The sequence below is a fragment of the Nocardia sp. NPDC058640 genome (assembly GCF_042716995.1).
Taxonomy (GTDB): domain Bacteria; phylum Actinomycetota; class Actinomycetes; order Mycobacteriales; family Mycobacteriaceae; genus Nocardia.
In genome coordinates this window covers 544,775-658,600 of sequence record NZ_JBHXRG010000001.1, presented here as the reverse complement: position 1 = coordinate 658,600, position 113,826 = coordinate 544,775, and the positions used below count along the sequence as shown (strand labels likewise).

Sequence of the window (113,826 nt, the reverse complement as noted above, 5' to 3'; positions counted from 1 at the left end):
CCAGTCGCGTCAACACAGTGACCAGCGCAGCCTCGCGAGAGCAGTCGACAACTCGTCGCGATGCGCGCAGACAGCGCACAGGCGTAAGTCCGTGCGCCGGGTGAGGGAGGTTCAGAAAACGATTGCGAGCGGGGGAGCGCGGGTGCGCAGGGACGGCGTAGCGAAGATTCGCAGGATGACGCGGTCACGGTGGACCAGGCGCAAGGGGGCCGGGTCAGGGATGCGGGGACTGCGGTAGCGCAGGGGCAGGATTCGGGCGAGGACGGCGCTGCCGATGCGGTACGCGGCTTCGGTGCCGACGATCACGACCGCTGCCAGCAGCGCGGCGACGCAGTGGCCGGTGAGCATCCCGAGTCCGAGCGAGTCGTCGGCACCGTGGCCGTGGCCGGACCATTTCATCGTGGTGTGGCCGATCACCTGACCACCCAGCAGCACCGCCGCCAACCCGACCGCACCGTCACGCAACGGCCCGACCCCGGCAACCAGCGCGCCGACCACCGCCGACACCGCCGCCAACAACACGATCGTCGTGCTCCCCGGCAACGCACCCCCGCCGGCCAACCCGTGCGCCGCCAACGACAACGCCCCCGACATCGAGCCCGCGCAGGCACCACGCAGCCGCGCGCTGACCGCACGCGACGGCGCGCACGCCCGCTCGAACCCGATGATCACGCGCCGATACTAGACGACCGACATCGACCGCCCAGGTCAGACCGCCGATCGGGCTCAGTCCGCCTCGACCGTCATGTCGATCATCGGCTTGCGCAGCAGCTTGCCCGTGGCGTTGCGGGGCAGCTCGTCGACGAAGATCACCTCGCGCGGCACCTTGTAGCGGGCCAGGTTCTCGCGGACATAGTCCTTGATCTCTTTGGCGTCGCGCTTGGATTCCGGGCCGGGCACCACGATCGCGCGCAGGCGTTTGCCGAAGTCGCGGTCGTCGACGCCGACCACCGCCGCTTCGAACACGTCGGCGCGCCCGGCGATCAGGTTCTCCACTTCCAGCGGGAAGACGTTCTCGCCGCCCGACACGATCATGTCGTCGTCGCGGCCGTCGATGTACAGCAGGCCGTCGGCATCGAAATGGCCGACGTCGCCGCTGGACATCATCCCGTCGACCATCTCCTTGGTCCGGCCGTCGGTGTAGCCCACGAAGGCGAAACCGTTGTCCACGAAGATCGTCCCCGGGGTGTTCGGCTCGGTGACCGGCTTGCGGTTCTCGTCGAGCAACACGACCCTGATCCCGACCGGCGGCTTGCCCGCGGTGCTCGGTGCCTTCCGCAGGTCCTGCGGGGTTGCCACGGTCATCACCGCGCATTCGGTGGAACCGTAGAGGCTGTAGAGGGAATCATCGAAGTAGTCGAGGGTGCGGGTCACCACGTCCGGGGGGATGGCCGAGCCCGAGGAGAAGATCACCTTCATCGTCGACGGGTCGTACTTCGCCAGGATCTGCTCGTCCAGATCCATGATGCGCTGCAGCATCGTCGGCACGACCACCAGCGAATCAGCTTGGTACTTCACCACATTGGCCAGTGTCTGCTCCGGATCGAACCGGCGCTGCTGGAAGATCACCCGGTTGCCCAGCGCCAGCCCGAGGGTGAACTGCGACAGGCCCGTGCCGTGGAAGATCGGCGCGGCCATGATCATGGTGCCGTTGTTGGGCAGCGGCACCCGGTCGATGAACTGCGCGGAAGCGAACGGGCTGACCTTGTCACGCGGGGCGCCCTTGGGTGTGCCGGTGGTGCCGCTGGTCAGGATGATCATGCCGCCCGGCTTGCTCGGCGGGGTGACCGGCGCGGTCGAACGGTGCGCCGACAGCGACGCCACGGTCGGGATCGACGGATCCACCTTGTCGGCTTCGTCGACCCAGGTGAGCACGCGCGGAATGTCGGCCGGGATGGCGCTCATCAGGTCGAAGAACTCGCTGTCGTGCAGCACCGCCTTGACCTTCTCGCGCGCGGCCACGTCGGCGAACTGCGGTTTGGCGAAGCCGGTGTTCATCAGCACCGCCCGCACGCCGAGCTTGCCCGCCGCGAGCAGGCTCAACACCATGCCGCGGTGGTCGCGGGCCAGCACAGCGATCACGTCGCCTTCGCTGATCCCGTTCGCGCGCAGTCCGCGAGCGAACGCGCTGGACTGGGCGTCGAGTTCGCCGAAGGTGATCTCACCCAGTTCGTCCACGATCGCGCCCGCAGTGGGCCTGCTCTGCGCGGCGTGCATGACCACACCGGCGAACGGGCCGAACTTCGACACATTGCGAAACGATCGAGCGGCATGGTCGAGGCGCAGCGGGTTGAACAGCTTGCGGTCCATCATGACCTTGACACCGAGAGCCAAATCACCAGCGCGTCGGGCAGTAGTGCCTAGAGCGGTGGTGCCTAGAGACAGAGACATCGAACAGCCTTCCGGCAGACCGATCCCACGAAAGACGCAGGGACGGACCGCGTCTTCGAGATCCAGTGCTGGTGCTAACACTAGCAAGCGGTCTGACCAGATTGTGGCCTCGGTCTCAGGCAGCACTCATCATTGTGAGACCTCATAGTCGATCAGCACCCGGCGCAGGATCTTGCCGGTGGCGTTACGGGGCAGTTCGTCGAGGAACACCACCTCGCGCGGCACCTTGAATCGGGCCAGGTTCTCCTTCACGTGCGCCTGCAGTTCGGCTGCCTCCACGCTGTGGCCTTCTTCGAGAACGACGAAGGCGCGCAAGCGTTTTCCGAATTCGGCGTCGTCGATGCCGATGACCGCCACGTCGTTGATCTCGGGCCGCTCGACCAGCAGGTTCTCCACCTCCTGCGGGTACACGTTCTCGCCGCCGCACACGACCATGTCGTCGTCGCGCCCGTCGACCATGAGCAGCCCGGTGTCGGTGAAATGCCCCATGTCGCCGCTGGACATGAAGCCGTCGATGATCTGCTTGTGTCTGCCGTCGGTGTAGCCCTCGAAGGGCGCGCCGCTGCGCACGAAGATGCGGCCCTTGGCGCCGGGCGTGGTGACCGGTTGGTCCTGCTCGTCGAACAGGCGGACCTCGCAGGTGATCGGCGAACGGCCGACCGTGCCCGGCGCTTCCGCCAGTTCGGCGGGGGTGGCAATGGTCGCGATGGCGACTTCGGTGGAGCCGTACAGGTTGTAGAGCACCGGGCCGAAGACCTCGGTAGCGCGGATGCACAGCTCCGGAGAGAGCGCGGAACCGGCGAACAGGATGACCTTCAGCGACGACAGGTCGTACTTCGCGCGTACTTCCGCGGGCAATTCGGTCATCCGGTGCAGCATGGTCGGCACGCAGACCAGCATCTCGACCTGGTGTTCCGCGATCGCGGCCAGGGTCTTCTCGGCGTCGAAACGGCGGCGCATGACGATCTTGTTGGACAGGATCGAGTTGACCAACCAGGTGCCCACGCCGGTGCTGTGGAAGATCGGCGACACGATCATCGTGGTGCCCTGCTTGGGGAACGGCACCCGGTCGACGAACTGGGCGGTGGCCATCGGCGTGACCCTGGTGCGCGGTGCGCCCTTGGGCAGGCCGGTGGTGCCGCTGGTGAGAATGATGAAGCCGCCGGGCTTTTTCGGCGTGGGCAGGTCCTCGGTGGCATTGTTCGCGATGAGATCGTCGAAAGTTGTTGAGCCCGGAGGAAGTTCGGTGCCTTCGTCGACCCAGGTGAGGTAGCGCGGCAGGTCGGCGGGCAGGGCGTCGAGCAGGCCGAGGAACTCGCTGTCGTGCAGGACCGCGACCACCTTCTCGCGCTCGCACACCTCGGCGAACTGCGGTTTGGCGAAGCCGGTGTTCATCAACGCGATCCGCGCACCCAACTTGCCCGCCGCGACCATCGACATGATCAGGCCGCGATGATCGCGCGCCAGCACCGCGATCACGGTGCCCTCGCCGATGCCCGCCTCGCGCAGGCCGCGCGCGATCGCGGTGGACTGCTGGTCGAGTTCGCGGTAGGTCAGCTCGCCGCGCTCGTCGGCCAGGGCCACCTGATCGGGGAACACGCGCGCCGAATGGCGGACCAGTGCGGCCTGCGGGCCGTAGACCCGGGATTCCTTGATCGTGCGCAGGGTCTCGAGCGGCTTCTTCGGATCGGAGACGCCGCGCGCACGCAGCACCCCGATCGCTTTCACGCTTTCGACCAGGTGGGACACGTTCACTGGACTACCTCCGCAGCATCGCTCTAGATGATCACGGTAGCAGTCGATGTGCCCTGCATCACAGTATTCCAGTCGGGCAATCAGGACATTTCTGTTGTCAGCGCTGCGCGGCGGCCAACACGGCCAGCAACGGCACGAGCCGACCCTCCGGCACCTCGAAACGGCCAAGGCCCGCGGTCTGCAACCAGCCGACCGCGGCCAGTTGACGCAGGTGCTGGTAGATCTCGGGTGAAGTGCCCAATTCCGCGATGGCGGCCAGGTCGGCGGCGGTGCGACGACCGTAGACGATCTCCTGCAGCAGTCGCAGCCGCACCGGATCAGCAAGGGCAGCAAGACAATTGGCGGCCTCGATCGTCCACACGTCGCCGACGATCGCATCGGTGGGGTACTGGGCCTGCCAGTCGAACCGCTCGCCGGTGGGCAACTGCAGCGCTCCGGCCAGCAGCACACCGCCGGTGCGTTGCCCGGCGTCGGCGAACTCCTGCCGCAACCGCGCCACGGCCCACGGCAGCTGCGCCACTTCGGGATTCGCGCTTTCGAGGGCGGCTACGCGCCGTTCCAATTCTTCGAGTCGGTCGACCAGATCCACGCCGTCAACCTACTGCGTCGGTCGATGATTCGGGCCCGCACCGCCGCAGGTGGGTCACACCCGCGGCGGTGAACGAGGTCAGCCCGCGTACCCGAAGACCGGGTAGTGGTCGCTGTAATCGGTGTAGGTGTGGGTCTGGCCGCCGGCGTCCACGCTCCACGCGGGGCTCTTCACCCGTCGCGTCTCGTTGACGAACCGGTTCGGCACGGCGTGACCGGCGATCGGCAGCACGTAGTCCAGGTGCTCGGAGGCGTACTCGGGGCCGTACTGGTCCGAGCACACCGAGTTGTCCGCGCAATCCCAGGAATGCCGGTGGCCGGTGTGCGTGGGGGCCGCGGCGCCCAGCTGCGAGAGCATGGCCGGGTATTCGGCGCTGGACTCGATGACGTTCATATCGCCCGCCACATACACCGGCTGACCGGCGGGAATGCGTCGACTGTCGAGGAAGCGGCGGATCTCCGCGCGCTGCTGCGCCCGCTTCTGGCCCGGCTGGCCCGCGCTGCACCCGTCGTCCTCGGACTGCATGTGGGTGCCGATCACGTGCACCGGACCGCCGGGCGAGGCCAGCTCCACGTAGACGAAGCCCTTGTTGGAGAACCAGTCACCGCCACATGCGTCGGCGTACACGTACTGGATCTTGCGGCTGATCGGCCAGCGGCTGACGATGGCCACGCCGCCGTCTTCGGGGGTGGTCGCGGAGTACGAGCCCTGGGTGGCGTCCCAGCCGCTGCGGGATCGGCCCAGTACGGGGGTCTGGTTGGGGTAGGTCTGGCGCAGGTTGGCCAGCATGCGGTCGCCCGCGGAGTTGTGGAACAGCTCCTGCAGCACCACCACGTCCTGGTCGGCGAGGACGTTCTGGGCGGCGATCAGGTCGGCGCGCTGTTCCTGTCCCCAGTTGGGGTACAGGGCGCCGGCCAGCATGAACACGTTGTACGACGCGATGCGGGTCGGGGCGGGCGCGGGAGCGGCCGCGGCGGGGACGACGGGCAGGGTGGCTGCCGCAATACACAAGGCGGACAAGACTATTCGTTTGAACATGATCTATTTTGATCACGCGTCCAGTTCGAAGGGGAGGAACGGACGAGAAGTTCATCGGGCCGCCGGTAGCCGGTCGTTCAGGTTACAGCTCGGGATCGTTTGTAACGCAGACCAAAACGGCCGCGCACCACTGTGCGCGGCCGTTAAGGTGAACTACCTGGTCACAGCGCCGAACGACGGCTGCTGAATGGTGCCGCGCTGGTACGCGAAACCATCCGGGTGCGCCTCGTCGACCGGCACGGACCAGCGGTGCCACAGGCTGCCGAAGACCGCGGCCACGATCAGCCCGCCGCCGGTGTTCAGCGGTGCGGTGCGGATGGTGGTGTCCACCGGCACGTCCATGTGCTCGGTGAGCACCGCGGTGCCGCTCTGCCCGTTGGACAGGTTCAGCCACATGACCTCGAGCTTGGCCCCGGCCTGATTGGGCGAGATGGTGCCCGGTCCGCCGAAGAAACCGAAGCGGAAACCGTCGATATCCAGGGCGATACCCGAGCCGTACACGCCCGGTCCGGCGCCGTTCTGGCCGATATCGGAGGTCGCGGGGATCTGGAACGGCTGCGCGGGCAACGCGACGTCGACCGTGCCGTTGGCCGTGAGCTGATCCAACGCGGCCAGTGCGCCCGGATTGTCCGCCACCGACGTGCGCAGCTGCGACACGGCCGAGGCCACATCCACAGTCTGTGCGGTCGGGTCCGCGACCGCGGGACCGGCGAAGGCGAGGGTGACCGCGGCCGACGTAGCGGCGACCGCGACAGTGATTCGACGCATGAAACTCAGATGATGCATAACCAGCTCTCCTCGAGTGTTCCTGGTGCAGCTTTTCTGGTAGATCGTCCGTGGTGCACGGTACCCACAACCGCTGTGGGCGCGATCACTACCCCCGGGGAAAAGCCGAGCTCAGAACCTCGCTATGGCATATGCGCGATCTGTACCTTGTAGCCGCGATACAGCTCGGGTTTGGCGGTGAGTACCGGCATGTCCAGGTGCTGGGCGGTGAACACCACCGGCGCGATCAGCGGCCAGTCGGTGTGATCGTCGACCATCGGAACCGTGGTGCCGATCCGGATCGCGGTGGGCGCGTCGAGTTCGGCCCAGCGCACGGCCACGCGATTGTCGAGCAGGCGCCCGAGTTCGTCGATGTTGTCCACCGCGCGCATCGCGGCCATCAGACTCACGGTGGGCACCACCAGGATTCGTCGCTGCTGGGTGAACTGGCGCATGATCACCTGCCCGAACAGCGGCGACATCGCCAGCGACGTGAGGGCGGTGTGATCGGCGACGCTCACAGTCGACTGTCCAGCGCGCCCATCAGCTTGCTCAGTTTGGCTTCGGCCTCGGCGATATCGGCCGCGGAATGCGTGGTGATTCTGGCGTCGAGACCGCCCAGAATCTGTTCGCGCAGATCATCATTGAAGTACGCCGGGGGTAATGCCCCGTGCCGCAACACTTCCGCCGGTACCACCGCGACCAATTCCTTGCCCTCCCGAGTCACGATCACGGGTCGCCCGCTCGCGGACACCCCGTCGAAAACACTGCCGAGCTGACCACGTAACTCGGTCAGCGGCACACTGTCGTAATCGGCCATACCCCACTGTACAGCGCTGTGTACAGCGGGGAAGCCCTGTTCAGGCGGCTTTACGGGCCGGTTCGCTGCGGTAGCGGGTCACCGGGCCGTCGATGCCGAGCAGACGCCAGGTGAGCTTGGCGACCGGGTTCATGATGCCGCTGTTGGTGGCCAGCGCGCGCACATCGCCGAAGATGTTGCGCATCATCGACGCCGATTCCGGGTTACCCCAGTACGCCTCGCGCATCACGTCGGCGGGGATGTCGAACTTCTCGACGAACTCCTTGGGCGGGGTCATGATCATGTCCAGCATCACCCGCATCGCGATCGGAAACAGCACCGACAGCGCGGATTTGGTGACGATGTTCATGCCGGGCACATTGCGGCGCAGGTACTCGTGCGCGAACGAGATGTGCCGGGCCTCCTCGGCCACATGGATCTGCATCACCCGGTGCACCATCGGATGCAGGTCCACACCGCCGCGCAACAGCGACTTCTGCAGGTGATCGATCGGCTCCTCGCCGCCCAGCACCAGGGTGAAGAACAGTTCGGGGAAGTACTTCACCGCGGGCCAGATCACCATCGTGAGCTTGCGGTCGATGGTGCCCATGCCGACCACATCGCGGTAGCCGATGCGATTGATCAGTTCCTGGAACATCATCGTGTGGTTGCACTCTTCGGCGGCCTCGTGCGTGACGTACCGGAACTCCGGGTCACCGTTGGGTACCGAGATCAGGTATTGCATCAGCCCGCGGATCAGCAACTGCTCGAAGTCCAGGCCCACCTTGACGATGCCCGCCTGGCGCCACATGCCGATGGCGATCTGCTTGTCGACCGGCTGGGCTTTGTACCAGGGGTGACGGCCCAGTGGGTCCTCGTCGGGCATGATCCAGCGCGGATCGTCTGAGTGCACGGCGAATTCCGGTGCGTCCCAGTCGATGTCGACGTAGGGGTCGAAGTGTCGGTTGACCGACCCTTCGGACAGGTTGCGCAGGATCTCGTGGTATTCGGGATCGGTGGCGGTGTTGCGTGTCTTGGACAGCATCGGCGGTGTCCTCCCATTCAGTGTGGCGCAGATCCCAGTTTATATGAGACCTAGAGTCTCACACAATGGTGCCGACGTAGACTGAGATGTCACGAGACAGTCCCGCGAGAGTGAGGAATGTTCGCCATGACCCAACCCTTGACCCCGGCCGGTGCCGTGTGGCCGCCGCTGCTCGTGGATTCCTGGACCGATACCCGCGAGACGTTGCACATGATGACGCAGATCGTCGGGAAGGTACAGATGGCGTGTACGCCGCTGGTGAACCAGTGGTGGAACGTGGCATTCGAGTTGAGTGCGCGCGGGATTCGCACGAATACGATGTCGGCCGAGGGCAGGGCCTTCGACGCCGAATTCGATTTCGTCGCAGAGGAATTGGTGTTGCGCACCAGTGACGGCCTGCGTGCCGCGGTGGCTCTGCGTCCACGTCCGATTGCGGAGTTCTATGCCGAATTCCGCAGTGCACTAGTTCACATGGAGATCTACGTCGACATTCAGGCCGCACCGAACGAAGTCGAAAACCCGATCCCCTTCGCCGAGGACACCACCCACCACGCCTACGACTCCGACGCCGTCCGCATCTTCTGGCAACAACTCGTCCAAGCCGACCGCGTCCTGAACCTGTGGCGCGCAGGTTTCGCCGGCAAGGCCAGCCCCGTCCAGATCTGGTGGGGCGGCCTCGACATGGCCTGCACCCTGTTCTCCGGCCGCGAAGCTCCACCCCACCCCGGCGGCGCCCCCCACTGCCCGAAATGGGTCAACCTCGAGGCCTACAACCGCCAATGCGCCAGCGGCGGCTTCTGGCCCGGCGGCTCCGGCGAAGGCGTCTTCTACGCCTACTGCTACCCCCAACCCGACGGCTACTCCGACCGCCCCGCAGGCCCCGACGGCGCCCACTGGGACAAATCCCTCGGCGAATTCGTCCTCCCCTACGAAGTGGTCACCCAATCCCAAGACCCCGACGCCACCGTCCTGCACTTCCTCCAATCCACCTACGAAGCCGCCGCCGACCTCGCCAACTGGGACCGCAGACTCTTCGACGTCAACCCAGCCCGCCTCGACCCCGAAATAAAGGCCGCAAACCGCAACCGAATCTGAGCGTAGACTCGATCGGTGTGGCGCACGTCACGTATTTGCTCGTGGGGGTTCGTCCCGAACGAGGAGTCGGCGATGGCGGCACGTGGGCGGCGATCTCCGGCGTATTTGTGCTGGTCGGGTGCGGAAATAACACCGACGTGCCACCGCCGTCGACATCATCAACGGTTCCCCCAACACCCAACGATTACTCGACCGTATCGAAGTCAGACCTTGGGCCATGAGGAGGCTGGGTGGCTATGGTTCCTCGACGCTGACTATGACGTCGCCAGGCTCGAAGTCCGAAATTTGAAGCTCTCGGAAGACGATGCCCACCTGTGCAGGCTGCCCTGGCTGCGCGTCGCGGCGGGTAAACCCGTCGATGGCCAGACATACGGCTGACGGGCCTTCCTGACCGTTGGCTCGGACCACCTGGAGCTGATCGCCAGCGGTTACCTCGCCGGACTCGATGTACCCAGCGGCCACGGTCCCTCGACCGGTCACGGTGAAGACCGCGTCGACGTGAAACCGGAACTGCTCGCCAACCGGCGCCTGGCTGACCATGCGACGATCATGTACCCCGGCTCGGCTATCGCGACGGCGACACTCCTGTGCCCATGACCGAGGGACGGTGTCCCTGCTGATCACCAACAGCAAGGGGGGCGACGATGAGCGGCGATCTGTTCGGCAAGATCGTGTGGAAGCCCGGGTTCGGCAAAGCTGGTCTCGAGTACGTGAGTCGGCCCACATCTGGGAGCTTCCCTCCGAGAACGGCCTGGAAGCAGCCTGAGAGACCATGAGCCGATTCGGAAGGCTTCCGAAAACAAGAAATCCGGTGCGAGTCAGAAAATCGACTCGCACCGGATTTCGTTGTCTACCAGCTCACTTCAGTTCGGAGCTGGTCTTTCCGAGGACGCGGCGGGCCACGATCAGCTGCTGGATCTGCTGGGTGCCTTCGAAGATGTCCAGGATCTTCGAGTCGCGGGCCCACTTCTCGAGCAGGGTGCGCTGGGAGTAGCCGATGGTGCCGGCCAGTTCCACTGCCTTGAGGGTGACGTCGGTGCCGGTGCGGCCTGCTTTGGCCTTGGACATCGAGGCCTCTAGGGAGTTGGGCTTCTTGTTGTCGGCCATCCAGGCGGCGCGCAGCGACAGCAGGTAGGCCGCTTCGTAGTCGGCTTCCATGCGCAGGAATTCCGCGGCGGCGGCGGACTGGTTCATCGCGGGGGTGTCGTAGGAGATCTCGACGCCGGCCTCGGTGAGGACGGTGCGCAGTTCCTCGAGCGCGGCGCGGGTGACGCCCACGGCCATGGCCGCGACGAGGGGGCGGGTGTTGTCGAAGGTCTGCATGACCCCGGCAAAACCCTTCTCCACGTTGACTTCCGGCGAACCGAGGATGTTGTCGGCGGGGATCCGGCAGTCCTGCAGCAGCAGCACCGCGGTGTCGGAGGCCTTGATGCCGAGCTTGTGCTCGAGCCGCGCCACCGACAGACCCGGAGCGTCACGCGGGACGACGAAGGACTTGATCGCGGCGCGACCCAGGCTCTTGTCGACCGACGCCCACACCACGATGTGGGTGGCGCGCTGACCGCAGGTGACGAAGATCTTCTCGCCGTTGAGAACCCACTCGTCGCCGTCGAGCACGGCGGTGGTGGTGACGGCGGCGGAGTCGGAGCCGAACGACGGCTCGGTGATGGCCATCGCGGCCCACACCTTGCCGAACCGCGCGAGCTGTTCGTCGGTGGCCACCGCGGCGATCGCGGCATTGCCCAGTCCCTGGTAGGGGATGGTCAGCATCAGGCCGACGTCGCCCCACGAGGTCTCGAGGGAGTTCAGCAGCGCGGACATGTTGCCGCCGTTGGCATTGGCGGTCAGGTCCGCGTCGGCCTCGTCGTTGCGACCACCCGCGGCGCCACCGATCTTCTGGGTGCCGGAGTCGGCCAGGCCCTCGATCATGGCGGCCATGGTGTCGAGCTCGACCGGGTACTCGTGCTCGGCGAGGTCGTACTTGCGGGAGATGGGGCGGAAGATCTGCGCGGCGACCTGGTGCGCCTGGTTGGCGCTGGCCTTCAGCTTCCTGGGGAGTTCGAGATTGATCATGGAAGGACTCCTACGAAGTGAGAAACGGGCCTAGACCAGCACGATGCCTTCGGCGACACCGACGGAACGAAGGTCGCGGTACCACCGCTCGACCGGGTGTTCCTTGGTGAAGCCGTGACCGCCCAGCAGCTGCACGCCGTCCAGACCGATCTGCATGCCCTTGTCGGTGGCGAACTTGCGCGCCAGCGCCGCCTCGCGAGCGAACGACAGACCCTGCTCCGCACGCGACGCACCACGCAGGGTGATCAGGCGAAGTCCGTCGAGCTCGATCGCCATGTTGGCGACCATGAAAGCCACCGCCTGACGGTGCGAGATGGGCTCGCCGAACGCTTCACGCTCGTTCACATACGGGATCACGTAGTCGAGCACGGCCTGCCCGGTGCCGATGGCCAGCGACGCCCAACCCAGTCGCGCCAGCTGCACGGCGTCGCCGTATTCGGCGGCGCGGGTCTTGGCGTCACCGTCGCCGAGGATGGCGTCGGTGCCGACGGCCACGTTGTCCAGGATCAGTCGACCCAGGCCCGCGGCGCGCAGACCCATGCTCGGGTCGGCTTCCACGGACAGTCCGGCGGTGTCGGATTCGACGATGAACAGCGCCGGGCGCCCGTCGAGTTCGGCTGCCACGATGAACAATTCGGCATCCGCGGCCGCGGGGACCAGGCTCTTGACGCCGGTGAGCTTGTAGCCGCTGGGGGAGCGAACGGCCTTGGTCTGCAGCGCGAACGGGTCGAACAGCGCGCGCGGTTCGTTGATCACGACCGAGGCCTGCGGCACGGCGTCGCCGGTGAAGGCGGGCAGGTAGGTCTGCTGTTGCGCGTCGGTGCCCCACTGGGACAGCGCCACGGTGACACCGCTGGGCGCCAGAATCGGCAGCGCCAGACCCATGTCACCGTGCGCAAGGGCTTCGGCGACAAGGGAATTGGTGACCGCGCCACGCTCGGAGGCCGCGCCTTCCAGCTCCTCGGGCACATTGATCAAGGTGATGCCGAGTTCGGCGGCGCGCTCGAGCAGATCGCGCGGGGCCTTGGCGGCATTGTCGGCGTCGTACGCGGCGGGGCGCAGGATCTCGCCCGCGAAGTCGCGCACCGTTTCGACGATCATCTGCTGCTCGTCGGACGGGGTGAGGTCGAAGTAGTCCTTGGTCTTGGACTCGTTGTCCACCAGGCGTTTCGGTTCCCCGCCGCCGGTGACCTTGGCGAAGGTGCGCGTGGCCGCGCCCAGGGTGCGGAACCCGGTTTTGGTGCCCTCGTAGGTGACCCGCTCGATCGGCTTGCGCAGGTTGTACTTCTCGGCGAGCTCCGACCCGGTAATGGTCGTCAAAGCGCGCATCGCGGCGCCCATCCAGTCCCGCTTGGGCTGGCTGAGACCGACCGCGGACGTGTCGTTCGGACGTCGCTTCGTCGCGCTGTCTCGAGTGCTCATCATCACCTGATTTCCTCGACTGTCGGGGCGCCTTGTGACCCCGCCCATCTTACTCCTCGGTAAGACTATCTTACTCCGGAGTAAGAAGCGCGATGATCCGCTGTGGAATCACCGGTTTCTGTCACCCTGGACAGGTGCCCGTCATAGCGTCGGTTTTCGCGCTCGTCCTGCTGGCCTACTCCGGACGGTACGGCTATCACCGCGACGAGCTGTACTTCCTGGCCGCGGGACGGCGCCTGGACTGGTCTTACCCTGATCAACCGCCGCTGTCGCCGCTGTTGGCCAGACTCACCACCGTCATCGACCCCGACTCGTTATGGGTCATGAGGTTGCCCGCGGTCGCCGCCGCCACGTTCGTCGTGGTGTGCGCCGGGTGGATGGCGGGGGAGTTGGGCGGCGGCCGCGGGGCGCGGGCAGTGGCCGCGGCGGCGGTGGCCAGCTCGGCGCTGATGATGGGCGCGGGTCACCTGTTCGGGACGACGGTGTTCGATCTGGCGGCGTGGTCGTTGATCTGTGTGCTGGTGTTGAAGCTGGCGCGCGATCCCCGGTGGTGGTTGGTGATCGGGGTGGTCGTCGGCCTCGGGTTGCAGAGCAAGGTGTTGTTGATCGTTCCCGTTGTCGCGCTCGCGGCGGCGTTGGCGGTGACAGGTCAGCGAAAGCTGTTCGCTACCAGGTATTTCGGGTTCGCGGTGGGGATCGCGTCGGTGATGTCGCTGCCGTATCTGTGGTGGCAGGCGGGCAACGGGTGGCCGCAGTGGGCGATGAGCAGGGCTATCGCCGGGGGTTCCTCGGGGACCTCGGATTCGCCGATCACGTTCGTGCTCTTACAGTTCGGGCTGTTCGGGACGTTGTTCGTGCCGCTGTGGGGGTATGGGTTGTGGCGGCTGTGGCATTCGCGGTGGCGGGCGTTTCCGGTCGCTTACGCCGGGCTGTTCGTGCTGTTCCTGGCGACCGGCGGCAAGGCGTACTACCTGGGCGGGATGTATCCGGTGTTGCTCGCGGCGGGCTCGGTCGGGGCGGCGGCGTGGCTGGGTACGTCTGGGAAGCGTTGGGCCGCAGTGGGTTCGGCCGCCGTAGTCACCGCGCTGATGTCGGCGGTGGTGTTCCTGCCGGTGCTGCCTGTCGAGGCGCTGCCGGCCTCGCCCGTGTTGGCGATCAACTATGACGCGGGCGAAACCATCGGTTGGCCGCGCTATGTCGAGCAGATCGCGGCCGCCCGCCCCGCCGGTGCGGCGATTCTCACCGCCGACTCCGGCGAGGCGGGCGCGATCGAACGATTCGGAGGCGAATTCGACCTGCCCACACCGCATTCCGGCCACAACGCGTACTGGTGGTGGGGGCCACCGCCCGACAGTGCGACCGTGGTGCTCACCGTCGGGATCGACCGCGAGCGAGTGGCCGCACTCTGTTCGATCGTCGAGCCCGCAGGGGTGCTGGACAACGGGTTCGACATCGACAACGACGTGCAGGGTGAGCCGATGTTCGTGTGCCGCAACCCGATTCGGCCCTGGTCGCAGGTGTGGCCGGAACTGCGCGTGCTCGGCTGAGCTATTCGCGCACGTAGTAGCGCAGGGTGAGATAGGCCGTGACCGCGGCGAAGATGATGCCGATCGGCGCGATCGTCAACGCGACCACCGCGATGTCGTCACCGGTGATGCGCGGGAACACATTGCTGTCGAACAGCGGACCCAGCGCCCGGTCGATCACCAGCGGACGGGCGATCACCAGGCCGAGTACCGCCAGCACCGAGCCGACGAACGCGGCCGCGACCGCTTCGAGCAGGAACGGCAGTTGGGTGTACCAGCGTGTGGCGCCCACCAGGCGCATGATGCCGACCTCGGTGCGGCGGGTGAACGCGGCGATCTGCACCATGTTCAACACCAGCAGCATCGCCGCCAACGCCATCACCAACGCCAAACCGAACGCGGCATTGCGCAATCCGTCGAACAGGCTGGTCAACCGGTCGACAAACTCCTTGTCATTGGCCACGATCCGCACACCCGGCCTGGTGGCGAAGCTGTCGTAGATGTGCTGATACTGATCGGCATCGGTCATCTTCACCCGCAACGAAGCGGGCAGCGGTGAATCGGAGATGTACTGCACCATCTCCGGCTGATCGGCGAACAGCTTCTTCGCCTCCTCCAGCGCGTCGGCGCGGTTGAGGAACTGCACGCTCTCCACGCCCGACGTCTGCTTGAGGTCGGCCAGCAGCACCTTGCACGGGTCGGCGGCGCAGTCGGGATCGGTCTCGGACACGTTGTCGTCGAGATAGAAACGCACCTCGAGGCGGCCGACGAAGAAATTCTCGGTCTTGTCGGCCATCCGCACCGACAGCAGGCCACCGCCCAACATCATCAGCGACACCGCGGTGGTCAGGATCATCGCGATGGTCATCGTGAGATTGCGGCGCAGGCCGTCGACGACCTCGGTGAACAGGAAACTCAGTCGCATTATCGACCCACCCCGTAGACGCCGGTCGCTTCGTCACGCACGACTCTGCCGTGGTCCAGTTCGACCACCCGCCTTCGCATCGCGTCGACGATGTGGTTGTCGTGGGTCGACATCAGCACCGTGGTGCCCACGCGATTGATCCGTTCCAGCAGCGCCATGATGTCGGCGCTGGTGTCGGGGTCCAGGTTGCCGGTCGGTTCGTCGGCCAGCAGCACCAGCGGCCGGTTGACGAACGCGCGCGCGATCGCCACCCGCTGCTGTTCACCACCGGACAACTCCGACGGCAACCGCTGCCCCTTACCGCCCAGCCCGACCATGTCCAGCACCTCGGGCACCGTCCGTTCGATGAACTGACGTCGCTTGCCGATCACCTCCAGCGCGAAGGCCACGTTCTGTTCCACGGTCTTCTGCTGCAGCAGCCGGAAGTCCTGGAACACGCAGCCGATCCGCTGCCGCAACTTGGGCACCTTCCGGGCGGGCAACCGGTCGACCCGAAAGTCGGCGACCGAGATCTGCCCCGACGTGGGTGCTTCTTCCTTGAGCAGCAGTCGCATGAACGTCGACTTGCCCGAACCGGACGGGCCGATGATGAAGACGAACTCGCCCTTGGTCACATCGACGGAAACGTTGTCCAGCGCTGGTCGCGTGGAGGTCGGGTACGACTTGCTCACGTTGCGCATGGTGATCACGGGGAGCCAGTGTAGCCAGGGGGCGGGGCTGTTCCGGTGGGCGCGACGCGCCGATCAGGGCTGGGATTCGGCATTCACCCAGGTCGGAACGGCATTGAGGAACGACGAGGAGCCGTCGGGTGCCGGTTCGGTCGGTTTGACGAAAACGTAGACGACGAACGTCGACAGCCACGCCGCCATCAGGATCGCTGTGGACTTACGTGGTTTCACTGATTCCCTCCTTACGCAGGGCCGCGGCCACGCGCACGCGCAGTTCGCGACCCACTTCGAATTGTTTGCCGGGCAATGTGCGGGCAACCATCCGGATATTCATCACATCGAGCGAGAGATCTTCCACACCCATCACCGAAGGCTCGTCCAGCAGCAACGGTTTGAGGCGGCGATCCTCGTAGGCCTTGGTGCACACCGCGTGCAGGATCTCGTTGATCTTGGTGATGTCGGCCTGTGCCGACACCGGCACGTCGATCGCGGCGCGCGCCCAGTCCTTGGACAGGTTGGTGACCTTCACGATCTGCCCGTTGGGCACGATGATCACCTCGCCGTCGGAGTTGCGCAGCGTGGTGATGCGCAACGTGACGTCTTCGACGGTGCCCTCGGCGGGATCGGCCGAACCGGTGACCGCGATCTGCACCACGTCACCGAAGCCGTACTGGCGTTCGGTGATCAGGAAGAACCCGGCCAGGATGTCCTGCACGATGCGCTGCGCACCGAAACCCAGTGCCGCACCGAGCACGGCCGCGGGCGCGACCAAACCGGTTACCGAAAAGCCCAGTCGCCGAAGCACTTCCATGCCGACCAGCACGTACACGATCGTCAGCACGACCCACGTGACCACCTGGGCCAGCGCGTGGCGGTGCTTGGCCGCCTCGGTGCGCACCAGGGCGTCGCTGGTCTGGAAACCGGAGTCGATCTTGGTGGTGACGCGGTCGCGTAGGAACGCCGCGAACCGGCCGAACAGCATCGCGCCCACGATCAGCAGCACGATCTCGAGCCCGCTGGACCGCATCCAGTCGGAGATTTCGGGTCCGCTGTTGGCGGCGAGGACCATGGTCATCGCGCCTCCTTCAGTGACCTGTATCGGCACAGTTTCGGTTCGGTCGAACACACACAAGAAAGGTTACAGGTCGGTCACGGTGTGCGGTCAAACGTGGTGCAGCACACGGCATCTCCAGCGAACAGCTGGTTACGCGTCGGTCTGATCGCGCATCCGCCAGCGGATGCCGGACTCGATGAAACCGTCGATGTCACCGTCGAGCACCGCGGTCGGATTGTTGACCTCGTGATTGGTGCGCAGGTCCTTGACCATCTGGTACGGGTGCAGCACGTAGGACCGCATCTGGTTGCCCCACGACGCGCCCTCGTTGGTCTTGAGCGCGTCCATCGTGGCGCGCTCCTCCTGACGCTTGCGCTCGAGCAGCTTGGCCTGCAGCACGCGCATGGCCGAGATCTTGTTCTGCAGCTGCGACTTCTCGTTCTGGCAGGTCACGACGATGCCGGTGGGGATGTGGGTCAGGCGCACCGCGGAGTCGGTGGTGTTGACCGACTGGCCGCCGGGGCCCGACGAGCGGTACACGTCCACCCGGATCTCGCCCTCGGGGATCTCGATGTGGTCGGTGGTCTCCACCACGGGCAGCACCTCGACCTCGGCGAAGGAGGTCTGGCGGCGGCCCTGATTGTCGAACGGGCTGATCCGCACCAGGCGGTGCGTGCCCATCTCCACCGACAGCGTGCCGTAGGCGTAGGGCGCCTTCACCGCGAAGGTGGCGCTCTTGAGACCGGCCTCTTCGGCGTAGGAGGTGTCGTAGACCTCGACGGAGAACTTGTGCCGCTCGGCCCAGCGGATGTACATGCGCATCAGCATCATCGCCCAGTCGGCGGCGTCCACGCCACCGGCACCGGAACGGATGCTGACCAGCGCGTCACGCTTGTCGTACTCGCCCGACAGCAGCGTGCGCACCTCCATCGCCTCGACATCCACGCGCAGTGCTGCGCGCTCGGCATCGGCATCGGCGGTGGCCTCGGCGGCCGCGGCGTCTTCTTCGGCCTCGGCCAGCTCGTACAGCACCGGCAGGTCCTCGAGCCGCTGACGCAGCTCTTCCACGCGGCGAAGTTCGCTCTGCGCGTGCGACAGCTCGCTGGTCACCTGCTGGGCGTGGTCCTGGTTGTTCCACAGCTCGGGATCGGCGGCCTGATGCTCGAGTTCGTCGATGCGGCGGCGCAGCTCCTCGACATCGAGGACCGACTCGACCGTCTTGAGCGTGGTGTCGAGTTCGGCGAGGTCGGCGATAACGTCAGGATGCACGATGTCCTAGGTTACCGGTCGCCTCCGACACCTGGGCTGTCGGTCAGCTCGACTGCCCAAATACACTGACCCCGTGTCGACCTACTCCGCTGACCTGGACCTTGCCCTGCGACTGGCTGACGAGGCCGACGCGATCTCGAGCGTGCGCTTCGGTGCGGTGGATCTGAAGGTCGACTCGAAACCTGACCTGACGCCGGTCTCGGACGCCGACCTGGCCGTGGAGCAGATGATCCGGCGGATTCTGGCCGAGGAGCGCCCCGGTGACGCGGTGCTCGGCGAGGAATTCGGTGGTGACGCCGAGTTCGCCGGGAGGCAGTGGGTGGTCGATCCGATCGACGGCACCAAGAACTTCGTGCGTGGCGTCCCGGTGTGGGCGAGCCTGATCTCGCTGCTCGAAGACGGTGTTCCGGTGGTCGGCGTGGTCAGTGCGCCCGCGTTGGGCAGGCGCTGGTGGGCTGCGGCCGGGTCGGGTGCGTGGGTGCAGGTGCACCCCGGTGCGCCCAAGCCGATCTCCGTGTCCGCGGTCGCGGATCTGGATGCGGCCAGCTTCGGCATCTCCAGCCTGTCGGGCTGGCACGAACGTGGCCTGCGCGACAAGCTCATCGACCTCACCGATGCCGTCTGGCGAGTGCGTGGTTACGGCGACTTCTTCAACTATTGCCTGGTCGCGGAGGGTGCGGTCGACATCGCCGCCGAGCCGGAGGTCTCCCTGTGGGATCTGGCGGCCCTGGACGTCCTGGTCCGCGAGGCGGGTGGCGCGTTCACCTCCCTGGACGGGCGTCCCGGCCCGCACGGTGGCGACGCCGTGGCGACGAACGGCCTGCTCCAGGACGTGGTGCTGTCCCGTTTGGGCGGATAAATCGAGTTATCCACATGTGAGCAACTTTCGCGTCGGCCGCCATCGGCTTCCCTGCGCGGGCTGCGGCCCCGGCGCTCGCTCGTAGGATGGCCCGGTGAGCAATTCCGGCGCCACAGCCCCCGATGTCGAAGACTTCCCCTACGAAGACTTCCCACCTGACGACGCGTATCCGTCCGACGGCGGTTACGTCTCCGAGCACGACTTCGCCGATACCGGCGAGGTCCACTTCGACGATCTGGCCCCGGCCACCCCCGGCCGGGTCGCGGCACCCGATCGCGGCGAGACCGCCGACGAGGTCCTGCGCCGCGTCTTCGGTTACGACAGCTTCCGTGGCGACCAGGCGGCCATCGTCGAACAGGTCGTCGGCGGTGGCGACGCGCTGGTGTTGATGCCCACCGGTGGCGGTAAATCCCTGTGCTACCAGGTCCCTTCCCTGGTTCGCGACGGTGTCGGCGTGGTCGTCTCCCCACTGATCGCGCTCATGCAGGACCAGGTCGACGCACTGAGCGCGCTGGGTGTGCGTGCCGGATTCCTCAACTCCACCCAGTCGCCCGATCAGCGGCGCACCGTCGAGGCGCAGTTCGTCTCCGGTGATCTGGACCTGCTCTACCTGGCGCCGGAACGCCTGCGACTGGAAGCCACGCTGCGGCTGCTCGACCGCGGCAAGATTGCCCTGTTCGCCATCGACGAAGCGCACTGCGTGTCGCAGTGGGGCCACGATTTCCGGCCCGACTACCTCGCGCTGTCGCTGGTGCACGAGCGCTGGCCCGATGTCCCGCGCATCGCGCTCACCGCGACCGCCACCGAGAAGACCGCCGCCGAGATCGTCGAGCGCCTGGACCTGCGCGCCGCGAAACAGTACATCTCCAGCTTCGACCGCCCCAATATCCAGTACCGGATCGAATCGAAGAACCGCGCCGACCGGCAACTGCTGGACTTCATCCGCGCCGAACACCCCGGCGACGCGGGCATCGTCTACTGCCTGTCGCGCAATTCGGTGGAGAAGACCGCCGCCATGCTCAACGAGAACGGCATCCGCGCGGTGCCCTATCACGCGGGCCTGGACTTCCGGACCCGCGCCGAGAACCAGTCCAGATTCCTGCGCGAGGACGGCCTGATCGTGGTGGCCACCATCGCCTTCGGCATGGGCATCGACAAACCCGACGTGCGTTTCGTGGCCCACCTCGACCTGCCCAAATCGGTGGAGGGCTACTACCAGGAGACCGGTCGCGCGGGCCGCGACGGCCTGCCGTCCACCGCCTGGATGGTGTACGGCCTCAATGATGTTGTGCAACAACGCAAGATGATCGATTCCAGCGAAGGCGATGCCGCGCACCGCAGGCAGTTGCAACTGCACCTGGACGCGATGCTGGCCCTGTGCGAAACGGTCGGCTGCCGTCGCGCGCGCCTGCTGAACTACTTCGGCCAGACCGGAACCACCTGCGGCAACTGCGATGTGTGCCTGAACCCGCCCGAAACGTGGGACGGGACGGTGCCCGCGCAGAAGTTGCTGTCCACGGTGCTGCGTCTCAAACGTGAACGGGGACAGTCGTTCGGCGCGGGTCATCTGGTCGACATCCTGCTGGGCAAGACCAACCAGAAGATCACCCAGCATCGACACAACGAGCTGTCGGTGTTCGGCATCGGCACCGATCTGCGCGACACCGAGTGGCGCGGCGTGGTCCGGCAGCTGTTGGCCGGCGGCCTGCTCGCCGTGCAGGGTGAGTACGGCGTGCTCGCGCTCACCGAGGAGAGCAACGAGGTGCTGTTCGAGGGCCGAAAGGTGTTGATGCGCCGCGAACCCGAACGCGCCGAACGCGCTCCTCGCCCCGCGCGCACCGGCAAGGCCGGCAAGGCCGCCGTCGACCTGCCCGCCGCCGACGTCCCCGTGTTCGAGCGCCTGCGCACCTGGCGCGCGGCCACCGCCAAGGAGCAGGGCGTGCCCGCCTACGTGGTGTTCCACGACGCCACCCTGCGCGAAATCGCCGCCCGCAAACCCGCCGACCTCGCCGCACTGGGCACCGTGGCAGGCGTGGGCGAGAACAAGCTGGCCCGCTACGGGGAAGGAGTGCTCACCGCGCTGGCGCAGGAGTAGCCGCGAACCAACCGTCGCCGTCGGGCACGCACAGCGGCGAGGTGGTGCGCGCGCACACGCGCGGCGGCAGGGAACCCGCGACGAATCGGGGAACCCCGGGTTACTGTCGAGTCATGGCCAACGATGAGGGCTCCGACGGCGATTCGTCGGGCAGCAGCCCGGCTGCGGGCGGCGATTCCCCGCGCCCCCCGATGCCACACCGGCCCATCGATCCCGTCGTCGCGCCCACGCTGCTCGGCTCGCACCACACCGTCATCCACCGCGGCCGACCACGCTGGTCCACCCTCGCCCTGATCGCGATCTTCACCGCGGCCCTGGTGCTCTACCTCGTCCTCACTCCCGGCTGACATCGCCGTCGCGCCCTGTCGGCGATCGCTTGCGCCACCCGGTATCCCGCTTTCGCTCGCGCCGCCCCGGCATCCCGCTGGCACGCTGTGCTCCGCCCCGGTGGCGGGCGCATCTTCGCCGAACATCGGATTCCGGAAATTTTGCGATGCCACGCACCAGCGACATCCGAGTCGCGCATGTGAGAAATCAAAACCGCAGGTCATAGCGTTGCCGCGCGCCCTTTCACCGCGCACCGTTGCCGCACGGGATCGATCACCGAGATCGACCCGGGCACGAGGAGGCGACGACGATGTTGCGGTGGAATTGGCGAAACACAGTGGTGTGCGCGGCAATAGCGGCAACCGGCCTGGCCCCGGCCCCGGCCGCCGCCCAGCACCTGTCCCCACCGGGCATGGACTTCGCCCGCGTCCTGGGAACCCCGGCCCTGCCCGGCATCTACGGCCCCGAGACCGCGGTGGTCGTGCTCGGCTACGGCCTGACCCCGGAGGGCACGATGCGCGACGAGTTGGTCGCCCGGTTGCGCGCGGGCCTGACCCAAGCCGTGTTCGCGCCGTTGTCGCCGATCATCGTCACCGGCGGCAACCCGCAAGCCGGCCTGTCCGAAGCCGACGCGATGGCCGACTGGCTGACCGCCGCCGGCATCGATCCGACCCGAATCCTGCGCGAACCCGAAGCCGATTCGACCGTGGCCAACGCCCGCAACACCGCGGCCATGCTGTCGGAAAGGGGCCTGCGCTCCGTCGTGCTCGTCACCTCCGACGACCACATCGACCGAGCCAGAAGCACTTTCGCCGCCGCGGGCATCACCGTAGTCGGCGACCTGACTCCCGGCCGCGCGCTGTGGTCGTCGGTGCCGCTGCACATCGGCGGCTTCGGCCCCGCACGACCCGCCCTGTGAACGATCATCGCCGCCGATCGCACCGCATCATGACTAGTCGAGAAAATCCACCCGTTCGCCGCGACAACCGCCCCCGCACCTCGTAGCGTCGACCCATGATGCTCCACCTGTCCGATCGCGACATCCTCAACGAGCTAGAGCCCACCGCCGAAGCGAACCTCAACGACCACCTGGCCAAGGCCAAGATGTGGCACCCACACGACTACGTGCCGTGGGACGAGGGCCGCAATTTCGCGGCGATGGGCGGCGACGACTGGGATCCCGAACAGTCGCGGTTGAGCGAGGTCGCCAAGGCGGCGATGATCACCAACCTGCTCACCGAGGACAACCTGCCCTCCTACCATCGCGAACTCGCCGACACCTTCGGCTTCGACAACGCCTGGGGCACGTGGGTGGGCCGCTGGACCGCCGAGGAGAACCGGCACGGCATCGTATTGCGCGACTACCTCGTGGTGACCCGCGCGGTGGACCCGGTCGCCCTGGAAGAGGCCCGGATGTCGCACATGACCGCCGGCATCGCCAAGCCGGAGAAGGGTTCGCAGTTCCTCAAGGGCGTCGCGTACGTCACCCTCCAGGAGCTGGCGACCCGGATCAGCCACCGCAACACCGGCGCCCTGTGCAACGACGCGGTCGCCGATCGGATGCTGGCCCGCATCGCCGCCGACGAGAACCTGCACATGATCTTCTACCGCAAGCTGTGCGCGGCCGCGCTGGATCTGACCCCCGACGCCGCGATGCGGGCCATCACCGACGTGATCCTGCAGTTCCAGATGCCGGGCCTGAACCAGCCCAACTTCCGCCGCAACGCGGTCCTGCTGGCCAAGCACGGCGTCTACGACCTGCGCCAACACCTCGACGTGGTGCTGCGCCCGACCCTGCGCACCTGGCGGATCTTCGAGCGCACCGACTTCGGCGCCGAGGGCGAGATCGCCCGCGAGGAGCTGAACGCCTACATCCTCGACCTCGAGGTGAAGGCGGCCCGTTTCGAGGAGCAGCGCGACCGCGCACTGGCCAGGGCGGCCGCGCGCGCGTCCTGAATCAGACCACGGCAAAAACCGCTGGCGGCGTCACATACAGTTGACCGTTATGAGGGAGAAAGGCCGGAAGGTCATCGCGACCAACCGCAAGGCCCGCCACAACTACACGATCCTGGACACCTATGAGGCCGGGATCGCCCTGGTGGGCACCGAGGTGAAGAGCCTGCGCGAAGGCAAGGCCTCCCTGGTCGACGCCTTCGCCACGGTCGACCACGGCGAGGTCTGGTTGCGTGGGCTGCACATCCCGGAGTTCAGCCACGGCACCTGGACCAACCATTCGCCGCGCCGCACCCGCAAGCTGCTGCTGCACAAGCGCGAGATCGAGCACCTGGTCGGTAAGTCGCGCGAGGGCAACCAGACGCTGGTGCCGCTGTCGATGTACTTCTCCGACGGCAAGGTGAAGGTCGAGCTGGCGCTGGCCAAGGGCAAGCAGGATTACGACAAGCGTCAGGACCTGGCTCGCAAGCAGGCCGAGCGCGAGGTCACCCGAGAGGTCGGTCGGCGGGTCAAAGGTATGCGTTGATCTCCGTAGTGCTCGCCCTGGTCGCAGCGGCGGGCTACGGAGTCAGCGACTTCTTCGGCGGGATCGCCGCGCGCAGAGTCACCGCGTTGCGCGTGGTGGTGGTGTCGTATCCGTTCTCGGTGCTGTTGGTTTTGCTGATCGCGCCGTTGGTCGGCGGGCACGCGGACACCGCGTCGATGCTGTGGGGGCTGGCGGCCGGGGTCGCGGCGGGGTTGGCGGTGTGGTGGTTCTACGCGGCGCTGGCCGACGGGCCGATGTCGGTGGTGTCGCCGGTCACCGCGGTGTTGGTCGCGGGGATTCCGGTCATCGCGGGGCTGTTCCTGGGCGAACGGCCGGGCGCACTGGCGATCGCCGGCATCGCATTGGCCCTGGTCGCGGTCGTTTTGGTCAGTCGCGAGGCACCTGACGAGACCACCGAGGAGATCACCGGCGGCCGACCACTGCGCTTCACCCGTCGCGTCGCGCTGCTCACCGTCGGCTCGGGCGTGGCCTTCGGTTTCACCTTCTTCTTCCTGCACGAAACCAGCGCGAGCGCGGGTCTGTGGCCACTGCTGGCCCAACGCACCGCGGCCACCGCCGTGGTGTGGACCTGCGCGCTGGCGGCCGGACAATTCCGCGGCCTGCACGGCGAACCTCTGCGGCTGGCACTGGCGGTCGGCGTGCTGGACGTGATCGCCAACGCCGCCCTGCTCTACGCCTTCCACGGCGCGATGCTGTCGGTGGTCAGCGTGATCGGCTCGCTCTATCCCGCCGCGACGGTGCTGCTGGCGATGGTTCTGCTCGGCGAACGCATCAGCAACATCCAGAAGGCGGGCATGGTGTTGGCATTGGGCGCGGTCGCCATGATCGCCGCGAGCTGACTGCTAGAGCCGAGTGCAGGGCTCGTGCAGTCCCAGCCTGCCCAGCGTGGTCCCGCGATACCCGACCTCGACCGCCCTGGCACCCATCGGCGCCTGCGCGTCCGGTTCGAAAACCGCCGACCACTCCCTGCCGAGGTCTGGCGCGTCGGCACCGGACGGATGGATGGCGACCATGCCCTCACCGTCGGGAGTCAGACCGTCTGCCGCGCGCCGCAGTCCCGGCCGGGTGAGATCGCCGTTCTCGGCGGCGGCGGTGAGCAGGGCTTTGAGTGGGTAGGAGATCGCCCAGCCCAGCGAGTAGCCGAAATTGGCGGGTTCGCCGGTGGTCGCCTCGCGGGCATGTTTGGCGCCGATGCTGTCGCCGGCCCAGCTGTCCACCGGGGTCATGTAGTTGTAGAGCGCGGTGAGCGCGGGCGCGGCGGGGGTCTTCAGCAGCGCCGCGTTCCAGGTGGGCACCGAGCCGAGGAAGCGGCCGGTGAAACCCGAACCCACCAGTTTGCCCACGATTTCAGCGGTTTCGACCGGGCCGGTGGCCAACAGCACCAGTTCGGGTGCCGCGGTGAGGATCTCCTTGACCGGCCCGTCCTGATTGCCGACCTCCCCGTTGGGGCCGGTATCGATGCGGGCCGTGATCGTCGCCCCGTTGGCCGCGGCCCACTTCGACGCCCCGGCCGCGTAGTCGCTGCCGTAGTTGCCGCGATTGGCCACCACAGCGATATCGCGGGGCGCATAGTGATGCTCAGCGAACCAATCGAGGCCGGTCACCGCCTCGGTGCAGTAGGAATAGCCCGCGCTGAGCACCAGGTTGTGGTCGACGCTGCGATAGTTCCAGCCCGACCACTGGGTGGCCGCGGTGGCGACCATGTCGTCGGCATCCATCCGGTTGAGCGTCGCGATGGTCTGCGAGGTCCCGAAACTCATCGCCAAGGCCAGCACGTGCGGCTCGATCGCCTCGTACTCGGCGCGATGTAGGCGCGGATCCTGCGATGTATTGCGGGTATAGGACGTGATATCGACGTCATAGCCGCCGATCCCGCCCGCTTGGTTCACCCTGTTCCAGAACGCCCGCTGACCCTCGTGCATCGAGGTGCCCAGCGCGCTGAAAGGCCCGTTCTCCAGATCCGAGAGCACGCCGAGATAGATGCACCCGCGATCGGCGTGCGCCGAACCCGGACACGGCGTGCTGGTGACGCCCGGCACGGCGGTGGGCTCGCTCGACGAGCAGGCCGCGGCGAGCACGAGGCTCGCGACCGCCGGGATCGCCGCGAACCGGCGCAGTCGACGCCGACTGGTGAATGCCATGGGATAACTCCTTGCTCCAGTCGCCCAGGACATTTGACGGTTCCGGGCGGCCGAACGGGAACAGTACTCGCCCGCACCCGCGCTCCCACCCGGTTTCGCCGACGCGGTCGCACGGGGTTCGCCACAAGATCACTTCACCGACAGCGCGAGCTGGCAAAAATAATGGGATGATCCGCGGGCTTCGCAGTGTTAATATGACTAGCCCGCACGGTGCGGGCACGTACGGGGCTGAACGGTTTCGACTGCGTACGTAGATTCAGGGGAAGCGTGTCGGTGCAGGCAAGAGACCACCGTAAGCGTCGCTGCAACCAATTAAGCGCCGATTCCAATCAGCGCGAGTACGCCCTCGCTGCCTAAGTAGCCAGGTCGTCTCTGCCAGTCCGGGTTCGTCCCTCGACCCGGGGACTGGCATCAGCTAGAGGGAATTACCGTTCGGCTCGGTCGCGGAGTCGGATGGGACATCTCACAGCGACTGGGATCGTCATCCAGGCTTGTTCGCGAGACTTGGAGATCCAAGCAGAGACATAGCGAACTGCACACGGAGAAGCCCTGAAGACGCGGCGGAGGACCCGGGTTCGATTCCCGGCAGCTCCACTGGAAGCCCCTCACCTGACACACAGGTGAGGGGCCTTTTCATGCCCTGACTGGCCGGGCGCGATGCTGGCGACGGAACGTGTGAGTCTTGGGTCGAAGAACCCTGTGGCGCTTGGACTATCGTTTCGGCATAAAGGTCAGCCGGTGATCGAGGTTCTGGGGGAAACGTGCGGAAGTTGATCGCGGTCGGTGTGGTTGCCGTCTGTCTGGCGTTGACGGCGTGTGGTGCTGGATCGGGCGATCCGGAAAGCCCGGTGACGACCATGCAGACCACCTCGGCGCCTGTCACGACCACTGCCGAGCCGGCGAAAAGTCCCGCTGCGTGGTCGGTGTCGGACTACAGCAGCGACTCCTCGATGGTGGCGGTGGTCGGGGATGTCGTGCTGACGCCGCGAGAGACAGCGATGGTGGCGCTGAATCGCAAGTCCGGCAAGGAGTTGTGGCATCGCGAGCGCAGTGGCGGCGACTACAACACCTATTGGATCAGCGGCCCCCTGGTCGTGCTCGTCGATAAGCCGCAGAACAATTCCGGGCCGTACTTGTTCGAGGTCATCGACATCGCAAGTGGGTCGACCCGCTGGCAAGCCAGCGCCGACGAGGTGTCGGTCTTCGACAAGGCCGTCTACACCTCCGATTGCCAGCAGGCGAGTGGCCGCAAGGAAAAATGCGCGACCATGCGACGCGACCTTCGCGACGGGAAGTCGACCTGGACGGCACCGGCGACAGGGAAAGTCAGCGAGGCCGAAATCGGACTGGGCAGCCAGCAGGCCACCATCGAACGACCCTATGTCGCATTCTCGGTGCCATCCCCGCCGTCGGATATTCAGTGGGCTCTGCTGGAGACAGCGACTGGCACAGTGCTCCCGGTCCGCGCGAAAAATCGTGCATGGTACGAAATCGCGGTCGAGAATTCGCTGATCGTCACCGATAACAGCGATGTCCGTGGCGAGGGCGCGTGCCCGGTATCGGTCGAGGCGTTCGACGGTCACAGCGGAACCACGAAGTACTCCACGACCGTGAACAGTGGTCGCCGCAAGGACGGGGAGTGCGAGCATTCCCTCGGCCCGACGCCTGGCGATGGATTCACCGGCAGCGGGTCACGCGTCGCGGCGGTCAGCGATGACGGGTCGGTTCAGCTCCTCGATCTCGTCACGGGAAACGTGGTGTGGACTTCCGAGATCAAGGGCACCGCGCTCGACGCTGACGACCGATCACTGCTGATCTCCGAGCACGCGGACCAGGGTTCGCTCACCCTCGTCGACATGACCACCGGTCAGCGGAAATGGACGGTCGCCGATCCGGGCTTCATCGGATACCCGTCCGAGCGAACAACTTTCGTCGTCGGCGACCGGGTAGTCGTCGGCGGGCGGGTTCTTGTCGGCGAGTACAGCGCGCCGCCGGTCACGCTCGTCTACGACCGCGAAACCGGCAGGGAACTGTCCAGGTATGACGCAGACCTGGCAGGCGCGGGTGCCGACTGGGTCGCCATCGGTCGCAGCGTCGCGGAAAAGTACGTTCTCGAGTTCCACGGCTAGATCAGTGCTCTAGGCAGACCTGGTGCGGGGTCGCGCGGGTGGGCCACGTCAAACTGGGTGAATGACGCGGTATGCATACGACTCGGGGGCGGGGACGCTGGTCGCTACCTGGGGGACCGGTCGGGGGGATGTCGCGCAGACTGTCGCGGCGGTGTCGGGGATGGCGCGGGGGGTGGAGTTGGCGGCGGCGTTGGCTAGTTTGGCTCGGTGTCAGTGGCGGACCTATACGCATCCGGCGACCGCGGCGGGGGATCCCGATGTGGAGGACGGGGAGGCGTGGCGGCGGGCGCAGGAGCGGGGGCGGTTCGAGAAGGTCGAAGAGGCGTTGCGTGCGCCGAACTTGCCCGATGAGGACGGGTGCATGCTCGTGTTCTACAGCCCGATCGAGGAATCCGCGCACCACGTCGGCCGGGTGCTGCACGCGATCGGTGACCCGGATCTGGTGGACCGGGTGGTGGCCGAGGTGCGCACCGAACAGGCCGCGATCACCGCCGCTGAGCTGGGGGATCTGGCGGGTCGGGCGCGCCAGGCCGTGGAACTCACGCGACCGGAGATCTCCCCGGTCCAGGTCCACGCCGCCGACCGACTCCTGCGCGACAACCCCCTCGGCACGATCGACCTGTTCACCGAACTCGACCCCGCCGCCGCCTCGGTCGCCGCGGCGCACTGGCTGCGAGCCGCGGCCAAGGTGGCAGGCGACGTCGCGGGCATCGACCCGGTGGACGTGGTCGCCGAAGCCGACGACATCGAAGCGCTCCAAGTAGAAACGCCCACTGTGGTTCTGGAGCGACTGACGGCCGGGGAGACCCCCACACAGGTGGTCATCGACCTGATCGCCGACGCCATCGCCGTGTCCGAGGGCAAGGTCCGCGACCTGGACGGCATCATCGACGCCGCCCAACACCTCGAGGAAAGCGACGACAACGACTGGACCGAAGGCATCCGCATCTGCCGCCTCGACCCCACCCGCCCCGCGATCGACCTGCTCGAAGACCTACTGGGCGGCATCCGAGGCTGCTGGCTGGTGTTCAGCGAACAGGACCGCGACGCCGGCTTCGAAACCGCGGTGCGCACCGAAGCCGACGCCGAGACCTACCCGCTGCAGTGACTTAACCGCCCGCGCGACGACGGAAGGTCCGCTTCCCGCCTGCTTGCGCGTGCGTGCCACGCACCTTGGCGTCGTTCTGGGCGGTGCCACCCGCGGTGGAGTGGCCGTTCTTGCGATCGAGCGCCTCGCGGAACTTCCGCTTGGTCGCCTGCTCCGGGGTTTCGTTCACGTCACCGGATTGCTGCTGTTCATCGGGCATGGGTACAGCCTGCCACCTCGCCGCGCCTTCGCGTACCACGGCCATGGCCGTACCCGGATGGCCGCGAGTAGGATCCACCGATGCGGGGCTGGCCAGGAGGGATGTGGCTGTGATCGAAGTATGGGGTGAGCGGGTCGCGGTCCGGTACGCGGACGGGCGGCTGGTGACCACGCCGTTGCGCGCGGACAACGACATCGCGCTGGACGTCGGGGTCGCGGAGTTGGGCCGGATCGCCTTGGCTGCCACCGAGGACGGGCAGATGGCGTTGCTGCTGTTCTTCCGGTCTGCGCAGTTCGTGGTCAATGGTGCGTCGACACAACGTCATCCGGTGCCGGTGTACCTGGAAACCGGCTTACGTGAGCAAGCACAGGCGCTGATCAGGGCTGTGGAACGTGACTTGACCAGTCTGCGAAGGGTTTTCCCACCTCGTCCGAATCTGGTTCCCCCGCAGAGATCCGATGACGCGCAACGCCCCGATATTTCAGCCGCAGCACACCGAATGCGTCAGCAGGACAACTGTTTACACGAAATCGACATCCTGCACAACATCGCCCGCCCCGACGAGTACATCCTCGAACTGGCTCAAGCAGGCCACGAAGGCGCACCGGGACTGGTCGCGATCACCACACTGCGACTGCTGTTCGTGTCCGAGTGGGCGGTCTACGAGTTCCCGGTCTCGGTTCTGACCGGCGCCCAAGTGCTGACGGGAAGAGTTGCGACACTGCGCATTTCGGGCGCCGGCACCGACCTGGACTTCGTGGACTGGGAACCGACCGACTTCACCCGCATCATCGAAGCCGTGCGCTTGGCCTGCGAAATCGAGCACGTCGACGGTTCGATCGCTCAGTCGCTGCCGTCCTCGGCGGACCTGTTCGCCGAATGGCAACTGCTGGTGGAACGCCGCAAACTCGGCATGGTCGACGACGACCCGTTCCGCCGCGAAGCAGTCGGCATCATGCTGACGATGCCGGGCTGAACACCGGCGCACCCGGATGCAGGGCCACCCGCCGCCACGGACTCGACGGCCGCAGGTGCAGCCCCGCGATCATCCGTCTGCGTTCCGCCACTTGGCTTTTCGCGGCCGAAAGATCTTGCGTGGCCGCCCAGAAGATCGCGCCCGTGAGAAACCCGTCCCCGAACTGCCGCCAGTTGCGATAGTGCTGCCGCGCCCGGTCCAGCCCGGTCAGCATGTGCTCCCACGCTTCGTCTTCAGTGAGATAACCCGCCGTGCACGCGGCACGAGCGATGAACACCAGCCGCGCCAAATCCCATGCGGTGGCGTCGATTTGCAGCGGAGTGGGCAGGCTGTCGGTGATGCCGAGCTTGATGGCCTGCAACCACGCGTCGTAGTCGCGGTCGATCCCCGCCGGCCCGCGATAACCGCGGAAACCCGACAGCGTGTGCAGGAATTCGCGATGCTCATCGGCCAAACCGGACCGGTCGACGCGCCCCGTGTCGGTCGCGGCGGCGACGGCCAGCGGATGCACCAGTTCGAACAGCGGCGCGTGCATCCCGGCCAGCAGTCGGCGCACGGTGTCGTGCGCGTCCTCGGCATTGTCGACGCCCCACGATTCGTGCAGTCCCTCGATCGTGGTCTCCCGCCGAGTCGACGAACTGTCGGGTTCCTCGGGCAGGAACGCGACGCCATCGCACTGCGCGCCCCAACTGCGCCCGTAGTACGCGCCGACGGCCAACGCCGTGATCCGGTCGTCGTCGATCGAATTCCCCGACCACACATCGGGCTCGACATCGATGTCGGCGCCCGGAAATCCCGCCACGCGCGGCCGCCCACCCTGCACGGAAGCTGTCGGTTGCACTGGCACCCCTCTTTGCGCCGAACTGTCGAGCCGAACGTCGTGCCGCCAGATCCTAGTCGGCGAACACACCTACGAGGAACTTGTCGGTGGGCAGGACTACGGTCGAGAACGTGGCCGAATACCGGGAACGCGCATCGCGACTGGACGCAGCAGTGGTCTGGTCACGAACCATGCCCGCGCACCCGGCTCCGGTCACGGTGTTGCCCGATGGGTGCATGGACCTGATCTGGACCGAGGGCGCCCTGATGGTCGCGGGCCCGGACAGCCGCGCGTTCGTGGCGCCGACCGCGCGATCCACCGAATTCGTCGGCATCCGATTCGCGCCGGGCACCGCGCCGACGTTGCTCGGCATTCCGGCGGTGGAACTGTTGAACCAGCGCGTCGATCTGGCCGCGCTCGCACCGCCGCGTTTCACCCGCGAACTGATCGACCGCATCGACAACGCGCCCGACCGCGTTGCGGCCATGGAGGCGATCGCATTACGATTCGCCGCCGAAAACGGCCCGGCAGACCCCGTGCTCACCGCCGTCGTCGACACGTTGTCGGCAGGCGCGACGGTGGCCGAGACCGCTGCGAGCACAGGCATGTCACCACGAATGTTGCACCGTCGCTCGCTGTTCGCCTTCGGCTACGGACCCAAGATGTTGGCCCGTATTCTGCGTTTTCAACGCGCATTGACAGCAATTCGCACCGGCATCCCGCCTGCGCGAATCGCCGCGACGACCGGTTTCGCCGACCAAGCGCACCTGTCACGGGAGGTCCGTGACCTGGCCGGATGCTCGATCAACACCCTGAAAACCCGCTGATCGGGCGAACCACTGCCCGGAAAGTCTCATTCGGCACAGCACGGCGGAAGGTTTAGGCTCGACTGTGCACGCCCCGTCGCAAGTGCTTAGGCCAGCCCGAACACCGACGAGAGGATGTGACCCGATGATCGATGAATCCGTGTATTCCACGCTCCGTATCGAGGCCGAACGAGACGAAATCCGTCGGCTTGTCGTGGGCGCTGTCGTCGTCCGCCACCATCGCGTGCTCATCCTGCGCCGTCGACGATCGGATTTCCTCGGTGACCGGTGGGAGTTGCCCAGCGGCGTGGTCGAGCCGGGTGAGGCGCTCGATGAGGCGGTGGCTCGCGAAGTCGCGCAGGTGACCGGGCTCGAGGTCACCGGAATCAGCGACTACCTCGGCGATTTCGACTATCTGACCGGCGACGGCGCCCGCACCAGGCAGTTCACCTTCGTGGTCGACGTGGCCGCGACCGGGCCGCTGACGCTGACCGACCACGACGCGCACCTGTGGACCCGCCTGACCGGAGAACCCCCGGTCAGCGACGAGGTCCGCGACATGCTCGGCGTGTATCAGCAGCGTCAACGCGACCCGCACGGGTGGTCGGCCTACTCGCTGGGCAACGGCGCGTAGAGGTCGATGCCGTGTCCGTCGGGGTCGGCCACGCACGCGTACCGCTGACCCCAGAAGGCGTCCCACGGCGGGGTTTCCCCGTGGTGGCCTGCGTCGACGAGCTCGCCGTAGAGCTTGTCGACCTCGGCCGGGTCGGCGCACCGAAACGCCAGACTGCTGCGTCCCGGCCCGGTCGGCGGTTGCCAGCCGGGGGTGAACGAGGCGACCGTGGCCTCGGTGTCCAGAAGCAGCCGCATACCGCCGATCGCGGCCTCGGCGTGCCCTTCGGACTCGGCACCGTCGGGGAATTCCAGCCCCAACCGGCGGTAGAAGGCCACCGAGGCGGCCATATCGGACACGATGACGGAGATGGCATCAAGCTGTGGAGTCATCTTCGCAGCGTAAACAGCCGACCCCGGTGCCGTCTTGAAGAAATCGGACGTCAGTCGAGAGTGCCCAGCACCCGGTTCACGTAGTCGTTGGCGAACACGCCGGTGGGGTCGAAGCGGCGGCGCACCGCGGTGAAGCGATCCCAGTCCGGGTAGCGCGCGCTCAGCGTCTGCGCGGTCTGGAAGTGCCGCTTGCCCCAGTGCGGCCTGCCGTTGTAGGTGTCGAACACGGCCTCGCACGCACGGAAGTACGGCTCCCACACCATGCCCTGATACTGGTGCACCGCGATGTAGCAGGTCTCGCGACCGCTGGCGGGGGACAGGAACGCGTCGTCGGGGGCAACCCAGCGCACCTCGATCGGCATCGGTGTGCCGAATTGCCTGCCCAGTTCCAGGATTTCACGAATCGCGGCGGACGCGTGTTCGCGCGGGATCGCGTATTCCATCTCGTTGAACTTCACCAGCCGCGGCGTGGAGAACACCCGGTACGACCGGTCGACCTGCCGGTTGTTGCTGCCGGCCAGGGTGGCCGCGCGGTGAATCATGGGGATAGTGGCCGGAATTCGACGTCCCAGCTTGCACATGCCGTTGTAGAGGTGGTTGGCGACCAGGATGTCGTTGATCCACTCGTTCACCTTGCCGCGCGGCTTTTCCGGCGCGGCGGTGCGGTTGATGGCCTTGGTCATCGTGGTCTGACTGTGCGGGAAGGCGAAGAACTCGAAATGCGCACTGCCGTCGGCGTATTCGTCGATGTTGTCGAGAAGGTCGTCCAGCGGGACCGGCTTCTCCACGCACTCGAGCACGAACGACGGCTCGAGCTGCAGTGTGGCCGCGGTGACGATGCCCAGCGCACCGATGCTCACGCGCGCGGCCTTCCAGCCGTCGGGATCGGTCTGCTCGTTGAGCTCCACGCGGGTGCCGTCGGCGCGCAGGACTTCCACCGAGTGCAGTGCCGCGGAGATATTGCGCAGTCGGGAACCGGTGCCGTGCGTGGCGGTGGCGGTGGCACCGGCCAGCGTCTGGGTGTCGATGTCACCGAGGTTGGGAAACGCCAGCCCGTGGTCGTGCAGCAGCGGGCTCGCCGCGTGCAGCGAGATTCCGGCTTCCACGCGCACCTGGCCGGTGGCGGCGTCGACGTCGAGGATCTTGTTCAAACCACCCAGGTCGAGCAGGGTGCCGTCGGTGAGCACGGCGTCGGTGAACGAGTGTCCCGACCCGGCGACGCGCACGGTGCGCCCGGCGGCAGCCGATTCGGCCACGATCGCGGTGAGTTCTTCCACGTCACGGGGCGCGGCGACGACGGCGGGTGTGCAGCGCTGCTCGCCTGCCCAGTTCACCCAGGTGCTCTTGGTCATGTGACCAACATTAGAGGATGTGGTGTGACGCGCGCTACTGCTGGGCGGTAGTTCGGCTCAGCGACGACGGCCGAGGCAGCCCGCGGCCTTGGCCTGCTCGACCTGTTCGTCGGTCATCGGCGGGATCAGCAACGGGCGGCGCGGCACCACATCGGTGCGAACACCGTTGAGCGCGATGGCCATATACCGTTGCCACACTTCGGGATTCACCGGCGCCGCGAACTCGGCCAGCGAATTGACCATGTGGATCAACGCGAAGAAGTCGGTGGTGGCGATGTCGGCGTCCACCGCGCCCGCGTCGCGCGCACGATCCACGATCGCGGCCACCGACGGATGGATCCGGTCGCGCAACTCCGCGAATCGGGCCGGATCTTCCTCGAGCTCGAGCATCACCTCACCGAAACCGCGGTTGGTCGCCAGGTGTTTGCACGCGCTTTCGAAGAACTCGACCAACCCCTGCCACGGATCGGGATTGCGCAGCGCCTCCTCGGCGGCGTCGGCGAAATCCTTCACATGCTGATCGAAGACCTCGGCGATGAGTTCCTTCTTGTTCGCGAAACGCCGGTAGACCGTGCCCACGCCCACGCCCGCGCGCTCGGCGACATCGTCGAGGGTGATCTCGAGGCCGTGATCGGCGAACAGTTCGCGGGCGGCCGCGACGATGCGTTGCTGATTGCGCGCGGCGTCGGCGCGCAGTCGGCGGGGTGGTGCGGCAGTCGTCGTGGCGTGATTCACAAGTACATCCTATCAATCCGAGGATTAAGTGGAGGTGGTTTCTCCGTTACTCTGGTAGCTTCGAATGAAGCGGAGGCGATATCTCCGATTATGCCACCGCAGACCACCACCCAGCCTTCCAAGGGGAGTTATGACCACCACACTCGACACCGGGCCGACCAGCCCCACCGACACCGGTCGGCGTGGCTCACACGCCCTGCGCTGGTGGGTCCTGGCCGTACTCGGCATCGCCCAGCTGATGGTCGTGCTCGACGCCACCATCGTGAACATCGCCCTGCCCGCCGCCCAGGCCGATCTGGGCTTCGGCGACGGCGACCGCCAATGGGTCATCACCGGCTACGCGCTGGCCTTCGGCAGCCTGCTGCTGCTGGGCGGACGCCTGAGCGACCTGTTCGGCCGCCGCAACACCTTCATCGTCGGCCTTGTCGGCTTCGCGGTGGCCTCGGCCATCGGCGGCGCGGCAGGCAGCTTCGAGATGCTCGTCGCCGCGCGCGTGGGCCAGGGCGTGTTCGGCGCACTGCTCGCGCCCGCCGCCCTGTCGCTGCTCACGGTCACCTTCACCGAACCCGGCGAACGCGCCAAGGCCTTCGGCATCTTCGGCGCGGTCGCCGGTGCCGGTGGCGCGATCGGCCTGCTGCTGGGTGGCGTGCTCACCGAATGGGCGTCGTGGCGCTGGGCCATGTACGTGAACCTGGCCTTCGCCGCCGTCGCGCTCGTGGGCGCGGTGCTACTGCTGGCCAAGCACACCGCGACCTCGCGGCCCAAGCTCGACTGGACCGGCACCGTGGCCGTCACCGTCGCGCTGTTCGGCATCGTCTACGGCTTCTCGCACGCCGAATCCCACGGCTGGAGCGACCCGGTCACCCTGGCCTTCCTGCTCGGTGGCGCGGTGTTGCTGGCGGCGTTCGTGTGGATCGAGACCAAGGTCGCGCACCCGTTGCTGCCGCTGCGCATCGTCGCCGACCGCACCCGTGGCGCGTCGTACCTGACGGTGTTCATCATGGGCATCGGCATGTTCGCGATCTTCTTGTTCCTGACCTTCTACATGCAGCTGACCCTGCAGTACACGCCGATCGTGACCGGCCTGGCGTTCCTGCCGATGGTGGCGGGCATGGTCGTTTCCTCGACCACCGCACCGTCGCTGCTGCTGCCGCGGTTCGGGCCCAAGATCGTGATCAGCGGCGGGTTCCTGGTCGCCGCGGCCGGCATGTTGTGGCTGACTCGGATCGGTCTGGACACCGGCTATGTCACCCACATCCTGCCCGCGCTGGTGCTGCTCGGCCTCGGCCTCGGCGGTGCGATGTCGGTGGCGTTCCAGGGTTCGACCGCGGGTGTGCAGCACGAGGACGCGGGCGTGGCCTCGGCGATGGTCAACACCAGTCAGCAGGTCGGCGGTTCCATCGGCACCGCGCTGCTGAGCACGATCGCGGCCTCGGCGATGACCGATTACGTGTCATCGAACCAGCCCGGCCCGCTCACCATGGCGCAGGGCGCGATCCAGAGTTACACCACCAGTTTCTGGTGGGCCACGGCCACTTTCGTGCTCGGCGCGATCGTGATCGCGGTGCTCATGCCCAACACCGTGCCCGAACCAGCCGAAGGTGAACCGGTGCTCGCGCACTGATCCGACCCCGCCGACACGATGGCCCGAACCGACAATCGGTTCGGGCCATCGTCATTCACCTACTCGGTCTGCTGAAAGTTTGCCGCGACCGCACCGCTGCGCTTAGTGTCGGTGGGGCTGGATACCATGAGCATCGACCATCATTCGGATCGGCCGCAGGGGAGGGCGCATGACATCGCAACCCCCAGTGCTGGACGCATCCGTGCTCGCGGCGGTCTCGCTGGGCGGCGGACTCGGTGCCACCGCGCGGTACGCAATAGGCCACTTCTGGCCGGTGCCCGCAGGCCGGTTCCCGTGGTCGACGCTGACAGTGAATGTGCTGGGCTGCTTCGCGATCGGCGTGCTGATGGTCATGATCACCGAAGTGTTCGAAGCGCCGAAACTGGTGCGCCCGTTCCTGGGCATCGGCGTGCTCGGCGGCTTCACCACCTTTTCCACCTACAGTCTCGAGATTCGTGGACTCCTCGACAGCGGTGCGATCGGCACGGCCATTTCCTATCTCGGTGTGACGGTGTTCGCGGCATTGGGCGCGGTTGCTGTGGGCATGATCGCGACCCGGTGCGCGATGTCGACGCGAGGGACGGCGTCATGAATTGGACAACGCACAGGGACTCGGCGCGGGGAGTCGCCGCATGACAGTGGTTCTCGTGCTGGCAGGCGGGATGCTCGGCGCGCCCGCGCGCTACCTGATCGATCGGGCGATGACGGCCCGGTTCTCGACTGGGCTGCCGTGGGGCACGCTAACCGTTAACATTGTCGGTTCGGCGTTGCTCGGGGGTTTGATCGGCGCGAGTGCGGGCAGTTCGCTGTTGGCATTCGCGGCAACCGGCTTCTGTGGTGCGCTGACCACGTTCAGCACGTTCGGGTACGAGACGGTCCGTCTGGTAACCGAAGGGGCCTGGGTGTATGCCGTGGGCAATGTCGTGATCAGCGTCGCGGCGAGCCTGGCCGCGGTGTACGCCGCCGCGTCCCTGACCCAGTGGTTGTGCGCATGATCCTCATGACCAGCCGCGCGCAGCCGACACGGAAGGGAACACCCACCATGGCCCACGATCGCGCCGGACGGCCGGCCCGCCCGACCGACCTGGTGGACATCGCTCACCTGGTCACCGCGTACTACAGCCTCGTCCCCGATCCGGACGAGCCCAGCCATCAGGTGGTGTTCGGCACCTCGGGGCACCGTGGGTCCAGCGAGGACAGCGCGTTCAACGAGGCGCACATCATGGCCATGACGCAGGCGATCGTGGAATACCGTGCCACCCGCGGCATCACCGGCCCGGTCTACCTCGCGCGCGACACCCACGCCCTGTCCGAACCCGCCTGGACCACCGCACTCGAGGTCCTGGCGGGCAACGGCGTCACCGCCGTGATCGACGCCCGCGGCCGCTACACCCCCACTCCCGCGCTGAGTCATGCTGTGCTGCGCCACAACAGGGGCGGCACCAAGCACCAGGCCGACGGTATCGTGGTCACCCCCTCGCACAACCCCCCGCGCGACGGCGGCTTCAAATACAACCCACCGCACGGTGGCCCCGCCGACACCACCGCCACCGACGCCATCGCCGCGCGCGCCAACGAGTTACTGCGCGGCGGCCTCGCCGACGTCAAGCGGGTGTCGCTGGATCAAGCGATGAACTCCTACGTCGAACGCTACGACTACCTCGACAAGTACGTGTCCGACCTGCCGAACGCGTTGAACCTGGACGCGATTCGCGGCGCGGGCATCCGCATGGGCGCCGACCCGATGGGTGGCGCGAGCGTGGACTACTGGGAGGAGATCGGGCAGCGTTTCGATCTCGAACTCGAAGTGGTCAACCCGTTCGTCGACCCGACCTGGCGTTTCATGACCCTCGACAGCGACGGCCAGATCCGCATGGACCCGTCCTCACGGCACGCCATGGCCGCGCTGGTCGGCATCAAGGACGACTACGACATCTCCACCGGCAACGACGCCGACGCCGACCGGCACGGCATCGTCACCCCCGACGGTGGCCTGATGAACCCCAACCACTTCCTGGCCGTGGCCATCGAATACCTGGTCGCGAACCGGATGTGGTGGGACGCGCTGACCAAGATCGGCAAGACCGTGGTCACCTCGTCCATGGTCGACCGCGTGGTCGGTGTGCTCGGCCGTGACGTGCACGAGGTGCCGGTCGGGTTCAAATGGTTCGTTCCCGGATTGTTCAGTGGCAGTTTGGCTTTCGGCGGTGAGGAAAGCGCGGGCGCGTCGTTCCTTCGCATGGACGGCACCGTGTGGACCACCGACAAGGACGGCATCCTGCTGTCGCTGCTGGCCGCCGAGATCGCCGCGGTCACCGGCCAAACCCCGTCGGCCCGCTACGGCGAACTCGAACGCCAATACGGCAGCCCGGCTTACGCGCGCATCGACGCCGCCGCCACCAGCGAGCAGAAGACCAAGCTCGCCCGCCTGACCCCCGACGCCGTCACCGGCACCGAGATCGCGGGCGAGGAGATCACCGGCATCCTCACCACCGCACGCGGCAACGGCGCACCCCTCGGTGGCCTGAAGGTGACCACCGAGAACGCCTGGTTCGCCGCGCGCCCCTCGGGCACCGAGGACAAATACAAGATCTACGCCGAATCGTTCCTCGGCCCCGAACACCTCACGCAGGTGCAGGCCGCGGCCGAGGAGATGGTGAACCAGGCGTTGCAGCAGTGAGCTCGTCGACCAAAGTTCGGCTACCCGCGGAGATCTGGGTACTGATCGCGGCGGCGTTCGTGATCGCACTGGGCTTCGGCCTGGTCGCCCCGGTCCTGCCGCAATACGCGCGCGAATTCGGGGTCGGGATCGCGGCCGCGTCGGCGATCGTGAGCGCGTTCGCGTTGATGCGGTTGCTGTTCGCGCCCGCCAGCGGACGTCTGGTGCAGAAGCTGGGGGAGCGGCGGGTCTATCTGGCCGGCATCGCGATCGTCGCGCTGTCCACCGGTGCGTGCGCGCTGGCGCAGACGTATTGGCAACTGCTGGTGTTGCGTTCGCTGGGCGGCATCGGGTCCACGATGTTCACGGTGTCGTCGATGGCGTTGATCATCCGGGTGTCACCGCCCGCCGCGCGCGGTCGAGTGTCGGGGGTGTACTCGACGAGTTTTCTGATCGGGTCGCTGTTCGGGCCCCTGGTCGGCAGTAGTTTGGCCGGGTTCGGGCTGCGCGCGCCGTTCGTGATCTACATGGCCGCGTTGCTCGTGGTGTGTGTGATCGTGTTCGCCGGGTTGCGGGAATCGCCGGTGCTCGCGCCCGAAAACGGTGTTGCGCCAGTGGAATTCAGCTTCCGGCAAGCGTGGGCCGAACCTGCGTATCGCGCGGTGCTGCTGTCGAGTTTCGCCGGTGGCATCGCGGTATTCGGTGTGCGGATGGCGTTCGTGCCGTTGCTCGTGGTGGAAACGCTGCATCAGGAAGTCGGCATGGCGGGCGTGGCGCTGACCGTGTTCGCGGCGGGCAACGCGGCGGTGCTGTTCCTGTCGGGACGATTATCGGACCGCTTCGGTCGAAAACCGTTCCTGATCGCCGGGTCGGTCATCTGCGCGATCGGCACGGGCGTGCTCGGCTTCGCACCCAACCTGCTGTGGTTCCTGATCGCCTCCTTCGTCGCGGGCCTGGGTTCGGGGATGTTCAGTCCCGTGCAACAGGCCGCGTTGGCCGACGTGATCGGGTCGCGGGCGCGCGGTGGGCCGGTGCTGGCGGCGTTCCAGATGGCAGCCGATTTCGGCACGGTGCTGGGTCCGATCGTCATCGGCTGGCTGGCCGAACGCACGTCCTTCGGCGTCGGCATGGCGGTGACCGGTGCGGTGCTCGCGGTGTCGGCGGCGGTGTGGGTGGTCACGCCCGAGCCGTCGACGATCGTGCATCCCGAAGATCCCGAGCACCCCGATCACGCAGGCGACGGCATCGACCCGCAGTGCAGTTGCGACGGCAGTCCGGACGGTGTTCCGGTGGTGCGCGACGGCATGGTCCGTACCGGCCTGCGCAAGGATTACGGCGAATCACAGTAATCAATCCGCTGGTCAGCGCTGTTTCGGTATGCCCGGACGGCGAGCGGGTACCGCCTCGAGGCAGAGTGGACGGGTGAGCACAGCCGGTTCTTCGCACAATCCGCGCCCCGTTTCCAGCAACACCACCTACGCGCTGGCCGCGGTGGCGATCGTCCTGATCGGACTGATCGTGTTCGCCGCCTACAAATGGAGCGCCGAACCGCCGCCCGCCGTCCGCAACGACGGCTACGGCCCCGTCCGCGAGGCGGCCGTGCAGGTCACCACCACCCCCGACGGCGCCATCCGCCTCGGCCGCCCCGACGCCCGCGCCACCGTCGACATCTTCGAAGACCCCCTCTGCCCCGCCTGCGGCGCGATGGAAACAGCCTTCGGCCAGGAACTGGCCCAAAAGATCGACGAAGGCAAGCTCGCGGTCAACTACCGCCTGGTCACCTTCCTGGACCCCCAGTCCAAGAGCAAGGACTACTCCACCCGCGCGGTAGCCGCCAATCTCTGTGTCGCCCAAACAGGTTCGGGCCCGATCTACAGCAAATTCCACGAGGCCCTGTTCACCACGAAGCAGCCCGACGAAGGCGCCTCCGACCTGAGCAACCCAGCCCTGGCCACCCTCGCCACCGAATCCGGTGCCCCCGAATCGGTAGCCGCGTGCATCACCAACGGCACCCAAACCGAGGCCGCCAAGGTGATCGCCGCGAAGAACCTCACCGACCTCGACGCCCGCACCGGCAACGAAGCCGCCACCCCCTCCATCTACAACGGCACCACCAAGATCAACTGGCAAGACGACAACTGGGTAGTGACCGCGGCCCCCTGATCTTCGCGTGAGCTTGCCCACATCCCACCCCTGACCAGCCGATCCCTCTCGCCCCACACAGCATCAAAACCCCCACATTTCCCCCATCTACCAGCCGATTTGTTGTCTCTCAGACGCATGGTGTAACTTCATTCAGGCAGCAGCGAGAGCCGCTGAAACAACTGAACACGGGGCTATGGCGCAGCTGGTAGCGCACCACACTGGCAGTGTGGGGGTCAGGGGTTCGAATCCCCTTAGCTCCACCCGAGAAATCCTCCGCAGAGATGCGGGGGATTTTTTGTTTGGCTCGATAGAGAAGATGAGAAGTGTGACCAGGTCTTTGGCTGATCTCGCGGTGGGCGACGTATTTCGCACGCGCCACCCACTCGGCTTCCGTCCCCTTGTAGAGGTGACAGCGATCCGCGATGACGTGATCGAAGCTGTGTTGATGGGAACCGAACGCCCTCTGAGCTTTTCGCGGATCACCGGCGAGGCGATCGGTGACAAGCCCGAGGACGAGTCGACGGTGATCGAGTCGGTAGTTCTGTTGGCGCCTGCAGTCGTCCAACAGCTGGCTGAACGCGATCGCCGGGTGCAGGCGTGGGCGGCGGAACAGAAGGAGCGCGGATTCGACTCGCAGTTCACTCCGACCGAAGCGGATAAGGCCGCAGTGGCCGAGGCGGAGGCGACGTTCGATGCGAACCCCCTCAACCCGCAGCCTCCCGAGGCCGTCGGCGTATTGACGGCACAAGTTCTCGACACCGGTGCGCCGCTGGCAGCGCGGGCGCGAGCTGCCAGGGCGCTCGGCCGATACGAATACCCTGAAGTCGTCGCCATCCTTGTCGACATCGCGTCGTCGCCCGAGTCACCCGACTCGTTGGTCGAATCCGCCGCCACCGGACTGGCTGGGCTCTGGTACTCACGGGACGGTGTGGATGAAGCCGTGAAGAACAGGCTCCTGCCTGCGGCCATGGCGGACATTCGGCGCCGGATCCCGTGGCTCGACGTGGGTTTCTCTCGCCTTTGGTGTTGTCGGTCCTGTGGATTCGATACGCGCGACGAGTACTACTGGGTCGAGGACGACATCTGGCAGCAGGTCGCCGCCGCTACGGATCATTTCCTGTGCATCGGTTGTGTCGAGAATCGCCTGGGTCGGATGCTGTCCGCGAACGATTTCCCCGACGTGCCGATGAACACGCGACCCGGCTGGCACCGAACCGAGAGGCTGAAGGACCGTCTCGCGCGGTGACGGCAGTGCACACCGACAGCCACATGCGTGAGTGAGCTCGATGGCGACTGAACTGGCGGGGCGAGGCGTGGGTGGCGTCTGGTCAGGAGAATGCGAATCCGAATGCCGCGATCCATGTCCCCATCAGGATCGTCGCGCCGATGACGGCGACTGGGAGATGGGGCCAACGCAACCGTAGGCACAGGCCCGTGCCGACAAGTCCGACGACGACTGCGGTGGCTGTGCCGAGCGCAAGCTCTTGAAGAATGTCGTAGGGCTCCATACAAGTTGCTGGATACGCTTCGCAGTCCTGTGATCCCGCGACGATAATCCATGTGCCGGGAAACACCAGGGTCGCCGCGATGAAGGCCAACGGCAGCGACCACAGGGTTGCGGATAGGCCCACGTCGAGCGCGAGCCACCGGCTGTTCCGCCGATTCTGCGCCTGGCGGTCTCGGAAATTCGGGTTGTGCGGTGAATTCATGTTCGGGTGGTAGGTCGCCGGTGCGTGGTCGGTCATGTCGGCGACAGTAGAGGCCGCGGGGCGTCGCGGGATGAGGGACCGTGCGTGGTCGAGCCGGGTAGATCTACTCAGCGGGTGACGGACGGCAGACCGAGCGCCGTCATCACCCGTCCGCCCTGACCCCAGTTCGGCCCAGCGTGTGCCCGCGCCCGTCGCGCTGTTCAGCCGCGGCTCGACTGGTCGGGCCGACGCTATCGAGCGCACACGGTTCACCGCCGAGTGCTGCTGCTCGATGACCCGGTCGAGGTGACCATCCCCTTCGACAGCCTGGAACGGGCTTAGGACCGAGCTGTCGAAGGGGCCGGGTATCAGGCTGCGGCGTGCTGGAGGTTGCCCGAGTTCTGGGCGCCGATGATGTCACCGAGCGAGTTGATGCGACGCTGCAGGTACCGCTGGTGGGAGAAGAACCAGGCCGGTGCCACCAACCAGGCGACCACGGGGGACACGCTCACCGACGACCCGCGCGCCGCGTGGGCTTCGTTGACCCGCACCGCGGTGCGGTAGATGCCGATGATGCCCCAGATCGGGATGATCTGGTTCCACCATTTGCCCCAAGCAGCGTGTTGCTGGCCGGTGGCCGCCGCGAGTTCCGCGTTGACCTTGTGAAACCAGACGAAGTAGTAGATCCCCGCAGTGATGACGATGAGCCACCATCCGCCCCACGGACTGCGCTGCTTGATCGGGTTGCTCATTCAGTTTGCTCCTGGATACGTGCCGTTCTGCCCGGAGTTCCGGGCGGTGAAAGCGTACGTAGACTGGGTGGTCTTGTCTTGAAACCAACCCCGTATTGCTATGTGGCACAAAGATATTGACGTTTGTGGTTATCCGTCACAGATCAGCGCGGCGACGCCCCGGTGAACGGGGGCAGGGCGGCGAAGTCGGTGTTCAATCGGCCGCTGGCCAGGGTTCGGTCGAGCCAGTTGCGAGCGCGGGTCAGGGGGTGGTCAGGAAAGTCGACGTCGTAGCGCCGATCGTCGGCGGCGTTGAACGGCAGCTTGCATCGCAGACCCGGATCGAACGGGTGCGGCGGATAGAAGTTCGCGAACCCGATGCGCACGGTCAGCATCGCTTCCCGCATACCCGTGGTGCCCGTTTCGGGGCACATGATCTGGACGACGGCGCTGCAGTTCGCTTTCGGCACGACGATCGAGGCGCCGAACAGCACGCCTCTGGGCTGGCCGGGCAGCGGGAATTTCTCCAGGCGGACAAGGCATTCCTGCCCGTCCAGCGTTGTGACCCAGGCGTCGATGAGACAGCCGTCGACGCTTCTGCCCTGGGCGAGCGCGCGAAACAGCGCGGGCCCGGCGTGCAGTGGCGCCGGCAGGTCGGGCACCAGATCGTAGTAGGTGAGCACGACGATGTCACTGGTCCCCGGCATGTTCCATGCCGCCTGCCCGGGTGGGGGATCCGAAAGCGACTCGAATCCGGTGACATCAAACGAAATAGGCACGCAGCCAACGCTACTCGCGCACCGCCCAGGTTTCGCGCCGATCGACAGATGGGTGCCCGAGCTGCGGTGCTTGGTTGAATCGGCATTCGCAGGGATTGCGTCCTTGCACCGGACCCCGGTCAGCGCAGCGAAACTCGTGCACCGTTGGAGAACGCCGAGTCGTGGAGTTCGAGCGCGGCCGGTGTTGTGCCCACCGGTACGTCGAATACGACGACAACCTGAATCTTGTTGCCGGGGTTGATATCTGATCCCCAGACGGATTCGTCGTTGGCGTACATCCCGGCCACGGCGTCGTTGGCGAATTGACGATCTTTGTCGTCGATCAATTCTTGATTGTCGGCCCAATACGACTGCGGCTTGTTGCTCGTGTTGGTGACGGTGAGGTGCACCAAGATGTACTCGCCCTGTGCTGTTTTCTGCATGTAGGGGTTGTCGCCGACAACCTGAATCGGCGGGTCGACGCCGGTGACGGTGAACTCGAACTTCCCGTCGCGAACCGTCGCTCCACCCTCGTCATCGGCAGGCGGCGCGGCGGTCGGCGCAGGTGCACCGGGCGCGGCAGGCCCATCGGCTCCCGGTGCCCCCGCCGGCACGGACGTGACCACTGCCGTGGTGAACGTGGCCCCGGCGGAATCCTCGTCGGAGTTGTCGCTCATCGCGACGATGCAGCCGCCGAATCCGCACAGCACCACGAACGAGCCGAGAACGGCCAGGATGATGATCAGCGCGTTGTTGTTCTTTTTGGGCGGCCGCGGGGGATAGCCGGGCGGTTGTGAACCGTAAGGCTGTTGTGGATAGGGCTGTCCTGGATATTGCGGTGTACTCATGCGCGGATCCGTCATTTCGGTGAGCTTGGCCCCCCGCACTGTGTCCGACCTCTCGAGATGTAACGCAAATCACAATATTAGAGGTTTAAACTTCAATCTCCCGGAATGTGATCGACCTGAGCTCGGGTAGGTGCCCATATTGACTCGCCCGCTGGCTACCGGCCGTCGCAGCCGCGCACCGGCGATCGTTTACAGCTCGGGGATTGTCAGCTCCACCTGGACCGGAGTCGGCTCGAATTCGAGATAGTCGTCCATGCTCAGCCGGGCAACAAGACCATGGGCGCTGACCCTCTTTGACGACTTTTCAGTCGCAGTGTTGACGTCGTCGGTGAGCCCCGGCCTACTCTCCGAAGGCATTGAAACGCCCCTTTCGCAGGCTTGTGGACATGGAATGAGGCCGCGGCTGACAACCACCGACAAGGCCGCTGGCATACCGCGCCACCTGATCGTTTCGCCTCGACCAAGCAGAACGCAATGATGGGCGGCATGAGCTCTCCTGATCAGCACGGCGACCCGCGTATGACTACCGAGTACAGCCGGTACCCCGTCAAAGACGACATCCAGCGCCCCGTCCCCGGCGTCTGGCGCCCCGTCCTTCACTCGATCGCTGTAGCGCTAGCGCGCAACGACTTCCCGCTGATCGGTGAAATCGACTCCGTCGAGCCGATCTCGGACGACCTGGAGGCGCACATTCGAGGCAACATCGAATCCTACGGAGCGACCCTGGTCGAGCTCTCCGATCGAACATGGGAAAGCTCGTGCACCATGTGGCAGGGCGACAAGCGCTGGGAAGTTCTTGTCGATCTGTGGACAGCCGAAGAAGGCCGTAGCGACTTGTGCCTGCAGGTGGACGTGCACGAGACGGACCTCGGCTTCAGATTCGAGGTGTACATGGTCTACACGCCTTAGCTCCGCTCGAGTGGGTGCCCGAACTGGCTCGGCCGCTGGACTACCCAACGCCGCAGGTCGGGGTCGGGGTGGCGCCGGTCCAGCGGTCGAGTGTCCACCCGACGATCTGTGGGGTCAGCGGTGAGTCGGCGGCTACGAGGCTCATGTGGCTCAGGCCGGGGAAGGTGCGGTAGTCGATCGGTATACCCGCGGTGCAGCGGGCGTCGACCCAATTCTGCTGCAGCGGTGGTTTCACGAGCGGGTCGGCGAGACCTTGGGCGACCAGTACCGGGGCGGGGAAGGGGCCGACGGGGGTCTGGCGTTTCAGTAGCGTGCCGAACTCACCGTCGAGGAGTCGGTCCGGGAAGACCTGGTTCGGGATTTGTGAGCCGCGCAGGATCGCGGGCAGCGCGTCTTTGCCGTTGAAGCACAGGTCGCGGATCTTCTCGACGCCGTGTTTCGAACCGGGGGTCAGGTGGTCGGCGAGCTGGAGTTCGGGGTAGAGGGTGTTCCAGGTGTTCGCGATGTAGGCGGAGATGGTTTTGCCGCCGACCTCGGATTTGTCCGCTTCCGCGAGGCCGAACAGGTCGGCGGCGGGCGCGAAGGCTGCGACACCTTTGATGTGGAGTTCGGGGGCGTAACTGTGGGCGATCTGCCCGGTCCACAGCGCCGCCTGGCCGCCTTGCGAATGCCCCCACACCACGGTGTCGGTGGTCGTGGAGATCTCGTCGAATTGCTGTGCCGCCCGCGAGGCGTCGAGAACATTGCGCGCCTCGGCGTCGCCGACCAGGTACGGGTGGGTGCCCTGCGTGCCGAGCCCGATGTAGTCCGACGTCACCGCGACCCAGCCGTGTTGTGTCACCATCTGCTGCATCGCGGTCCCCGCGCCGTCGGCGAACGGCTCCGCACCGAGCGACGGCGCGCACTTGGGCGCGATACCGGTGGTGCCGTGGGCGACGGTGAGGAGTGGGAACGGGTCGGCAGCGGTGTTCTCGGGGGCGAGGATCGTTCCACTGGAAATGGCGGCGGAGCCGTCGGGATGTGTTGTGGTGTAAAGGATTCGCCATCCGCGCGCACCCTCTGGCACGCCCTCGTCCAACGGTTCGGCGCGAAGCAGTCGGCCGGGTTCGGCGGGCACGTTGTCGGGGGCGGTGTAGAAAGGTCCGGGCTGGGGGAGTGGGACGCCGGAGAAGATCCGAATGGTTCCGTAGGCGAGCAGCACCGCGATCACGAATGCCGCTGCGGCAGTGAGAGTTCGGGGCCATCCGCGCGCCGCGTGCCTGCGATGACCGAGCAGCGCGTCGACAATCAACTGCAACCCGAGGAAAACGAACCACGCCGCCACCCCGAACCGGAACACCACGAGAGTCAGCACGGGCCAGGCAAAGCAGACGACGCCGACCGTGATGCTCGCGAGCGCGAGCAGCGCCGTGCTGATCCGTCGATCGAGGCCCTCGTCGCCCCGCACCTCCTGCCACCCGGCGAGCAGCCCGTGCACGATCAACGCCGCACCGATGAGAAACGCCAGCCCTGGCGCCCCCGCACTCGGCCAGATCGCCATCGCAACACCGAGCACAACGAGGACCCCACCGAACACGCGCGCTGGTCCACGCACGCCCCGCGGGATCAACGCCGAGGCGACCCCCACGAACGCGAAGCCGACACCGGTCACCAGGGCAACCGCCTGCACCCGCATCGGCGCGAGAAACAGCAGCGCACCGACGGCGACGGCCGCGATCCCGATCGCAACGCGAAGAGCAGTCGCGCCCAGCACTCGACCGCGGATCGAATTCCCTCCGCCGCGCTCGCCCTCGCCGTTCAACGGATCGTCGCTCATCTCAGCCTCGTTCGCCGCGGTTACGACAAGCACCCCGATCCCTGATCGGGAGATCGAAGAATATCGTCTGAGCTGCTCAGACAGGCGTTGCCGAGCCAGTAATCGGCCACCGCGCCGTTTCGCCTCGTCGCCGACGTGTTCGGCAACGCGGCCGCGTGCGTCGCCGACACCGCCGGACCGAACTGGCGCGACGGGAGTTCGTCCAGCGCCGCGGCCGCGGGCAAAACGCGAGTTTCTCGGGTCGAAGGCGATCAGTCTTCACCGATCTGCAACCCGTTCACCCGCGCGTGGCATCGATGCGCCATGCTTGTGCCGTGGTTATTGCGTCTGATGTCGTCCCCGTGCGTGGCAGTGAGTTCTCGGTCCTGTTGCGCCGTATCCGGGAGGCGGACCTTTTGGACCGGCGGTTGCGGTATTACGGGTGGAAGAGCGCGCTGACCGCGGGCGCTTTCGTGGCTGGTTGGGCGGCTTTCTTCGCGCTCGGTGACTCGTGGTGGACGCTGGCGGTCGATGTGTTCCTGGCCGCGGTGTTCTCGCAGATCGCGTTCCTCGGGCACGACGCCGGGCACAAGCAGATCTTCGCCGGTCGCAAGGCCAACTATGTGTACGGCTTGATCGCGGGCAACCTCATGATCGGGCTGAGTATCGGTTGGTGGACCAGCAATCACAACCGCCACCACGCCCACCCCAACACCGAGGGCATGGACCCGGATGCGATGGGTGTGCTCGCGTTCTCCGGCGACCGTGCGAAGGCCGGAAAGGGTTGGCGGCGTTTCATTTTCCGCTACCAGGCGTGGTTGTTCTTCCCGTTGCTGCTGCTGGAAGGCGGCAGTCTGCACTGGAAGAGCATCGTCGCGGTGTTCCGCTGGCCGATCCCGAACCGTGTCTGGGAGGGTGCGCTGCTGGCCGCCAACTTCATCGGCATCATCGCGGCGGCGTTCCTGGTGCTCTCGCCCGGAAAAGCGTTGCTGTTCATCGCAGTTCAGCAGGGCCTGTTCGGTTTGTACATGGGCTCCACCTTCGCCCCCAACCACAAGGGCATGGAGGTTCTGCCCGACGGCGACAACACCGACTTCCTGCGTCGCCAGGTCCTGACCTCACGCAACGTGCGCGGCAGTTTCCTGGTCGATACCGCGATGGGCGGCCTGAACTACCAGATCGAACACCACCTGTTCCCGTCGATGCCGCGCGCGAACCTGCGCCACGCGCAACCGATGGTCGCGCAGTTCTGCGCCGAGATCGGCGTGCCCTATTGCGAGACAGGCATTGTCGAGTCCTACCGGCAGGCGATGACCCACCTCAACGAAGTGGGTCGCCAGGCAGCTCGCTAGCGGTAACTTGGGCGAGGATACGTTCGTTACTGCTTGCAGATCGCAATCAGAGAGGGCACGCCGATGGCTCAGATGGTCCGCGTTCAGAACTTCACCATTTCCAGTGACGGGTACGGCGCGGGGGAGGGGCAGAGTTTCGAGCGCCCCTTCGGTCACGCCAACCCCGCTGACCTCATGTACTGGGCGGGCGCCACCGCGCACTGGCCCAACCGCACCGACCCCGGCGGCACCTACGGCCTCGACGACTACATCACCCGCGACTTCACCTTCAATATCGGCGCGGAGATCATGGGCCGCAACAAGTTCGGACCCCAGCGTGGTCTGTGGGAGAACTACGACTGGCAGGGTTGGTGGGGCGACAACCCGCCGTTCCGCACCCCGGTGTTCGTGCTCACCCACCACGTGCGCCCGTCGTTCACCCTGAGCGACACCACCTTTCACTTCGTCGACGCCACCCCCAAGGAGGCGCTCGCCCAAGCTTTCGACGCCGCCGACGGCAAGGATGTTCGCATCGGCGGCGGCGTCGCCACGGTCCGCGAGTTCCTCGCCGCCGACCTCATCGACGCGATGCACATCGCCGTAGCGCCGGTGGAAATCGGTGCGGGCGAACGACTCTGGGCAAGTCCTGACGAATACGACGACCGCTTCCACCACGAACAGATCCCCAGCCCCAGCGGCGTGACACACCACTTCTTCTGGCGTCGATAAGTAGCGCGCAGACTTACCGCATTCAGAGCCTAGGGTCGGTGGGCACGGATTCCATTGCCAGGACGGCGAACACGAGTTCGTGTACTCGCCACAGCGGTTCGCCCGTCGCGACCGCATCCAGGGCTGCCAGGCCGAGGGTGTGTTCGCGCAGGGCGAGAGTTCGCTTGCGACTGAGGGTTCGGTCGCGCAGGCGGGTGAGGTGTTCGGGTGAGGTGTAGTCGGGGCCGTAGATGATGCGCAGGTATTCACGGCCTCGGCATTTGATGCCTGGTTGGGCGAGTTTGCCCTTGGTGCGGTGGGCCAGGCCGGCGTAGGGCTTGATGACCATGCCTTCGCCGCCCGCTGCGGTCAGGTCGAGCCACCAGTTCGTAGCTTCGGCTTCGGTGCTGGGGTCGGACAGGTCGACGATGCGGCGGCCGGTGGGGCGGAAGGTTTCGGGGTCGGCGGCGACCAGGCGGTCGCTGATGGTGAGGTGCCAGCCGTGGTCGCGGTCGGCGTAGGTGGCGCCTTCGGAAGCTAGGAGGGCGAACGGTGCGATCTGGACGCCTTCCAGACCTGTTGTCGGCCAGCAGTATTGGCGGTAGGCCTGGGTGAAGGCGGTCGCGTTCTCGGCGCGGGCTGCTGTGCGGTCGCGCAGTTCGCCGAGGTCCAGTCCGCGGGCCAGGCCGGCTTCGAGTGCGGAGACCGCGGACGGCAGTGCGGAGCGAGCGGCGGCACCGGCGGCGGCGTACTGCGTGCGGATCAGGCCGGCTGCCTTGGCGGACCACGGCAGCAGTTCACAGTCCAGCAGCAGCCAGTCGGTGTCGAGCTCGTCGAAAAGTGGTGCGGCAGCGGCGCGTACGCGGGCAAGCAGCGTTTCGGTCAGCGTGGAATCGTTGAAGAACGAACGTCCGGTGCGGGTGTAGATCGCCCCGGTGCACCCGTTGCCGACGCCGAAACGAGCTTCCGCCTCTTCGCGGCACACGAGCACCACGGCCCGCGAACCCATGTGCTTCTCCTCGCACACCACCTTGTCGACCCCGGCCGCGCGATAGTCGGCGAATGCCTCGGTGGGGTACTCGAGATAGCCCTCGACCGTCGAGGTGGACGGCGGCGACATGGTGGGCGGCAACCACAGCAGCAGGCGCGGGTCGATGGCGAACCGGCTCATCACTTCCAGTGCGGCAGCGGAGTTTTCGGCGTCGACGATCACCGTGCCGTGGTCGGTGCGGATGTGCCTGCGACCGGTGACATCGGCGAGGTCGAGAGTTTCGTTGTCGCGGGCGGATTCGGCAACCAGCGGCTTGATCGGTTCGTAGTACACCTGTGCGGCCGGGACCGCGACGAACGTCTTCTCCGGGTACCGCATCGCGGTGAGCTTGCCACCGAACACCGCGCCGGTGTCCAGGCACACGGTGTTGTTGATCCACTCGATCTTCGGCGTTGGCACGTGGCCGTAGACGACCGTCGCCGCACCGCGATAGTCGCGCGCCCACGGATAACGCACCGGCAGACCGTATTCGTCTGTCTCACCGGTGGATTCGCCGTAGAGGCAGAAGTCGCGGACCCGCCCGGATGCCCGACCGTGGTACTCCTGCTTGAGTCCGGCGTGCGCGACGACGAGTCGTCCGTCATCCAATCGCAAGTGGCTGACCAGCTTGTCGATCCACTGCATGGCGGCAGCGACGAATTCCGGTGTCTCACTGTCCAATTGCTCGAGCGTCTCGGCCAAGCCGTGCGACACAGTGACGTTCTTGCCGCGCAACTTCCGCAGCAGTTTCTGCTCGTGATTGCCCGGCACGCACAAAGCATTGCCACTGCCGGTCATCCCCATCACCAACCGCAGCACGCCCGGCGAATCGGGTCCACGGTCGACGAGATCGCCGACGAACACCGCCTGACGCCCCTCCGGGTGCGTGGCATCGACCGGCCGACCCTGCTCGTCACGAACCAGCGTCCAGCCGAGTTCGCCCAGCAGCGTTTCCAATTCGGCTCGACAGCCGTGCACGTCGCCGATGATGTCGAACGGGCCGGTGAGTTCGCGACGGTCGTTCCAGGCCTTTTCGTAGGTGATCGTCACGTCGGACGGATCGCTGACGACGTGCACCTTCCGAAAGCCTTCACGGCTGAGTTCGCGCAGCGATCGCCGCAGGTCCTGACTCTGCCGCTTCAGAACGTTGCGCCCGAACGTGCGGTCGGTGCGGCCCTGAGTCCGTTCCCACGCAACAGCTTCGGGCGTATCGATCACGATCGCGACCGGCAGCACGTCGAAAGACCGTGCCAGCGCGACCAATTCGGCGCGCGCGTGCTTCTGCACGTTGGTGGCGTCGATGACGACCCGTCGCCCGGCGCGCAGCCGGATCCCGGCGATGTGACCGAGCGCGTCGAAGGCGTCCTTGGTCGCGGATTGGTCGTTCTCGTCGTCGGCTACCAGGCCGCGGAAGACGTCGGACGACAGCACCTCGGTGGGCTTGAAGTGCTCGGCGGCGAAGGTGGATTTGCCGGAGCCGGAGATGCCGATCAGGGCGATGAGCGACAGTTCGGGGAGGTCGATGTTCATTTACGCGGCCTTCCGAAAGAGCGCGAGCTGAGTGGGGGAGCCGGACTGTGGATCGTGGTCGCCTACCGGGCGGATTTCGACTGTGTAGCCGAAGGTTTCGGCGACGCGAGCACACCACGCGGCGAATTCCGCACGGCTCCATTCGAATCGGTGATCGTCGTGGCGGTGGCCGTGCAGGGTCTCGTAGTTGACGTTGTATTCCACGTTCGGCGTCGTCACGATCACCGAACCCGGTGCGGCATGGCCGAATACGGCGCGTTCTAGCGCGGGCAGTCGGGACTCGTCGACGTGTTCGATCACCTCCATGAGCACCGCCGCGTCGAAGCCCTGCAGGCGGTTGTCGTGGTAGGTCAGCGCCGACTGGATGAGCTTGATCCTGGCGCGCTGCCGGTCCGGCATCCGGTCGAACTTCAAGCGGCGCTCCGCCATCGACAGCGCGGCACTGGACACATCGGCACCGACGATCTCGGTGAACCTGGGCTCGGCTTGCAGTGCGAGCAGCAAAGCGCCTGGGCCGCAACCGAGATCGAGCACGCGGGTGGCACCGGTCTCGGCCAGAGCGGCCAGCACGGCTTCCTTGCGCAGCTTGACCAGCGGCGTCTTCCGCTCGGCCGCTTCGACGCGTTCGACTGCGTCACCGGGGATTTCGGCATCATCGATCACTTCGTCGCGGGATCGCAACTGTTCCAGCGCCGACAGCGTCAACGTTCGCCGCCCGGCCAGATACCGTCGCGCGATCATCTCGCGGTCGGGGTGCGCACCGAGCCACCCCTCGCCCGCGCGCAACAGCTTGGCGACCTCGTCGGCGTCCACCCAGTAGTGCTTGGCGTCATCGAGCACCGGCAGCAGCACGTACAGGTGGTTGAGCGCTTCGGCCAGCCGCATCGTCCCGGTCAGGCGCAGGTGCGTGTACGGCGAGGGGCCCCACTCCGGAAACTCCGGATCCAGCGGCACCGACGTGGTCGACACCGTCCAGCCCAGCGGGGCGAACAGTCGCTCGACGATCTCCGTGCCACCTCGACACGGCACCGCGGGGACCTCGATCTCCAACGGAATCGCCATGTCCGCCAGCTCGGCGCGGTCGCGACTGGTCCCGTTCAACGCCGACCGGAACACCTTCCCCAACGCCACCGACAGCAGGCTCGACGCCACATACGGGCGATCGTTGACGTAGCGACCGAGTGCAGACCCGTTGTGCCCCTTGGACGGTCGTGCCAACTCCACCGGATCGACTTCCAGCAGCAGCGCGACCGTGCACCGGTCGACATCGGCCTGTGGATAGAACACATGGGCCGTGCCGCCGGTGGTCGTGAACGACTGCACGCGATCGGGATGCTTGACCACGAGGTATCCGAGGTCCGTCGCCGGCGTGTGAGTCGTAGTGATTGTCAGGAGCACGTACCGATCCTGTCACGCCCCGCCAGCGATTTTCGCCCGGCGGCGACTCAGACGAAGTCGAACGTCGGCGGGATGACGATGATCACGCCGGCGGCCCACACGCCGTACACCGGCAGGTAGTCGGTCTGCCAGCGTTCCAGATCGGCGAAGCCCTTCTTGCCGCGCAGGAATCCGAAGCTCAGGTGCGCCGACCACGCCAGGTTCACCAGCAACACCACGTTCAGCCCGAGGGCGACCACCTTGTTCGGGGTGGAGCCGAATTCGGCGATGCGGGTGAGCATGGCGGCCAGCATGAGCACGTCCACGGCCAGGGCAGTGACCACCAGCACCAGTTGCAGACGGTCGAAGAAGCCGGGAGCGGCGAGCGGGTCGCGGGCGGAGATCGTGTAGAGGAGCAGGCCCAGCACCAGCACGAGGATCAGGTCCATCAGAATGAGCATCTCGCGGTCGATATTCGTCAGGCTGCGGGTGGACACGAGGGCGACCAGCAGCGCGAACAGCATGACGATGGTGAGCGGGGTGAAGACCCGGGTGAGGACCGGCGCGATGTTCTCCACGACGTTCTGTTTGGCCTCGACCAGCCAGGCTGCGACGATTCCCGCACCCGCTACCCCGAACGGCAGCACCCAGTCCTCGATGATCGGTTCGATCGTCACGTCGAGGGTGTCGAAGGTGGCGACCGTCAGCCCGATCAGCACGCCACCGCCCAGCGCCAGCAAGGTCAGGTAGACGAACCATTCGCCGGTGAACCGGATGAAATCCATCCGACGCCGACCCGAACGCCAATCCCCGCCCGCATACGCGAGCCCGACCACGAACCACAGCGCGATCGGCGCGTGGATCCCGGCGATGATCTCGGTCGCGCCCTCGGGCTCGAACGGATACAGGTTCAGAATCAGCGCGGCGACCACGAACGGCACGACCAGCACGGCGGCCACGCGGGCGGAAACCTGTCGCTTCCATGCGAAATAGCCTGCGAGGAAAGGTAATACGAGCAGGCTGATGTTGAGTGCGAGGGTGGATCCCTCGAGCCAGGTGAACCCAGCCTTCAATGCGAGCGCCGCGCCGACAGCGAGTCCGAGCACCACCATCAGTTCCCGTTTGCTCGCGCCACTGTCGGACTCGTCGGGCACGAGAACGAGCTGCTTCCACAGTCTTTCGGAGTGCTCCCGCGCGAACTCCCGCGAGATGGCATCCATGCTGCCCATCCGTTTGACCGCGACGAGAAACGCCTCGTCGCCGGACAGTCCCGCATCCTCGAGCGTCGAAATCCGTTCGCGCAGATGGTCTTCCATCTCGTCCACGTCGGCAACCGAGATCGCGCGATGTCGCTGGACATACCCGCGCCACTGGTCGATGAGCACCTGCAACTCCATCACGCCCATCCTTTCGCCGCGAACGGCTGTGTTCCGCCGCGCCAGACCTGCTCCAATGCCTCGCCGACCACGCGCCACTGCGCCTGTCGTTCGGCGAGCGCGGCCAGGCCTGAATCGGTGATCAAGTAGTGCTTGCGTCGACGTCCGCCCTCGGACACCCGCCAGGTCGAGGACACGTGCCCCTGCCGTTCCAGCCGGTGCAGCAGGGGGTAGAGCATCCCGTCGGTCCACTGCATTTTCCCGTGTGACAGCTGGTTGACCTGCTCGAGGATGGCGTAACCGTAGGACTCGCCGTCGGCCAGAATCCCGAGCACCAGCGGCGTCGCCGAGGCCGCCACCAGGTCTTTGTCTATGCGCATCGGACTCCTATACGTAGAACGTCTAGGTCATAACCTAGCACCTCTAGGTATCAGGGTGATGATGTCGCACCCTAGGGTGAGGATTTCGTTCAACGGCCTAACGGCAGTGCCCGGCGCCTCGATGAAACCTGCATACACCGCGCAACCGCGGGTAGGGGACACAGGAGGAACCATGAAGAACGCAGTTCGGATGAGCGCGCTGATCGCCGTTGCCGTGGCCATGGTCACCGGCTGCACCGACGGAACCGGTTCGGGCACAGGCACTTCGACGCCTCGCTCGACCGCTGCGTCGTCGGCGAAGCCGGCTCCGGGCACCGGAGTTCCCGCACCGGGCACCGAAGTTCCGGCGGCCACGCCCGCGCCCGAGGACACCACTGCCCCGGAGATCGAAACACCCCCGGCCACAGTGGATCCCACGGTAGCGCCGGTGCCCGAGACCACCACGTCGGCACCCGCACCCGCGCCCGCGAACGACATCAGCGGCCCGGGTCGCTGCATCGACACCGGCTCGACCGGCGTACAGAACGCGCTCGCGAGCCTGGGCGGTGGCTGGGTCGCCGGACAAGCCTCCCCCAACGAGCCGAGTTGCGCTGGTGAGCTGCTCTGGGTGCGCGCCATCGGCGGCAATTCAGCCGGTGCGCCCATCCACGTCCTGCTCTTCCGCGACGGAAAGTACCTGGGCACAGGAACTTCCGAGCCGTACGCGTTCACCACGGTGGCGGGTTCGAACCGCACTTCCGTCACCGTCGAATATCGGTGGCTAGCAGGTGACGAACCCTTCGCCGCACCCCAGGGTGGACCCGCGAAGATCACCTACTCGTGGAACGGATCCAATGTCGTGATGAGCGGTCCGCTCCCGTCGCAGGTCACTCAGCCTCAGCGTTGATCTCTCGCTGGCAGGCGAGTCGCTCCCGTGTGGCGTGCGGCTCGGCTGTCGCGGGCAGTCCTTCGCGATTCGCCCACCCGGGCTCGGCGGGTCAGCGCTCGGGACGCAGCACCAAAACAGTGATCTCGCTGGGTGCGAACACTCGCAACTGCGGTCCCCAGAAGCCGGTGCCGCGGCTGGTGTAGAGCTGGGTGTTGTTCTCGTGGCGGCTCAGGCCCGCGACCACCGGCTGGTCGAGTCGGACGAGGTAGTGGAACGGCCAGATCTGGCCGCCGTGGGTGTGGCCCGAGATCTGCAGGGCAACGCCCGCCGCGGCGCTGTCGCGGATCTGTTTGGGCTGGTGGGCGAGCAGAACCACCGGCACGTCGGCGGGGGTGTCGCGCAGGGCGGCGGGCAGATCGGGGCCGTGGCCGGGCAGGCTGGTGCCGGTCGGATCGTCGATGCCGGCAATGACCAGGCGGTCGCCGTCGCGGGTGAGCACGCTGTGTTGGTTGTGCAGTGGCTGCCAGCCCAGCGACGCCATGTAGTCGATCCAGCCCTGCGCGTCACCGAAGTACTCGTGATTGCCGGTGATGTAGAACCGGCCCAGCGGTGCTTCGACCTTGCCGAGCGGGTCGACCTGTGCCTGGCGTTTCGCGACCGAACCGTCAGCGAGATCTCCTGCGTGACAAGCGATATCGGGACGCTGCGCATTGACCACCTCGACGACCCGCTCCGACCAGCGTCGCCGATTCAACGCCGCGTAGTGGGTGTCGGTGACGACCACGACGCGCAACCCGTCCAACCCCTGCGCCAGCCCGCGGATCGCGACATCGACCGTGCGCACCCGCGGCACCCGACGCGCCTCGTACACACCCCACCCGACCAGCACCGTCGACGTGACCAGCACCCCGACCGCCACGACCCGCGCACCGTCGACCCCGACCACCGCCAACACGCCCCGCGCGAACAGCCCGATCACCGACCACGAGAACACCACCCACAGCACACCGAGCAGGGTGTCGCCGACGATCACCGCAGGGTCGGATTGCGCGGGCCCGTGCCCGAAGAACATCGCCAGGGGCAGGCACAACGCGCCCGCCACGCAGATCGCCGTCCCGATCCAGAACAGTGGGCCGGTGCCGTCGGTGGGCGCGGAGACCAGCGTCCACCAGGGCAGGCCGAACAGCAGCGCTGGGACCAGCAGGAACATCATCAGGCGTAGGGCGAGCTTCACGGCGGTCCCGTTCTGGGCAGGGCGGCCGGGCGCGGCCACTGATCGACTTCCCAGGGTAGCGGCGGAACCTACGGGCCTGCGTCGATGGTGGGCGATAGACGTGAAGAGGACTGTGTCACTGCACAATTCGATGCACCGGCGGGATCTGTGGCCCGCTATGCTGCCCGGTAGGGCCCTGTTCGTATTGCGGCGGGTCGAGTGGGGAAGCGGCATGGCCGCACAAAGCGAAAGGTTCGACCGATCATGCGTGGCGTAATTGTGGGAGGGGCGCAACGGCGCCGACACGGATCCGGCCTGTTACGGCTGGTCATGACGGGCGCGGTGGTGGCGGTGCTGCCGTTCGGCGCGGCCCCCGCGGCCGCCGACGCCGACCCGTCCGCGATCGACTTCCGGGTCGACACCTCGATGGGCGAGATCAACACCAGGATCATCCGCGCGGCCGACGGCAACACCGATCGGGTGGTCTACCTGCTCGACGGCGAACGCGCCGAGGACGACCTCAACGGCTGGGAAAAGCACACCGACATCCCCGCGAAGATGGCGAAATTCAACATCAACGTGGTGATGCCGGTCGGCGGCCAGTCCAGCTTCTACGCCGACTGGGACCAGCCGAGCAGCTTCAACGGCGTCAACCCCGACGGCTCGATGCTGCCCAGCGCGGATTCCGGCTCGGCCATCGGCGGCTGGGAGGACACCCAGGGCAAAACCACCCTCTACCTGTGGGAAACCTTCATCACCAAGACGCTGCCCGACGCCATGAAATCCCGCCTGGGCTTCAGCTCGACCCGCAACGGCGTGGTCGGCCTGTCCAGCGGCGGCAGCGCGGCAATGCTGATGGCGGCCTACCACCCCGACCAGTTCACCTACGCCGGATCCCTGTCGGGCTACCTGCACATGTCGATGCCCGGTATGCGCGAGGCGCTGGCCGGCGCGATGATCGCCAGCGGCGGATACAACATCGAAGCGATGGCCCCCGCGGGCAGCGAAAAGTGGCAGCGTATGGACCCCTACGGCTTCGTCGAAAAACTGATCGCCAACAACACCCGCCTCTACATCTCCGCCGGCAGCGCCAAACCCGCCGACCAAGACCTGACCTCGATCGACGCGATCACCCAGGGAATGCCCCTCGAGGCCATCGCCCTGGCCAACACCCGCTCATTCGAAAAGCGTGTCACCGCACTGGGTTACGACAATGTCACCTACGACTTCCCGTCGATCGGCATCCACAACTGGGGCACCTGGGAACAGGTTGCCATCCGCCTGATGCCGGACATGGCCCGCAACATCGGCAAACCATTGCCCGCCGGTGCGACGCCCCCCGGCGGTGGTGCTCCGCCCATCGACGGCCCCCCGGTCGGCGGCCCGCCCGCCGGTGGAGAACCGCCGAAATAACCTCCACCCCAGTCAGTTCGGTTCTGGTGAAGAGCACGCCTGCCGACCGGACGTCTCGGAGGTCTCGTCGATCACGTGAGCAGTGTGCAGGCACGGCGCTGGGCTGAACCCCTCGTGGCCATCGGCGCTTGTTACTCGTCTTCCTGGACAAGCATCCGTATGTAGCGGTCGAGGAATTCGCCGTCGGCGACGGAGCCGGCGCAGTCGAGCCAATAGTCGGCGATGACTGACGGGACGAGCCGGTCGACGGCGATGATCGCCTGCCGGAGGCGGTCGAGTCGCGCGGGGTCCTCGGTGTCGGCCGCGTACCAGATCTGTTGAACCAGTGGTTCATTGCCGTCCAGTTTGACGAAGCAGGACGCGTCGACGCCGTAGCAGTAGGCGTCGTCCTCATAGCTGCCCAGCGGGTCCTGTGCGCCCTCGTCGAAGCCTGCCGATGCCGTTGCGACGAACCGCCGGACCCGAGGCATGATCGGGGTGAGCGCGGCGTCGGCCTGCGCGAACGTCAGCCCGGCGGCCGCGTAGTCATGGGCAGGTGCCGCGATGACGTGCACGTCGATCCAGCCGACACCGTCGGGCGCGCGGTTGGCCCCGCTCGCGGCCTCGGCCTCGCGCAGGTCGGCCGCGACCTCGGAGGCAGCCGCGAGCGGGTGAAGGCAGCGCATACCCCACTCGTCCTCGTGGATATGGATCTTCGTCACGGCGGCGAATTCGTCGGTCACGCGGCCCACCCTAAGCGGATTGACAGTACTTCTACGAGTAACTGGGTGGGACTCAGGGATGCGAGCAGAGGCACGACCGAATTTCCGGACATGCCGTTGGGCGGGCGGTCTCGAACGTCCGCATCTGCCGACTACAGGATGTTCCGAAAGGACATGCAAGACGGTAGATTCCGCTTCGGACGCGAGGATGAACAGGTGCGATTCGAACAGCAGGACGGCTGGTACACAGCGCCGCGCGCGCTCCTGATCAATGCCGTCGAGTCGGACGGGCCGGGAATGTGCGCCTCGGCCTTCGTCCTGTTCGCACCAGTGTTTGCGGAGCGCGGCACTCGATTCCGGATCGACGACGACGAACTCGTGCTCATCCGCCCTTCTGGCCGAAGTGAGCGGTATGCGGGCGAGCGGCAGATGCGGCGCTACTCCTACCGATTGCTGTGACCATGTTCCAACGTGGCGGTGCAAAAGTGCCGAATCATGAATTGCCACTGCGCAACCGGTGCCTACGCGCACTGGCCGAAGTCTCATGGGAGGCGGCGGATCGCGCCGGTGGAGAACCGCCGAACTAACCGGCATCCCAATTGGCGTGAATTGCAGACCCAGAACATCCGGTCTGTATCTCGTGATCGCTACTGTTAGTCCAATGTCTACGTTGCTGGCCGAAATACGGGAACACGACGATGCATTCGAGTTCCTGAACTGGCCTGGAGACTTCGATCTCGATAGGTCGGACCATCTCGAGGACGTGCATCTGGCTTCAGGTGCGCCGCTCCAGGGATTCGCTGGGGACGGGGCCGGGGGTACCTACTTCTTCTGCGGCGAAGGCGGCGAGGAACGACCGATTGTGTACGCCGACTCCGAAGGCTCTGCCGGTCTGGTAGCGATCGGCGTACCAGAGTTGTTGAAGCTCTTGCTCGTTGTGCCCTGGTGGCGCGGCTGCCCGTCGCTCAACCCGGACGAGAGTCACGCAGCATCTGCAGAGTACTTGCGCGACCTTCCGGATCTGTTCGATCGGCGCGACCGGGCCGCCGTGGCGCTCGGATTGGAACTTCCCTCGGAATCAGCAGTCCTGGAACAACTTCGGCGGACCGCGACGCGGGGCTGTGAGGACTACACGCTGATCTTCACACCCGAAGGAACACGATACGAACCGTTGTTCCAGCTCTGATCGCACTCGACGGCCGAATGCCGCACATCCACAACGGCGATATTCTCTTGCTCGCCGAACGAGTCTGCGCCTACGGTCCTCTGGTGCAGCGCACTGTCATCATCGGCGACATCCACGGATGCTTCGACGAACTGGTCGAGCTACTCGAAAAAATCGAGCTCACTGAGGACGACCTGCTCGTCAGCGTCGGCGATCTGGTCGACCGCGGCCCGAAGCCGCTCCACGTTGTCAACTTCTTCCGCGAACGCCCGAACTCGGTAGTCATTATGGGCAATCACGAACGCAAACACGTCCGCGGGATCTTTTCGTACGCTCAGGAAATCACGCGACTACAGGCAGGCGATGGTTACGCCGACATGGTCGATTGGATGCGGACACTTCCCTATTACTTCGAGAACGACCATGTCCGTGTCGTCCACGCCGGTATGGTGCCCGGCGTCGCGCTCGCCGACCAACGTGAGGAGATCCTCTGTGGCTCCACACGCGGTGAGCGTGAGCTCCAGACACTGTTCCCCGACACCTGCTGGCACGACCATTACACCGATGCCAAACCCATCGTGTTCGGCCACCACGTCACCGGCAACGAGCCACTTGTGCGCGGAAAACGAATTCTGGGCTTGGATACGGGAGCCTGCCATGGCGGGGCGTTGACCGCACTCAGCCTGCCGGACTTCGTGGTTCACTCGCTGCCCGCACGTGTCGATCACTGGTCGCAAGTCAGAAACCAATGGCAGTTGGCGGTCCTGAAAACCAAGCCGTGGTCCGATTACACCTGGTCGGAACTGAGCCAGGCAATCGCCCGATTTTCCTCCACAGCGGACGCCTTCACCAGCGCTTGGCTGAGCGCGGTCGAGGTCTGGGCAGCTGCGTTGCGTTCAGCGTCTCCAGCTCTTGTCGCCGCCGCCTACAGAGCCGCGGACGGACTCGACACCGATCAGTTGCGGCAGCATCCCGCCGCGTTGTTCCTGTTCCAAGCCCGCCACAACAGGCTCGACCAGCTGAGCTTGGACAGGCAATGCGTCACTCCCCGCAGAACAATCGATCTCGCCACCGCATTGGACCTCGACGTGGCCGAGTTTCCCCAGTAGCCGAGAGGTCGCAAGCATTCGCTTCTGTTGATCCGCGCGTATTTGCTTGAGCGCCTGCATCGGTCATGATTGGCAGATGTCCATGATCGCAATGTATTGGCCTCGTACTTCGGTCGAAAAGTCACGCCCAGCAGCCTTTCCGTGCGACCAAGATTGGATCACTGTCGGCTGGTATGGAACTCGGCTGAAGTTGCCAGCGCGTCGATTTTTGACAGGTTGACTGCGTCGGCGCGGCATCGACTGGATGCCTCTGCGTGAAGACGAGTTCCGTTGGTGGAGTCAACCAACGGAGTGTCCCGGCCCGTTGCCACCGATAGGGACTGTGGTCGAGATCCATAGCGGCGCGCTGCGACGGCTTGGATTGCACCCGCGCCAGCAGAGTGGGTTCGAGGTGGCCCAACTGGGCATACACGGACCTTGGCCGAGCGAACGATTGCCCTGGGGTCAGATCGAAGTCACTGCCGCACACTGGTGTTGGCACGGAGTGACAGACGAGCACGGTGGCGCAACGAGGTATGGAACAGGTTATGACTGGTGGGGGCTCTACTCGACGCCACGCTCGCATCACGCGTAGCGTCACCTCTCCGCCGTAGTGAACCGACAAGGCTTGGTCGACGATCGGCCACTCCTGGATGTCGTCACCAGTACCGTGTTTGCGAAAACAGCTGTTCGACTGAGGAGGGTCAGGGCGCCGCTGCGACGCCGAGCTATGTGGTGGTCGGAACCGGTGGCGGAGACCGAATCGAGATGCCCGCGGATGTCCCATCAGGCTTTGAAGCAGGTGGTTGCGGCCCTGCTGGCAGGTCGGGCGGTCACTGTCGCGCCGCACGGCATGACCGTGACATCGCAGCAAGCCGCCGACTTGCTCGGGGGGTGAGTCGGCCGACGGCGGGCGGGTGCTCGGTGTGAGGGCGTCAGTTGGTCTTGATCGGGCTTTCGTTCGTTAGGCCCCAACGGGTTTCGGTGTGGACGGTGATTTCTGCTGGGGGAGCGGTGATGGTGCGGGTCAGGCGTTGGAGTTCGCCCCAGTCTCGGGTCCAGTCGTTGGACAGGTAGGTGGGGATGGTGTGGGATCGGGTGAGCATGGTGGTCCAGCCGAGGGGGCCGCCGCCGGTGGCGTTCTGCCAGGTTTCGGAGACCTGGGCGTTGAGTTTGTCGGGTTGGATTCGCCAGATGGGGAGCTCGGCTACGCCGTTGCGGTGGTTGAGGGGGCGTTGGCAGGGGAAGGCGTGTCCTACATGCCAATCCGCGAGGATCGGGTCGGAGTTGCCCACTACGGTGTTCAGGGGCGACAGCTTTGGTAGGCGGGGTGGGGTTATCGCGAGCCATTGCATGGGGTCGGGGTCGCTTGCGTCGGCGATGAGCCGAACTGCCGTGGTGCCTGCGGGGATTCGGTCGAGTTCGATTGGCAGGTTTCGCCAGCCTGGGGCTCCGCCGACCATCGGCGGTGTCAATTCGCCTAGGACGGTGGAGGTTCCGGCCTCGGAGTGGCGAGCGAACTCCACCCGTAGCCGCTGGCCGGGTAGGCGTGAGCCGTCGGGAGCTGTCGACTCTATCCGTCCGGCGACAGTCAGGATCAGCACCCGATGTACTGCATTGCGCTGTGCGGCAGCGAGATCCATTCGGTACCACTGTGTGGTCAGCTGGGTGCGCTGCGGCTCGCCGCTCGAATAGCTTCCGAGGACCGGTGTTCGCTCGGGGGCGAGACCGAATGGCAATGCGACTGTGCTTCCGTTTACGCCGGCCATTGCGGGTTCGGGCGAGCCGGGTCCTCCCGGTGGACCCCCGGTCGGGCCGGTCGGTGGTGTCCCGTTGGAACCACCTGGTGCGGAGCCGTTCGCGCCGGGCGTCGAGATGCCTCCGGCTGGGGGTGGGCCGCCGGGTGCGCCTCCGCCCGGGCCTGAGCCGCCGGGGCCTGAGCCGCTAGGTCCGCCTCCGCGCGGGTCTGGGCCGCCGGGTCCGCCAGGTGCTGGCCCTGAACCTGAAGGAGGCGTGGAGGATTGGCCGGGTCCGGGATCGGGCGCGAGGCTTCCGACACCGTTGGGGGTGAAGCCGGTGTTCTCGGCGGCCAAGCCCTCGGCGACGGTCCCGCTGACCGGGGTGAGCAGCGAGTCCGCGGTGTTGGTCTCGACGAGAACGTCATCAGCCATGGCGCACTTGTCACCGGTGAGCGCGCGTAGATTCGACAGACCCACTGAGTAGGCCGGGTACTGCGAAATAGCTGCAGAGGCAAGGGAACCCACTTCGAACAACACCATGGCCGCTGCGGCGACGGTGAGTGGCGCGACCGCAGGTGTCCGGCGATATCGCCGACTGCCGCCTCGACTGGCGACAGCGCCCGCGCGGCCACGATCTATGACGCGGCCGCTGTCAGTACCTGTACCCGCGGCCCGGTCGGCACTCTGTGCGCCCTTGCCGTGGGCATGGTCGCCGTCGCCGTCGGCGGTAACCAACGGCGAACGGTAGTACTGGCAGAACGCAGCGACGAGGGCTACGCCTGTTGCGGCGAGGAAGAAGGTCGATACTTCGACGCCGCCGATCGAGGGAGCGCGGTCGGGCCAGGGGACTCCGTAACCCGAGACGTACCACCAGCCGTTGGATCCGGTGAAGCTCACGGCGAGCACGAACAGTACGGCGGCAGCGAACAGGGTTCGGAGGTAGTTGGGGGTTCGGATCAGAGCCACGGCGGTGATCGCGGCGAGGGCGGCGGCCAGGCCTGCGTAGACGCCGAAGTGGTGGGTCCATTTGGTGGGGGTGAACATCATCAGCAACAGCGCCATGAACACGACAGCGAGAATTCGGGTTACCGGGCCACGGGCGGTTGCGGGGATGCGGCGCAGGGTTGCGAGGATGCCGACGGCGAGGCATAGGAGCATCGCGAGGACGCCGAAACGGCGGGCCAGGGAGCCGTCGGGGTTGACCGAGAGCAAGGAATCCCAGCGGGTGCGTTCTTCGAACCAAGACATGTCGGGGCCGACGAGTTGGCGCACGCGGGTGGCTTCGAGGACGGTCGAGAGGGTTTGGTCGGCGAAGACCACGACCAGCACGAGGGTGCCCGCTGCGAGGATCGGGGCCACGAGTGCGGCGTACCGCAGGAACGTGGGCTTGCCACCCGAAGCGGGTGTGGCGCGGGCGACGATGGTACGGAGTACCGGTCGTGAACCGGCCAATAGCGCTGCCACACAGATCAATCCGGTCGGACCGGCCGCGAGAGAGAATGCGGCGATCAGTACCGCGACGGCGGCAGGGAGTAATCGCCGGGTGGCGATCGCTCGTTCCATCGAGCACCAGGTGAGCAGTACGCCCACCGCGATCAGCGGTTCGGGGCGTAGGCCGTTGTTGTAGGGCAGCCAGATCGACAGGAACACCAACGCGGCGGTCCAGCGCGCCACCGGCGAAACGGCACCAGAACCTAGGCGCGGCAACACTTCCCGACTGATCACCAGCCAGCACACGAACCCGGCGAGCAGCGCGGGCAATCGCATCCATAGCCCGATCTCGCTGACACGCGTCGTCTGCGCGAGCACTTCATACGGCCACCCGAATGGTGCCTCGGCGACCTGGAACCACCGGTAGTAATTGGCGGTGTATCCCGCTTCTTTCGAAGCGCGCGCCATCGTGAGGATGTAGCCGTCGTCAGAACTGTTGGCGCCCAACACATGCCAGACCGTCAACGTTCCCGCGACCACGGCATCGAGGCTGGTGAACCGCCACCAGCGTGCGGGCAGCACGCGACGCCAACGACGTCCATCGCGAGTGTCGTTGCGGTGCAAGCAGATCAGCGCGAGCAGCGCGCACAGCACCGCACCGATGATCGCCGCCAGCTTCCATCCACTCGGACTCGATGAGAACCGCGTATCGATCTCGGCGTGTAACCGAGCATCGCCCATCCGCCCGCGATCCAGCTCGGTATAGACCCCGACCACTTGCGGCCGCACGTCAGCGTCCACCGTTGTCTTCATCGGGGATCCGTCTGCCCGCTTCAAACCGGTGAGTTCCGCGGTCGTACTCGATGCCGTCGAAACCACCGTCAACGCACCACACGCCGCCGCAACACCGGGCCCGCCCCTCGGAGCAGTCGGCGCGGTGGATGGCGGCGCACCATTGGGAGGAGCCGCGCCAGTGGGCGGTGCGCTGCCAGCAGGAGGCGACCCCGGCGGCGGCCCGCCACCTGGCATCCCGGAGGCAGGCGCGGCACCGCCGGGAGGCGCGCTCCCGGCCGGAGGACCACCGTGCGGCGGTGCGCTTTCCTCGGCGGGTGCGGGGCCGGATGGTGGGCCAGATCCTGCGGGCTGACCCTCACCGGCGGAACCCGAGACCTGCGAAGGACCCCCTGCGATATCCGCGATAGGCGCACTCAACAACAGCTTGTCCCGCAACACAACCGACAACGTCCGCCCAACCCCGGGCCGATCCTCGATCCGCGCGACCAACCCCTTCGACCCGGCTCGCGGCGCCTGCGCGGGAACCGTGGAAAGCACTGTCCCACCCGACAAATCGAGCAACGCCGTGCACGGAATGCTCACGTCGAGCGACAACGGCACATAACCCACCAGCGGCGCGCTCACCTGCATCGACTGCGGCTGCGGCCAATCCAGGCTCGCGCGTTGCTGCTGCACCGGCAGCAACGGAGTCGCCACCGCCAGCACCACGCCCAGCGCCCCCGCCGCGATCCCGATTTTCTGCACTCGGCCGAAGCCGGAAGAATCTCCACCCACGAATGACGATGCTAGCCATGGTGAGTGGATCAGTGTGGACGGCGTAGCTCGGTGACGGCGATGCGCGCGGCTTCACCGATGGCGGCGTCGACCGCAGGCAGCATCGGATCGGCGCGGGCGGCACGCGTGAAAACCGCGACGGCGACCGGTGTTTCGCCGGGGAACTCGATGACGGCGACCTCGTTGCGGATCACGCCGATGGTGCCGGTCTTTCCCGCGACGAGGACTCCGCGGTGCGGGAACGCGGCCGCTATGCGGTGCAGCCAGACCTGCTTGCGCATCACCGTACGCGCGAATTCGGAACTGGCGGCGGACAATACGTCGCCCGACCACAACTTCGACAGGAAGCGGGTCATCTCTTCGGGGGTGGTCGCGCTCGCGTAGGACGGGTCGTAGGCCGAGACCGTCCATGCCTCGTCGTTGTCGGCCAAAGCCGCGAAAGCTTCTGCGGTGCTGTGGGTATCGGTGTCGCGAACGAGGCTGCGGTACTGGTCCACGGTCCCGCCGAGGATACGAGTGTCGGTGAGGCCGAGTTCGTCGATGAGGTCGCTCACCGCTGCGAGGCCCACCTCACCCAGCAGCACGTCGGCGGCGGCATTGTCGGACACCGTCATCATCGAAGTCGCCAGGTCGCGCCGGCTGATTTCTACCGGATCATGCAGTGCCGCAATGCCGGTCGGGCCTGGCGTGCATTCGGTGGGGTCGATGGTGAGCCGCTCGGCAGGGTCGATCCGGCCCCGGTCGACCTGTCGCAGGAACGTCGCGAACAGCACGAGCTTGTATACCGACGCGAACACCACCCGGTCACGCCCACCGACCGAAACCTCGTCGGGCGAACCGTCGCAGCGCCGTGCGTGTAACCAGCCGACGCAGCCCGCGTCCGCGAACACCGCACGAATTCGAGTCGCCGCAGCATCGAGCCGATCGCCTGTGAGGGAAAGGCTTTGACCTGTGTCGAACTGGTCCGAACGCCGACCATCCGAACGGCTCATCGCAACCGCTCCCGATACAGCACCCGATCCAGTACATCGGCCTGATCAGCGGCATCCGCGCGCCGAATCACCCTCACCCGCACCGCAATCGACTGCGGCGCCAACGTCAACCACGCCACTCCCGGTGTCGGCGTGGGAGGTGCGGCGGTCACCCCGAAGCTGGTACCCGCGGCGACAGCGGCCAGCACCGCCCGATCGTCGGCGGCGGCCAGCGGCGGTGCGTCCAGGCCGCGTTCGCGCAGCAGGTCGACAATGCTGTCGAAGGCGGGCGGGTTGGCGGCGCGTGGCGGATGCGCGAAGTTCAGCCCGGCGAGCATCGGAAACGTCGGCCGCTCGGCGGTGGTGGTGCGGTGCTCGGCCGGCACCACCAGCCAGCGCGGCAACTTCAACACCGGCCCTGCCTCGACGCCGTCCACCAGCGCCGGATGCTCGATCACCGCCACATCGCACACCCCCGACCGCACCTGCGCGACCAGATCGACGGTCGTGCCCAGCGCGGTCGCCACATTCCCACCCGCGGCACGCAGGCCCGTCACACACGCGGCGACCAAACGGTCGGGCAGCGCACTGGTCGCCGCGAACCGCACGGTGCCGCTGAGCTGCGCGATCCGCTGTGACTCGGCGAGCAACCGGTCGGCGTCGTCGACGAGCAATCGGGCGCGCGGCAGCAGATGCCTGCCCTCGGTGGTGAGCAACGCGCCCTGATTGGTGCGGCGGATCAATTCGACGTCGAGGTGCTGTTCGAGGCGGCGCAAACCCTGCGACAGGGGTGGTTGGGTCATGTCCAGCGCCGCTGCCGCCTTCCCGAAATGGCCCTCGTCCGCGACAGCGACGAAGAACCGGAGGTGGCGGATCAGATCCATCAAGCCATTGAACCAGCGCGCTTGCCGCGACTTGGTCGAACGGCCATGACGAGCAGGTAGTGCGCGACGTTCGGAAGAGATTTAGCGGTGTCTACCTGCGGTGATATCGAGTTCGACTCGTCCAGGGCACTGTCCGATATTGGCATGGAAGCGGCCGATGATGATGTTGTGCACCAGTGACTACCTCCGCACTGAAGCGACCCCTTTTGCGAACTCGGTTGGCTGCCGTCGCCCTGGCGGCATCGGCGGTGACTTTCACCGCCTGCGCGAGCAGTGAGGTCGAGCATGCCCCCAGCGTGTCACCGTCTGTACCAACAGAATTCGCGGCTTTGGAAGCGAAATATGGTGCCCGACTGGGGCTGTCGGTGGTCGATACCGGCAGCGGCGCGAGGGTGAACTATCGCGAAAACGAACGCTTCGCAATGGGTTCGACCTTCAAGGGTTTGGCGTGTGGCGCTCTGCTGCAGGCACATCCGTTGTCCACCGGCTACTTCGACCAGGTCATCCACTACACGTCCGCCGACATCGTGGTGAATTCTCCCGAGACCGAGAAGCACGTCGACACCGGCATGACCGTGTCCGCGATCTGTCACGCGGCAATCACCGTCTCCGACAACACCGCTGGAAACATCGTCCTTCGAATGCTGGGTGGCCCAGCAGGATTCACCGCATTCCTACGCACACTCGGCGACACCGTCACGCGCCTGGACCGCTGGGAACCCGAACTCAACGCCGCCATCCCCGGCGACGAACGCGACACCACCACCGCCGCCGCCCTGGCCGCCGACTACCGCGCTCTGGTCCTCGGCACCGCCCTCGCCGACCCTGAACGCGCCCAGCTCGCCGACTGGCTGCTGGCCTCGACCACCGGCGCGAAACGCATCAAAGCAGGCCTGCCCGCCGACTGGAAAGTAGGCGACAAGACCGGCACCCCGTCCTACGGCTCAGCCCTCGACGTCGCCGTCGCCTGGCCGCCCGGCCGCCCACCCCTGGTGCTCGCGGTGCTCACCACCAAGCCCGACCGCGACGCCGCACCGTCCAACGAGCTCGTAGCGGAGGTAACGAAGATCGCCGTCGGGCAGATATGAACCCAGTCACCTCTTGTCACCCGTTGCGCCATCTCGGCCCCACTGACCAGGAGATATCCATCATGACGCGAACCCACACCGCGACCGCACGCAAAGCCCTCGGCGCCACGGCGATCATCGCTGGCCTCGCCGCAGTGGTCGCCCCGCCCGCGACCGCCTCCGTCACCACCATCTCGATCGCCCCCTCGGCCACCTTCGGCCTACACCCCTACGGCACCGGCTGCTCCTACACCGTCAACGTCACCGTCGACGACAACACGAAAACGGTCTACTTCTACGAAGAAGGCCAGGGCCCCAGCGGCTTCTCCGAAGCAGTCCCCGTCAACGGCGTAGCCAGCACCACCTGGGTCCCCTCCCGAACCGACATCACCTACATCTACGCCGTCCAACCAGAAGCCTGGCCCGAGACCCGCTTCCCCGTCAGCGTCGGCACCGGCATAGACACCGGCTCCGCCTGCATCGCCTTCTGAACCAACCCCGACGTACACGCCAGATCATCTAGGCTGACTCGCACAGACATTCGAGTGGTGGGAGTTGGCATGACTGTGGAACTGATGAATCCGGACGGGCTGCCCAAGCCGGAGGTATACCGACAGCTCTCGATCGCGACCGGTTCGCGGCTGGTCTTCCTCGCCGGGCAGGTCGCGCGTGATGCCGACGGAAACCCGGTTGGCGCAGATGATTTCGCGGCGCAGGTCGAGCAGGCTTACCTCAATGTCGGTACCGCGCTCGCGGCCGTCGGGGGTTCGTTCGACGATGTCGCGAAGCTGACGATCTACGTCGTGGACTGGGGCCCGGAGAAGTTTCCGCTGCTCGGTGAGGGTGTGGCGCGGGCGGCGGCGAAGTTGGGGGTGGATCCGGTCAAGCCGATCACGTTGATCGGGGTTGCCGCGCTGGGGGAGCCGGATCTGCTTGTCGAGGTCGAAGCGACAGCTGTGCTCGACTGAGGATTATGCACTCCGGACATCAGCACCTCGGCTGCCGCCGAGCGGTAATGGCTTGGCGCCATGCCGAATTCGCATTGCTATCACGGGCGGGCATTGTCCTGGCCTGTTGCGCACTGCTGGCTAGCTGCGCTGAGCAGACTGCGCCTGAGTCACTCGCCGGCGGTGCGGCGATTCCGGCGGGGGTGACATTCGCCGCGGAAGTGGCGGTTACTGACGCCGCGGCGAAGGTCACATGGCGTTTGGACAATCGCAGTGATCGAGAAGTGCTTGTGCCGATTCGGATCGAGCGCATGGGATCCATACCGCCTGGGGAAGTGTACGTGGTCCCGGCAGGTGACTATGTGGAACTCGCGCAACGCTTCTTCGAATGGCCCGCCGATGTCGGGGAGTTGTACGTGTCGCCGTCAGTCGATGTACTCCGGGTACGTCCGGGCACGACAGAGTCACGAACTATTGACGTGCCTCGCCCGTTCCTTCTCAATCACCCGTTCTACGTCGGTAGCGAGCCGAAGCTGCCGAGACGGCCCGCGGGTGTGGTGTTCTGTCTCGGGGTAATCGCGGAGCCGTACCCGCCGCCGTTGGCACTGCGCTCATACGACGGTAGGGAATTGGGGAGCCATGGGTCGGCAGTCTTCGCGCTTCAGCATCGCTTCTGCGCGGACCCGATAGCGATCGATTGAAGGGAGTCTTCTAGAGCTAACCTGTTCTCATCCTGATCGATCGGAACCCCTTGCGCCTTCGTTGGATTGTCGCGCCTATCGCTGCCGCGTCCGCGCTGGCTCTGGTGGCGTTCGGTGTTCGCGATACCGAGACCGAGTGGTCCAGTGCGTGGGCGACGTCGGTGCAGTATCCGATTTATCAGAACTGGTCGGCAATGGGGTTCTCGGATCAGACTGTGCGGCAGGTGGTTCGGTTGTCACAGGAGGGTTCGCAGGTTCGGGTTCGGTTGTCCAATCGCTATGGGGAGTACCCGCTGCCGGTGAAGGCGGCTACTGTTGCGCGCAGTGTGGGGGGTGCGGCTGTGGCTCCGGAGTCGGTGCGGCCGTTGATGGTTGGTGGAAACTCCGACTTTGTGGTCGCGCCCGGCGAAGAAGTGGTCAGCGATGCGGTGGAAACGGTCGGGTCGTCGATGGCGGTGACGTTGTATCTGGCCCAGCCCACCGGTCCGGCCACGCAGCACGGGCAGGCGATGACCACCACCTACCGGGCCGCGGGGGATCACAGTGCGGACCCGGCGGCGGTGGCGTTCACCGAGAGTTCTCAGTCCTGGTACTACCTGGCGGGCGTCGACACTGTGCGGCCGAAAGACTCCAAAATCACTGTGGCATTTGGTGATTCGCTCACCGATGGTTATCGCTCCACCGTGAACGCGGATCAGCGTTACCCCGATCAGCTGGCTGCGGTCGGTCACCACGGGCCGGTGGTCAACGCCGGGATCAGTGGCAACAAACTGCTGACCGACTCGAATGTGTTGGGCGACAACGCCATCGCCCGGTTCCGGCGCGATGCGCTCGATCAGCCGGGAGTCGGCACCGTCGTGGTGCTGATCGGTATCAACGACATCGGTCTATCCGGTAGCGCGGGCCCGGACGGTATCGTCTATCCGCTCGTTTCCACCGATCAGCTCATCAACGGATACCGCGACCTGATCACCCAGGCGCGCAACAGGGGCGTGCGCATCGTCGGCGCGACCATCCCGCCGTTCGCCGGGTCGACGTATTACGCGGTGGAGAAGGAGCGAATGCGCACCGACGTGAATACGTGGATACGCGAGTCGGGTGCCTTCGACGAGGTGGTCGACGTCGACCGCGCGCTGGCCCAACCCGGTGATCGCGCGCACCTGGCGGCGCAGTTCGACTCCGGTGATCACTTGCACCCCAACGACTCCGGCTACCGGACGGTCGCCGCCACCATCGCGCCGGCTCTGCACAGCTGACCAGCGCCGATACTGACCCGTAACCCAACAGCCGGTGAACCCTGGTCTGCCGAGTGGCAGCCGGGGCGGGGCCTCGATATGCTCGACCCGATTCCGAAACAGGCTGCCTTGCTGCGTGTTTGATGACCACCTATGGCCGGGGGCTTGTGAGTACTGCGGACGTACTGCCGATGACACAGACGGTTTCTGCACCGGAGAAGTCCGGTGGCAGTGCCGGATCCGTGGTGCTGGGGGCCGCGGTCGCGGTGGTGGCGATCGCCGCGGTGACCGCGCTGTTCGCACCGTCGAACATCGGCATCCCGATCCTGGCCGCCGCCGTGACCGCGGCGCTGATCGGGGCACCGGCGATCGCGTTCGCGCTGCGCCAACGCGCACAGGCGCGCGCGAACCTGGCCGCCGCGCAGCGAGCCGAACAGCAACTGACCGCCGCGACCTCCGAAGCCGCCGCGCGGTTGACGCAGGCCGAGGAGCACACGGCCGGATATGCCTGGGAGGCACAGGAAAACGCGCGTCGCGGTGCCGCCGCCCTTGCCGCGTTCTCCGGTGCCGCCGGCCGCATCCAGGCGATGACCACCTCCATGCTGGCGGAGTTGCGCGAGATGGAGCACCGTCACGCCGACCCGCGCGTGCTCACCGACCTGCTGCACATCGACCACCGCACCGCTCAGGCCGGCCGCCTCGCCGACAGTATCGCGGTGCTCAGTGGCGCTCGCACCGGGCGCCGCTGGGCCAAACCCATTGCGATGGAGTCGATTCTGCGCGGCGCGATGGGTCGTGTGGCCGGATACCAGCGCGTGCGTTTGCGGGCGATCGCCGACATCGGTATCGCCGGGCACGCCGCCGAGGGCGTGATGCATACCCTGGCCGAACTGCTGGACAACGCCTGCAATTTCTCCCCGCCCACCACCGAGGTGCACGTCTACGCCGCGGAAGTGCCTGCGGGAGTGGTGATCACGATCGAGGACAGCGGTCTGATCATGAGCGACTCCGCGTTGCGTCGCGCCGAAGCCGCGGTCACCGGGCGCGATCACAAGGGCAAGGGCGCCGACCTGGCGACGCTGTCGGGCACCCGCCTCGGGCTGGCCGTGGTCGGGCACCTGGCGCGCAAACACGAACTCACCGTGTCGTATCGACCCTCGGCCATCGGTGGCACCGCCGTGGTGGTCGTGGTCCCGCGCGAACTTACCGCGCGCGCGGAACGTCGCAGTCGCAACACCGCGCCGCGCGTCGCCGAACCTGCGACATTGAGTCAGTTCGACAACCCGATTCCGCGTCAAAGTGCTACTGGCACAATGTCACTGGGCGATACCGGCCCGATCAACATCATCGATCCGGCCGATCAACACACACCATCCAACGGCACACTGCCGAAGCGCCGCAGAGGCGACACCCTGGCCCAAGTCCACCCCGAAGGAATCACCACCACACCTGCCACTCCTGCCCCACCGGCCAAGCCCACCGCACTGGGCGCCTTCCAGCGTTCCGCGCCGGGCCGCACCGCTTCCGACCCACTGGAGGACCGATGACCACCACCGCCCCGGCCGATCTCGGCTGGCTGCTCGAGAAACTGCTCGCCCGCACCCCACGCGCCAAACATGCGCTGCTGCTGTCGGGTGACGGGTTGAAGATCTGCCACACCCCCGAACTCGATGTCGATCGCGCCGACCAGCTCGCCGCGATCGCCGCCGGGTTCCAGAGTCTGGCGCACGGGGCCTCCGTCGAGTTCGGTGACGGGCGTGGCGGAGTTCGCCAGTCGATGACCGAGTTCTACGGCGGCATTTTATTCGTGGTCGAGGCGGGGCGCGGCGCGCATTTAGCGGTGGTCGCCGCCGAGGACGCCGACGCGGGCCTGGTCGGGCACACGATGCACGAGCTGGTCGAACAGCTCGGCGAGCACATGGCCGCGCAGCCCCGACGGGGTGTGACCGATTGACCAGGGCGGCACGCGACGACGATCCCGACCGCTTCTACACCTTGACCGGCGGTCGAGCGCCCGCCACCGACGACTTCGACCTGGTCACGCTGGTGGTCGCGGAGTCGGGGCCCAGCGCCGGGATGTCCTCGGAGCAGGCCGCGATCCTGGACATGTGCGCGGCGCCGACCGCGGTCGTGGAGATCGCCGCCGAGCTGCGGCTGCCCGTCGGCGTGGCCACCGTGCTGCTGTCGGATCTGCTCGCCGAAGGCAAGATCACGATCCGACCCCCGTTGTCGGCGGCGATGTCGCTGGACCTTTCCACCCTCGAGAAGGTGCTCGTTGGACTTCGCAAGCTCTGAGAACGTGCCGACGCGGGCGCGAGCACCGCTGCACAGCACGGCGAAACACGGGCTGAAAATCGTGGTCATCGGCGGATTCGGTGTCGGCAAAACGACATTGGTGCGATCGGTGAGCGAGATCCGGCCCTTGGACACCGAGGCCACCATGACCGACGTGAGCGCGGGCGTGGACGACACCACCGGCGTGCCGGGCAAGTCGACCACCACGGTCGCCTTCGACTTCGGGCGCATCACCCTCGACGAAGAGCACGTGCTCTATTTGTTCGGAGCGCCTGGGCAGCAACGGTTCTGGTTCCTGTGGGACCGGCTGTTCACCGGTGCGCTGGGCGCGATCGTGCTGGTCGACCAACGTCGGATCAGCGATTCCTGGTACGCGATCGACCGGCTCGAACACCAGAACACGCCGTTCGTGGTGGCCTGCAACGACTTCGGGGAGACACATGCTCCGGACGAGGTTCGCGAGGCGCTGGACCTGGATCCCGCGGTGCCGCTGGTGATGTGTGACGCGCGCTCGCGCGAATCGAGCAAGCAGGTGCTGATCAGCCTGATCGAGCACCTGTATTCCGCTGTCCCCCAGGGAGAACCCGTCACATGAGCACACCGACCGGCTGCCCGATCACCGGCGCGGTGCCGTTGAGCGGTCCTGAATTCCACATCGAACCGCACGAGGTCTACCGGCGGATGCGCCGCGATCACGGGCCCGTCGTCGAGGTGGATCTGGGCGGATTCCCGGCGTGGCTGATCATCGGCTATCGCGAACTGCACCAGGTGACCAGCGATCCGCTGCTGTTCCCGCGCGACGTGTCGCTGTGGAATCAGTGGGGCAACGTGCCCGCGGACTGGCCGTTGCTGCCGATGGTCGGGCAGCCCATGCCCTCGATCTACTTCACCGCCGGTGCCGAACATCGCAGGCACCTGGCGATGGTCGAACCCGCGCTGGACGCGGTCGACCACTTCGAATTGCGCCGTGCCTGTGAGGAAATCGCGGACCGGTTGGTCGACGGGTTCTGTGGTCGCGGCACCGCCGACCTCATCGCGGAATTCGCCATGAAGCTGCCCGTGCTGGCGCTGGCCCGCATCCTCGGCCTGCCCGACACCGATGCCGACGACCTCGCCCTGGTGATCAAGATGCTCGCCGACGGCGGCGCCGACGCCCAGGCCGGACACGCCCGCTTCGCCGAACACATGGCGCGACTGGTCGCGACCAAGAAGGCCCGTCCCGCAGGGGATTTGGTGTCGCTGATGTTGGCCGACCCGGAGCCGTTCACCGACGAGGAATACATGATGGACCTGATGGCGATCACCGCCGCGGGTCACCTGCCCACCGCCGACTGGCTCGGCATCTCGATGCGTCTGATGCTCACCGACGACCGCTTCGCGAACTCGCTGGGCGGCGGCAGACGCAGCGTCGGCGAGGCCATGAGCGAAGTGCTCTGGGAAGAGGGACCGACCTCGATTCTGGCCGGTCGGTGGGCCGCACGCGATACGCGTCTGGGGGACAAGACGATTCGCGCGGGAGACATGCTGTTGCTCGGTCTCGCCGCGGCGAATCTCGATCCCCATGTGCGACAGTCGTTTTCCGAGGGGGGATCCGTGCCCACAGGCAACAACGCGCACTTCGCCTTCAGCTACGGCGAATACCGCTGCCCTTTCCCCGCCCAGCAGATCGCGGAGATCATCGCCAGGACCGGCATCGAGGTGCTGCTGGACCGGCTGCCCGACATGGACCTGGCAGTGCCCGCCGACCAGCTCACCCGGCGACCCTCAGCTTTTCTTCGTGGCATGACCGCACTGCCCGTTCGTTTCACACCAGTTCGACCCGTCGGAGGTTTTTCGTGAGTTCCACCTGTCCCTTTGCCATCGATCCCATGGTCGGTGACCTCAACGGGGAGACCGCCCGACTTCGTGAGCTCGGCCCGATCACCCAGATCGACCTGCTCGGCGTGCCCGCCTGGACCGTCACCGATCACGCGATCGCCCGCCAGCTGACCACCGACTCCCGGCTGGTCAAGGACATCAACGCGTGGAAGCTGTACACCGACGGCGTGGTGACCACCCAGTGGCCGCTGATCGGCATGGTCCTGGTCGACCGGTCGATGTTCAGCGTCGACGGGGCCGAGCACCGCAGGCTGCGCCTGAAGACCGCGCAGGCGCTGGCCCCGCGCCGGCTCGAGGAACTGCGTCCGGTGATCGAGCAGCTCACCGCCGACTTACTCGACGATCTAGAGGCCGCGGGCGCCGACGGTGCGCCGGTCGACCTCAAGGAGATCTTCGCCTACCCGCTGCCGATGCGCGTGGTCGGTGACCTGATGGGCGTCGCGCGCGAAGACCACGCGCAGCTGCTGGACTGGTACAAGAAGTTCTTCTCGGTGATGACCCCGCAGGACGAGCGGCTGGCGATCATCGGCGGCCTGGACGTGTACTTCACCGACCTGGTCCGGGCGAAGATCGCGAATCCGGACGACGACCTGACCTCGGCGTTCATCACCGCCGACGAGGGTGGTGAGCCGCTCACCGAGGAAGAGGCGATCGGCAACATCAAGGCACTGGTCGCCGCCGGGCACGAGACCACCGTCAGCCTGATCATCAACACCGTGCGCGCGCTGCTGGGCCACCCCGAGCAGTTGGCGAAAGTCCTTGCGGGCGAGGTGGAATGGAAGCAGGTCATCGAGGAGTCGCTGCGCTTCGACGGTCCGGTGTCGCATCTGCTGATGCGGTTCGCCGCGGAGGACATCCAGGTCGGTGACACCCTGATCACCAAGGGCGACGGGGTGGTGATGTCCTACCGGGCCGTCGGCCGCGACACCGCCGTGCACGGGGACACCGCCGACGAGTTCGACGTGACCCGGTCAACCGCCAACCGGCACTTGGCATTCGGGTACGGGCCGCACATCTGCCCGGGCGCGGCACTGTCGCGTCTGGAAGCCGCGATCGCGCTGCCCGCGCTGTTCGCCCGCTTCCCGGATCTGCGACTCGCGGTGCCCGACAGTGAGATCGGCAATCTGCCGGTGCTCACGCAGAACGATCTGGCCGCGTTGCCGATCATCTTGAAGTGATCGATCGTCGCGCCCGGCGAACTGTCGCGGGGCGCGACATCGTGCCTACAGGCCCAGATCGCGGCCGATCAGTTCCTTCATGATCTCGTTGGAACCCGCCCAGATCTTGGTGACCCTGGCATCCATCCACGCACGCGCGACCCGGTATTCGCGCATGTAGCCGTAGCCGCCGTGCAGCTGCACGCACGCGTCGAGCACATCGTTCTGCACCTGCGCCGACCACCACTTCGCCTTCGCGGCGTCGACAGCGGACAGCTCGCCGTCAGCGTGCGCGGCGATGCCCTGGTCGACGAACGCCTGTGTCACTTCGATTTTGGTGACCAGTTCGGCGAAAAGGAACTTGTTGTACTGGAAGCTGCCGATCTGCTGACCGAAAGCCTTGCGCTCCTTCGCATACTGCAGCGTCTCGTCCAGAATCGCCGCGGCGTGTGCGAGATTGGACACCGCGGCGCCGATGCGTTCCTGCGGCAGGCGCTCCATCATCGCGATGAAACCGCGGTCGACCTCGCCGATCCGGTTGGCGTCGGGCACGCGCACATTGTCGAAAAACAGTTCGGCGGTGTCGGATTCGGGCTGACCCACCTTGTCGAGCTTGCGCCCGCGAGTGAAGCCGTCCATCCCGTTCTCGATCGCGAACAGGGTGATGCCCTTGGCCTTCTTCTCCGGGCTGGTACGCGCGGCCACGATCACCAGGTCGGCGTTGAAACCGTTGGTGATGAACGTCTTCGAGCCGTTGACGATCCAGTCGTCACCATCGCGCACGGCAGTGGTCTTCAGTGCGGCCAGGTCCGAACCACCCGAGGGTTCGGTCATGCCGATGGCGGTGATGATCTCGCCGGTGCAGAACTTCGGCAGCCAGCGCTGCTTCTGCTCCTGGGTGGTCAGCTCCACCAGGTATGGCGCGCACACGTCGTAGTGGATGCCGAACGAAGACGCCACCGCCGCACCGGATTTGGACAGCTCCTCGGCGAACACCGCGTTGAACCGGTAGTCCCCGGCGTCGCTGCCACCGAACTCCTCCGGCACACCGAGGCCGAGGTAACCCAGTTCGCCTGCCGCAAGCCAGGTTTCGCGATCGATGGCTCGCTGCTCGGTGAACCGTTCGGCGTTGGGCTCGATCGAACGCTTGACGAACTCGGCAACCGACGCGCGAAACGCATCGTGATCCTCGGTGAACAGCGAACGCTTCATGATGTCCTCATCGTTGGCTTGCGACTTGTCGCCACCATGATTCCTACACTGTACGAATCCCGCAACCACGGGCAACGGATTGTGCTCCGACAACAAAAAACTCCCCGGTCACAATGACCGAGGAGTTCTCGCTGTAGCCCCGACGGGATTCGAACCCGCGCTACCGCCTTGAGAGGGCGGCGTCCTAGGCCGCTAGACGACGGGGCCAGAACAACAGCTCACCAGGGTGAACCGCGCGGACCTACCATAGTCGACGACCGGGCGTTCGACCAAAACGGCTGGTCGGCCGACCGGCCCCGTGCTACCTGGCGATGACGGAGGGTTCTCCCGGCGAGCGGGTAGCCGCCGCTTCCAGGGCGGCGCGGATGACCGGGGCGCCGTGCTCGACGAACTCGGCGATCGGTGCGGCGAGCGCTTCGGGCAGGACGTCGGTGTGCCAGACGAACCGGGTTCTGCCGTCGGCGGTGGCAACGGCCTGCATCGAGGCGTTGTGGTGGGAGGGGTGCAGGTCGCCGCCGACCGCGCAGTAGGCGACGCGTCTGGTGGCCGGGTCGAGGTCGACCAGGCGTTCGGCCACCACGGTGCCGTTGGCGAAAGTGACTGTGCGGGTGTCGCTGTCGACTCGGGTGTCGGTGACGAAGCCAGGGGCCAGGCGTTCGTGCACCGCGCCGAAGTCCTTCAACACGTCCCATACCTGATCCGGTGTGGCATCGACGAGGAATTCTTTGTGCACGGATGCCATGGTCGTCTCCTTGTTCGGGGTCCTGCCCCCAGCATCCCCGCCCCGACGGCCCCGGTCTTGAACATTTTTGCGGCCGACTTGTCACACCCCGGGCGTACGGTCGATTCATGTTGTGCGCAGTGCCGATCGCAGCCCGACCGGACTTCACCGTGACCGCGGTGAACTGCCACGCCGACCACACCCGCTGGTCGGCGCCGCAGGCACGCCACGACCACCGCATCGTGCTCGTGCGGCGCGGCCGGTTCCGGCGGCAAGCCGACGGGGTGGCCGCCGACCTGGATCCCACCGTCGGATACGTGGGCGTGCCCGGCGAGGAAGAACGGTTCGCGCATCCCGCGGGCGGCGATATCTGCACCTCGATCAGCGTCACGCCCGAGTTCTGGGAGGGTTCCGCGGTCGCGCGGGCCCTGTACGTCGACGCCCGTGTCGCGTTGGCGCACCATCAGCTGCTCGAAGCCGGCGCCCGCGGTGACATCGACTACGCGGTGACCGAGGAACTGCTCGGACTCGTCGCAGCCGCCACCGGACAGCCGATGCCGAGTCGCCGTCGCGACGACGAGGCGACCGTCACCGCAGCTAGACAGGCCATCCTCGCCGGTGCACCGGAAGCCGCGGGGCTGCGGTCGCTGGCCGGACTGCTCGACGTCTCGCCCTATCGACTCAGCCGGGTGTTCTCCCAGCACATGGGCGTCTCATTGACCCGCTACCGCAACCGAGTCCGCGTCGGCCACGCCATGAACCGCCTCACCGACGGCGAAACCAGCCTCGCAGTGCTCGCCGCAGACCTCGGCTTCGCCGACCAAGCCCACCTGACCCGCACGATCGGCGAGCACCTCGGCCACACCCCCACCGCCCTGCGCCGATTACTCAGCAAGCACGTGGACCCGGCGATCCAGGAAAGAGTGGGGCGATGACCGGCACAGTGTCTTGTGGTCGGCACCGGTGCGTCCCATAATTGGCTGGTCGGTGCACCTATCCTCTCGAGAGAGTGGCCATGACAGCAGCATCTCGACGGGCCAGGATCAGGACCGGGGTGGTCGATCCGAGCCTGCATTGCCGGTTCGTGCCCGATTTCACCCAACGCAACACGCGGTTTCTCGCCGCGACGACCGGCGCCGATTCGCTATGGACCATCGACCATCTGATCGGTTTGTGGCCTTCGTCGTTGTGGAAGACGGCCCACACCGGCGGAGCCAGGGTCGTGCCGCACTCGGATGCGTACTACGACCCATGGACCCTGCTCGGGTACGCCGCCGCGCGCAACCGGTTCAGCAGGCTGCGGCTCGGCGTCGGTGTCACCGACGCGGGTCGGCGAAATCCTGCTGTCACCGCGCAGGCCGCCGCGACCCTGCACCTGCTCAGCGGCGGTCGAGCGATTCTCGGGATCGGGCCGGGGGAGCGCGAGAACAACGAGCCCTACGGCGTCGACTGGCAGCGGCCCGTCGCTCGCTTCGAAGAAGCCGTGGCGACGATCCGGGCGCTGTGGGAATCCAACGGCGAAGCCATCTCTCGCGATTCGGAGTTCTTTCCGCTGCGCGACGCGGTCTTCGCGCTGCCACCGCACCGCGGCACCCGCCCCGAACTCTGGATGGGCGCACACGGGCCACGAATGCTGCGCGCCGCGGGCCGATACGCCGACGCCTGGCTGCCCGCTTTCCCGAGCAGCCCGGCCGAATACCGTGACAAGCTGGCGGTGATCCGGTCCGCGGCCTCCGATGCCGGTCGCGACCCCGCATCGGTCCAGGCGGCAGGCTGGATGTTCGTCATCACGGCCCGCTCGGCGGCGATCGTCGAGGAGATCCTGCACTCACCACTGTGTCGCGTCTTCGCGCTCAGCGCATCGGCGCAAGCCTGGGCCCGACACGGTGTCGACCATCCACTGGGGCCCACGTTCACCGGCGCGCAGGACATCCTTCCGCAGACCATCGATGAACCCACCGCACTGGCCTACGCCGAGCTGGTCCCCGACTCGCTGTTGCGCGACTGGCTGGTCGTCGGCACACCCGACGAGGTCCTCGACCAGATCGCCGAACGCCGCGACCACGGCCTGACCTATGCGGTGATGGCCGACCTCGCGATCCTCCACCCGAGCCTGCGCACCGGTATGCGCGCGTCGACCTCCTTCGCGAAAGTTTTGCGTGGTGTCCGACGACTGTGAAAGGAGGTTGAGACTGCTGGCGAAAGAAGTGGCCGAGGTCGGCGCGGCCGAAGAGATCCGGGCCTTCTACGGCGATGGCCGAGTGCCGCTGCCTGAAGGTGTTGTCGAGCCCAGCGAATCCGAGCTGGCGGCAGTGGATGATATGCAGTGGTGAGCGAAGATTCGGTGCGTTTGGTCCGGGGCCTGCAGCGTTGACCTCGCGCTGGAGGAAGGGAAGGTGAGGCCATGACCAGCAAAGCGCGGCGTGGCGGGGTGAAGTTGACCAGTCTCTCCCAGCCGCTGTTCGGCGGGGCAGAGGCGATCAAGCGGGATCTGGTAGACCAAGGCGACGACCTGTATTCTCGAACATGTGATCGAGACCGTGCGCTACACCTATCGGTTGCGCCCGGGCGCGAAGGCGACGCGCGCACTCCTCGATGAGTGGCACCGCTGCCGGTACCTGTGGAACGAAGCGGTCCATCAGCAGAGGAAAGGTTACAAGCCCACCTTCTGCAAACTGTCGAAACTGCTCACCGAAGCCCGTGGTCGCGTGGCGTGGTTGCGCGCGGGATCCCAAGTCGCCCAACAGCAGACGTTGCGTACTTACGCCGCCGCGCTCAACGATTCCTACCGGATCGCCGGCCGTGGGCAGCCTACCGTGAAGGCCCGCAAGAACACGCTGCCGTCGCTGGAGTACACCCTCCGCGGATTCATGATTCGAGACGCTCGGCTACGGCTGCCCGGTGGTGTCATGGTCCCGGTCGTGTGGTCGCGGGACCTGCCGTCGGAACCCACCTCGGTCCGCGTCTATCAGGACTCGATTGGACACTGGTATGCCTCGTTCGTGGTCCGTCGAGACGTCGAACCGCTCGCCGAAGCCGACGGTGAGATCGGCATCGACTGGGGCGTGGCCACCACCGCGACGACCACCGACGCCGCCCACGATCTGCCCTTCGGTGGGCACCGGAAGCGATGTGCGGCGGAGTTGGCGAAAGCGCAACGGAAGATGTCGCGCCGTAAACGGCCTCGCGGGCAGGCTCCGTCGAAGGGCTACCTGCAAGCCCGGCGTCAAGCTGCGCGGTTGCACAAAAAGGCTGCCCGCCAGAACACCCATGTGTCTCGACAGTGGGCACGCGGCCTGGTGGCCGTCCATCAGATCATCGCGGTGGAGGACTTCAAACCGAAGTTCCTCGCTCGTTCCACAATGGCACGCAAGGCTGCGGATGCCGCTATCGGTGCGGCCAAGCGGGAATTGATCGAGCGTGGCGTGCGGGCGGGTCGGAAGGTGGTGTTGGTTCCGCCCGCGTTTACGACGATGACATGTTCGGGGTGTTTCGCGATAGCCAAGCAGCGCCTCGAGCTCGCCGAACGAACTTTCCGGTGCGAGTACTGCGGGTATATCGCGAACCGTGACCGGAACGCCGCCAGAGTGATTCTGGCCGCGGTAGATCCCGACCGTGCTGGTGTTGACGACGTAAGACGCCGCGTGTCACCTTCCGGGGATGCAGGCGGTGCGGTCCGAGTCAGAAATCCCGTGGTTACCGCTATCGGGAAGGGTTAAGCAGAAGAACCTGCCGACACACTCTCTGCGTGATGGCCGACGCGTCGTCGATGCGCTGGTTGATCCGGCACAGCGAGACCGTTCGACTGGTACTCGATCCGGTTGCACTTCCGGCCAGGACCTTCGATCGAGCGAAATGCAGTGTGTCGACCACGATTTCACCGTCGATGTGCCGGCCGTGGGCACAGACCCTCAGCGGATGACGGCCCAGATATGTCAGGCGGGGGAGTGGGAGCCGAATACCCCGGTGCAGGTGCTGCTGCACGGCGGCGCCTACGACCACCGCTACTGGGATCTCCCCTTCCAGCCCGACACGTATTCCTATGTCCGGCAGGCTGTTCGAGCCGGACACGTGACGGTGAACATCGACCGGCTCGGCTACGGGCGCAGCAGCAGACCTGACGGCCAGGTCCTCGATTTCGACGCGGGTGCCGACGCGGTGCACAAGGTCGTGGCGCAGCTCCGGGCCGGTGCGGTGGGGCCGGGTGCGCGCACCGTGGTGCTCAACGGGCATTCGATGGGTGGGATCGTCGCGGTGCGTGCGGCGGCGCTCGGGGATGTCGACGCGGTGATCGTCAGCGGAATCCCACCCGAACCCGACGCCGGTCAACCCGATGACGATGGACCCGACGACGACCGGAGTCGCTACCAATTCGTCTCGGCCGCAAAGGATCCCCGCTTCGCCGACAACCCGTGGAGCGCCGGCTACCTCACCACCGGCCCCGGCACCCGCATGGAAGCCTTCCACTACCCCGGCACCTATGACCCGGCCATCCCGGCTGTCGAGGAGGAAATCGCCGACACCCTAGCCATCGGCGAACTACGTTCCGTCCGGCCGGACCCAGGCACCGCCGATGCACCACCGTCCGCGAAATCCGAGGTCCCCACCGCTTACGTACTCGGCCGCCACGACACTATCGCCTGCCCTGCCGGCGACTGCGCTACGGACCCGCGCGCAGCGACCGCCGACCGCATCATCGAATCCAGCGGCCACTCGATCAACGCGAGTTCCGGCGCCGCCGATTTCTACCGCTGGACCTTCGACTGGCTCCGCGGCCGAGGAATCGGCTGAGGACCAGGGCGATCACGTCGACAGCCCACTGGCATGACGGTGCCAGTGGGCTGTTCACCTGTTCGTGGGAGGTCAGCTACCCAGCGACGCCACGCCCGCTTGAGCGAACTTCTCATCCATGTCGCCACTCGGCGCACCCGCCACGCCGATGCCGGCGATGGGGGCGTTGTTGGACTTCACCGGCGCACCGCCGCCGAGGAACAGGGTGCCGTCGATGTCAGCCAGGTGGGGGGCGGACTCGAGGCGCTTGGCCAGTTCGGTGGTGGGGGCGTTCCAGGACACGGCGGTGAAGGCCTTCTGCTGGGCGGCGTCGTAGGACTGCGGGCCCGCGCCGTCGCCGCGCAGGGTGACGATGACATTGCCGTTGCGGTCGACCACGGCCACGCTGACGCGCTGGTTCTCCTTGGCGGCGGCGTCGAGGGCGGTCTGGGCGGCCTTGGTGGCGGCGGCGATCGACAGGTGGGTGGACTGGTTCAGGTTGGCGTCGGCGACGTTGGCGACGACGGGGGTGCGGGTCGAGGCGTCCTGGTCCTGGGCCTGGACGGTGACGACACCGAAGATGCCGGCGCCCACGACCGCGGCGGTGGCGCCGGCGACGATGAGACGGTTGCGGGTGCTGAACTTGGTCGACATTGCTGCTCCTGCGGTGTTCTCGGCCGACCGGCGGTGTGCCGTGGCCTGTTGATATCCATCCTGTTCGCGGCGCGGCTCTACCGAATCGTCGTAGTGGCTGCATTTCCACGGCCGGATCGGTCGACACCGGGGTCAACCGATCGGATGACCCGCTGGGGGCGACGTCCAGGGAGAATCGGTGTTTGCCCACGCCCAGTCGCTTTCTCGGCGGCCTCGACCGAGGCAGGATCGAGGTCGACAGGGCGAACCCGCGGCGCTGGCCGCTGACGACACAGGTGGATGACATGACCCAGTTGCACGGCGCCCAGCGCGACGACACGCGACTGCTCGCCGTCATCGTGCACAGCGCGTTCTATGTCCTGCTGGCCGCCTCGCTGTTGCGATTCCTGTTGCGCCACAGCGAAAGTCCGCGCACACCGTGGGTGATCGGCCTCGCGGTGGCCCTGGCTGTCCTCTACGCACTGAGCGAGCTGCGACATTCGAGTCGACTGCTGTGGTTCGTTCTGTTGGTCGTCGCGTGGGCGGTGCTGGTGGTGCTCGCGCCGAGTTTCGCCTGGTGCGCGGTGCCGCTGGTGTACACGGGGCTGCGCATTCTGTCCGAGCGGGTCGCGGTGTCGCTGGTGGTGGTGCTCACCGGGTTGGTGGTGGTCACGCAGGTGCGGCTGGCGGGTTGGGCGGACCCGAATCTGCTGTTGGCGCCGATCGCGGTCGCCGCGGTGACCACGGCGTTGTTCGTCGGGATGCGTCGGCAGGCGCAACGGCAGGCCGACCTCATCGACGACCTGGTGCGGACCAGGCAGCAACTGGCGGCCACCGAACGCCGGGAGGGCACGCTGGCCGAGCGCGAACGCCTCGCGCGGGAAATCCACGACACCCTCGCACAGGGCCTGTCCAGCCAACGCATGTTGCTGCAGGCCGCCGACCTGGTGTGGGACACCGATCCCGAACTCGCGCACACCCACCTTCGTACCGCCGCCGAGATCGCCGAACGTGACCTCACCGAGGCCCGCCGCTTCGTCCACGACCTGGCCCCCGCCGACCTCGCCGCCGGCGGATCACTGCCCGCGGCCCTTGCCGCCGTCGCCGCACGCGAGACCACCGACACGCTGACCGTGCGCTGCCATATAGAAGGCACACCTGGCCCCCTGCCCCAGCGAGTGGAGGCGACCCTGCTGCGCATCGCCCAGGGCGCACTGGCCAACATCCGCGAACACGCCGACGCGAGCACGGCCACCATCACTCTCACCTGCCTCGACGACCAGATCGTGCTCGACATCGCCGACAACGGCCACGGCTTCGACCCCGACGACCTAGCCGACCCCGCCGAACACCGCGGCCACGGGCTGCCCGCGATCCGCGCGCGCGTGCGTCAACTGGGCGGCACCTGCACCATCGAATCCGCGCCGGGCGACGGCACCGTGCTCTCGGCGGCGATTCCGTTGGGGACAACCGGCCGATGAGCCCAGGTCACGCTGTCGGCGCATTACCATCGGATTCCGTGACCACCACCGTGCGCTTGCTGATCTGCGACGATCACGCGGTCGTGCGCGCCGGTCTGCACGCGTTGCTCTCGAGTGCCCCCGATATCGAAGTCATCGGGCAGGCCGCCGACGGTCCCGCCGCGGTCGCGCTCGCCGCGAGCCTGCACCCCGATGTGGTCCTGATGGACCTGCAACTGGGCGGCGACATGGACGGCATCGAGGCGACCCGCCGCATCACCGCTCAGACCCCCGCACCCCACGTGCTGGTCCTGACCACCTACGACACCGACGCCGACATCACCCGCGCGATCGAAGCGGGCGCCACCGGCTATCTGCTCAAGGCCGAGCGCCCCGAGGAGCTGTTCGCCGCCATCCACGCCGCCGCCAGCGGTCACACCACGCTGTCGGCGCCGGTCGCCGCGCGCGTGATGGCCCGAATGCGCAACCCCGGCCCCACGCTGACCGCCCGCGAACGCGACATCCTCGGCCAGCTCGCCCAGGGTCTGGGCAACCGGGAGATCGCCCGCGCGCTACATATCAGCGAGGCCACGGTGAAAACCCACCTGGGCCGCATCTACGACAAGCTCGGCGTCGACACGCGCGCCGCGGCCGTCGCGGTGGCCACCGAGCGGCGTCTGCTCGCCTGAGCGTGCGTGACCGGGCCGCGACTAAGCGGGCGTAAGGGTCGCGGCGCCGAAGGACACGCTGAACCGTTCACACCAGATGCTGACCGACTTCACCGTCGACAGGTCGGTCCCGGCGGGCAGCTCATAGTTCTGATTCCCCTCGTTGCCTTTCAACGACCCGAGGTCGACGTGATCACCGTCGTCGAAGTTGTGCCAGTCGTCGGCGATCACCGGCTGGTCGGACAGCCACACGTGCAGCGCGGGCCCGTCGGAGGTGCGCAGGTCGAGGATGCGCAGCACGATTGTGCCCTCTGACGTGCGCTGCAGCTGCGCGGTGCCCGAGGTGCCGTGCTCGTGCGACACGAATGTCCCCTGCGCGATCACCGGCGGCGGCGCACCGCCGATCGCGGTGATCGGCGCCTCGTTCACGGTCACGGTGGTGAACAACCGCCAAGGTTGGAACAGGTAAAGGCCCACCGACAGGGCCGCGACAAGGCCGACTGCGAGGACGGTGAACAGGGTCCGGCGAACGCTCATGACGCCTCCTTTTCGCCATCATCCCCCGACGCGGCAGGCACAGGGTGCCCGAATTGCCGGGCCGGAAACGTGACCGGCGTCACTAATCAGGCGTGAGCCCAGTCACATTAGAGGCCTTTAAAAACAGGTATGTCATTACGGATTTGTCACGGACGACCAGCGGTGAACACTGTTCCTTTGGACAATATCCGCTACAAAGGCCCTCGTGATCGGTACGTGATCTCAGCGCACATTCCGGCTACATTCGATCACGGCTTGAACAACAAATCCGAGCCGAATCGAATCGCAGAACACCGGAAAGCTTGCCCCGCGATTCGAGGATCCCCGACATTACCTGAGGGGCAGGGACGCGGTAGTTTCCATCACCGAGCCGGTGGGCGCAGGAAGGAATTCAACCTATGTCTTTCAATCGCAAATTCACCACTCGTGCACTCGGACTTGCCGCTGTTGCCGGCGCGATGATCGCCGTTCCGGCCGGTCTGACCACCGCAACCGCCTCGGCGAACAACTGGGATGCCGTGGCGCAGTGCGAGAGCACAGGCAACTGGAACATCAACACCGGAAACGGCTACTACGGCGGCCTGCAGTTCTCGCAGAGCACCTGGGAAGCCTACGGCGGCACCGGCACGGCCGACAACGCCAGCCGTGACGAGCAGATCCGCGTGGCCGAGAACGTGCTGGCCTCGCAGGGCCCCGGCGCCTGGCCCGTGTGCAGCGCCTACCTGTAAGCAGCGCGCACATGTAAGACTTTCCTTGTCGGGAAACGAATTACCCGCTATTCGATGCACACGTCGAATAGCGGGTTTTTTCGTTGTCGGTGCTGTCGAGTCGATACACCGTCAAAGACGCGGCGAGCATGCGGGAATCGGTGGGATCGGCCGGGTCCAGGCCGGTGAGTTCGGCAATGCGGCGCAGTCGATACGTAAATGTATTGGGGTGCACGTGAATCAGTCGCGACGCGGTTTTGCGGTCGGCGCCGTGGACCAGATGCGCTTCCAACGCGTCGATCAGATGCGGGCTGCCCAGTAGTGGAATCACCCGCTGCGCCAGTCGTTCTCGGGCGGGTCCCGGCCGGGTGAGTTGATATTCCAGCAGCAGGTCGTCGAGTCGGTAGCAGCCGCCGGGCTTGCCGCGAAGTCGCGCCAGTTCGGTCAGTTCGGTCGCGTCTTTTGCCGCGGCCGGAATCGCGTCGCGGCTGATCCCGGAGAATTCCGCGAGATAGACCGTGACACCGAATTGCGCGCTCAACCGATCGGCGAGCGCGTCGAACTTCGCCGCGTCCAGGACGTCGGTGTCGGAACTGTTGCCCAGCAACGCGATCCCGCGCGCACCGTCGAAGGTGGCCGGGGTGGTGGTGCCGGTGAGCTGATCCAGTGCCCGCTGCAGCACGCGGATGCGACGGCGAGTCACCAGGTTCGCGGCGGTGCCGGTGCGCGCGGGTTCGCTGAGATGGATCGCCAGCACCGTGTACTGGTCGGCCAGGATCGTGTCCGCGCGCGCGGCCAGTTCCTCGGCGGGCAGCCCGCGCACCAGCGCCGAGCACAGTTCTCGCCGGGCCTCGCGTTCGGCGTGGTAGATCGACTGTTCGACCTCGGTGTAGGTCTCCACCACGGTCATGTTGATGTGGCGCAGCAGGTCGAGCAGTCGGCCGAAGACCCGGGTGAACTCCGCCATTTCCGTGGGCAGCGTGACCGCGGCCGCTTCGGACAGCACCGCCTGCGCCGAGCCGTGGATGGCGCTGATCAGCATCGGCAGCGGGAGCCGGTCCTCGGCGTGCCGCTCCGCGACCGGCGCGACGAACGCGGTGACCTCCGCGCGGGTGAACTCCCGGTCGGCGGCGATCGCCTCGAGCACGGCGCGCCCGCACGCGTAGATGGTGGGCAGTACTTCCGCGGTGAAGTGGCCGTCGGGCAGTTCGGCGGGCGTGGTGGCGCCCAGGCCGTCGACGAGCATGCGCTCGGAAATCTGGGGCCAGCGCGTGAGCAGACGAGCAGTCAGAGCGGGGACTGTGGAAACGGGGTATTCGGCGAGCATCACCCGATTGTGTCCGACGACAGGGCGCAGGGGGGCGATGCGGTCGAAAATGAACAGAACTTGGCTCCCGCGACAATCCCGTCCAGACTTTCTCGGTCCGCAGTGCAGTGACATCACTGTGGCGTGGGTCATAGATTCGCAGAGCGCGTTCGAGCTACCTGTTCGTCGACGCGGATCTACGGAAGTGAAACCCAATGATTGCAACGACGCATCCTCTTCGCCGCGCGCTGTGCGGCATCGGCATCGCCGCGGGCCTGACCGCCGCCTCGGCGTTCGGCCCGGCCACCGCCGCGCCCACCTTGGAACCCACGATCGGCTCGCTGGCCCAGTACCTGGACGCGGGCATGGTCGCCGCCGCCGACGGCCGTACTCCCACCGCCATCGCCGACACCGGCAGCGGCTCCGGTTCGGCTTCGGGCAGCAGTTCGGGTTCGGCGGGCAGCCGCGCCTCCGACGCGGTGGGCGAGGGCCCCGAAATGTCTTCGTACCTAGCCGCTTTCGCCTACGGCCTGCTCAATCCCGATGCCGCGCCGCCCGGCGCCAACCGCTGGGATTGCAAGCCCACCGCACAGAACCCGCGCCCGGTGATCCTGCTGCACGGCACCTGGCTCAACGCCTACGACACCTTCTCCTACCTGTCGCCGCGGCTGGCCGCCGCCGGGCACTGCGTGTTCACCCTGAACTTCGGCAAATCCGGGCTGCTCGAGGCCGGCGGACTCGGCGCGGTGCTGCCGGGGCGCTACGGGGTGGGTCCGATGGCCGACTCCTCGCGTCAGGTCGCCGCGTTCATCGAGCGGGTGCGGGCGGCGACCGGCGCGGACCAGGTCGACCTCGTCGGACATTCCCAGGGCGGCACGATCGCCAACCACTATCTGAAGTTCGAAGGCGGCCAGGGCAAGGTCGGCAAGGTGGTCAGTTTCGGCGGCACCCACCACGGCACCTCGCTGCTGGGCATCGCCACCCTCGGCCGCATGATCAACAACGCCGGCATCGATATTCTCGGCTTCTACCGGCCGATCATCGGCGCGTCCAATGTCGAACAGGCCGTCGGCTCGCCGTTCTACGCCACGCTCAACGCCAACGGTGACACCGTGCCCGGCGTGGATTACACCGTGGTCGGCTCCCGGTACGACGAGGTGATGAACCCCCTCGAGCTGGGCTTCCTGCGGGCGGGCCCGGACGCGACGGTCGGCAACGTCACCCTCCAAAACGGTTGCGAGCAAGACGTTTCCGATCATCTGACGATGATGTACTCGCCGCGCGCCGCCTCGATCGCGCTGCGAGCGCTGGACTCGACCGGCAACCACGCGTTGGCGTGCACGTTCAACCCGTGGTTCTTCGGTGGCGGCGGCAGCTTGTGACCGTTGTAGTCCCCGACGTCGTCTGGAGCGACGCACCGCTGCTGCCGCCGCACGACCCGTTCTACGCCACCCCGCCCGGCATCGACCTGCTCGCGCCGGGCGCGGTGGTGCGGTCGCGGCCGGTGGAGGTGGCGTTGTTCGGGGTGGTGCGGCAGCGGATCTCGGCCTGGCAATTGCTTTACCGCACTTGCGATCTCGACGGTGTGCCGGAAGTCGCGGTGACCACGGTGCTGTTGCCGTGGGGTTCCAGTGCGCGGTCCCGGCCGCTGGTGTCGTTTCAGTGCGCGATCGATGCTGTTGCACCGCAGTGTTTTCCGTCGTATGCCCTGCGCCGGGGTGCGCAGACCCTCGGCTCCATCGCGCCGTTGGAACTGCCGATCATCGCCATGGCGTTGGCGCGGGGGTGGGCGGTGTCGGTGCCCGATCACGAGGGACTCGGTGGTCGGTTCGGTGCGGCTCGGGAGCCCGGATACCGTGCGCTGGACGGGATTCGGGCCGCGCAACAGTTCACGGAGGTGGGCACTGCTGTTGCCCTGTGGGGATATTCGGGCGGTGGGTTGGCGACGGCGTGGGCTGCTGAGCTGGCTGCCGACTACGCACCGGAGCTGAATATCGTTGGCGCGGCGATGGGTTCACCGGTGGGTGACCCCGCTGCCGCGTTCGTGCGCCTCAACGGCGGCTGGTTCGCCGGCTTCCCGGCGGCGTTCGTGGCCGGATTACGGCAGGCCTACCCCGAACTCGGGGCGATGCTCGACGATCGCCTCGACCCGCGATACCGCGACATGCTCCGCGAAGCTGAACAGCGCAGCACCTTCGCGCTGCTGCTGCGCTTCGCCCGCCGTGACATCGCCGCGCATCTGCCCGCCGGAATGGGGGAGTTGCTCGCCGAACCCGTCCTGCGGCGCATCCTCGCCGATATCGAGCCGGGCACCCGCGCACCCGCCGCCCCGCTGCTGGTCATCCAGGGCGTGCACGACGAGGTGATCGCCGTGGCCGACATCGACGCGCACGTGCAGCGCTACCAGCGTGCCGGTGCGACGGTGCGGTATCTGCGGGTGCGCCGAGGTTCGCACCTGCCGCTCGAATTCCTCATCGTCCCAGCGGTTCTCGACTGGCTCACGGACAGATTCGCGGGACTGCCCGCACCCACCGGCACGTGCACCGTCGCGTCGGTGGCCCGTTCGCCGCGCGCCCTGCGCACGCATTTCGCGTTCCTGCGACTGGTTGTGCGGATGCTCGTGGGCCAACCGATCAGTGGGCCGCCCTGAGATAGGCGTCGACGCGCCGCCGCAAGTCGTGCACCGCCAACTCCAACGCGGCCACCAACTCGTCGACGGTCACCCCGCCGGCGGAGTCCACCGTCGGCCGGTACGCGCACAGATCGCGGCGCCCCGCCTCGATCAACATCTGCTGCGCGGACCGCTCGAACCGGTCGATCGTCGCGCGATGGTGGCGGGCACGGGTGTCCTCGTCGAGCCGGTGCCGGGCGATGGCCGCGATCAACGACTGCCGCCGCCGATCCGCTTCGAGAATCTCGTTGTCGCGATGGGTGACCGCCGCCGCGAGCTCGTCCGCGTCGGCCGACTCGACCCGCGCACCCGCGGCAGCCACCCTCGCGCGATGCGTGGACTCACCATCGGCGAGCAACAACCGTGCCTGCTCTTCGAAACACTGTGCGGCCGTGCGCAATCCCGCACGAGCGTGCGCGCTCACCTGGAACACCATCGCCGCAGCGACAGTGAGCCGAACCGCATCGTCCCCCGAAGGTGCCATCCCCGTGTCCCCCAACCACCGGCCGCATTCGCCACCGTCACGATACAGATGCGTCGCGCCCCCGCACCGGTTCGCGCGAACCGCTCGACCCCGCAACGGCATCAGTAGTGGGAAGAGGTTCTCCACGGCCCCGCGCCGCTCGAGTACCTCTGCCCGGGGCAGTGACGGCCGCGCCGCGCACCCAGTGGAGCCGCAGGGGGGTTCCACTGCGGTCCGCGCCGCGCCCTCTCCGGGCACTGCCGAATCCGGCTGCCGAACAAACACTTCCGGCAGCCGGATTCTGTTCAACTCAAACCGGCGACGATCGCATCGCGCACCGGATCACCGACCGGCCGACTCTTCGCGACCCGACGCCAGGCATTGCGCCCCGCGGTGAGCGAACACCGCACCGCCTCGGTGACCGCGCACGCGTGAGTGCTGCCCAGCGTTGCGCTCGGCAGCAGCGAGATCTCGAGATCCTCCGACATCGACAGTGCCCGGCTCACGATCTGGCCCGTGAGCGCGCCGTCGTCCTCGGTGTACAGCACCACGAGCAGTTCGGTGCCCGCACCCGCCGCGACCCGCACGATGTCGCCCGCCACCGCGTGAGTCCCGAACGAGCGCACCGAGATTCGCGTCTGCTGTGCACCGGCGGGGGTTCGGGTGAACTCGATCCCCAACTCCGAGTCGGTGCGCTGCTGCACCGCGCGGGTGGCGGTTTCGCCTTCCGACGACGCGGCCAACGGTTGCACGGTCCAGCCGGGCACCCGCATCACCCGGCGACGCGCACCGAGGTCGGTCACCGTGCCGCGCAACAGTCTTTCCGCGATCCGCGCGCCCACGCGGGCTGCTTCGGCATCGACCGGCGAGTCGGCCTCGGCGAACGCGATCAGCACCTCCACGTCCACGGGCAGGCCAAGACGATCCGGCGCCATCACGATCCCTCCTCGTCGCGGCCGTCGAGCTGAGCGAGCACGGCAGCACGGAGCAATTTCGCACCGGCCGCGCGTAATCGCTTCACCTTCTCCTGGCTGAACTGCAGGTCACGGGCCACTTCGCCCGTGGTCTGCACATCGGTGTAGCTCCCGTCGGGCGCGATCACGAACGTCGCGCGCAGCACCGCCGCGGTCTCCTCGTGCGCGATCGAGGCCAACGCGTCGCGCAGGATGGCCCGGTCGGCGAGCCGGTTCTCCGCGTCACCGCAGGTGGGGTCCTCTAACACCAGCACGGCCGATTCGTAGTCGACCCGATGGCCGGGATGGCGCTTCTCCGCCGTGCGACTGCGCCGAGCCTGCAGCACCTGCCACTGAAGTTTCTTGAGCACCAACGCTTTCCAGTGCCGGATGTGTTCAGTGGGCAGCGTCGCGGTGAGCTCGACCATCGTGTCCTGCGCGATGTCTTCGAAATCGCAGCGCATATCCGGATCGAGTCGATCCAGCACATACCGCGCCTTGGCCGCCGCGTAGCTGGACATGGTCACCAGATCGGCGCCGAAGATGTGGACGACCACCGCCGGGCGCAGGTGTTGCGGCACCTGACCCCACGGGGCACCCAGCCACTGGTCCAAGGGATCGGAACTCAACAGGTACCCCCACTCGACCGTCGATGGGCAAACCATGGCTCGCGCTATGGACGCCGTCGATCCTACCCGCGCGGGTAGGGCCGACATGAGACCGTGTCGCATCGCGAGCCTCCTGCTGCGGTCGATGGGCTCCTACCTAGATGCGGTTGTCGGCCCTAGTGGTTCGTCACTTCGCACACTCGCACAACTGGCGAACCGGAACCGTCTGGCAGCGCGTCATTGTCGGCAGATCCCTTCCGGGACCGAAACGGCACAAGGAGGCCATCGTGAAATGTAGGCAGTCGTGGTGCGACAAACCCCTGCTCACCTGCCGTCGCTGCAACGGCAGCGGGGGCGTGACCAGCACCTGTTCCGGGTGCGGGGGCAACGGCATGGTGTGCCCGGTCCACGGGAAGAGTGGCGCGTGAACTAGCTGGGGCAGGCCGGGGACGAGACCATGAACGAGAACGCGATCTGGCAGTACCAGGCCTTCTCGACCTTCCACTTCCCGTCCTCGGCAACGAAGTTCACGATCACCGGCTGCGGCGGGATGTTGTTGATCGTGACGATGCCGTCGGCGAGCATGCCGGGTGCGGCGGCACGGGTGCCGGTGATGGTGATCGCGATGGTGGCGCCACCCTGGCGCGGGGCGTCGGCGACCCGATTGGGCAGTTCCGGGTCGGCGGCCAGGCCCTGGATGTACTCGAGTTTCTCGGCGTTGGACACCGTTGTGTCGAGCAGTCGCGCCATCAGCGCGCCGATCTCCTCGGCGCCGGCCAACGGCGGTGGGGCGGAAATCTGTTGTGCCACAACCTTTGTCGGCTCGGGCGCGGAGTCGGCGGTGGAACAGCCCGTCGAGAGGGCGATCGCGGACAGCAGTGCCGTCGCGATCAGGCTGCGTGCGGCGGTATGGCGTCTGGACAACGGGCTCCCCCGGGCGATCGGTGATGTGTTGGAATTCAACCCTATCGGGGCATGCCCGGAAGGGTCGGGTGATGCCCGGTGGTGATCGGGGAAGATGTGATGGGCGAATCGACTGGCAACGCGGTGCCCGCGGAGGACGCCGTGCTGACTGGTGGCGCCGTGCTGACCGATGACGCCGTGCTGATCGAGTTGACCGGTGCGTCGCAACGGTGGCTGGCGCTGTGTCGAGCCGCCGTCGCCACCGGGCCCGATGCCACGCACCGCCTGCTCGAACACCGGCGAGAGACCGGGGTCCTGGCCCGGCAGTCGCTAGCTCGCTGGAAGAACCTCACGGCGGACGACGATCCGCTCGAGGAAGAAGCCGAAGACCCCGACGCCCAGGGCCGCCGGATCACCGCGGACCTGTCCGCCGCGCGCGCGATGGCTGTGCTGGCGCAGGCGCTGACCGGGTCGGTCCCCACCGCGCAGGCGTGCGAGGTCTTCCTCGACCACGCCGAACGCGCCGGCCTGACGTCAGTGGGCACCCAACTGCTGCCCGCCGGCATCGCGATCACCAGCGAAAACGCCCCGCTGGGCGATATCGTGCGCCACCTGCTCGGTCAAGGCGGTCACGCGGCCCGTGGTTACGCCATCATGGCCGCGCTGGAACTGGCCGGACGCCGCCTCCCGGTGGTGCGCAGCAGCCGCATCAGCGTGCTGTTCGCCAGCTTCGGCGGTAGTGGGGAAGTGGGCGTACTGCGCCTGGACCAGGTCCGCGGTGGACCCAGCGGCCTGCATCCTGACCCGGCCCGCATGGGCTTCCTACAAGCCGATCGTGAGTTCACCGACAGCATCGAAAGAGCCTGGCGGATCAGCAGATTGGCGGGCACCGACGCGTGCGTGCTGTGGTCGGTCACCACGCACGGCAGCACACCGGCCAACGACATCAGCGGCGCGTCCATGGGTGCGGCGATCGCGGTCGCCCTCGACGACCTGGCGCCGCGACACCCCGTGCTGCGCAAGCTTCGACCACGGCGCCTCGACCCCGAATGTGCTGTGACAGCGGGACTTTCCGGTGCCAACCTGACGGCTGTCGGCGGCTACTCGGGCAAACTGACTGCGGCACAGCGGTCCTCGTTGCGCGTAGTGGTCGCGTCGGAGGCATATCAGGAAGCCGCCGACGAGGCCCCACAGAACTACGCCGACCGAATCTCCGCCGCCCGCACGGTGGCCGAGGCGATCGCCAGAACTCGAACCCGGGCCAACCTCGCGCTGTGGATGGTCTCCGTCGCGGCCGGGCTCGCCGTGCTGCTCGCGGTGGTCTCGGTAACCAACCTCGTCCAACTCCGCATCGAAAATGCCGCTGCGCGAGCGGAATCGAACTCGCGACTGTTCGCCGGTGTCGCCCGCGGCGGCGGCAGTCTCAATCCCGCACTGTCGCAACAGATCGCCCTGGCCGCCTATCGCACCGCCCCGACCGAAGAGGCGCGATCGGCACTGTTGGAGAACACCGCGACCAACGCACCGATCCGAATCAGCCCTGGCGTAGTCCATGGCCGCGGCGTGGTTTTCGACCCCGACGCACCCCGCATCGCCACCACCGCGCAGGGCGAGATGATCGCGATCGGCGAAGCTGACGGCAGCGTGGAACTGGTGCGATCCACCGATACGGGTGTGCACCGGTGGCCGCGGTTCGCCACCGGCAGCGGTCACATCAGAGGGATCGCGATCAGCGCGAACAGCGAATTACTGGCCGTGGCAGGCGATTTCGGGTCGGCGCTGTGGAACATCGCCGACCCCGGTGCACCACATCAGGTGGCGCCGCTGTCGTTGGGCGGCCGGTTGCCCACCTCGGTCGCGCTGAGTCCCGATCTCGAGTTCGTCGCCATCGGCACCCAGAGCGCGACGATTTCCACTTGGCGCCTCGGCGACGACCCCGCCCACCCGGTCGCGTTGCCGTCGCTGTCGATATCGGGACAGCGCGCGGAGGTCGCACTCAGCGATCGCACCCTGGTCGCGGCGGTGCCGTCGCTGTTCGGCGGCACCTGGACCACGACGGTGCGCGCCTGGAACACCGCGACGCTGCACCGTGATCAGCGCCCGGTATTCGACCGTCGCGTCGAACGGCCCGGCGGCGCGGAGGCCAGATCGGTCGAATTCACCAGCGACGGCACGGTATTGGCGGTCGGGCTCAATCCAGGCGAAGTCGCGCGCTGGAAAGTAGGCCCCACCACCTTCGACCCGCTGCCTGCCGTCACGCGCGGCGCCAACGAACACATCGACGTATCGCTGACCACCGACGGTCGATCCGCCGCGATCGTCGGCGGCGACACCAAGGCACGCATCCGCGACCTGAACACCGGCGAGGAACTGGTCACCTTCCCGATCGACATGGTCGCCAGGGCACGGTTCCTGCGCGGCGGAAAGTCATTGGTGACAACAAGTTTCGACCACTCGGTGCACGTGTTCGAACTTCCGGGACCGGTTGTGTCGACCAGTTCGCTGACCCTGTTCCGTCTCCCGCTCGACCAGCCCGCGCTGCCCCACACTCTGTTCCCGCAGCTGCGGATGCTGGCCAGGGCGCCGTGGGCCCCGGATCGGACCCAGTTGGACGGCGACCCCGCCGGCCTGCTCGACGTCGTCGCGATCTCCCCGGACGGAACCCGCGCCGTCACCAGAACCGAAACCATCATCCAGGTATGGGACCTCACGGCGAATCCACGGCCGCTCGGCAACGCGATCAGTGCCAGCGGCGTCGACATCCGTGCCGTCACCTTCAGCCCCGACGGCGCCCTCGCCATCGGCCGCAGCATGACCGAAACCGTCGAAATCTGGGATGTCGCGACAACACCCACGATGCGCACGAGTATCCGCTTCGGGCGCGGCTACCCGACCTCCCTGGCCTACAGCCCCGACGGCGGCCTGCTCGCTGTCGGCAGCCACCGCACCGGCAACGTGAGCGTGTTCTCCACCGCGCCGTCGGCGGCACCGATCGCGCAACTGTCGGGCCTGCACACCCCCGGTCAAACCATGTCGCTGGCGCTGAGTTCGCGCAACACGCTCGCCGTCGGCACGCTGACCGGCGCCTTCGTCTACGAGATCGGCACGCCCGATCTTCGGCAACTCGCGGTTCCCGCCGGAGGCAACGGTTCGGCGGGTTCGGTCGCGTTCGACCCCACGGGCACGCGCCTGGCCATCGACGACATCGTCAGCGGCACCATCGCGCTGTGGGACTACACCGACCCCACCCACCCCACCGTGTACGCCACCATCGGGCGCGGCCATCGCCACCGTCAGCCGATCATGCTGGCCTTCGCCGCGGGCGGCACCCTGCTCACCGAATCCGCCGCCGACGGCACCCTGCGCCGGTGGCGCACCGATGCCGCCGCCGAGGCCGACCGGATCTGCGCCAGCGGCACCACCCCGATCACCCGTGAGGAATGGGCGAAGGCCCTGCCCGGCCACCCCTATGTGAATACCTGCTAGCGAGATTTCGCCATTGTGTGTGACAGTCTGTAGCGGTGCCCCTATTTCCTAGGGCAATGGAAACGGGGCCTTATCAGATGTGTTAATCAGAATTCAACGAAGTTCTCAGTTTTATTTAAGTGGAATTGGGTATCGCGTGAGAACCCCAGGTGGGGATAGCATTGTGTCCGAACTGTTATCAGCGTCACTAAACTGCGAAAACAGTAACTCGCCGCGATTGGGCGTCGATATGCCCTTCGTAAGCCAGCCCCGGCTGGACCTGAAGCGAGAAACAGAGGACTTACTATGATCCCCGTTATCATCGACACCGGTAGTGCCGCTCTGAACGGCCTCTTCGACACCCTCGGCGCCGCACTGCACGGCCTGGTCGACACTCTGTGGACCGGCTCCTTCGGCGGCTGATCCAGCCCCATAGGTCGATGAAACGACCTGGTCCGCGTCAGTGCGTGACCGATGCGAGGGCCCCGCACCTGATGGTGTGGGGCCTTCCGTCGTCAGTGGGTGTGCGGCTCGTGCTTCGCGACGTGTTTCGGGCTGTGGCCGTCCCCGCAGGGGTGTGAGTCGCGCTTGCCGATGTCGAGCAGTTTCGGGCTGGCGTGGTCGACCTGCAGGGTGACGTGCTCGATGTGGTGGTCGTGGTCGAGCATGTGCGCGATGTCCTCCCGGACCGCGTGGCAGTCGTAGGAGGGTTCGACCAGCACGTGCGCCGACAGCGCGGGGGAGCCCGACGTGATCTCCCAGATGTGCAGGTCGTGCACCTCGGTGACGCCGTCGCGCGCGGCCATATCGCGGCCGATCTGCGCGGGGTCAAGGTGCTCGGGGGCGGCCTCGAGGAAGATCCGGCTCGAGGCTTTGATCAGCCCGATGCCCGCCTTGATCATCAACGCGACCACGATCAGCGTGGCCACGACGTCGGCCTGCACCCAGCCGGTCAGGATGATGATCAGACCCGCGACGGCGGTGGCGATGAACGCGAACAGGTCGTTGAGGATGTGCTGGTACGCGCCCTCGACGTTGAGGCTGGTGCGATCCGCGCGGCTGATCATCCAGGTGGCGAGCACGTTCACCACGACGCCGACCAGCGCGGTGATCAGCACCAGCCACCCGTGCACCTCCGGCGGCTCGAACAGTCTGCGAATCGCCTCGTATCCCAGCCACAGCGCCAGCAGCAGCAACGTCAGGCCGTTGGCCTGCGCGGACAGGATCTCCGCGCGTTTCCAGCCGAACGTCATCCGCCCGGCGGCGGGCCGCGCCGCGAGCCGGATCGCCCACAGCGCCAGCGCGATCGAAGCGGCATCGGTGGTCATGTGCGCGGCATCGGACAGCAATGCCAGCGAATCGGCGATGATGCCGACGATCACCTCACCGATCAAGAACGTGACGATCACCGCCAGCGCCCCGGCCAGCCAGCGCCGATCGCTGTCGGCCGAAACCCCGTGGTCGTGCCCGTGCCCTGCACCCATGTGCGTGCCCCTCTCCGTACGATTACCGCAATCGTATGCATACATCGCTATGTATGCAATTCGTTCTTGGTCGGTCGTGATCGGCGCTGGTCACCGGTGGTGGCAGTGTCGTGCTCCAGCATAGGGAGCGAAGGCGTCAGGGGCGCCAGCCGGAGGTGGCCAGCCACGTCGGCAGATCCTGCAGGCCGGGGTGCTGGACGCGCAGGGCGGTGAGGTCCAGTGCCTCGTCGGGGCGCTCGTTGAAGAAGGTGAACATCTTGGCGACCTGCGCGTCGAAGGCGCGCACCGCCTCGATCGGCACCTGGAAACTGCGCGCGGGCCGCCCGGCCGCGAGACCGAATGTCCGCGCGATCTGCGGCGGGGTGAGTCGGTCGCCGGCGATGGACACGGTGCGGCCCAGGTACTCCTCGGGGTGCGTCAGGGCCAGCGCGGCGAACGCGCCGATATCGCGCACCGAGATCAGCGACAGCGGAATATCCTCGCGCACAGCCAAATTCAGCACCAGCGTGCCCGAGTCATCGAGCACCGGGCGGTTGAACGACGCGAAATTGTCCATGAAGAACACCGGCCGCAGGATGGTGGCGGGGACCCGCTGCGCGGTGAGATAGGCCTCGAGATGTTCCTTGGCCGCGTAGTACTCCACGCCCGAGTTCTGGCCTGCCCCACGCAAAGAGCTGTAGACCAGGTGCTCGATGCCGCTGTCGCGGGCCAGGTCGATCACCGTTTCGCCGCGGCGCTGTTCGGCGGCGATGCCGGCCTCGGTGATATTGACGCCCTCCATCATGGTCAGCATCAGGAACACGCTGCGGCTGCCGTCCATGGCGTCCTTGACACCGGCCTCGTCGTCGAGATCGCCGACCACCAGCTCTGCGCCCTGCGCCTGCAGCGCTTTCGCGGCTGTGGACTCCGGGTCGCGCACGAAAGCCCTTACCTGCTGGCCCTTTTCGAGCAATGCTCGGGTTGTCGCCCGCCCCTGCTGACCTGTCGCGCCGATGACCAGAACGGGTCCGTTGTTGTTACTCATCGTCGTACTCCCTTGTCGTGGATGACCTTTCGTGATCACCTCGTAAATACGACGGTAAAGCGATGCGCCGCGCTGGTCCTGGCACCGATACTGCTACCCAGAACATTGCTGTTCGTGACAGACGAACGGAGCATCATGAGCGAGAATCGCCGCGCGGAACTGGCCGCCTTCCTGCGCGCGCACCGCGCCAGGCTTCGCCCCGCCGACGTCGGCCTGCCCGGCGACCTCGAACCCGGCCGCCGCCGCACCCCCGGCCTGCGCCGCGAGGAGGTTGCCGAATTGGCCGGCGTGAGCCTGACCTGGTACACCTGGCTCGAACAGGGTCGCAAGATCAGCACGAGTTCACAGGTAATCAACGCTCTCGCAAGGGCTTTGCGCCTCGACGAACCCCAACACCGGCACCTGCGCAGACTGGCCGACCTCGCCGAACCCAAACCCGTGGCCATGCCCGCGAGCGGCACCGACCGGCTGCAACGACTGGTCGACGCGCTGTCGCCCTCGCCGGCAGTAATCCACGACGCGCGGTTGGACTTCGTCGTATGGAATCGCGCCTACGCGTTCGTGCGCACCGACCCGGCGCAACTGCCGCCCGGACAACGAAACCTGCTGTGGTGGATGCTGACCGACACCACCAACCGTGCGGCGATGCGCGACTGGGAACGCGCCGCCCGCGCCATTCTGGGACAACTGCGCGGCATCGTCGGCAGTCGACCCGACGATGCCCGCCTGGCAGGCCTGGTCGCCGCGCTGTCGGTGCACAGTGCCGAGTTCCGCAGCTGGTGGGCCGACTACGAAATCGCCGAATTCCGGCCGACCACAGTGCATCTCACGCACCCAGCGGTCGGTGAGATCGACCTCGAGCTGTTCCAACTGCGCCTGGTCGAGGACCCCGACCTGCTGCTGATCGTGCAACGCCCGGCTACCGACAACGACCTGCGTCGAGTGCGCGCGCTACTCGATCACTCCTGATCAGGCCAATTTTCCGCCACGATCACCCGGTCCGCGGCGTACTTCTCGGCGACCACGCCACTGGGGTAGGTCGGCCAGAACGACACCGCGCCGGTCGCCTTATCGATCACATACACCGAACCGCCGATCGGCACCGGTCGATCCGCCGGCGCGTGCAACGGCGCAACCTCGAAAACAGTGAAACCACTGTCGAATTCGACAATCTCCCGGTCGTGTCCCGGCAATTCGGCAGGCAGATGTCGCGCCGCGACGCGGATGGCCTCGGCTCGGTCGACCGGGGTCTGCGCGTCGGTCGGATATGCATGGATGTCCACGCACTGATCGTGCCCGGTTTCGCCGGAAAAATGGGCGGGCCCGAGAAATGGACGGGGCCCGGCGTCCCTGCTCCCCCCTCCTGGAGCAGGCCCGCCGGGCCTCGCTGTACCTACTGTCCGGTACGGGCCCAGCAGGATCCTGAACAGACGCTTAAGGCTGTCGTTATCCGGCCGGGTGGATGACTCGCCGCGGTTACTTCGAGATTTGCCAGAAGTTGCCTGATCCGGGCCCTGATCGCCCATTCGGTCATCCGATCAGCGGTTTCGGATACTTCCATCCAGTTACATTTCGGTAACTGTGCTTGCCCTGTGGTTATCAACGTTGCAAGAGTGAACTACTGGGTTTGGTGTTACCAGGTGTTACCAATGGGAAGGGAGGGGTGCTCCGTCCCCGGAGCGCCGACCGAACATGCAACCAAACATCATCAAGGCCGGAATCTGCTCGACCGTGTCCGCCGCGGTGGTGGTGTCGCTGTCGGGGTTGGTCCCCATGACCGCCAACGCCGCGCCGGAGCCGGCGGCCGGCACGCAGCTCGCAGGCAAAACGATCTTCCTCGACCCCGGTCACCAGGGGACCGCGCACACCGAAGACCTCAGCCGCCAGGTCGACAACGGTCGCGGCGGCACCAAGGACTGCCAGACCACCGGGATGACCTCGCTCAACGGCATCCCCGAGCACACCATCAACTGGGATGTCAGCCAGCTGGTGAAGGCCTCGCTGCAGGCACTGGGTGCGCAGGTGGTGCTCAGCCGCGCCGACGACACCGGGTGGGGTGGTTGCGTCGACGATCGCGCCCGCGCCGCCAACCAGTCCGGTGCCGACGTGGCGGTGAGCATTCACGCCGACAGCGCGGGCCCCGACCAGCACGGATTTCACATGATCGTGCCGGAACTGCCGATCCCTGACGCGATCGCCGACAAGGCGCAGTCCGGTGGTGGTCGACTCGCGTCCAGTGCCGTGCGCGACGCGTATCTCGCCGCGGGTTTCTCGCCCGCCAACTACGCGGGTGTCAAGGCAGGTCTGCAGACCCGCGCGGATGTCGCCGGTCCGGCGCTGACGCAGGTGCCGATGGTGTTCGTGGAGATGGGCAACGGTGCCAATGTCGATGACGCGTCCCGGCTGGAATCGCGCGAAGGGCAGCTCGAGCACGCGGTGGCCATCGCGACCGGTGTTGTCGGGTTCCTGCTGAACAAGCCGATTCCGGCGTTGGCCGGTGCGCCTGCTCGGGTGCCGGTGGCGACGACCACGCAGGCGCCGAAGCGGGCGCCCGCGGGGGAATCGACGCAGGCTCCGGGTGGGAATCAGAACGGCGCCGCCGAGGAGCCCAGTGCGCCGCCTGCCGAGGATCCGTCCGTGCCCACGGAAGGTTCTACGACGCCACCGATCGACGAGCAGACCCCGCCTCCGCCGAACGGGAACTCGCCGTCCGAGGAAGCGACCCCGCCCAACGCGCCCGTGGTGCCCGCGCAGATCCCCGCGCGTGCCCCGATCGCCGATCCGGTTCCGGTCGCCCCCGTGCGCACCGCCGCCCCCGGCGATCCGCCCCGTGCGGCGGCCCCGCAGACCCCGTCCGAACCGTCCGCGCCCACTCCGAAGAAGCGCGGAACCACTCCGAAAACCCAGTCGCCTTCCGAGGATCCCGGGCTCGATCTGAGCACTCTCGGCGCCCCGGTCACTGCCGTGATGGCGTTGCTGATGCCACTCGCTGAGGCGTTGGGCATGGACGAATCGACCATTCCCGGTCAGCTGATCAACCTGGTGTACACGCTGGTAGGGATGGTTTTCGGCCCTAGCTGACGGTGCTGTCCGACCACACTGCCCACTCCTGATTCGGGAGTGGGCAGTGTGCGTTCGGCGTGCGGGTCGGTGGCCTGGTCGACTTCGGTCGTGCGCGAAGGTGGCAGCATGGTCCGGGTGATTCCTGTGGTGATCGTGGCGGGGTTTCTCGGCTCGGGGAAGACGACCCTGCTCAACTACCTGTTGCGCAACAATCGCGGCACCCGGATCGGGGTGGTCGTCAACGACTTCGGCGCGGTGAACATCGACGCGATGCTGGTGGCCGGGCAGGTCGACGCGATGGTGTCGCTGGGCAACGGCTGCGTGTGCTGCGCGGTGGACGTGTCCGAACTCGACGACCTGTTCGGCCAACTGGCCCAACCCCGCAGTGCGGTGGACGTGATCGTGGTCGAAGCAAGCGGCCTGGCCGAACCGCGCAACCTCATCCGCATGGTGATCGCCAACCCGAACCCCCGCATCGCCTACGGCGGCCTGGTCGAGGTGGTCGACGCCGAACAGTTCACCACCACCAGCGCCCAGCACCCAGAGCTGGTGACGCATCTGGGCATGGCGGATCTGGTGCTGGTGAACAAGGCCGACCGCGTCGAGCCCGAGGCACTCGCCGCGTTGCGCGAACAGATCACCGAATGGGTCGGCCAGGTGCCGGTCTACGCGACCACCCACGGCCGCATCGATCCAGGCCTACTGTTCGACGACCGAGCTCCGGAACAACCAAAAGTGGCCCAGCAGTTGAGCTTCGACAGCCTCCTGGACGACCACGATCACGACGACCCCGACCACCACCATCTCCACGACGACTACGTCTCACTGTCGTTCACCAGCGACCGTCCACTGAATCCCCGTGCGCTGGTGAGCTTCCTGGAAGACCCACCCCCAGGTCTGTTCCGCGCCAAGGGATGTGTCGAATTCGCCGTAGCGGGCGAACGCCGCAAGTTCGAACTCCACCTGGTCGGCCGACACATAGTCTTCACCTCGAGCACCTGGTCGCGCGGCGAACAACGCGTCTCGAACCTGGTGCTCATCGGGGCGGGTCTCGATGCCGACGCCGCACTGAAACGCCTGCACGACACCATCTTCGAGGGCGAGACCCAGATGGACGAGCAAGCGCTGCTGGGCGTGTGGCGTTACACACCGAGCGAGGTCTAACCGCAGGCGTTGACCCACTCGGAGAGGCCGTCTGCGAACAGTTGACGCTTCCAGATCGGCACTTCGTGCTTGATTCGGTCCACGAGTTCGGCGCACACGGTGAATGCCTCGGCCCGGTGCGGTGCGGCGACTGCCACCACGATCGCCAGTCCGCCGATGGTGAGCGAGCCGACGCGGTGCGTGGCCGCGACCGGAAGTCCGCTCTTTTCAGCGACTTCCGCGCAGATCGCGTGGAGGAAACGCTGGGCTTGCGGGTGGGCGGAGTACTCCAGCGAGGCCACTGCCTGCCCGCCGTCGTGGTTGCGCACCTTGCCGGTGAACACCACGACCGCGCCGAATTCCGGTCCGTCTACAGCGTTTTCGACCGCCTGCGGGTCGAGGTCCTGGTCGCTGATCGTTGCCAGGCGAACGTCACTCATGGTTGCCGCCTCCGGCTACTTGTGCGAGCAGATGATCCAACAGTGGTTCCAGCACGGCGATTCCGTCCTTCACCCCACCGGGTGAACCGGGCAGATTCACCACGACCGTGCGACCGGCCAGCCCGGCGACGCCACGGCTCAGGGCGGCCAGCGGGAACTTCGCGGTGCCGCGCTGCCGGATGGCTTCGGCGACACCGGGCAGTTCACGGTCGAGCACGGCGAGGGTGGCCTCGGGGGTGGCATCGGTGGGGGAGGCGCCGGTGCCGCCGGTGGTGACAACGAGAGCGGGCTGCTCGCTCAGGGCATCGGCCAGCCCGGCGGCGATTCCGGCGTCAGCGTAGACGAGCGGGCCGCGCACCGAGAAGCCTTGGGCGGTAAGCCATTCGGCGAGGACGGGACCGGTCGTGTCGGTGCGAGTTCCCGCCGCGGTGCCGGTCGACGCGACGACTACGACGGCTGTGCGTGAAACAGACTGCGCCTCAGTCGAATTCGGCGCAGGAATTTCATCTGAGCCCGCGGCGACATCAGCGGCCCGAGCTTCCGGCCGCACCCAATGCCCGTGCTTCCCACCCTCTTTGGTGATCAGCCGAATCCCGTTCATCACCGCACCGGGATCCACCGCCTTCACCATGTCGTGCAACGTCAACCCGGCAACCGCGACCGCCGTGAGAGCTTCCATCTCGACCCCGGTGGGCCCCTTGGTCTTCGCCGTCGCCTCGACCGTGATCGACGTTTCGGTGAATCCGAACTCCACCTTCACCGACGACAACGCCAGCTGATGACACAGCGGAATCAACTCGGAAGTCTTCTTCGCACCGGCGATTCCGGCCAACCGTGCCGTGGACAGCACGTCCGCCTTGGGCATCCCCTCGGCGCGCACCAGCGCGACAACTTCGGCCGTGGTGTGCAATTCGCCTGCGGCGACGGCGATCCGGGTGGTCTCGGCTTTCGCGCTGACATCGACCATGCGCGCGCGACCCTCACGGTCGACGTGGGACAACTCGCTCATAACGACAAGATTCGCACAGGCACACCGGCGGCCAGCGAGGTGACCTCGGCAGGCACGTCGACCAGCACGTCGGCCCAGGCCATTCCGGCGATGAGATGCGAGCCGGGACCCGAGATCACCTCGACTCCGTCCTCGGTCAGCAGGCCGCGCAGATACTGGCGACGACCTGCGGGGGAGCGCACCGGCGTCAGCAGTGTCACCTCGCGGCTCACCACCTCCGGCAGACCGCCCAGCGCGCGCACCGCGGGTCGCGCGAACACGGCGTACGACACCATCGTGCTCACCGGATTACCCGGAAAGCTGAGCACGGGCACCCCGTCGACCACGGTGTATCCCTGCGGCCCGCCCGGCTGCACCGCGACGGACCCGAATGTCCCGCCCAACGGGCCGAGCACATCCTTCACGACCTCGAAATCGCCCTTCGACACCCCGCCGGAGGTGAAAACCAGGTCGGCGACAGCGGTGGCGGCGTGCAGCACCGACGTGAACAGCGCCGGGTCGTCGGTGCTGTGCGCGACCTCGACCACCTCCACACCGTCCGCGCGCAACGCGGCAGCCAGTGCGATGCCGTTCGAGTTGTAGATCTGGCCCGGCCGCAAAACACTGCCCGCGGGCTGGAGTTCGTCACCGGTGGTGATGCACACCGCACGTAATCGAGTCAGCACCGGCACCGTCGGCAGCCCGACAGCCGCCAACGCCGCGATGTGCCGGGGCGCGAGCACCGTGCCCGCCCGCGCCACCAGCTCACCGGTTCGCACATCGGTCCCGGCCTCGCGCACGAATTCGCCACGCCCACGGCCACGTTCGACCACGATCTGACCGTCCGCGGCCCGCACGTCCTCGACCGGCACCACACAATCGGCACCGGGCGGCATCGGCGCACCGGTCATCACCTTCAACGCCGCACCGGTCGGCAACGCGTCGGTGCCCGGCTTGCCCGCCGCGACCACGCCGGCGACCGGCAACGTCACCGGCGTGACGGCCACATCCGCGGCGCGCACCGCGTACCCGTCCATCGCGGAGTTCCGGAACACCGGCAGGTCGATCGGCGACACCACATCGGCGGACAGGGTTCTGCCGAGCGCGTCGGGAACCGGCACCTGCTCGTCGGGCCGGGCGGACAGGTGGGCCAGTAGCGCGGCGACGGTGTCGCGGTACTCGTCGACGCTGCGTGCCGACGCGGTAGTGGGCCGGGGAGTCATACAGTCAGCCTAGTAGGCGCGAACGGCCCGCATTCCTCGGACTTTGGCGCACGTGCGCTGGTACTCCCGGCGCGGTTCGCGTCGCTCACGGTGGCGGGTCGCGCGCGGTGAGCTGACGAGTTCATGACCAATCGGCCCGGCTCCCGGAATTCATCCGACCTCACGGGTCATACTGGACAGATGACGCTGGTCCAGATGGGGATTCCCGCTGTGCGCTCGGAGCGGCCGTCCCTGGACGGCAGACCCGACACGCCGTACCTCGTCGACCGCTTCGGCCGGACCGCCCGTGACCTGCGCGTGTCGATCACCGAGAAATGCTCGCTGCGCTGCACGTACTGCATGCCCGAAGAGGGCCTGCCGCCGATCCCGCGCGACGAACTGCTCACCGCCGACGAGATCGTGCGCCTGGTGTCCCTGGCAGTGCGCGAGTTGGGTGTGAAGGAAGTGCGGTTCACCGGCGGCGAACCGCTCATGCGCCGCGAACTGGAACAGATCATCGCGGGCTGTCACGAAGCGGTACCCGAAACGCCGCTGGCCATGACCACCAACGGCGTCGGTCTCGAACACCGCATCCACAAGCTCGCCGCCGCCGGCCTGACCAGGGTCAATGTTTCCCTCGACACCGTCGACCGGGAAGATTTCACCCGTCTGACCCGCCGCGACCGCCTGGAATCGGTGCTCAACGGCATCCGAGCCGCGCGCGACGCGGGCATGGCGCCGGTGAAGGTCAACGCCGTGCTGATGCGCCAGAACCTCGAAGGCGCGGCCGACCTGCTCGCCTGGTGCCTGGCCGAACAGGCCGAACTGCGCTTCATCGAGGAAATGCCCCTCGACGCCGACCACGAGTGGGCCCGCGACCACATGGTCACCGCCGCCGACCTGCTCGACGTGCTCGGCGAACGCTTCACCCTCACGCCCACCGCCCGCGTTGACCCGTCCGCCCCGGCCGAGAAATGGCTGGTCGACGGCGGCCCCGCGACCGTCGGCATCATCGCCTCGGTCACCCGCAAATTCTGCGACACCTGCGACCGCACCCGCCTGACCGCCGACGGAATGCTGCGCTCGTGCCTGTTCAGCGACCAGGAATTCGACGTGCGCACCGCACTGCGTTCCGGCGCCGACGACGACGAGGTCGCGCAACTGTGGCGCGGCGCGATGTGGCAGAAATGGGCCGGTCACGGCATCGACGCCGCCGACTTCGTCCCCCCGGAACGCACGATGGGAGCCATCGGTGGTTGAGGTCCGCTATTTCGCCGCCATCGCCGACGCGGTCGGTAAGAACACCGAATCCCTGGACCTCCCAGCAGGTTCCACCATCGCCGACCTACGCACCACCCTCGCCGCCACCTACGGCTCCGACGTAGACGGCCTCGTAGCAGTCTGCGCCTTCCTCATCGGCGACGAACTCACCCGCGACCCCACCGCCATGCTCCGAGACCGAGTAGACGTCCTGCCCCCCTTCGCCGGCGGCTAGTCGTGGTCCAGAGCAAAGCCCCCGACGTCGCGACCTACCTGGCCGAACTCCCGGAAAACCGCCGCGAGCCCCTGACCAGGCTGCGCGACCTGTGCCGCACAGAACTCCCCGGCTTCACCGAGGCCATGTCCCACGGAATGCCGGCCTACGAACGCAACGGCACCCCCGAAGTAGCCTTCGCCAGCCAAAAGCACTACATCTCCCTCTACCTACTCAACCCCAATATCCGCGAAGCCTTCACCACCCGCCTCGCCGCCCATGACATGGGCAAAGGCTGCCTCCGCTTCCGCAAAGACCCGGACTACGACCTCGTCCGAGACCTGTTGCGCGCCACGGCTTCCGGCAACAGCGCAGACATTTGTTGATCGGCCGATAGTCGGCGTCTCCTCGATCGAGACCGCCACAATCAGAGGGCAGTGGGATGAACTACGACTGTTTCCACGAGGCAGACCAGGACATGGAGGTCCTGTTGGGCGCTGCCTTGGACGGAACATGGGTTCGGCTACGGAAACGAGCCGACCCCTGGGGCGAGGGCGGAATCTGTGCCTGTGTCCAGATCGGGGCTCCTGGGCTGTCGGCGGCTGTGCACAACGTGACTCTGTCCGTCATGGGCGAGGGCAATCTGGTCTCATTCTTCGATGACCTGGCCGACAACTTCGCCGGCTGGGAAGGTGCCCTTGTCTGGGAGGGTATGAACCACGACCTCCGGGTCGAGGCAGTCTTCGGTTCTCGGGGCTATGTGGGTCTGACGTGGACTGTCAGGCCGTGGCGGCATGCGGACGGCAACTGGACGGCATCCACGACGGTGGTGGTGGAAGCGGGCGAACAGATGTCGCGACTCGCGGCGGACCTCAACCGGGTTCTCGGCGACCCTCCTGAGGATTTGAGCCCTGGACAGTCGCGTTGAAAGCTGTTCGACCACTGCACCTGAGGTAGCGGCATTCCATCGAGACCCGTTGCACGCCAGCCGTTCTGGTGAGTGGAGGTCTGGTCAGCCGACTCGCGCGATGTCGTGGACCTCGCTACGCTCGCCGACGTGCCGGGGCTCGGCGTGCGTTTCGAGAAAGTGTGTTTGCCGTGTCGCTGGGGATGGTCGTGGTCATGGTGGTGATGGGCCTGCTGGCCTATCAGCGCGGGTTCAACCCGTTTGCGTGGATTCTTGCCGCGGGGTGCTTGGGGGCGCTCGTGTTGTTCTTCTTGCCCTCGGCGAAGGAAGTCGGTCTGGACGCCGAGGCCAAGCGGGTGCGCACGCAGCGCGGCAACCTCGTCGGCGGTTGCTTGACCGCGCTGACGTTGCTCGCTGGTCTGGTCGGGTTCGTCGTCGGACTGACCGAGGCGATCTCGGCTTAGCGCCACCAGGTGTCGAGGGGGGTTACCGGGACGGTGCGCTTGTGGCGGGTGTTGGTGAAGATCGATTCCACGCGGGCTGCCACCTCGGGGGTGACGTCTTTGCCTTCGAGGTAGTCGTCGAGGTCGGCGTAGCGCAGGCCGAGGGCTTCCTCGTCGGGTAGGGCGGGGCGGTCGTCTTCGAGGTCGGCGGTGGGGACCTTCGACCAGATGCTCGCGGGGGCGCCCAGCTCTTGGAGTAGGGCGGCACCTTGGCGCTTGGTGAGGCCGGTGAGGGGGGTCAGGTCGACGCCGCCGTCGCCGAACTTGGTGAAGAAGCCGGTGACCGCTTCGGCCGCGTGATCGGTGCCGACCACGAGCAGGCCTTCCTGACCTGCGAGGGCGTACTGGGCGACCATCCGCTCGCGTGCCTTGATGTTGCCGCGCACGAAGTCACGCAACCGCTCCTGGTCCAGCGCACCGGCGACCTCGAGACCGACCGCGTCCGCGCTGGCGCGAATGTTCACCACGACCGTGCGATCGGGGTCGATGAAGTTCAGGGCGACCTGTGCGTCGTGCTCGTCGGCCTGCACGCCGTAGGGCAACCGCACCGCGAGGAACTTCGCGTCGACACCGTCGGCACGTAATTCCTCGACGGCCAGCTGACACAGCCGCCCGGCCAGCGCGCTGTCCTGCCCGCCGCTGATCCCGAGGGCGAACCCCTTGGCCGGGGTGGTGGCCAGGTAGTCCTTCAGGAAGTCGACGCGCTGTCGCACCTCCTGCTTGGGTTCGATCTCGGGCCGCACACCCAATTCGGCAATGATCTGTTCACGCAGTGTCCCCATACCGCTCACTGTACTTGCGACACAGGCGAAACCACCCGGCGAACGAGCCATTCCCAGTTGTCGCCGATCTGTTCGCGCGAGTAGCCGAGGACGTCGACCTGGTGGATCACCAACGCCGCCGACAAGGTGGACAGCAGCGAGTCGGCGATTATGGGTATCTCACCGTCTACCCGGGCCGCGTTCAGCAGCAGCGCGACGTGCGCCTTGTGCAGGGCATACGGTCCGGCACCGAACCGCCCATCGGCCTCCGCGGCACGGTGCAGATCCCCTTCGACCTCGATGTCGAGCAGCCTGGTGCGTCCGAACGCGATCAGCCGGTCGACCGGACTCGCCCCCGGCCCCAGCGGGGCGGGTCCGAACATGAACGCCGCCTGGAACTTCTGCTCGGAGTGATCGAGCAGGGCCAGCATCAGCCCGGTGCGGTTGCCGAATCGCCGGAACACCGTCCCCTTGCCGACGCCCGCACGCTTGGCCAGCGCGTCCATGGTGAGGCTGTCCACGCCGTGCTCGCGCACCAACTGCTGGGCCGCGTCCAGCAACAGGGCGCGGTTGCGGGCGGCGTCGGCGCGTTCGACCGGTTCGGCGCTACCGGGCAGGGGTGACCCGATGCCGGGCGGTGGTGACCCGATGCCGAGCAGGGTCGGCTCGTCGGACCTGGCTGTGCTGGGGCTCACGCCGCTCACACGTCCTCCGCGGGAAGAAACCGGACCGAGGTCCGGTTAGTATCGGATGAAACTTGGAACATCCCACTGAGTACACCAGGAGTCGCCATGAGCGAGACCCGCATCCTCACACTCGCCACCATCGGCGAACGCTTCGGGCAGACCCATCCGGCGCGGGACGCGCAGGCGCTGACCCAACTCGGCGCGACCGTGCACGAGCTGGTCGCCGCCGCCAACGACACGCTGATCTCGGCGTAAGCTGGGCGTTCGGCCGGGGGGGGGGGGGGCAAGCCGGGGGGGGGCCCCCCCCCAGGGGGGGGAGTGGTGTGTTAGTTAACACGGCGAAGTTTAATATTAATTATAAAACAAATTTATAAGAAGGCCCGGGGGGGGACCTGGG

Annotated in this window: 112 protein-coding genes, 2 tRNA genes, 1 other RNA gene and 1 pseudogene; 61 read left to right on the top strand and 55 right to left on the bottom strand. The window is 66.7% G+C overall.

The features are described from left to right. Window positions 1–111 precede the first annotated feature (111 nt). The 9 genes from ACFWU5_RS03240 to ACFWU5_RS03200 form a co-directional block, all read right to left on the bottom strand. The gene (locus tag ACFWU5_RS03240; protein ID WP_379266000.1) at window positions 112–672 is read right to left on the bottom strand and encodes a hypothetical protein; all 561 of its coding nucleotides are present in this window, start codon (window positions 670–672) and stop codon (window positions 112–114) included. 54 nt (window positions 673–726) lie between these two features. Next, the gene (locus ACFWU5_RS03235) at window positions 727–2,391 is read right to left on the bottom strand and encodes an acyl-CoA synthetase (protein WP_379265999.1); all 1,665 of its coding nucleotides are present in this window, start codon (window positions 2,389–2,391) and stop codon (window positions 727–729) included. A 129-nt stretch (window positions 2,392–2,520) separates the two neighbouring features. Further along, window positions 2,521–4,146, bottom strand: coding sequence for an acyl-CoA synthetase (locus ACFWU5_RS03230; protein WP_379265998.1), 1,626 nt, complete (start codon window positions 4,144–4,146; stop codon window positions 2,521–2,523). Between the two features lie 97 nt (window positions 4,147–4,243). After that, entirely contained in the window at window positions 4,244–4,735 is a 492-nt protein-coding gene (locus ACFWU5_RS03225; protein WP_379240324.1) for an ArsR/SmtB family transcription factor, read from the bottom strand. A 78-nt stretch (window positions 4,736–4,813) separates the two neighbouring features. Further along, window positions 4,814–5,746 (bottom strand): sphingomyelin phosphodiesterase, encoded by a 933-nt coding sequence (gene sph, locus ACFWU5_RS03220; RefSeq protein WP_379240325.1) that lies wholly within the window; start codon window positions 5,744–5,746, stop codon window positions 4,814–4,816. 180 nt (window positions 5,747–5,926) lie between these two features. After that, window positions 5,927–6,559 (bottom strand): hypothetical protein, encoded by a 633-nt coding sequence (locus ACFWU5_RS03215; RefSeq protein WP_379240326.1) that lies wholly within the window; start codon window positions 6,557–6,559, stop codon window positions 5,927–5,929. Window positions 6,560–6,681: 122 nt separating this feature from the next. Beyond that, complete coding sequence (locus tag ACFWU5_RS03210) at window positions 6,682–7,059, bottom strand: hypothetical protein (protein ID WP_379240327.1); 378 nt, start codon at window positions 7,057–7,059, stop codon at window positions 6,682–6,684. Then, window positions 7,056–7,358, bottom strand: a complete 303-nt coding sequence (locus tag ACFWU5_RS03205; protein WP_379240328.1) for a type II toxin-antitoxin system Phd/YefM family antitoxin — start codon at window positions 7,356–7,358, stop codon at window positions 7,056–7,058. The genes ACFWU5_RS03210 and ACFWU5_RS03205 overlap by 4 nt, the downstream gene beginning before the upstream one ends. A 40-nt stretch (window positions 7,359–7,398) precedes the next feature. Beyond that, a complete protein-coding gene (locus ACFWU5_RS03200) occupies window positions 7,399–8,382 on the bottom strand; it encodes a diiron oxygenase (protein WP_379240329.1) in 984 nt (327 codons plus the stop codon). Between the two features lie 126 nt (window positions 8,383–8,508). On the opposite strand from ACFWU5_RS03200, the gene ACFWU5_RS03195 reads away from it, so the two are divergent. Continuing rightward, a complete protein-coding gene (locus ACFWU5_RS03195) occupies window positions 8,509–9,477 on the top strand; it encodes a DUF5996 family protein (protein WP_379265997.1) in 969 nt (322 codons plus the stop codon). Window positions 9,478–9,711: 234 nt separating this feature from the next. Here the strand turns inward: ACFWU5_RS03195 and ACFWU5_RS03190 are convergent, their stop codons facing one another. The 3 genes from ACFWU5_RS03190 to ACFWU5_RS03180 form a co-directional block, all read right to left on the bottom strand. Continuing rightward, window positions 9,712–10,017, bottom strand: coding sequence for a hypothetical protein (locus ACFWU5_RS03190; protein ID WP_379240331.1), 306 nt, complete (start codon window positions 10,015–10,017; stop codon window positions 9,712–9,714). Between the two features lie 318 nt (window positions 10,018–10,335). Continuing rightward, window positions 10,336–11,550 (bottom strand): acyl-CoA dehydrogenase family protein, encoded by a 1,215-nt coding sequence (locus tag ACFWU5_RS03185; RefSeq protein ID WP_379240332.1) that lies wholly within the window; start codon window positions 11,548–11,550, stop codon window positions 10,336–10,338. Window positions 11,551–11,580: 30 nt separating this feature from the next. Next, the gene (locus ACFWU5_RS03180) at window positions 11,581–12,975 is read right to left on the bottom strand and encodes an acyl-CoA dehydrogenase family protein (RefSeq protein WP_379240333.1); all 1,395 of its coding nucleotides are present in this window, start codon (window positions 12,973–12,975) and stop codon (window positions 11,581–11,583) included. 131 nt (window positions 12,976–13,106) lie between these two features. Here ACFWU5_RS03180 and ACFWU5_RS03175 point away from each other — a divergent pair, with 131 nt between their 5' ends. Beyond that, the gene (locus ACFWU5_RS03175; RefSeq protein WP_379265996.1) at window positions 13,107–14,519 is read left to right on the top strand and encodes a glycosyltransferase family 39 protein; all 1,413 of its coding nucleotides are present in this window, start codon (window positions 13,107–13,109) and stop codon (window positions 14,517–14,519) included. Window position 14,520: 1 nt separating this feature from the next. On the opposite strand, the gene ftsX is transcribed toward ACFWU5_RS03175, so the two are convergent. From ftsX to prfB, 5 genes are all read right to left on the bottom strand, one after another. Further along, window positions 14,521–15,423, bottom strand: coding sequence for a permease-like cell division protein FtsX (gene ftsX, locus ACFWU5_RS03170; protein WP_379240335.1), 903 nt, complete (start codon window positions 15,421–15,423; stop codon window positions 14,521–14,523). Continuing rightward, the gene (gene ftsE / locus ACFWU5_RS03165) at window positions 15,423–16,103 is read right to left on the bottom strand and encodes a cell division ATP-binding protein FtsE (RefSeq protein WP_379240965.1); all 681 of its coding nucleotides are present in this window, start codon (window positions 16,101–16,103) and stop codon (window positions 15,423–15,425) included. Before ftsE ends, ftsX begins: the two co-directional genes overlap by 1 nt. A 63-nt stretch (window positions 16,104–16,166) precedes the next feature. Next, window positions 16,167–16,322, bottom strand: coding sequence for a hypothetical protein (locus ACFWU5_RS03160; RefSeq protein ID WP_379240336.1), 156 nt, complete (start codon window positions 16,320–16,322; stop codon window positions 16,167–16,169). Beyond that, window positions 16,309–17,166, bottom strand: coding sequence for a mechanosensitive ion channel family protein (locus ACFWU5_RS03155; RefSeq protein ID WP_379240337.1), 858 nt, complete (start codon window positions 17,164–17,166; stop codon window positions 16,309–16,311). The genes ACFWU5_RS03160 and ACFWU5_RS03155 overlap by 14 nt, the downstream gene beginning before the upstream one ends. A 129-nt stretch (window positions 17,167–17,295) precedes the next feature. Beyond that, window positions 17,296–18,414, bottom strand: coding sequence for a peptide chain release factor 2 (gene prfB, locus ACFWU5_RS03150; RefSeq protein ID WP_379240338.1), 1,119 nt, complete (start codon window positions 18,412–18,414; stop codon window positions 17,296–17,298). 73 nt (window positions 18,415–18,487) lie between these two features. On the opposite strand from prfB, the gene hisN reads away from it, so the two are divergent. The 7 genes from hisN to ACFWU5_RS03115 all read left to right on the top strand — a co-directional run bounded on the left by hisN (window position 18,488) and on the right by ACFWU5_RS03115 (window position 25,034). Next, complete coding sequence (gene hisN / locus ACFWU5_RS03145; RefSeq protein WP_379265995.1) at window positions 18,488–19,273, top strand: histidinol-phosphatase; 786 nt, start codon at window positions 18,488–18,490, stop codon at window positions 19,271–19,273. Between the two features lie 94 nt (window positions 19,274–19,367). After that, a complete protein-coding gene (gene recQ, locus ACFWU5_RS03140) occupies window positions 19,368–21,368 on the top strand; it encodes a DNA helicase RecQ (protein WP_379265994.1) in 2,001 nt (666 codons plus the stop codon). A gap of 113 nt (window positions 21,369–21,481) precedes the next feature. After that, window positions 21,482–21,715, top strand: a complete 234-nt coding sequence (locus ACFWU5_RS03135; protein WP_379265993.1) for a hypothetical protein — start codon at window positions 21,482–21,484, stop codon at window positions 21,713–21,715. A gap of 290 nt (window positions 21,716–22,005) precedes the next feature. Next, complete coding sequence (locus ACFWU5_RS03130; protein WP_379265992.1) at window positions 22,006–22,614, top strand: YdcF family protein; 609 nt, start codon at window positions 22,006–22,008, stop codon at window positions 22,612–22,614. A 95-nt stretch (window positions 22,615–22,709) separates the two neighbouring features. Beyond that, window positions 22,710–23,651 (top strand): acyl-ACP desaturase, encoded by a 942-nt coding sequence (locus tag ACFWU5_RS03125; RefSeq protein ID WP_379265991.1) that lies wholly within the window; start codon window positions 22,710–22,712, stop codon window positions 23,649–23,651. Window positions 23,652–23,700: 49 nt separating this feature from the next. After that, complete coding sequence (gene smpB / locus ACFWU5_RS03120) at window positions 23,701–24,174, top strand: SsrA-binding protein SmpB (protein WP_379240345.1); 474 nt, start codon at window positions 23,701–23,703, stop codon at window positions 24,172–24,174. Further along, window positions 24,171–25,034, top strand: coding sequence for an EamA family transporter (locus ACFWU5_RS03115; protein WP_379265990.1), 864 nt, complete (start codon window positions 24,171–24,173; stop codon window positions 25,032–25,034). The genes smpB and ACFWU5_RS03115 overlap by 4 nt, the downstream gene beginning before the upstream one ends. Before the next feature lie 3 nt (window positions 25,035–25,037). Here ACFWU5_RS03115 and ACFWU5_RS03110 read toward each other — a convergent pair whose 3' ends face one another. Next, window positions 25,038–26,336, bottom strand: coding sequence for an ABC transporter substrate-binding protein (locus tag ACFWU5_RS03110; RefSeq protein ID WP_379265989.1), 1,299 nt, complete (start codon window positions 26,334–26,336; stop codon window positions 25,038–25,040). 224 nt (window positions 26,337–26,560) lie between these two features. Between ACFWU5_RS03110 and ssrA the strand changes: the two genes are divergently transcribed. The 3 genes from ssrA (at window position 26,561) to ACFWU5_RS03095 (ending at window position 29,573) form a co-directional block, all read left to right on the top strand. Then, window positions 26,561–26,933, top strand: a transfer-messenger RNA (tmRNA) gene (ssrA, locus tag ACFWU5_RS03105). Between the two features lie 164 nt (window positions 26,934–27,097). Continuing rightward, window positions 27,098–28,465: a PQQ-binding-like beta-propeller repeat protein gene (locus tag ACFWU5_RS03100; RefSeq protein WP_379265988.1), complete on the top strand. Its 1,368-nt coding sequence runs from the start codon at window positions 27,098–27,100 to the stop codon at window positions 28,463–28,465. Between the two features lie 61 nt (window positions 28,466–28,526). Beyond that, entirely contained in the window at window positions 28,527–29,573 is a 1,047-nt protein-coding gene (locus ACFWU5_RS03095) for a hypothetical protein (protein WP_379265987.1), read from the top strand. Between the two features lies 1 nt (window position 29,574). On the opposite strand, the gene ACFWU5_RS03090 is transcribed toward ACFWU5_RS03095, so the two are convergent. Then, a complete protein-coding gene (locus ACFWU5_RS03090) occupies window positions 29,575–29,772 on the bottom strand; it encodes a DUF5302 domain-containing protein (RefSeq protein ID WP_379240352.1) in 198 nt (65 codons plus the stop codon). Window positions 29,773–29,881: 109 nt separating this feature from the next. Between ACFWU5_RS03090 and ACFWU5_RS03085 the strand changes: the two genes are divergently transcribed. Continuing rightward, window positions 29,882–30,748 (top strand): hypothetical protein, encoded by an 867-nt coding sequence (locus tag ACFWU5_RS03085; protein ID WP_379265986.1) that lies wholly within the window; start codon window positions 29,882–29,884, stop codon window positions 30,746–30,748. Here the strand turns inward: ACFWU5_RS03085 and ACFWU5_RS03080 are convergent. Further along, window positions 30,726–31,589, bottom strand: a complete 864-nt coding sequence (locus ACFWU5_RS03080) for a DUF1266 domain-containing protein (RefSeq protein ID WP_379240356.1) — start codon at window positions 31,587–31,589, stop codon at window positions 30,726–30,728. The genes ACFWU5_RS03085 and ACFWU5_RS03080 overlap by 23 nt on opposite strands. 86 nt (window positions 31,590–31,675) lie before the next feature. On the opposite strand from ACFWU5_RS03080, the gene ACFWU5_RS03075 reads away from it, so the two are divergent. Together ACFWU5_RS03075 and ACFWU5_RS03070 are read left to right on the top strand one after the other, a co-directional pair. Then, entirely contained in the window at window positions 31,676–32,395 is a 720-nt protein-coding gene (locus ACFWU5_RS03075; protein ID WP_379265985.1) for a DUF6597 domain-containing transcriptional factor, read from the top strand. Window positions 32,396–32,519: 124 nt separating this feature from the next. Further along, complete coding sequence (locus tag ACFWU5_RS03070; RefSeq protein ID WP_379265984.1) at window positions 32,520–33,008, top strand: NUDIX hydrolase; 489 nt, start codon at window positions 32,520–32,522, stop codon at window positions 33,006–33,008. Here ACFWU5_RS03070 and ACFWU5_RS03065 read toward each other — a convergent pair. The 3 genes from ACFWU5_RS03065 to ACFWU5_RS03055 are packed head-to-tail and all read right to left on the bottom strand — an operon-like array spanning window position 32,984 to window position 35,466. Then, window positions 32,984–33,379: a VOC family protein gene (locus tag ACFWU5_RS03065; RefSeq protein ID WP_379265983.1), complete on the bottom strand. Its 396-nt coding sequence runs from the start codon at window positions 33,377–33,379 to the stop codon at window positions 32,984–32,986. The two genes, ACFWU5_RS03070 and ACFWU5_RS03065, sit on opposite strands and share 25 nt — an antisense overlap. Before the next feature lie 50 nt (window positions 33,380–33,429). Further along, a complete protein-coding gene (locus ACFWU5_RS03060; RefSeq protein ID WP_379240362.1) occupies window positions 33,430–34,731 on the bottom strand; it encodes a D-arabinono-1,4-lactone oxidase in 1,302 nt (433 codons plus the stop codon). 57 nt (window positions 34,732–34,788) lie between these two features. After that, window positions 34,789–35,466, bottom strand: coding sequence for a TetR/AcrR family transcriptional regulator (locus tag ACFWU5_RS03055; RefSeq protein ID WP_379240364.1), 678 nt, complete (start codon window positions 35,464–35,466; stop codon window positions 34,789–34,791). Window positions 35,467–35,596: 130 nt separating this feature from the next. On the opposite strand from ACFWU5_RS03055, the gene ACFWU5_RS03050 reads away from it, so the two are divergent. The 8 genes from ACFWU5_RS03050 (at window position 35,597) to ACFWU5_RS03015 (ending at window position 43,140) form a co-directional block, all read left to right on the top strand. Beyond that, on the top strand, window positions 35,597–37,090 hold the full coding sequence (locus tag ACFWU5_RS03050) for an MFS transporter (protein WP_379265982.1): 1,494 nt from the start codon (window positions 35,597–35,599) through the stop codon (window positions 37,088–37,090). A gap of 169 nt (window positions 37,091–37,259) precedes the next feature. Beyond that, window positions 37,260–37,682 (top strand): fluoride efflux transporter CrcB, encoded by a 423-nt coding sequence (gene crcB, locus ACFWU5_RS03045; protein ID WP_379265981.1) that lies wholly within the window; start codon window positions 37,260–37,262, stop codon window positions 37,680–37,682. Window positions 37,683–37,722: 40 nt separating this feature from the next. Continuing rightward, window positions 37,723–38,085 (top strand): fluoride efflux transporter CrcB, encoded by a 363-nt coding sequence (gene crcB / locus ACFWU5_RS03040; protein ID WP_379265980.1) that lies wholly within the window; start codon window positions 37,723–37,725, stop codon window positions 38,083–38,085. A 47-nt stretch (window positions 38,086–38,132) separates the two neighbouring features. Continuing rightward, window positions 38,133–39,770 (top strand): phosphoglucomutase (alpha-D-glucose-1,6-bisphosphate-dependent), encoded by a 1,638-nt coding sequence (gene pgm / locus ACFWU5_RS03035; RefSeq protein ID WP_379240370.1) that lies wholly within the window; start codon window positions 38,133–38,135, stop codon window positions 39,768–39,770. Next, on the top strand, window positions 39,767–41,098 hold the full coding sequence (locus tag ACFWU5_RS03030; protein ID WP_379265979.1) for an MFS transporter: 1,332 nt from the start codon (window positions 39,767–39,769) through the stop codon (window positions 41,096–41,098). Before pgm ends, ACFWU5_RS03030 begins: the two co-directional genes overlap by 4 nt. Before the next feature lie 73 nt (window positions 41,099–41,171). Further along, the gene (locus ACFWU5_RS03025) at window positions 41,172–41,912 is read left to right on the top strand and encodes a DsbA family protein (RefSeq protein WP_379265978.1); all 741 of its coding nucleotides are present in this window, start codon (window positions 41,172–41,174) and stop codon (window positions 41,910–41,912) included. A gap of 169 nt (window positions 41,913–42,081) precedes the next feature. Next, a tRNA-Ala gene (locus tag ACFWU5_RS03020) sits at window positions 42,082–42,154 on the top strand. Between the two features lie 77 nt (window positions 42,155–42,231). Then, a complete protein-coding gene (locus ACFWU5_RS03015; RefSeq protein ID WP_379265977.1) occupies window positions 42,232–43,140 on the top strand; it encodes a hypothetical protein in 909 nt (302 codons plus the stop codon). 82 nt (window positions 43,141–43,222) lie between these two features. Here ACFWU5_RS03015 and ACFWU5_RS03010 read toward each other — a convergent pair whose 3' ends face one another. From ACFWU5_RS03010 to ACFWU5_RS02995, 4 genes are all read right to left on the bottom strand, one after another. After that, window positions 43,223–43,639: a hypothetical protein gene (locus tag ACFWU5_RS03010; RefSeq protein WP_379240377.1), complete on the bottom strand. Its 417-nt coding sequence runs from the start codon at window positions 43,637–43,639 to the stop codon at window positions 43,223–43,225. A 311-nt stretch (window positions 43,640–43,950) separates the two neighbouring features. After that, the gene (locus ACFWU5_RS03005) at window positions 43,951–44,334 is read right to left on the bottom strand and encodes a hypothetical protein (RefSeq protein ID WP_379240378.1); all 384 of its coding nucleotides are present in this window, start codon (window positions 44,332–44,334) and stop codon (window positions 43,951–43,953) included. 143 nt (window positions 44,335–44,477) lie between these two features. Beyond that, window positions 44,478–45,092, bottom strand: coding sequence for a hypothetical protein (locus ACFWU5_RS03000; RefSeq protein ID WP_379240380.1), 615 nt, complete (start codon window positions 45,090–45,092; stop codon window positions 44,478–44,480). A gap of 119 nt (window positions 45,093–45,211) precedes the next feature. Further along, complete coding sequence (locus ACFWU5_RS02995) at window positions 45,212–45,919, bottom strand: DUF4352 domain-containing protein (protein ID WP_379265976.1); 708 nt, start codon at window positions 45,917–45,919, stop codon at window positions 45,212–45,214. 474 nt (window positions 45,920–46,393) lie between these two features. Between ACFWU5_RS02995 and ACFWU5_RS02990 the strand changes: the two genes are divergently transcribed. Next, a complete protein-coding gene (locus ACFWU5_RS02990; RefSeq protein WP_379265975.1) occupies window positions 46,394–46,828 on the top strand; it encodes a hypothetical protein in 435 nt (144 codons plus the stop codon). A 40-nt stretch (window positions 46,829–46,868) separates the two neighbouring features. Here ACFWU5_RS02990 and ACFWU5_RS02985 read toward each other — a convergent pair whose 3' ends face one another. Beyond that, window positions 46,869–48,644 carry a lipase family protein gene (locus ACFWU5_RS02985; protein WP_379265974.1) on the bottom strand — a complete coding sequence of 592 codons (1,776 nt, stop codon included), beginning with the start codon at window positions 48,642–48,644 and terminating at the stop codon, window positions 46,869–46,871. 314 nt (window positions 48,645–48,958) lie between these two features. On the opposite strand from ACFWU5_RS02985, the gene ACFWU5_RS02980 reads away from it, so the two are divergent. Beyond that, the gene (locus ACFWU5_RS02980; RefSeq protein ID WP_379265973.1) at window positions 48,959–49,975 is read left to right on the top strand and encodes a fatty acid desaturase family protein; all 1,017 of its coding nucleotides are present in this window, start codon (window positions 48,959–48,961) and stop codon (window positions 49,973–49,975) included. A gap of 63 nt (window positions 49,976–50,038) precedes the next feature. Next, window positions 50,039–50,683 carry a dihydrofolate reductase family protein gene (locus ACFWU5_RS02975; protein ID WP_379265972.1) on the top strand — a complete coding sequence of 215 codons (645 nt, stop codon included), beginning with the start codon at window positions 50,039–50,041 and terminating at the stop codon, window positions 50,681–50,683. A 22-nt stretch (window positions 50,684–50,705) separates the two neighbouring features. Here ACFWU5_RS02975 and ACFWU5_RS02970 read toward each other — a convergent pair whose 3' ends face one another. Genes ACFWU5_RS02970 through ACFWU5_RS02955 form a run of 4 tightly spaced genes read right to left on the bottom strand, consistent with a single transcriptional unit; the run spans window position 50,706 to window position 56,355 of the window. After that, window positions 50,706–53,222, bottom strand: coding sequence for a polynucleotide kinase-phosphatase (locus tag ACFWU5_RS02970; protein ID WP_379265971.1), 2,517 nt, complete (start codon window positions 53,220–53,222; stop codon window positions 50,706–50,708). After that, complete coding sequence (locus ACFWU5_RS02965; protein ID WP_379265970.1) at window positions 53,223–54,620, bottom strand: 3' terminal RNA ribose 2'-O-methyltransferase Hen1; 1,398 nt, start codon at window positions 54,618–54,620, stop codon at window positions 53,223–53,225. A gap of 47 nt (window positions 54,621–54,667) precedes the next feature. Beyond that, complete coding sequence (locus ACFWU5_RS02960; protein WP_379265969.1) at window positions 54,668–56,005, bottom strand: permease prefix domain 1-containing protein; 1,338 nt, start codon at window positions 56,003–56,005, stop codon at window positions 54,668–54,670. After that, window positions 55,996–56,355 carry a PadR family transcriptional regulator gene (locus tag ACFWU5_RS02955; RefSeq protein ID WP_379240394.1) on the bottom strand — a complete coding sequence of 120 codons (360 nt, stop codon included), beginning with the start codon at window positions 56,353–56,355 and terminating at the stop codon, window positions 55,996–55,998. Before ACFWU5_RS02955 ends, ACFWU5_RS02960 begins: the two co-directional genes overlap by 10 nt. Window positions 56,356–56,527: 172 nt before the next feature. On the opposite strand from ACFWU5_RS02955, the gene ACFWU5_RS02950 reads away from it, so the two are divergent. Next, window positions 56,528–57,241 carry an LppP/LprE family lipoprotein gene (locus ACFWU5_RS02950; protein WP_379265968.1) on the top strand — a complete coding sequence of 238 codons (714 nt, stop codon included), beginning with the start codon at window positions 56,528–56,530 and terminating at the stop codon, window positions 57,239–57,241. 91 nt (window positions 57,242–57,332) lie between these two features. Here the strand turns inward: ACFWU5_RS02950 and ACFWU5_RS02945 are convergent, their stop codons facing one another. Beyond that, window positions 57,333–58,436, bottom strand: a complete 1,104-nt coding sequence (locus ACFWU5_RS02945) for a metallophosphoesterase (RefSeq protein WP_379266207.1) — start codon at window positions 58,434–58,436, stop codon at window positions 57,333–57,335. Between the two features lie 264 nt (window positions 58,437–58,700). On the opposite strand from ACFWU5_RS02945, the gene ACFWU5_RS02940 reads away from it, so the two are divergent. Next, window positions 58,701–59,849 (top strand): alpha/beta hydrolase, encoded by a 1,149-nt coding sequence (locus tag ACFWU5_RS02940; protein ID WP_379265967.1) that lies wholly within the window; start codon window positions 58,701–58,703, stop codon window positions 59,847–59,849. 131 nt (window positions 59,850–59,980) lie between these two features. Here ACFWU5_RS02940 and ACFWU5_RS02935 read toward each other — a convergent pair whose 3' ends face one another. Continuing rightward, window positions 59,981–60,571, bottom strand: coding sequence for a hypothetical protein (locus ACFWU5_RS02935; RefSeq protein WP_379265966.1), 591 nt, complete (start codon window positions 60,569–60,571; stop codon window positions 59,981–59,983). Between the two features lie 195 nt (window positions 60,572–60,766). Here ACFWU5_RS02935 and ACFWU5_RS02930 point away from each other — a divergent pair, with 195 nt between their 5' ends. The 3 genes from ACFWU5_RS02930 (at window position 60,767) to ACFWU5_RS02920 (ending at window position 62,824) form a co-directional block, all read left to right on the top strand. Continuing rightward, window positions 60,767–61,009, top strand: coding sequence for a hypothetical protein (locus tag ACFWU5_RS02930; protein WP_379265965.1), 243 nt, complete (start codon window positions 60,767–60,769; stop codon window positions 61,007–61,009). A 202-nt stretch (window positions 61,010–61,211) separates the two neighbouring features. Then, window positions 61,212–61,736, top strand: coding sequence for a hypothetical protein (locus ACFWU5_RS02925; protein ID WP_379265964.1), 525 nt, complete (start codon window positions 61,212–61,214; stop codon window positions 61,734–61,736). A gap of 83 nt (window positions 61,737–61,819) precedes the next feature. Continuing rightward, window positions 61,820–62,824 carry a metallophosphoesterase family protein gene (locus ACFWU5_RS02920; protein ID WP_379265963.1) on the top strand — a complete coding sequence of 335 codons (1,005 nt, stop codon included), beginning with the start codon at window positions 61,820–61,822 and terminating at the stop codon, window positions 62,822–62,824. Between the two features lie 914 nt (window positions 62,825–63,738). Here the strand turns inward: ACFWU5_RS02920 and ACFWU5_RS02915 are convergent. From ACFWU5_RS02915 to ACFWU5_RS02905, 3 genes are all read right to left on the bottom strand, one after another. Then, window positions 63,739–67,542 carry an arabinosyltransferase domain-containing protein gene (locus ACFWU5_RS02915; protein WP_379265962.1) on the bottom strand — a complete coding sequence of 1,268 codons (3,804 nt, stop codon included), beginning with the start codon at window positions 67,540–67,542 and terminating at the stop codon, window positions 63,739–63,741. Window positions 67,543–67,571: 29 nt separating this feature from the next. Beyond that, window positions 67,572–68,432 carry a serine hydrolase gene (locus tag ACFWU5_RS02910; protein WP_379265960.1) on the bottom strand — a complete coding sequence of 287 codons (861 nt, stop codon included), beginning with the start codon at window positions 68,430–68,432 and terminating at the stop codon, window positions 67,572–67,574. A 98-nt stretch (window positions 68,433–68,530) separates the two neighbouring features. Continuing rightward, the gene (locus ACFWU5_RS02905; RefSeq protein ID WP_379265959.1) at window positions 68,531–69,397 is read right to left on the bottom strand and encodes a LysR family transcriptional regulator; all 867 of its coding nucleotides are present in this window, start codon (window positions 69,395–69,397) and stop codon (window positions 68,531–68,533) included. Between the two features lie 206 nt (window positions 69,398–69,603). On the opposite strand from ACFWU5_RS02905, the gene bla reads away from it, so the two are divergent. The 10 genes from bla (at window position 69,604) to ACFWU5_RS02855 (ending at window position 78,698) form a co-directional block, all read left to right on the top strand. After that, window positions 69,604–70,485, top strand: a complete 882-nt coding sequence (bla, locus tag ACFWU5_RS02900; protein ID WP_379266206.1) for a class A beta-lactamase — start codon at window positions 69,604–69,606, stop codon at window positions 70,483–70,485. 62 nt (window positions 70,486–70,547) lie between these two features. Next, on the top strand, window positions 70,548–70,955 hold the full coding sequence (locus ACFWU5_RS02895) for a hypothetical protein (RefSeq protein ID WP_379265958.1): 408 nt from the start codon (window positions 70,548–70,550) through the stop codon (window positions 70,953–70,955). 69 nt (window positions 70,956–71,024) lie between these two features. Beyond that, window positions 71,025–71,432, top strand: a complete 408-nt coding sequence (locus ACFWU5_RS02890) for a RidA family protein (RefSeq protein ID WP_379240404.1) — start codon at window positions 71,025–71,027, stop codon at window positions 71,430–71,432. A 946-nt stretch (window positions 71,433–72,378) separates the two neighbouring features. Then, window positions 72,379–73,368, top strand: a complete 990-nt coding sequence (locus tag ACFWU5_RS02885) for an SGNH/GDSL hydrolase family protein (protein WP_379265957.1) — start codon at window positions 72,379–72,381, stop codon at window positions 73,366–73,368. Between the two features lie 170 nt (window positions 73,369–73,538). Continuing rightward, window positions 73,539–74,894 (top strand): sensor histidine kinase, encoded by a 1,356-nt coding sequence (locus ACFWU5_RS02880; protein ID WP_379265956.1) that lies wholly within the window; start codon window positions 73,539–73,541, stop codon window positions 74,892–74,894. Further along, a complete protein-coding gene (locus tag ACFWU5_RS02875; protein ID WP_379265954.1) occupies window positions 74,891–75,301 on the top strand; it encodes a roadblock/LC7 domain-containing protein in 411 nt (136 codons plus the stop codon). The genes ACFWU5_RS02880 and ACFWU5_RS02875 overlap by 4 nt, the downstream gene beginning before the upstream one ends. Next, window positions 75,298–75,642: a DUF742 domain-containing protein gene (locus tag ACFWU5_RS02870; protein ID WP_379240408.1), complete on the top strand. Its 345-nt coding sequence runs from the start codon at window positions 75,298–75,300 to the stop codon at window positions 75,640–75,642. The genes ACFWU5_RS02875 and ACFWU5_RS02870 overlap by 4 nt, the downstream gene beginning before the upstream one ends. 4 nt (window positions 75,643–75,646) lie before the next feature. Continuing rightward, window positions 75,647–76,237, top strand: coding sequence for an ATP/GTP-binding protein (locus ACFWU5_RS02865; protein WP_379265953.1), 591 nt, complete (start codon window positions 75,647–75,649; stop codon window positions 76,235–76,237). Continuing rightward, entirely contained in the window at window positions 76,234–77,481 is a 1,248-nt protein-coding gene (locus tag ACFWU5_RS02860; RefSeq protein ID WP_379240410.1) for a cytochrome P450, read from the top strand. The genes ACFWU5_RS02865 and ACFWU5_RS02860 overlap by 4 nt, the downstream gene beginning before the upstream one ends. Further along, complete coding sequence (locus tag ACFWU5_RS02855; protein ID WP_379265952.1) at window positions 77,478–78,698, top strand: cytochrome P450; 1,221 nt, start codon at window positions 77,478–77,480, stop codon at window positions 78,696–78,698. Before ACFWU5_RS02860 ends, ACFWU5_RS02855 begins: the two co-directional genes overlap by 4 nt. 45 nt (window positions 78,699–78,743) lie before the next feature. Here the strand turns inward: ACFWU5_RS02855 and ACFWU5_RS02850 are convergent, their stop codons facing one another. The 3 genes from ACFWU5_RS02850 to ACFWU5_RS02840 all read right to left on the bottom strand — a co-directional run bounded on the left by ACFWU5_RS02850 (window position 78,744) and on the right by ACFWU5_RS02840 (window position 80,631). Further along, window positions 78,744–79,889, bottom strand: coding sequence for an acyl-CoA dehydrogenase family protein (locus ACFWU5_RS02850; protein WP_379240412.1), 1,146 nt, complete (start codon window positions 79,887–79,889; stop codon window positions 78,744–78,746). A gap of 134 nt (window positions 79,890–80,023) precedes the next feature. Continuing rightward, window positions 80,024–80,096, bottom strand: a tRNA-Glu gene (locus ACFWU5_RS02845). Window positions 80,097–80,190: 94 nt separating this feature from the next. Continuing rightward, window positions 80,191–80,631: an SRPBCC family protein gene (locus tag ACFWU5_RS02840; RefSeq protein ID WP_379265951.1), complete on the bottom strand. Its 441-nt coding sequence runs from the start codon at window positions 80,629–80,631 to the stop codon at window positions 80,191–80,193. A 107-nt stretch (window positions 80,632–80,738) separates the two neighbouring features. On the opposite strand from ACFWU5_RS02840, the gene ACFWU5_RS02835 reads away from it, so the two are divergent. The 5 genes from ACFWU5_RS02835 (at window position 80,739) to ACFWU5_RS02815 (ending at window position 85,401) form a co-directional block, all read left to right on the top strand. Continuing rightward, a complete protein-coding gene (locus ACFWU5_RS02835; protein WP_379265950.1) occupies window positions 80,739–81,545 on the top strand; it encodes a helix-turn-helix transcriptional regulator in 807 nt (268 codons plus the stop codon). An 80-nt stretch (window positions 81,546–81,625) separates the two neighbouring features. Further along, on the top strand, window positions 81,626–82,789 hold the full coding sequence (locus ACFWU5_RS02830) for an LLM class flavin-dependent oxidoreductase (protein ID WP_379265949.1): 1,164 nt from the start codon (window positions 81,626–81,628) through the stop codon (window positions 82,787–82,789). Then, window positions 82,770–82,943, top strand: coding sequence for a hypothetical protein (locus ACFWU5_RS02825; protein ID WP_379265948.1), 174 nt, complete (start codon window positions 82,770–82,772; stop codon window positions 82,941–82,943). The genes ACFWU5_RS02830 and ACFWU5_RS02825 overlap by 20 nt, the downstream gene beginning before the upstream one ends. A gap of 195 nt (window positions 82,944–83,138) precedes the next feature. Continuing rightward, on the top strand, window positions 83,139–84,329 hold the full coding sequence (locus ACFWU5_RS02820) for an RNA-guided endonuclease InsQ/TnpB family protein (RefSeq protein WP_379265947.1): 1,191 nt from the start codon (window positions 83,139–83,141) through the stop codon (window positions 84,327–84,329). 199 nt (window positions 84,330–84,528) lie between these two features. Then, the gene (locus tag ACFWU5_RS02815; protein WP_379265946.1) at window positions 84,529–85,401 is read left to right on the top strand and encodes an alpha/beta hydrolase; all 873 of its coding nucleotides are present in this window, start codon (window positions 84,529–84,531) and stop codon (window positions 85,399–85,401) included. Window positions 85,402–85,473: 72 nt separating this feature from the next. On the opposite strand, the gene ACFWU5_RS02810 is transcribed toward ACFWU5_RS02815, so the two are convergent. Beyond that, window positions 85,474–86,034, bottom strand: coding sequence for a heme-binding protein (locus ACFWU5_RS02810; RefSeq protein WP_379265945.1), 561 nt, complete (start codon window positions 86,032–86,034; stop codon window positions 85,474–85,476). A gap of 284 nt (window positions 86,035–86,318) precedes the next feature. Here ACFWU5_RS02810 and ACFWU5_RS02805 point away from each other — a divergent pair, with 284 nt between their 5' ends. Next, entirely contained in the window at window positions 86,319–87,494 is a 1,176-nt protein-coding gene (locus tag ACFWU5_RS02805) for a sensor histidine kinase (RefSeq protein WP_379265944.1), read from the top strand. Beyond that, the gene (locus ACFWU5_RS02800) at window positions 87,491–88,162 is read left to right on the top strand and encodes a response regulator (protein WP_379265943.1); all 672 of its coding nucleotides are present in this window, start codon (window positions 87,491–87,493) and stop codon (window positions 88,160–88,162) included. The genes ACFWU5_RS02805 and ACFWU5_RS02800 overlap by 4 nt, the downstream gene beginning before the upstream one ends. Before the next feature lie 21 nt (window positions 88,163–88,183). Here the strand turns inward: ACFWU5_RS02800 and ACFWU5_RS02795 are convergent, their stop codons facing one another. After that, entirely contained in the window at window positions 88,184–88,678 is a 495-nt protein-coding gene (locus tag ACFWU5_RS02795) for a DM13 domain-containing protein (protein WP_379265942.1), read from the bottom strand. A gap of 398 nt (window positions 88,679–89,076) precedes the next feature. Here ACFWU5_RS02795 and ACFWU5_RS02790 point away from each other — a divergent pair. After that, window positions 89,077–89,403, top strand: a pseudogene (locus ACFWU5_RS02790) (transglycosylase family protein); the annotation flags it as partial. A 43-nt stretch (window positions 89,404–89,446) separates the two neighbouring features. Here ACFWU5_RS02790 and ACFWU5_RS02785 read toward each other — a convergent pair. Further along, window positions 89,447–90,712, bottom strand: a complete 1,266-nt coding sequence (locus tag ACFWU5_RS02785) for a PucR family transcriptional regulator (protein ID WP_379240422.1) — start codon at window positions 90,710–90,712, stop codon at window positions 89,447–89,449. A 194-nt stretch (window positions 90,713–90,906) separates the two neighbouring features. Here ACFWU5_RS02785 and ACFWU5_RS02780 point away from each other — a divergent pair, with 194 nt between their 5' ends. Further along, on the top strand, window positions 90,907–92,073 hold the full coding sequence (locus ACFWU5_RS02780) for an esterase/lipase family protein (protein ID WP_379265941.1): 1,167 nt from the start codon (window positions 90,907–90,909) through the stop codon (window positions 92,071–92,073). Further along, window positions 92,070–93,341, top strand: a complete 1,272-nt coding sequence (locus ACFWU5_RS02775; RefSeq protein WP_379265940.1) for a lipase family protein — start codon at window positions 92,070–92,072, stop codon at window positions 93,339–93,341. The genes ACFWU5_RS02780 and ACFWU5_RS02775 overlap by 4 nt, the downstream gene beginning before the upstream one ends. Here the strand turns inward: ACFWU5_RS02775 and ACFWU5_RS02770 are convergent. The 4 genes from ACFWU5_RS02770 to ACFWU5_RS02755 form a co-directional block, all read right to left on the bottom strand. Further along, window positions 93,325–93,846 (bottom strand): hypothetical protein, encoded by a 522-nt coding sequence (locus ACFWU5_RS02770; protein ID WP_379265939.1) that lies wholly within the window; start codon window positions 93,844–93,846, stop codon window positions 93,325–93,327. The two genes, ACFWU5_RS02775 and ACFWU5_RS02770, sit on opposite strands and share 17 nt — an antisense overlap. Before the next feature lie 284 nt (window positions 93,847–94,130). After that, window positions 94,131–94,763, bottom strand: coding sequence for a hypothetical protein (locus tag ACFWU5_RS02765; RefSeq protein WP_379240426.1), 633 nt, complete (start codon window positions 94,761–94,763; stop codon window positions 94,131–94,133). After that, window positions 94,760–95,407 (bottom strand): hypothetical protein, encoded by a 648-nt coding sequence (locus ACFWU5_RS02760; RefSeq protein WP_379240427.1) that lies wholly within the window; start codon window positions 95,405–95,407, stop codon window positions 94,760–94,762. The genes ACFWU5_RS02765 and ACFWU5_RS02760 overlap by 4 nt, the downstream gene beginning before the upstream one ends. Window positions 95,408–95,815: 408 nt before the next feature. Next, window positions 95,816–96,310: a hypothetical protein gene (locus tag ACFWU5_RS02755; protein ID WP_379240428.1), complete on the bottom strand. Its 495-nt coding sequence runs from the start codon at window positions 96,308–96,310 to the stop codon at window positions 95,816–95,818. 99 nt (window positions 96,311–96,409) lie between these two features. On the opposite strand from ACFWU5_RS02755, the gene ACFWU5_RS02750 reads away from it, so the two are divergent. Further along, window positions 96,410–99,775 carry a WD40 repeat domain-containing protein gene (locus ACFWU5_RS02750; RefSeq protein ID WP_379265938.1) on the top strand — a complete coding sequence of 1,122 codons (3,366 nt, stop codon included), beginning with the start codon at window positions 96,410–96,412 and terminating at the stop codon, window positions 99,773–99,775. A 494-nt stretch (window positions 99,776–100,269) separates the two neighbouring features. On the opposite strand, the gene ACFWU5_RS02745 is transcribed toward ACFWU5_RS02750, so the two are convergent. Together ACFWU5_RS02745 and ACFWU5_RS02740 are read right to left on the bottom strand one after the other, a co-directional pair. Beyond that, entirely contained in the window at window positions 100,270–101,238 is a 969-nt protein-coding gene (locus ACFWU5_RS02745; RefSeq protein WP_379240430.1) for a cation diffusion facilitator family transporter, read from the bottom strand. Window positions 101,239–101,374: 136 nt separating this feature from the next. Beyond that, window positions 101,375–102,262 carry an NmrA/HSCARG family protein gene (locus ACFWU5_RS02740; RefSeq protein ID WP_379265937.1) on the bottom strand — a complete coding sequence of 296 codons (888 nt, stop codon included), beginning with the start codon at window positions 102,260–102,262 and terminating at the stop codon, window positions 101,375–101,377. 135 nt (window positions 102,263–102,397) lie between these two features. Between ACFWU5_RS02740 and ACFWU5_RS02735 the strand changes: the two genes are divergently transcribed. Next, window positions 102,398–103,231, top strand: a complete 834-nt coding sequence (locus ACFWU5_RS02735) for a helix-turn-helix transcriptional regulator (protein WP_379265936.1) — start codon at window positions 102,398–102,400, stop codon at window positions 103,229–103,231. On the opposite strand, the gene ACFWU5_RS02730 is transcribed toward ACFWU5_RS02735, so the two are convergent. After that, entirely contained in the window at window positions 103,222–103,545 is a 324-nt protein-coding gene (locus tag ACFWU5_RS02730) for a hypothetical protein (RefSeq protein WP_379265935.1), read from the bottom strand. The genes ACFWU5_RS02735 and ACFWU5_RS02730 overlap by 10 nt on opposite strands. Before the next feature lie 409 nt (window positions 103,546–103,954). Here ACFWU5_RS02730 and ACFWU5_RS02725 point away from each other — a divergent pair, with 409 nt between their 5' ends. Then, window positions 103,955–105,343, top strand: coding sequence for an N-acetylmuramoyl-L-alanine amidase (locus tag ACFWU5_RS02725; protein WP_379265934.1), 1,389 nt, complete (start codon window positions 103,955–103,957; stop codon window positions 105,341–105,343). 108 nt (window positions 105,344–105,451) lie between these two features. Beyond that, complete coding sequence (locus ACFWU5_RS02720) at window positions 105,452–106,489, top strand: CobW family GTP-binding protein (RefSeq protein WP_379265933.1); 1,038 nt, start codon at window positions 105,452–105,454, stop codon at window positions 106,487–106,489. On the opposite strand, the gene ACFWU5_RS02715 is transcribed toward ACFWU5_RS02720, so the two are convergent. Genes ACFWU5_RS02715 through glp form a run of 3 tightly spaced genes read right to left on the bottom strand, consistent with a single transcriptional unit; the run spans window position 106,486 to window position 109,119 of the window. Continuing rightward, a complete protein-coding gene (locus tag ACFWU5_RS02715; protein WP_379240436.1) occupies window positions 106,486–106,908 on the bottom strand; it encodes a molybdenum cofactor biosynthesis protein MoaE in 423 nt (140 codons plus the stop codon). The two genes, ACFWU5_RS02720 and ACFWU5_RS02715, sit on opposite strands and share 4 nt — an antisense overlap. Then, on the bottom strand, window positions 106,901–107,917 hold the full coding sequence (moaCB, locus tag ACFWU5_RS02710; RefSeq protein WP_379240438.1) for a bifunctional molybdenum cofactor biosynthesis protein MoaC/MoaB: 1,017 nt from the start codon (window positions 107,915–107,917) through the stop codon (window positions 106,901–106,903). Before moaCB ends, ACFWU5_RS02715 begins: the two co-directional genes overlap by 8 nt. Then, window positions 107,914–109,119, bottom strand: a complete 1,206-nt coding sequence (glp, locus tag ACFWU5_RS02705; RefSeq protein WP_379265932.1) for a gephyrin-like molybdotransferase Glp — start codon at window positions 109,117–109,119, stop codon at window positions 107,914–107,916. The genes moaCB and glp overlap by 4 nt, the downstream gene beginning before the upstream one ends. A 180-nt stretch (window positions 109,120–109,299) precedes the next feature. Between glp and moaA the strand changes: the two genes are divergently transcribed. The 5 genes from moaA to ACFWU5_RS02680 all read left to right on the top strand — a co-directional run bounded on the left by moaA (window position 109,300) and on the right by ACFWU5_RS02680 (window position 111,943). Continuing rightward, on the top strand, window positions 109,300–110,358 hold the full coding sequence (gene moaA, locus ACFWU5_RS02700; RefSeq protein WP_379265931.1) for a GTP 3',8-cyclase MoaA: 1,059 nt from the start codon (window positions 109,300–109,302) through the stop codon (window positions 110,356–110,358). Then, window positions 110,351–110,593, top strand: a complete 243-nt coding sequence (locus ACFWU5_RS02695) for a MoaD/ThiS family protein (RefSeq protein WP_379240442.1) — start codon at window positions 110,351–110,353, stop codon at window positions 110,591–110,593. Before moaA ends, ACFWU5_RS02695 begins: the two co-directional genes overlap by 8 nt. Window positions 110,594–110,595: 2 nt before the next feature. Then, complete coding sequence (locus ACFWU5_RS02690; protein WP_379265930.1) at window positions 110,596–110,958, top strand: iron chaperone; 363 nt, start codon at window positions 110,596–110,598, stop codon at window positions 110,956–110,958. Between the two features lie 56 nt (window positions 110,959–111,014). After that, window positions 111,015–111,500, top strand: a complete 486-nt coding sequence (locus tag ACFWU5_RS02685; RefSeq protein ID WP_379265929.1) for a DUF6228 family protein — start codon at window positions 111,015–111,017, stop codon at window positions 111,498–111,500. Window positions 111,501–111,670: 170 nt separating this feature from the next. After that, entirely contained in the window at window positions 111,671–111,943 is a 273-nt protein-coding gene (locus tag ACFWU5_RS02680; RefSeq protein WP_379265928.1) for a hypothetical protein, read from the top strand. Here the strand turns inward: ACFWU5_RS02680 and nadE are convergent. Together nadE and ACFWU5_RS02670 are read right to left on the bottom strand one after the other, a co-directional pair. Beyond that, a complete protein-coding gene (nadE, locus tag ACFWU5_RS02675; protein ID WP_379240447.1) occupies window positions 111,940–112,764 on the bottom strand; it encodes an ammonia-dependent NAD(+) synthetase in 825 nt (274 codons plus the stop codon). The genes ACFWU5_RS02680 and nadE overlap by 4 nt on opposite strands. Window positions 112,765–112,769: 5 nt before the next feature. Continuing rightward, window positions 112,770–113,393 carry a TetR/AcrR family transcriptional regulator gene (locus ACFWU5_RS02670; RefSeq protein WP_379266205.1) on the bottom strand — a complete coding sequence of 208 codons (624 nt, stop codon included), beginning with the start codon at window positions 113,391–113,393 and terminating at the stop codon, window positions 112,770–112,772. Window positions 113,394–113,534: 141 nt separating this feature from the next. On the opposite strand from ACFWU5_RS02670, the gene ACFWU5_RS02665 reads away from it, so the two are divergent. Continuing rightward, window positions 113,535–113,684, top strand: coding sequence for a hypothetical protein (locus ACFWU5_RS02665; RefSeq protein ID WP_379265927.1), 150 nt, complete (start codon window positions 113,535–113,537; stop codon window positions 113,682–113,684). Window positions 113,685–113,826: the final 142 nt, after the last annotated feature.

Excerpts from the sequence above, each read along its gene's own strand:
- ACFWU5_RS02835 (WP_379265950.1), top strand. The coding sequence starts at position 80,739 with ATGTTGTGCGCAGTGCCGATCGCAGCCCGACCGGACTTCACCGTGACC.
- pgm (WP_379240370.1), top strand. The coding sequence starts at position 38,133 with ATGGCCCACGATCGCGCCGGACGGCCGGCCCGCCCGACCGACCTGGTG.
- ACFWU5_RS03010 (WP_379240377.1), bottom strand. The coding sequence starts at position 43,639 with ATGACCGACCACGCACCGGCGACCTACCACCCGAACATGAATTCACCG.
- ACFWU5_RS03125 (WP_379265991.1), top strand. The coding sequence starts at position 22,710 with ATGATGCTCCACCTGTCCGATCGCGACATCCTCAACGAGCTAGAGCCC.
- ACFWU5_RS03180 (WP_379240333.1), bottom strand. The coding sequence starts at position 12,975 with ATGATGAGCACTCGAGACAGCGCGACGAAGCGACGTCCGAACGACACG.
- ACFWU5_RS02955 (WP_379240394.1), bottom strand. The coding sequence starts at position 56,355 with ATGCGCATAGACAAAGACCTGGTGGCGGCCTCGGCGACGCCGCTGGTG.
- ACFWU5_RS02940 (WP_379265967.1), top strand. The coding sequence starts at position 58,701 with ATGCGTGGCGTAATTGTGGGAGGGGCGCAACGGCGCCGACACGGATCC.
- crcB (WP_379265980.1), top strand. The coding sequence starts at position 37,723 with ATGACAGTGGTTCTCGTGCTGGCAGGCGGGATGCTCGGCGCGCCCGCG.
- ACFWU5_RS02905 (WP_379265959.1), bottom strand. The coding sequence starts at position 69,397 with ATGGATCTGATCCGCCACCTCCGGTTCTTCGTCGCTGTCGCGGACGAG.
- ACFWU5_RS02990 (WP_379265975.1), top strand. The coding sequence starts at position 46,394 with ATGATGGGCGGCATGAGCTCTCCTGATCAGCACGGCGACCCGCGTATG.
- ACFWU5_RS02800 (WP_379265943.1), top strand. The coding sequence starts at position 87,491 with ATGAGCCCAGGTCACGCTGTCGGCGCATTACCATCGGATTCCGTGACC.
- ACFWU5_RS03065 (WP_379265983.1), bottom strand. The coding sequence starts at position 33,379 with ATGACTCCACAGCTTGATGCCATCTCCGTCATCGTGTCCGATATGGCC.
- ACFWU5_RS03235 (WP_379265999.1), bottom strand. The coding sequence starts at position 2,391 with ATGTCTCTGTCTCTAGGCACCACCGCTCTAGGCACTACTGCCCGACGC.
- smpB (WP_379240345.1), top strand. The coding sequence starts at position 23,701 with ATGAGGGAGAAAGGCCGGAAGGTCATCGCGACCAACCGCAAGGCCCGC.
- ACFWU5_RS02745 (WP_379240430.1), bottom strand. The coding sequence starts at position 101,238 with ATGGGTGCAGGGCACGGGCACGACCACGGGGTTTCGGCCGACAGCGAT.
- ACFWU5_RS03110 (WP_379265989.1), bottom strand. The coding sequence starts at position 26,336 with ATGGCATTCACCAGTCGGCGTCGACTGCGCCGGTTCGCGGCGATCCCG.
- ACFWU5_RS02805 (WP_379265944.1), top strand. The coding sequence starts at position 86,319 with ATGACCCAGTTGCACGGCGCCCAGCGCGACGACACGCGACTGCTCGCC.
- moaA (WP_379265931.1), top strand. The coding sequence starts at position 109,300 with ATGACGCTGGTCCAGATGGGGATTCCCGCTGTGCGCTCGGAGCGGCCG.
- ACFWU5_RS02815 (WP_379265946.1), top strand. The coding sequence starts at position 84,529 with ATGACGGCCCAGATATGTCAGGCGGGGGAGTGGGAGCCGAATACCCCG.
- crcB (WP_379265981.1), top strand. The coding sequence starts at position 37,260 with ATGACATCGCAACCCCCAGTGCTGGACGCATCCGTGCTCGCGGCGGTC.
- nadE (WP_379240447.1), bottom strand. The coding sequence starts at position 112,764 with ATGGGGACACTGCGTGAACAGATCATTGCCGAATTGGGTGTGCGGCCC.
- ACFWU5_RS02880 (WP_379265956.1), top strand. The coding sequence starts at position 73,539 with ATGACACAGACGGTTTCTGCACCGGAGAAGTCCGGTGGCAGTGCCGGA.
- ACFWU5_RS02810 (WP_379265945.1), bottom strand. The coding sequence starts at position 86,034 with ATGTCGACCAAGTTCAGCACCCGCAACCGTCTCATCGTCGCCGGCGCC.
- ACFWU5_RS03155 (WP_379240337.1), bottom strand. The coding sequence starts at position 17,166 with ATGACCATGGTCCTCGCCGCCAACAGCGGACCCGAAATCTCCGACTGG.
- ACFWU5_RS02890 (WP_379240404.1), top strand. The coding sequence starts at position 71,025 with ATGACTGTGGAACTGATGAATCCGGACGGGCTGCCCAAGCCGGAGGTA.
- ACFWU5_RS03070 (WP_379265984.1), top strand. The coding sequence starts at position 32,520 with ATGATCGATGAATCCGTGTATTCCACGCTCCGTATCGAGGCCGAACGA.
- ACFWU5_RS02895 (WP_379265958.1), top strand. The coding sequence starts at position 70,548 with ATGACGCGAACCCACACCGCGACCGCACGCAAAGCCCTCGGCGCCACG.
- ACFWU5_RS03135 (WP_379265993.1), top strand. The coding sequence starts at position 21,482 with ATGGCCAACGATGAGGGCTCCGACGGCGATTCGTCGGGCAGCAGCCCG.
- ACFWU5_RS02735 (WP_379265936.1), top strand. The coding sequence starts at position 102,398 with ATGAGCGAGAATCGCCGCGCGGAACTGGCCGCCTTCCTGCGCGCGCAC.
- ACFWU5_RS03185 (WP_379240332.1), bottom strand. The coding sequence starts at position 11,550 with ATGATCAATCTCGAACTCCCCAGGAAGCTGAAGGCCAGCGCCAACCAG.
- ACFWU5_RS02720 (WP_379265933.1), top strand. The coding sequence starts at position 105,452 with ATGGTCCGGGTGATTCCTGTGGTGATCGTGGCGGGGTTTCTCGGCTCG.
- ACFWU5_RS02795 (WP_379265942.1), bottom strand. The coding sequence starts at position 88,678 with ATGAGCGTTCGCCGGACCCTGTTCACCGTCCTCGCAGTCGGCCTTGTC.
- ftsX (WP_379240335.1), bottom strand. The coding sequence starts at position 15,423 with ATGCGACTGAGTTTCCTGTTCACCGAGGTCGTCGACGGCCTGCGCCGC.
- ACFWU5_RS02860 (WP_379240410.1), top strand. The coding sequence starts at position 76,234 with ATGAGCACACCGACCGGCTGCCCGATCACCGGCGCGGTGCCGTTGAGC.
- ACFWU5_RS02770 (WP_379265939.1), bottom strand. The coding sequence starts at position 93,846 with ATGGCACCTTCGGGGGACGATGCGGTTCGGCTCACTGTCGCTGCGGCG.
- ACFWU5_RS03215 (WP_379240326.1), bottom strand. The coding sequence starts at position 6,559 with ATGCATCATCTGAGTTTCATGCGTCGAATCACTGTCGCGGTCGCCGCT.
- ACFWU5_RS02715 (WP_379240436.1), bottom strand. The coding sequence starts at position 106,908 with ATGAGTGACGTTCGCCTGGCAACGATCAGCGACCAGGACCTCGACCCG.
- ACFWU5_RS02970 (WP_379265971.1), bottom strand. The coding sequence starts at position 53,222 with ATGAACATCGACCTCCCCGAACTGTCGCTCATCGCCCTGATCGGCATC.
- ACFWU5_RS03050 (WP_379265982.1), top strand. The coding sequence starts at position 35,597 with ATGACCACCACACTCGACACCGGGCCGACCAGCCCCACCGACACCGGT.
- ACFWU5_RS02950 (WP_379265968.1), top strand. The coding sequence starts at position 56,528 with ATGAAGAACGCAGTTCGGATGAGCGCGCTGATCGCCGTTGCCGTGGCC.
- ACFWU5_RS03200 (WP_379240329.1), bottom strand. The coding sequence starts at position 8,382 with ATGCTGTCCAAGACACGCAACACCGCCACCGATCCCGAATACCACGAG.
- ACFWU5_RS03205 (WP_379240328.1), bottom strand. The coding sequence starts at position 7,358 with ATGGCCGATTACGACAGTGTGCCGCTGACCGAGTTACGTGGTCAGCTC.
- ACFWU5_RS03095 (WP_379265987.1), top strand. The coding sequence starts at position 28,527 with ATGACGCGGTATGCATACGACTCGGGGGCGGGGACGCTGGTCGCTACC.
- glp (WP_379265932.1), bottom strand. The coding sequence starts at position 109,119 with ATGACTCCCCGGCCCACTACCGCGTCGGCACGCAGCGTCGACGAGTAC.
- ftsE (WP_379240965.1), bottom strand. The coding sequence starts at position 16,103 with ATGCGCAACGTGAGCAAGTCGTACCCGACCTCCACGCGACCAGCGCTG.
- ACFWU5_RS03130 (WP_379265992.1), top strand. The coding sequence starts at position 22,006 with ATGTTGCGGTGGAATTGGCGAAACACAGTGGTGTGCGCGGCAATAGCG.
- ACFWU5_RS03195 (WP_379265997.1), top strand. The coding sequence starts at position 8,509 with ATGACCCAACCCTTGACCCCGGCCGGTGCCGTGTGGCCGCCGCTGCTC.
- ACFWU5_RS02725 (WP_379265934.1), top strand. The coding sequence starts at position 103,955 with ATGCAACCAAACATCATCAAGGCCGGAATCTGCTCGACCGTGTCCGCC.
- ACFWU5_RS02750 (WP_379265938.1), top strand. The coding sequence starts at position 96,410 with ATGGGCGAATCGACTGGCAACGCGGTGCCCGCGGAGGACGCCGTGCTG.
- ACFWU5_RS02665 (WP_379265927.1), top strand. The coding sequence starts at position 113,535 with ATGAGCGAGACCCGCATCCTCACACTCGCCACCATCGGCGAACGCTTC.
- ACFWU5_RS03090 (WP_379240352.1), bottom strand. The coding sequence starts at position 29,772 with ATGCCCGATGAACAGCAGCAATCCGGTGACGTGAACGAAACCCCGGAG.
- ACFWU5_RS02840 (WP_379265951.1), bottom strand. The coding sequence starts at position 80,631 with ATGGCATCCGTGCACAAAGAATTCCTCGTCGATGCCACACCGGATCAG.
- ACFWU5_RS02975 (WP_379265972.1), top strand. The coding sequence starts at position 50,039 with ATGGCTCAGATGGTCCGCGTTCAGAACTTCACCATTTCCAGTGACGGG.
- ACFWU5_RS02960 (WP_379265969.1), bottom strand. The coding sequence starts at position 56,005 with ATGGGCGTGATGGAGTTGCAGGTGCTCATCGACCAGTGGCGCGGGTAT.
- ACFWU5_RS03005 (WP_379240378.1), bottom strand. The coding sequence starts at position 44,334 with ATGAGCAACCCGATCAAGCAGCGCAGTCCGTGGGGCGGATGGTGGCTC.
- ACFWU5_RS03190 (WP_379240331.1), bottom strand. The coding sequence starts at position 10,017 with ATGGTCAGCCAGGCGCCGGTTGGCGAGCAGTTCCGGTTTCACGTCGAC.
- ACFWU5_RS02995 (WP_379265976.1), bottom strand. The coding sequence starts at position 45,919 with ATGAGTACACCGCAATATCCAGGACAGCCCTATCCACAACAGCCTTAC.
- ACFWU5_RS03060 (WP_379240362.1), bottom strand. The coding sequence starts at position 34,731 with ATGACCAAGAGCACCTGGGTGAACTGGGCAGGCGAGCAGCGCTGCACA.
- ACFWU5_RS02875 (WP_379265954.1), top strand. The coding sequence starts at position 74,891 with ATGACCACCACCGCCCCGGCCGATCTCGGCTGGCTGCTCGAGAAACTG.
- ACFWU5_RS02780 (WP_379265941.1), top strand. The coding sequence starts at position 90,907 with ATGATTGCAACGACGCATCCTCTTCGCCGCGCGCTGTGCGGCATCGGC.
- ACFWU5_RS02785 (WP_379240422.1), bottom strand. The coding sequence starts at position 90,712 with ATGCTCGCCGAATACCCCGTTTCCACAGTCCCCGCTCTGACTGCTCGT.
- ACFWU5_RS02740 (WP_379265937.1), bottom strand. The coding sequence starts at position 102,262 with ATGAGTAACAACAACGGACCCGTTCTGGTCATCGGCGCGACAGGTCAG.
- moaCB (WP_379240438.1), bottom strand. The coding sequence starts at position 107,917 with ATGAGCGAGTTGTCCCACGTCGACCGTGAGGGTCGCGCGCGCATGGTC.
- ACFWU5_RS02985 (WP_379265974.1), bottom strand. The coding sequence starts at position 48,644 with ATGAGCGACGATCCGTTGAACGGCGAGGGCGAGCGCGGCGGAGGGAAT.
- ACFWU5_RS02945 (WP_379266207.1), bottom strand. The coding sequence starts at position 58,436 with ATGATGTTCCTGCTGGTCCCAGCGCTGCTGTTCGGCCTGCCCTGGTGG.
- ACFWU5_RS02850 (WP_379240412.1), bottom strand. The coding sequence starts at position 79,889 with ATGAAGCGTTCGCTGTTCACCGAGGATCACGATGCGTTTCGCGCGTCG.
- ACFWU5_RS02830 (WP_379265949.1), top strand. The coding sequence starts at position 81,626 with ATGACAGCAGCATCTCGACGGGCCAGGATCAGGACCGGGGTGGTCGAT.
- ACFWU5_RS02925 (WP_379265964.1), top strand. The coding sequence starts at position 61,212 with ATGTCTACGTTGCTGGCCGAAATACGGGAACACGACGATGCATTCGAG.
- ACFWU5_RS02685 (WP_379265929.1), top strand. The coding sequence starts at position 111,015 with ATGAACTACGACTGTTTCCACGAGGCAGACCAGGACATGGAGGTCCTG.